Origin of the sequence: Arenibacter sp. F26102 (genome assembly GCF_023015865.1) — a bacterium.
Classification (GTDB): domain Bacteria; phylum Bacteroidota; class Bacteroidia; order Flavobacteriales; family Flavobacteriaceae; genus Arenibacter.
In genome coordinates this window covers 115,343-197,966 of sequence record NZ_JALKBC010000010.1, presented here as the reverse complement: position 1 = coordinate 197,966, position 82,624 = coordinate 115,343, and the positions used below count along the sequence as shown (strand labels likewise).

The window sequence follows — 82,624 nt, the reverse complement described above, 5'->3', positions numbered from 1 at the left end:
CCGCTAGCGTTCATCCTGAGCCAGGATCAAACTCTTCATCGTTGATTCTTATATAACTTCGATCAACCATATGAGATATCTTCCCGGCCCGTTCTTTCGATTTCTTTTTCTGCACCACATCCCCGTTTCCGGAAATGTGGTGCGCTGTCTTTACAATATATCAATGAACTTATTCCTCTTTATTCGTTCGCCCTGTTTCCCAAAGCGGCTGCAAATGTACAGCCTTTTTTTAATCCGACAAGCTTTTTCGAAAAAATTTTATTTTTCTTTTTGCCAGTAGATCCGAAACAGTAACTTTAATGAACGTGGCGCTCCAAACACCCTTTCCGCCAATTCCGACATTGCTTCGTTAGCGGGGTGCAAATCTACCACCCTTTTTTAAATCCACAAGGGTTTTTTGAAACTTTTTTCGCCTTTTTTTCAAGGGCGCGCACAACCCGCTGTCAACAAGCATATTGCAACAACGCAGGACACGCAAAAAGGGAAAACAATTTAACGCTTTTTCCCATAACCGCAAAACAATGGCACGTTAAAATTGTGCCGAAACGCGCCAGGCCGGCCTGCCGGTAGACAGGGGGCGAAGCGGCATCCCCGGAGCAACGCAAGGGATACGGCCCGGCACCCGGCCCGATAAAGGGAGGGGGCGCACAAAACAATACATTAAAATTGCTCATGAAACATAGAGGCCTCTTGACCCCTACTCCTTAGACCTGTTCTGGTCTTTCCAAATATTGGTGAGTGTAGCGTAATCGTATTCCAACACGGAAGGCTGCCGTTCCAGACTGAAATCCGCAAAGGCCCGTTGCAGAATATCCTCTATAAGGTAATCCTCATGCACCTGATCAGGATGAAATTCTTCCTTAATACTAATGCTGAACATTTTGGCGGTGGTATTGTACCAAAAGGCACGCCAACCACTTCGCAACTCTTTCACCAGATCAAAAGCCGTAATCCCTGTCTGCCTATAGATCAACTTTACCAAAATTTGTCCTTCGGTACGTGTCAATTTTTTTAATTCCTCGGAAAATTCGTCCTCAATAAATTTCTGAACCTTGCGCGTAAACCTTCTTTTGTGCGAATTCCTCTTTATATGTTCCAAACTATCATTTAGCTCTACCAACCTCTCGGCAGCCAATTTGGCATAAGGATACACCTTCATGGTTTTTCTCCTTAATATATAATAGCGCAACTTATCGTTATAGGAAGAGAATTTAAGCCTACCAAATACATAGACCTCATTTAAAGCTATAGAGCTTTGGAGAACGGAGTCGCCTTCCATTATAATATATTGCTTAGCCAAGGAATCCAATGTTTCTTCCGGAACCTGTGCCAGACCAACAAATCCCATTACCCCATAAAGTATTACCAATAATCTTTTTCTCATTGAACCTTAAAATACAAAAGCCTTGCCAAAATTAATGATAAAGAAAGGAGCTTGCTATTAAATAAAAGTGAATATTGTTAAGTTTGCATTCAAAATACATATACGTATATGAGCGCAAAAAAGATTCTTACCAAAAAATCCATGGATTTTTTAGAAAAATATTTAAACAATGCCTCTCCTACAGGTTACGAATGGGAAGGGCAAAAATTATGGATGGAGTATCTGAAACCATACGTGGATACTTTTATTACCGACACCTATGGTACCGCAGTGGGAGTCATAAATCCAGATGCCAAATACAAGGTGGTCATTGAGGGCCATTCCGATGAAATATCGTGGTACGTAAACTACATTACCGATGAAGGTTTAATATATGTTATCCGCAATGGCGGTAGCGATCATCAAATTGCGCCTTCCAAATGGGTCAACATACACACCAAAAAAGGAATCGTAAAAGGAATATTCGGATGGCCGGCCATACATACCAGGGACAGCTCTAAAGAAGAACCTCCTAAATTGGACAATATTTTTATTGATGTAGGCGCCAAAGACAAGGCGGAAGTGGAAAAATTGGGGGTGCATGTTGGATGTGTTATTACCTATCCGGACACCTTTCAGGTCCTGAACAAGAACAAATTTGTTTGTAGAGCCATAGACAACCGTGTTGGTGGTTTTATGATTGCCGAGGTTGCCAGATTATTACACGAAAACAAAAAGAAATTACCGTTTGGGCTATATATTACCAATGCCGTGCAAGAAGAAATTGGACTAAAAGGTGCCGAAATGATTACCCAAACCATAAAACCGAACATTGCGATAGTCACGGACGTTTGCCATGATACCACTACGCCAATGATCGAGAAAAAGAAACAAGGACATACCCTAATTGGTGCTGGCCCTGTTATTTCTTACGCCCCTGCGGTACAAAACAAACTTCGGGAGCGAATTATTGAAACTGCGGAAGCCAACAAGATTCCTTTTCAGCGCATGGCTGCCTCAAGATATACCGGTACGGATACGGATGCCTTTGCCTATAGCAATGGCGGGGTGGCTTCGGTTTTAATATCCCTACCCCTGCGATATATGCACACCACAGTAGAAACGGTTCATAAGGATGATGTAGAAAATGTAATTCGATTGATCTACGAATCTTTATTGAACATAAAAGAAGGGGAAACTTTCAGTTATTTTGAATAGTCTATTTCAAAATCCTCCCTTTTAGGGGGGATTTTTTATTTTAGTTCTTTTGCCACTCATTTAAAATATAGCTTAATTATGGACGAATTGATAGACATATTGGATGCCGATGGAAATTACACGGGTAATTCCATCATGAAATCCGAAGCCCATAAGAGGGGAATTTTTCACCCTAGTATCCATGTTTGGTTATATACTAAAAATGGGGAAGTCTTGATTCAGCAACGGGCCAAAAATAAAGACACCCATCCAGGACTATGGGATGTTTCGGTAGCAGGACATATTGGTGCCGGTGAGGATGTAGTGGATTCTGCCATCCGGGAAGTAAAGGAGGAAATCGGTCTTGACATTACGGAAAACGAACTGTACAAACTGGGAGTATTCAAATACAGCTACCAACATCATAAGGATTTATTGGACTGCGAATTCCACCATACTTTTTTATGTGAACTGAAAATACCCTTTTCAGCACTTAAAATGCAAGAAAGCGAAGTTGACGATCTTACCCTAATTTCTTTGACCACGTTCCAAATGGAATTGGAACGCAATATGAATTCCCAGAAATACGTGCCTTACGAAATGGAATACTATGAAACCGTGCTAAATGCCATACAAAAAAGACTATAAATTGGTCAAAAACTCCTCTACCCTATCCAAGCTATAGGTTTCCTGACCCCCTTTGACCATATCCTTAACCACGAAGGAATTGCTGCTCAATTCCTGTTCCCCGATCAAAACAACAAAAGGAACATTCCTATTATTGGCATATTTCATTTGTTTCTGCATCTTGGCACTGGAGGGGTACAAGTCACATTTTACACCCGCCTTCCTAAGTCGATTAACAAGTTTCAAGGAGGTCAACGCTTCCTTTTCCCCAAAATTAACACAGAGTACCTGTAAGGATTGATCAATGGCTTCTGGAAAAAGCTCCAGTTCTTCCATGACCAAGTAAATGCGGTCCAGGCCGAAGGATATACCCACCCCACTAACATCTTTTAGACCGAAGATTCCGGTAAGGTCATCATAACGACCACCTCCACCTATAGACCCCATGCTTACCCCTTCAGGAGCTGCAACCTCAAATATAGCCCCTGTGTAGTAATTAAGACCCCTGGCCAAAGTAACATCTATTTTTAGATTTGCAGATTGCAGTCCAAGTTCTTCCATAGTGGTGATAATGAAGCTAAGCTCTCCCACCCCTTTGGCCCCCTCCTCGGAATCCTTTAACAAATCACTTAAAACAGATAGCTGCTCCAGGTTACTTCCACTTAGTTCAAATAAAGGGGCCGCTTTTTCAATGGCAGCATCAGAAATACCCTTTTCCCTCATTTCTTTGGACACGCCCTCTATCCCTATCTTATCCAACTTATCCAAGGCCACGGTGAAGTCGATCAGTTTATCGCGTTCTCCGATTACTTCAGCAATTCCCGCCAATATTTTCCTATTGTTCAGTTTAATGGTTACACCTTCCAGCTTTAAGTCCGTAAATACGGCATCGTACAACTGCACCAATTCCACCTCCTGCAATAGGGAATCTGAGCCTACTACATCGGCATCGCACTGGAAAAATTCTCGAAAACGACCTTTTTGAGGTCTATCGGCACGCCATACTGGCTGAATCTGATATCTTTTAAATGGAAAATCCAGTTCGTTCTGATGCATTACCACGTAGCGGGCAAAGGGCACGGTAAGGTCGTATCGAAGGGCTTTCTCCGAAATTTTTGTAGTCAACACACTGGAATCCTTACTTGCATACACATCATCATTCACTTTATTCAAAAAATCCCCTGAATTAAGGATCTTAAAAATAAGGCGGTCACCTTCATCCCCATATTTTCCCATTAAGGTTTCAGAGTTTTCAAAGGACGGCGTTTCAATGGGTTGAAAACCGTAGGTTTGAAAATGCTTTTTTACCACATCAAAAATATAATTTCTCTTATTGACTTCGGATGGGGAAAAATCCCTGGTTCCTTTAGGTATGGATGGTTTTTGTGCCATTATTTTTAAATCTGTTGTAAATATAGTGGATTGTGGAATTTTGCCCGTGCAGGAATAACTTAATTAACCTATTAAATCATCGAACCATTGGTAAAGTTCTCCTTTGGTGATTGCAGCTCCCTGTTTTATTAAATTAAACTTATCCAAGTTCTTATCTGCAGTATAGGCCTTGGAAGCCGTTAGGTATTCCACAAAATCTGATTGATAATTTTTTCTGAACCAAGAAAAGCCTTCTTTGGTACTCAAATCTATTTCAGGATTCATAACCTTTACCGAGATAAGCTTCATTTCCTTTTCTTCGGTATGGAATAAATGCATGTGTTGGGCAGAGATATTTTCCAAATACTTTACCTTGGACAAAACACCTTCCCAAATTAAATCGCTAAAAATATCAAGTTCCTCCTCCGCTACTTCCGGTTTTTCCTTCTTTAGCGTTTCCCATTCGTCTCCTGTAATGGATTGGGTAGCCAAAAAATTAATGAATTCCTGGTGTAACTCCTCCAACTGCTGCCTTGTTAGTCTTGTGTATTTCATTTTAAATAATTGTATGGCCCTCTAAACATTCACTGATTAAGCAATGAAGTGAACAAAGCTCTAAAGAACTGCAAAAATAAAAAGGCTGTGGGATTTCCACAGCCTTTTAAATATTAAATTAAAATTATTTTAGAATATATAGCGTAAGCCAAATTGTGCTTGCCATCTGGACAATAATCCGGTATCATAACCATAGGTTTTGGATAGGCTAGGATTAAAAGTATAAGTTGGAATATTGGTATTGGAATCAACATTCACCCCAATTGGGCTAATATTATTGGCCTGTTGAATTAAACCCCAATCCGAGCTAATCAAGTTTCCAATATTCAATACATCTATACTAAACTGAATGGTGTTTGTCTTATCACCTGCCACCTTAAAATTATAATCCTGCAATAATTTCATATCCCAACGACCTCTCCAAGGTGCCGTTGCCCCATAACGCTCCATATATTCACCTCTGTGGTCCTTTAAATAATCATCTTGACGAATATAGGCCTCAAATGCTTCTGCCTGTCCAGCCCCTGAAAACTGCATCTGCCCTAATTCTGAAGAGGTTGGAATATACAATAGATCGTTATTTTGAGGAGAACTATCTCCATTAATATTCCCTGCATATGTATAATTATACCTTCCCCCTTGGGCATACTCAAAAAAGGTAGATATGGTGGTGGCCCAAGTTTCCCCGCCATATTTGAACTGCTTGGACAACACCCCAATGAACCGATGTGTATCCCCGTACTTGGAATAGGCAAGAACATCGTTATTGGCATTGCCCATATTTGGATTAAAATCGAAGGCATCACCGGTAATCTCGGCCTCTATGGAATTCACATCTTTTGCATTCAAATAACTATATGCTACACTGGTATACAATCCGTTGGAAAAGTTTTTTTGCCCTTTCAAAGCAATATTCCATACTCTTCCTTTGTCTGAATTAGTAAACACGTATGCATTGTTTCCTTTATCGCCTGCAGTATAAACAGGTCTATTGTCGCCAGGAGAATTCAAAGTTCCCGTAGGATTTCGCATTCCCCAGTTCTGCACATGGGCCGCATTTAAGTCCTTAGTATAGGAAACGTCCACAGTTCCGATAATTCCATTTTCGAATCTTTTATCCAATCCCAAATTGGTTCTCCACACTTGGGGGAATTTGAAATCAGGGTCAACTAATTGAAAATAGCCATCATCGGCACCACTTACCTGATTTCCTATCCAAACAAATGGCAACCTCCCGGTAAATATCCCGGTTCCTCCCCTTAACTGGGTGGCACTTTCTCCATTTACCTCATAATTAAACCCAAGCCTTGGGGAGATCAACCAATCATTGGTAGGCATTTGGGTTGAACTTAACAAAACCTCCTCATTCTTGTTCGGGTTATAATAGGAAATGGAATTATCTCTAGTAGCTCCGTTATCCGTATCAATAAATTTCTGAATCAGATCCCCGGTATTAAAATAAAGTGGCTTATCGAAACGAATACCATAGGTCAATTTTAAATTATCCCTGGCGTTCCACTCGTCCTGAACATAAAATGCCAATTGGCCTACATTGAGTTCCGATAATTTCCATCCTCCATCATTACCAGTCCCCGCGGCATTGCTGGCGTTAAATGCATTTTGTGTAGCACTTAAGTATTGGTCCACCACTCCACCAGGCTGCGCATTATCCAAAAACTCCTGAACATTGGGATATGGACTGAACAGTCCATAATAAGGAAATATTCCAAAATTAAAGGACTCATAATTGGTAATGTTAAAAGAGTTTTTGAACATAAATTTTTCAAAAGAAAATCCAACCGCATAAGTATGGTTTCCTTTAAAAAAACTGAGGTTGTTGGTTAATTGGAGTACTTTCTGATCTAATCTATTATTTATTGAAAAGGGTTCATGTCCAGCAATTATGTAATTAGACCCGTTACCATCCTGAATGGCTATAATTGGTGCAGGTGTAGAAAAAGGGTCTCTAAAATCATCGAAATATGAATACCCAAGTTGCAACTTATTGGTGGCCTCTTCTGATAAGTTGGAATTAAGTTCCAATTGAAAGGATTGTAGTTTGTTATTTATCTCATAGCCCGAATTCTCAAACTGTAAAGTTGAAAAATTGGGGCCCCTTGCGGCAATAGCTGTTGGATGCGCCGGTTTTTCTTTGGATGCGTTTAAAAAATTATAAATAAACGCCAATCTATTACTATCGTTTATGTTCCAATCCAACTTAAAGATACCTTTGATAGATTTGGCACCAAAAGTAAAACCCTCATAACTACCCGTGTCGTACCCCAACACCGATAATGCAGATTGAACGGCCATTAGATCGCTTTCCAAAACCCTTGATTCGTTTATTGCACCAGAGCCTGTATTGGGAATCCAGCCATTGGTACCCAGATCATCCCTTTCCTCCTTTTCGAAGTTAACGAAAAAGAAAAGTTTATTTTTGACAATGGGACCTCCAAGGCTAAATCCATATTGATTTTGTTTTAAACTCGGTTTTACGACATCTTCACCTTTCACCTTACTACCGGTTAAATCCTGATTTCTGTAGAAACCATAAGCAGTGCCATGAAATTCATTGGTACCACTTTTGGTAACCGCATTCACTGATGCCCCTGTAAACCCGGATTGAGTTACGTCATAAGGAGCGGTGGAAACCTGAATCTGATCTATGGCATCCAAGGATATAGGTTGAGCATCAGTTTGTCCCCCTGGTGTTGGCGCATCCAAGCCAAAAGGGTTATTAAATATAGCTCCATCCAAGGAAAAATTATTGTACTGATCATTACGCCCCCCAAACGAATTTCCACTAGCAGTTGGCTCTAAACGGGTAAAATCCGAAGCAGATCTGGAAATTGTAGGAAGCCTAGTCAATTCTCTGCGGCCGACGCTTGTCTCAGCTCCCGTCCTATCGCTCCCAAAAGTACCGGTCCCGCGATCGGACACCACTATTACTTCATCCAAAGCTTGGTCGTCAGACATTAAATTAACCTCTATATTCTGGGTTTTTCCCAAGGTCAGAAAAATGTCGTTATCTGTTTGCGTTTTAAAACCAATAAAGGATATGGTAACTTCATAGGGGCCTCCTACCCTTAGGTTAAGGAGGTTAAACCTTCCATCCTCATTGGTAATAGCCCCATACTTGGTGCCGGTTGGGGTATGGATTGCCACAATGTTGGCCCCCAACAACGGAACATCTTCATCATCAAGAACAATCCCCCTAATATTGGAGGTTGTTACCTGTGCGGAGAGCATTAAACCACAGCAAACAAATGATATGACTAAAAGAAGTTTTTTCATAATATTTTCTGTTTTGAGTTAATAATCAACTAATTACCTATAAAAATAGCACAAAAAAAAGCCACATTTCTGTGGCCTTTTAAATAATTATGTAAAAGCTACTAACTTTTTGCCTCTGCAACTACTTCAAATGGGAAATCGACTACCACATCTCTGTGCAATCTAATTTGAGCATTGTAAGGACCAGTCCTTTTAACAGCACCACCTTGGATTGAAATATATTTTCTATCCAAAGAATGTCCAGCTTTTTCCAAAGCATCGGCCAAATCTATATTGGTAATAGATCCAAATAATTTATCTCCAGCACCTGCTTTTGCAGCAATCTTGATTTCCAATTGCTTAATAGCTTCTGCAGTCTTATTGGCTGCATCAACAATTTTCTTCTCTTTATGAGCTCTTTGTTTTAAATTTTCAGCCAATACTTTCTTGGCAGATGGCGTAGCTAATGAGGCCAATCCTCTAGGTATAAGGTAATTTCTACCAAAACCATTCTTTACTTTCACCAAATCATCTTTAAAACCTAAGTTTTGTACGTCTTCCTTTAATATAAGTTCCATCGTCCGTTTCTTTTTATTTTAATAAATCGCCAACATATGGCATTAAAGCTAAATGACGTGCTCTTTTTACAGCAACAGCCACTTTACGCTGATATTTCAAGGAAGTACCTGTTAGTCTTCTTGGAAGCAATTTACCTTGCTCGTTTACCAACTTTATTAAAAAATCAGGATCTTTATAATCTACATACTTAATACCTGATTTTTTGAAACGACAATATTTCTTCTGGGTATTCGTCTCTATGTTAAGAGGAGTAAGATATCTGATCTCTCCGTCTTTTTTACCTTTCGCTTGTTGTTCTATTGATGCCATAATCCTTACGCTTTAGCTTTTAACTTTGTTCTTCTTCTCTCTGCCCATGATACGGCATGCTTGTCTAATTTTACAGTTAGACAACGCATAATTCGCTCGTCCCTTCTGAATTCCAATTCATAAGGGGCAACAACGTCGCCTTCAGCTGTAAACTCGAACAAATGGTAAAAACCACTTTTCTTGTGTTGGATAGGATAGGCCAATTTCTTAAGCCCCCAGTTTTCTTTGGCTACCATCTTGGCACCTTTGTTAATTAAGAAATCCTCGAATTTCTTAACTGTTTCCTCGATCTGAACATCAGATAGAACGGGATTTAAAATGAAAACAGTTTCGTAATTGTTCATATGTTTAAAATTTTTTAAGTGTGCAAAAGTAATTATTTTTTGTTCATATCACAAGAAAATGGAAAAATCTTCGTTATACCTAGAACAAACATAATATTGAACTTAACCAAAAACAATTAAAACTATGGTCATTGCCATTTACACAACAATTACTGCAATGTTTACAACTTTTGTTGTACATCAGCGTGATTTTTAAGTACTTTGTCGATGATTTAACCCCACAAATCAACCATTTATGAAATTAAGAAGCATTATCGTGGACGACTCGTCCATGCAGCGGATGGCAGTTGCCAAACTGGTGAACAACCATCCGAATCTGGCTTTGGTAGCTGAGTACAGTAATGCCATTGAAGCCAAGAACGGCATCAAAAACAATGAAATAGATTTAATTTTCTTAGATGTAGAGATGCCAATTATCACAGGATTCGACCTATTAGAGTCCCTAGATAACAGCCCTCAGGTAATTTTGATTACTGGTAAACCGGATTATGCCCTAAAGGCATTTGATTACGATGTAACAGATTACCTTCACAAACCTATTACCTTATCACGTTTTGACGCCTCAGTTAAGAGAGCAGTTGCTAAATATGAACAAATCAATAAGGTAACGGAAGATGAAGAACATATCTTTGTTAAGAGCAACCTGAAGAAAAGAAAGGTAATATTGAACGAGATAAAATGGATCGAAGCCTTGGGCGACTATATTAAATTAGTTACGGATGAGGCCAATATCGTAATTTTATCAACAATGAAATCTTTTGAAAAACAGTTGCCGGAAGATAAGTTTTTAAGAATTCACAAATCCTATATTGTTAACCTGGAGAAAGTGGAGAAGTTTAATAGCAAAAATGTAGAAGTTAGCGGAAAACAAATACCTTTAAGTAGAAATAAGAAGACTGAATTGGCAGAGGCCCTAAATAATTTTTAGGTAATTAAATGTGATCTACGTTGTAGATTACCCGAACACCTCTGTAATAAGAGATAGCATTAAAGGATTTTTCAATTCTTTTAATGCTATTTTTTGTTTTGACCAAAGAGAAATTCCCCCCTATCTTGATAATTACGTTTTTGATATACTGATTCCTTATTCGTGCCACAGGCGGATATTCGGGGCCCAATACGTTTTCTCCAAAAATATTTTTTAACGACTTGGCAAACCATTCCGAGGCATCATTGAGTTTGTTATAATCCTTATGCTTAAATGTAATTTTAATAATTCTGTTTATGGGAGGATATTTATACTGTTCACGTTCATAAATCTGTTCCATAAACATTCCGTCATAGTCACTAGTCGTCACTTGCTGTAATATCCTGTGATTTGGATTATAGCTCTGAATAATAACCTTACCTCTTTTCTTGGTTCTCCCTGCCCTACCGGCCACTTGGGTAAGTAATTGAAAACTTCTTTCATGGGCTCTGAAATCGGGAAAGTTCAATAATGAATCTGCATTCATTATACCTACGAGATTTACATTCCTAAAATCCAACCCCTTGGTCAGCATTTGGGTTCCTACAAGAATGTCAATTTCCTGCTGTTCAAAAGAGGTGATGATCTTTTCATAACCATGTTTCCCCCGAGTGGTATCCAAATCCATTCTTCCCACATTAGCCTTAGGGAACAAGTTGTTCAATTCCTGTTCTACTTGTTCCGTTCCGAATCCTTTGGTATCCAAAGTAGCATTCCCACAGGCTTGGCAGCTTGTCTGCAAGGCAATGTGATAGCTACAGTAGTGACAACGTAATTGCTTTCTATGTTGATGATACGTTAAGCTTACATCGCAATTTGGACATTGAGGGGCATGACCACATGTAGTACACTCCATTATGGGCGCAAAACCCCTTCGGTTTTGAAATAGAATAACCTGCTCTCCGTTTTCCAAGGTTTCTGAAATTTCCTCCAGAAGTCGCTCAGAAAAATGTCCTTTCATCCTTTTTTTTCGAGACTGCTCCTTTATATCAACCAATTCCATGTCCGGCATAAGCACATCGCCATATCTTCTATCTATCCGGGCGTAGCCATATTTGGTGGTCTTTACATTATAAAAACTTTCAACGCTAGGAGTGGCAGAACCCAACAGTATATCACTTCCATGCAGATTTCCTAAAACAATGGCGCCGTCCCGAGCATGATATCTTGGCGCCGGGTCATATTGCTTAAAAGAACTTTCATGTTCTTCGTCCACTATGACCAATCCCAACTCTTTAAAGGGTAAAAACAGTGCCGATCTGGCCCCTATTACAATCTGTGCTTTTGGTTTGTTTTCCAGTACATTGTTCCAGACCTCCACCCTCTCCTGCACATTGTATTTAGAATGATAAACGGCCACTTTTTCGCCAAAGTAGGCCTGCAATCTAGATATCAATTGGGTAGTAAGTGCAATTTCAGGAAGTAAATAGAGCGCTTGCTTACCATTTCTTAAATACTCCTCAATTAACTTAACATAGACTTCTGTTTTCCCCGAAGAGGTTACCCCATGTAAAAGAACTACCTTTTTATCTTTAAAGGATGTCTTTATATCCCCAAATGCAGAAAGCTGATATTCATTTAAGGATTTCAAAGTTATGCCATCGTCTTCCCCCTCGTACACCACCCTATCCGTTTGTACAAAATGCTCTTCTAATATACCTTTATCTATCAAGGTTTTAATTATCGCACCGGAACTATTGCTCGCCTTTTCCAAATCGCTCACTTTTACAGGCTTTTTGGTCATGGCCTGTAATTGGAACAAAGAGAGTACAACTTGACTTTGTTTAGGTGCCCTGGTCAGGCTATTTAACAGGACTTCCAAATTTTCTTCCGACCTATGGTTTATTCCCAATTGAACATATCGGACCAATTTTGGTTTATATTGCTCAAACATTTCTTCCTTGAGAAGGATGATATTCTTTTTGAGCAATCTATTTAATACAGGGATGATATTCTTTTTGTCCAGAATATCGCTTATTTCCTGGACTCGAAGTATTGATTGGTGCTGCAGTGCCTCAAAAACCATAAATTCATCATCCAACAAATCGTTTTCCTCAATAATTGCACCGTCGTTCTTAAGTATCAAAGTTTCACTTTCCAACAGCAATGCACTTGGTACTGCAGAGCGAAAAACTTCCCCTATGGAGCACATATAATATTGGGCCAACCATTGCCAAAATTTAAGTTGGATAATAGTTACCAAAGGGTATTCGTCCAAGACTTGATCTATCCCTTTGGCCTCGTAGACGGTGGGAGCGGTGTTATGAATTTCGAACACCAATGCAGTATATATTTTCGACTTTCCAAAAGGAACGGCAACCCGCATTCCAGGTTTTAAAACTTTCACCTCTTCCTCGGTAACCTTATAGGTAAAGAGTTTTTCTATAGGAATAGGTAAAATAACATTGATAAAATCCTGCATATTCCCTCAACTTCTAGCCTTCCACCCTTATCCAGGTCTGTGTACGGTAAATGAATGCCAGATACCCTCTAACCTTTAATTCATCCGGATTATCAGGGTTAAGCCACAACTTGCACCTAAAGGTCATTGCCTGCTCCGGATCAAATAGTGTTTTGCCTTTCCATTCCCCATTTCCAATGTGTTCCACATCCTCAATAATTTTCATACCCACTATTGGTTGATCTTTTTTATCACCATCGCATTTCTCGCATAGGGCATCTTGCCTGCCTTCCTCCAGAATCTCCACCACATGGCCATACATAAGTCCGTCTTCCTCATAAATACTAATAATAGCTTTGGGATTACCCGTCCTATCATCTATCGTCTTCCATTTTCCAAAAATACTCTGTGCCGAACAGCACATTGAAAAAAGCGCAAAAACACTACACATTGCCCACCTATTCATCTTCATCATGTTTTTCATATTTTTTTCTTAACGAGTTTAATGAGGCATTTAATTCGAACCCCAGTAGCAAGATATTGGAATTTAACCAAATAAAGACCAATAATATCAACAATCCGCCCAAAGCACCATACAATTCGTTATATCTGGCAAATTTCTCAACATATACGCCGAATAAATAAGAGGTCAATATAAAAAGTAAAGTGGTCATCAAAGCCCCTGCCGAAAAAAATCTGGCCTGCTTTCCCTCTTTGGTTCCAAAATAGTATAAAATTGCCGTTGTAAAATAGGCCAGCATTCCTAAAAATAAAAACTTACCCCATTGCACCAAAAGAAATTCACTTTCGTCTACCTCCAATTCTATTCCCCTATGGGTTATATCGTGTAGCCCAATTAGCACATATGCCTCGAAATAAACAAATATTACAGCTCCAAACAAGAGTAGGATAGACAGCATTAACCCTACCATCAAGGCATAACCATACTGTTTAAAAATATTGCGGTTTAGACTCACATGATAAGAATTTTCAAATCCACCAAAAATGGCGTTCACCCCGTTGGCCATTAAAAAAATTGAAGTAATAAAAGCGATGGCCGATGAGAGAACATCCCCTCTTTCCTGTTCACTTATCTGCAAGTATATTTCACTAAAATATTCACCCGTGGCAGTAGGTAAAAATGATTCCAGAAAAATTAAGAATTCCGTATCGAAATTGGAATTTTCAATGGAAATATAGGGAATTATAAACGGAATTAAAGTCACTAAAAAAATCAAAAATGGGAACAAGGCCAAAAACAGACTAAAGGCAATAGAACTTGCTCGTGTAGATAGGGCCCCCTTCACAATCCCCATTAAATACATCTCCATTAGGTCGTAAAAGGAAAGTCCCTCAAAAGCGGGTAACTTAACTTTTTTCATTAAACCCACTATCCAATTTACTATGGGTATCTTCTCTAGTTTACTTTCAATTTCCAAGGACATCTATACCGCTTTAAGACTAAGGTCCATATTGTATATAGAATGTGTTAGGGCCCCCGAGGAGATAAAATCCACCCCACATTCCGCATACATCTTTATAGTCTCCTCATTTATTCCACCAGAAGATTCTGTTAGACATTGATCACCGATCATTTTTACCGCTTTCCGCGTATCCTCAAAGCTAAAGTTATCCAACAGGATTCTATAAATTCCGTTGGACTTCAAAATAATCTCTACCTCATCTAGATTTCTAGCTTCCACAATTATCTTTAAATCCAGATTCTTGTCCTTTAGATAATTCTGTGTTTTTTCAATGGCCTTCGTTATACCCCCGGCAAAATCGATATGATTATCCTTTAACATAACCATATCATACAACGCAAATCTATGATTTTCACCACCACCAATTTTAACGGCCCATTTTTCAAGGGCCCTAATCCCCGGTGTAGTCTTACGGGTATCCAATATTTTGGTGTCGGTACCCTCTAGGAGCTTTACAAAATAGTTGGTTTTGGTGGCAATGGCGCTCATTCTTTGCATAGCATTTAAAACCAATCTTTCTGCTTTTAAAATACTCTGTGAGCTTCCGGATACATAAAAAACAATATCCCCAAATTTTACCGATGCCCCATCATTAATAAGCACTTCCACCTCTAAGTTCCTATCTACATATTGAAAGACCTGTTTGGCGAAATTTACCCCCGCTATAATGCCCTTGGCTTTGACCAATAGTTTGGCTTTGCCCGTTGCAGAAGCGGGAATACACGCAAGCGAGCTATGGTCCCCGTCACCCACATCTTCCCGTATGGCATTATTTATAATAAGATCAAGCTCAGTTCTAAATTGTTCTTCTGTAATCATGCAATTATTTTTCCTTGCTAATTTACTAAAATGTTTGCCCAATTCCTCCTTTGTTTTCTCAATGAAAGACGAAATGCTATAAATAATATAGACCTCCAGGACGATACTTTGCATACTATTCCCCATTAAAACTGTAATTTTCAAGGATTTGCCATTTTATGGCCCGAAGCTTCTTTTTGGAATTAAAGAATTGCATATTACATTTGCCCTATGACCATAAAACTACTAGTACTGGGAAAAACAGATAGTGTTCAATTAAATCAATTAATTGAGGAATATCAAAATAGATTAAAGCACTATATAAAGTTTGAATTGGAAATAATCCCCGATATCAAGAACACCAAAAATCTATCGGAAAAGCAACAAAAGGAGAAAGAGGGGGATGCCATTTTAAATAAACTTAACCCAACAGATCTGCTGGTACTACTGGATGAAAACGGCAAACAAAAAACCTCTGTGGAATTCTCGGAATACCTCCAAAAAAACATGAATTCCGGTATAAAGCAACTCGTATTTGTTGTTGGCGGGCCTTATGGTTTTAGTGAAGCCGTATATCAAAAATCCCGTGGTAAGATCAGTTTGTCAAAAATGACATTTTCACATCAAATGGTTCGATTATTTATGGTTGAACAATTGTACAGAGCCTTCACTATATTAAGAAACGAACCCTACCACCATCAATAGGAAAAAGCCATTGAAAAAGAAGAAACCTAAATTAATTAAACAACATTTTTAATTAACCATCCCCAAGTCTAGTTTCCTGAAGATCTTTTAATTAAAAGGCATAAAAAAACTGCCTAAAAGTAAATTTCAGGCAGTTTTAAAGTTATGATCAACAGTTTCGTTCTAATACAAAACCCTGAATTTAATAGTATTGTCTATTTTTTTAAGGGCTTTTAACACATCCTTGTTATATTCTTTGTCCAAATCCGAAATTACATATCCGACTTCATTATCCGTGGAAAGATACTGACCAGAAATATTCATATCGAAACGGGCCAAAACCTCGTTGATCTTCGCCATAACCCCAGGAACATTTTTATGGATATGTAGAAAACGATGGGCATTGTTCTGTTTGGGCAGTCTAATATTTGGAAAGTTGACCGCATCAACAGTATTCCCCGAATTTATATAATCCATTATTTTGTTAGGAACAAAATCGGCAATATCGCGTTGTGCTTCCTCTGTACTTCCACCAATGTGCGGGGTTAAGATAACATTTTCCAAGCCTTTAAGTTCAGTTAAAAACTCGCCGTTACTTCTTGGTTCTTCTGGAAAAACGTCTATTGCAGCACCGGCAAGTTTTCCACTTTTCAGTGCATTTGCCAAGGCTTCAATATCAACCACAAATCCTCTTGAAAGATTTACAAATAATGCACCATCTTTCATTTGATTAATTTCCCTTTCCCCTATAAAATTCTTATTAGCCTTATTATCATCAATATGTAAGGTAACTACATCCGAAACATTTAACAAATCTTCCAAAGTACTGCACTTAGTGGCGTTACCTAAAGCCAATTGATCCCCTACGTCATAGTAGTAAACACGCATACCCAAGGCTTCGGCCAGTACAGACAATTGCTTCCCAATATTACCGTACCCCACAATTCCAAGATTTTTACCCCTTACCTCTTTTGAATTGGCAGCGGTTTTATTCCATTGACCATCATGTATTTCCGTACTACGTGGAAATATACTCCTCATCAACATAATAATCTCACCAATAGCCAGTTCAACAACGGACCTTGTATTGCTATAAGGTGCGTTAAATACAACGACTCCCTTCCTCTTGCAAGCGTCCAGGTCTATTTGGGTAGTACCAATACAGAAGGCGCCAACCACCATTAACTTGTCCGCTGCTTCCAACACATTTTTGGTAACCTGGGTCTTGGAACGTATTCCTAAGACGTGCACTCCTTTTATTTTTTCGATCAGCTCTTCTTCCGTTAAACTATGTTTTAACAACTCTACGGAAAACCCTTCCTCAGAAAGGGTATCGAAGGCATTTTGATGGACATTTTCCAACAATAAAATCTTAATTCTATTCTTTGGGTAGGATATCTTTCTTGGCAACTTGTTCACAAATAAAAATTCATCTAAATTAGGTGTAATATAGTCTGCGTTTCTCGCAGCCTTTTCTCGATGCACATTCTCGGTGTATGCGAAAAATTTATCCGCAATACCCGCTTCGCGCATTACATAGTCACTATAACCGTCTCCAATTACCTGCACTTCCCCTTGTAGATTCAAGTTTTTTAAACAGGCAATTTTACCGTTGTGCAAGGCTAAAACATTATCCTCGTCAAATCCAATTATTTTTCCGTTCTCGTCAAATTTAAATGTATTTGCATAAACTCGATCGGCAGGAATATTGTATTCAGCCACTATGGGATCTATAAACTCTTTAAATCCACAGGAAATGACATAAATATCATCTGAATAATTATGAAAAAATTCCTTATTGGACTCTATTGATTTGGATATCTTCTGACGAAGAAGTTGGACCAAATTGTCCAAATCGTCTTTATGGGCGTTTAATAACTTAATTCTTTTTTCTAAAGATTGGGTAAAGGAAATATCCCCATCGATGCCCAAATTAGTTATTTTCTGAATTTCCCGAATAATTTCATCCTTATCCGACCTTCCTTTTAGCGTAATTTCCGCTAAAACGTCCAGCGCCTCTACCCTAGTTAGGGTGCTATCAAAATCAAACACATATTTTCTGCCTACCGCAACCATTGAATCTGAATTTTAAGGGGCAAAAGTATGAATAAATTTTATCCAACTTCCTATTCTTGGGCAGAAAAGTAATCGACCCTTGGATTTTTGCCTCAATATATAAGAAATTGATTTTTATACACCTCTAAAATTAACAAATTGATAAATTTTACCTTCCGTTAGGTACTTAGATAAATTAAACCCGCTAGAATTCCAAGTCCAAAACTCAATAAGGTACCAATCAAAATATATTCCGTAAGTTTTCTGGAATTACTTTCCTTGAGATCATTAAACCTAAAAACCGATTTGGCGGTGATCAATAAACCAATGGCCTCCCATCTTCCTAAAATAATGAAGACCAATACGAACAAACGCTCAATTATCCCAATGTACTTTCCTGCATTGGGGAGGGATTTATGATCAAGCTCTATTCTGTCTGACATACCTTCCAGCAATTTGGCCATGACAATAGAGGCTGGATAACTTACAAATACTACTGCTGTAACCAACGGCCAATTTATTTCTTTTAAAAGGCCTATAGTATTCCCTAATAAATCAGAATTAAACGCACAGCAATAAAGTACAACAAGATGTAATGCCTGGTCTATAAAAAATGGAATGGATTTATTCTTAAAATAAGGATTGGCATATATTTTTGATAGATCGATAAAATAATGTGACAGTGCTATTATTACAGCCCACCACCATAATTTTAAGTCCCACAAGAGCAGCATGGTAACTGCAAAATGAATTAATATGTGGAGGTACAAGTATTTAGAGGTTATCCTATTGGCCTCTTTATGCACTACCCATTTTGTTGGTTGAAAAAGAAAATCTCCCAGAAGGTGGGCCAACAAGAGTTTGGTGAACAATATCATTCTTTAATATGTTTTAGATTTCTTTCATAATACGCCATTAAATCCAAAACCAAATCCATCCTAGCACGTTTTAAACGCTGACTTACAGCCGATTGCTTTATATTTAATTGATCCGCAACTTCTTGTTGGGAAACGTTTGGTTTTTCCAGCGATAAACTTACCATCTGTGCAGAAACAGTAGACCAATCGTCCATAAAATTCAAAGCAAGCTTCAACATTAGGTTTAGGGTTTCATCCCTATCATCATCACCTGTTACTATAGCCAAATTAAGCTTTTGTTCTTTTAGGGTTTCAAAAATTCGTCCGGAACGTTGATAGGCCTGCCCGTTGGATTGGCTCACACTAGCACCTACGAAGGTTTCAGAACCCAGTCCAATGCCCATTCTTACATCCAACTTATTAAGGGATTTAATGAGAGCCTTAATCCGAATCGCCATTTTCAATGCCCTTTCCGGAGTTGTTCTTATTTGAAATTCATCGCCCCTATAAATCTCCCAATCCATGGGTGTTTCCCCTTGGAGTTCTAGATATGGTTTTAGAATACCCATCCATTCCGAGGCCGCATAGCGATCAGAATTAATAATATCCCCTGTAATTATAGCTACCATATATAAGTTAAAACGCTAATATATTAAAATATAAGCTAAAATGCTAATATAATTAATTATAAGTTAAATAACTTATTAAAACCAACGGCGAACCATTACACAATACTTATGAAACTCCTTACCAAATTTATTCGCAAGCACTTCCTCCTCTGGTATAATCTGAAAAGTATTCATATAAAATACAAACCCGGCCGCTAAAAGAGTATTAAAGGCATTGCCCAAATACAAACCCCAGGCCAAAAGAAGAAGCAATAATGCCAAATACATCGGATTTCTGGAATACTGATACAAGCCACTGGTAACCAATCTGGAAGTCTTAGCCGGGGCAAGGGGATCTCTACTGGTTTTAGCCCTAAAAAATTGAAACAATGAAACAATCCCAATCAACAGAGCCAGAAAACAAAGAAAAAACATTAAGTAATATCTACCAAAAAACTCAAAATAACCCACCGGCAAATACTTGGCCAATAGATACATAAACAACCCGAACAGGAAAGTGACTACAATGGGCGGTATTTTTAACTTCATAAAATATAAAATGATAAGGCAATAAAATTACTACTTTTAGACATTCTAAATTAATTTGCCCAAAAGATAATCAGCCCGGAATTTAAACAACAATAAAAATTACATTGAATGCAATTGGTATTTGCTACACATAATAGAAACAAACTAAAAGAGGTGCAAGTTTTATTTCCGAAGGAAATAGAGTTACTGTCCTTAGAGGACATCGGTTGTTTGGATGAAATTCCGGAAACCGCAACCACTTTGGAAGGCAATGCAATCATCAAGGCCAATTTTGTCACCGAAAATTATGGCTACCCATGTTTTGCAGATGACACCGGACTTTTAGTGGATGCCCTGGAGGGAGCACCAGGGGTATATTCCGCAAGATATGCCGGTGAACAAAAAAACGCCGTTGACAATATGGATAAATTATTAAGCCAACTGCTAAACCAATCCAACCGATCGGCTCATTTTAAAACCGTAATTGCCTTAAATCTAAACAATGAAACATTACTTTTCAAAGGAATTGTGGATGGTGAAATAACCACTACCAAAAAAGGTGAAAGGGGTTTTGGGTACGACCCCATTTTTAAACCCAACGGATATGACCAAACTTTTGCAGAATTACCATTATCGGTTAAAAACGAAATAAGTCACCGGGCAAAAGCGATACAACAATTACTTGCATTTTTCAAAAACTACAATCATGCCATCAAATAAATCCGAGGAAACACCAACAACAACTCCTAGAATATTGGAACGCACGGAGACCATTGGAGGTATTCTGATTGCTCTATTTGCGGCCTTACTAGCCATAGCGGAACTTGTTAACAATAATCTGGAAGAGGAGATGATGGTTGCCCACAGCCAATTCGTAAACTACTCCAATTGGTACCAGTCCAAAAGTATAAAACAAAGTTTAAAGGAAAGTGAACTGGATTATTTGAACGCCTTGACGGAAACAGGAATAATACCCGAGGATAAAATTAAGAACTTTAAAGCCAAAATAGCCCAGACCAAAAGCATGGTATTAAAATACGAAGCAGAAAAAACAGAGATACTGGTAGGCTCATCCAATGTTCCAAGAGAACATTGGTCTCAAGACCTCGACGGGGAAATGGGGAAGATCATAGGGATAAATGAATGGGAAAAACTGACCCAAGAATACGATTCGGCCACCAAGAAATTTGACCTTGGAAAATTATTTTTTCAAATTTGTATTGTACTGGGCGCCGTATGTATCATAATACGTGACAACAAAAAATTACAAAAAAACTTCATAGCCCTAATGTTGATTTTTGGTGCCATCGGAATTCTAATTTCCGTATACGGATTTACCCTGGCCCCGTAAAACCTTAAAAAAACACTGTTGTAAAATAAAATATTTTAATTGAAAAATTAACAGTACCTTTGCCGCTTCAATTAACGCCGCTGGTATAGCATGTGTTGCCCTGAGTCTAAATAGGTTATAAAAATAATCGCTCTATGCAACATACATATTTGCGATTATTTAAAAACATATTATGACAAAATTTGAAGCATTAGGGCTTAAACAGTCCCTATTAAATGCTATTTCTGATTTAGGATTTGAATCGCCTTCAGAAGTACAAGAAAAAGCTATTCCTATCTTATTGGAAAGCGAAACCGATTTAGTGGCTTTGGCCCAAACAGGTACAGGTAAAACCGCAGCCTTTGGATTTCCACTTATTCAAAAAATTGATAGCGAAAGCAGGACCACCCAAGGGTTGATCCTATCTCCTACCAGGGAACTTTGCTTGCAAATCACCAATGAACTTACACTATATTCCAAGTATGAAAAAGGAGTTAATGTTGTTGCAATCTATGGTGGCGCCAGTATTACCGATCAGGCCAGACAAATAAAAAGGGGTGCCCAAATAGTTGTGGCTACTCCAGGTAGAATGAAAGACATGATTGGTCGTGGCTTGGTGGATATCTCCAAAATTGATTACTGTATCCTTGATGAGGCCGATGAAATGCTGAATATGGGCTTTATGGAGGATATTAAGGATATTCTTTCCAACACTCCAAAAGAAAAGTCAACTTGGTTGTTTTCTGCTACCATGCCCAGAGAGGTTTCAGTGATTGCCAAGAAATTTATGCACAGTCCTCAAGAAATTACAGTAGGAACAAAAAATTCAGGCGCAAGTACGGTACAACACGAATACTATGTGGTTGGTGGCCGAGATCGTTACCCTGCCCTGAAAAGACTGGCAGATACCAATCCTGACATATTCTCTGTTATTTTCTGTAGAACAAAAAGAGACACCCAAAAGGTGGCTGAAAAATTGATAGAAGACGGATACAACGCCGGTGCACTTCACGGGGATTTAAGTCAGAACCAAAGAGATTTGGTTATGAATTCTTTCCGCAAGAAACAAATACAGATGTTGGTTGCAACCGATGTAGCAGCCCGTGGTATTGATGTTGATGATATAACGCATGTAATCAATTATCAATTACCTGATGAAATAGAAACCTATACCCACCGAAGTGGACGTACAGGAAGAGCTGGGAAATCCGGAATTTCCATGGTGATCGTTACTAAAAGTGAACTAAGGAAAATTAAGGCCATCGAAAATAAAATTCAACAAGCTTTTATTTCCAAGAAAATTCCTACCGGAATGGAAATCTGTGAAATACAGCTTTACCATTTGGCTAATAAAATTAAGGATACAAAAATTAACGAGGAGGTAGACAACTACTTACCTGCCATTAATGATGTACTTCAAGGTATAGATCGCGAAGAACTTATCAAAAAAATAATCTCGGTAGAATTTACCCGATTCTTTAATTATTACAACAAAACCAAAGACCTAAGCTCTTCAGAATCAGGAGAACGCGGTGATAGAGGAAGATCAAGAGACGATGATAGCCGAACCCCAGCAGATGGCAATGTTAGATATTTCATCAATGTTGGTGAAAAAGATGGTTATGATTGGATGACTTTGAAGGATTTCTTACGGGATACGGTTAATCTAGGTAAGGACGATGTCTTTAAAGTAGATGTAAAGGAAAGCTTTTCTTTCTTTAATACAGACGCATCCGCTACAGAAGCAATTTTAAAGACTTTTACCGAATTTAAGGTTGACGGAAGGTTTGTCAACGTAGAAGTATCCAAAAATCCGGGCGGCGGAGGCGGCGGAGGTGGCCGAGGAAGGCGCGACAGAAGCCGTAGTGGCGGTGGAAGTTATTCCAGAGACAATGACAGAAACAAAGGAAGAAGACGGGATAGAAGTGACTCTAAAGGAGGCTCTTCCAGTAGTTCTGGAAAAAGAAGGACTAAACGAAAAAGTGATTCCTATTAGTTAATTCTATATTAAAAAAATACGCTTCGGCGTATTTTTTTAGTTAGTTTACCAATTATAATCATCGAAATTATTTAATGAAAAATTATTTATTGGCAATATCCATCTTATTTATCTCTTTTGGATATTCACAAGTGGACAAAAATGAAGACGAGGTAAAGCAATTAAAAGCAGTAATTCTCAATGCCCAAACCGACCAGCCTATGGAAAGTGTGCATGTGGTAAACCTGAATCAGGTAGTAGGAACAATTTCCAATGAAAAGGGAGAGTTCGATATTCCTGCGAAAGTTAACGACACACTTTACTTTTCCTTTTTAGGTTTTAAATCCCAAAAAGTTAGAGTTACCAATGATATGTTCAAATTTAAGGGAACAAAAATATCCTTAACTGAATTGGCCTACGCTTTGGAAGAGGTCATTGTTAGACCCTACTCCCTAACTGGCTATTTGGAAATTGATGTAAAGAACTTACCCCTCAACAATGCATTTCAATATAGCATTTCTGGACTATCTGTTGGTTATGAAGGCGGCAATAAAAATCCAAGTGCAGTCACCAAAGTTCTGGGAGCCATACTAAATCCCGCGGATTTGCTTCGAAATTTGTTCGGCAAAAAACCCAATCAAATGCGCAAGCTGAGACAGATGAAGGAGGACGATAGAATTAGAGATCTCTTAGCCTCAAAATTTGACAGGGAGACCTTAATGGAGTTACTTCAATTGGAAAAAGTAGATATTGAGGACATTCTTAATAATTGCAATTATTCCAGATCCTTTATAACTACGGCCAATGACCTTCAAATCCTGGATGCTATTAGCAGTTGTTACGAAGAATATAAAGTTCTGAATAGGAAAAGATGACCCTCAGTGGTTACTTCCGTAGGGTTGGCCTCCTCTTCATCAACCCAACTTAATATTTTAAAATGTTCGCTGACCGAGGTTTAGGTTAAAATATATTTTATTTTCCCGTCATCATTTTATAGCTTTAAACAAAAATGACGTTAATGAAAAGGGGACTGCTAATTGTCGTATTTCTGTCGATCATTTTATCCTGCAAAAAAAACAAAAATGAAGTTGTAAAAGAAAGCGAAACCCCTATTGTACTTTCCAAAAAACCGCATTTTGAACCACCTTTTGACTGGGATGCGGCCAATATATATTTTCTGCTTACCGATCGTTTTTATAACGGTGATACCCTAAATGACATTACTCTGAACCGAACTAAGGAAACTGCCTTGCTCAGGGGATTTATGGGGGGTGATATACAAGGAATTACTAAAAAAATAAACCAAGGATATTTTACAGATCTGGGCGTCAATGCCATTTGGTTTACTCCAGTCGTGGAGCAGATCTATGACAATGTGGACGAAGGAACAGGAAGCACTTACGGCTATCATGGCTATTGGACAAAGGATTGGACTGCCCTGGACCCCAATTTCGGAACTAAAAAAGATTTGGAAATCTTGGTCAGGACCGCACATGAAAAGGGAATCAGAATATTAATGGATATTGTGCTTAACCATACGGGGCCAGTTACGGACATGGACCCAGTATGGCCAAAAGAATGGGTGCGTACGGGACCTGTTTGTGAATATACCAATTACGAAACAACAACCAATTGCACATTGGTCAAGAACCTACCAGATATTATTACGGAATCGGACAATGCCATTGAACTTCCCGATGCTCTTTTGGCCAAATGGAAGGAAGAGGGGCGCTTAAGTAACGAACTGGACGAATTGCAGTTTTTTTTTAATCGTACAAAATACCCCAGGGCTCCTCGTTTTTATATTATTAAATGGCTCACAGACTATGTAAATGACCTTGGAATAGACGGCTTTAGGGTAGATACTGCGAAACATGTGGACGAAAAGTCCTGGAAAGAATTATACAGTGAAGCCTCCTACGCCTTTAATACTTGGAAAAAGAAACATCCTGAGGATGTATTGGACGACAACCCTTTTTATATGGTCGGGGAGGTATATGGTTATGGCTTATCAGGCGGTCGGGAATATGATTTTGGAGACAAAAAAGTAGATTATTTCGATTATGGGTTCCACAGTCTGATAAATTTCGAATTAAAGGATGATGCCAAAAAGGATTATGAAACCATATTTAATAAATATAGTCATTTGTTACACACCAAATTGGATGGCAAAAGTGTTGTCAACTATCTTACCTCCCACGATGATGCTAATCCTTATGACAAGGAAAGGCTAAATCCATATAGATCGGCGAATATACTATTATTGACTCCTGGAGCCTCTCAAATCTATTATGGGGATGAAACCAACAGAAGTTTGACCATTGAAGGGACCCAGGGAGATGCTACCCTTAGATCTTTTATGAATTGGAAGGATTTGGACAGTATTTCCCTTAACAAAAAAGTACTGGCCTATTGGCAAAAACTTGGAAAATTCAGAAACGATCATCCCGCAATTGGGGCTGGCATTCATCAAAGGCTTTCCAAGCAGCCATATGTTTTTGGGAGAACCTATGTTAAGGGCGATTTCAAGGATAAAGTGGTAGTTGGACTTGAGTTGCCAAAAGGTAAAAAGTCCCTTTGGGTGAAAGACTATTTTGGAGATGGTACCAAACTCTTTGATGCTTTTTCAGAAACCTACATCACCGTAGCCAACGGTAAAGCGGTACTGGATAATGACTTTGACATCGCATTATTGGAATTGGTCATCAACTAGGATTTACTACAATAGCCTAAACTAATTTCTTTTGCTCCTACACCAGTCATTTTAACCTTTTTACAATATAATTTCTAAATATGTTCCCTAATTTCGTGCACTTCCTTTTTGGTGCTTCGTAATAATTACATTTGAATTTAAATAGAAGGCAATTTGTCCTAAAATTGTTTTTAGGCTCCGTTAGGTTTTCTGGTTTTGGGTTCCTTCTGGTTGGAAACCTCTTTTATTGAATGGACCGAGCACGACATTTCCGAAACAGGACAGAAAAAAATCAAGGCGATTTGGAGCTAGGGCCGAAGCAAGTATTTTCTATATCTAGTTGTTAATTTTGTGAATGCAGCGCTATCCTATTGCCTTCCGTATCTTTTATTAAGGCCATAAACCCATGACCTTCACCTATTTGTTTTTTTGCCTGAATAATTGTTCCCCCTGAATTTTCTACCCTACCCAGCTCGTGGGAAAGATCTTTACATGAAAAATATAGTATTGGGCCCATGGTATCACTAGGAATATACATGCTATGCTGCACTAAGGACCCCATAGCGCCAGTTTTACCGGATGCTGAGGGAAACCAGCCCATAACAAGTCCATCCAATTCGTGGATGGAAATAGAAATCTTAAAAACTGATTCATAGAACTTTTTGGCCCGCTCCATATCGTTAACCGGAATCTCGAACCAACCAACCATATTGCTTTCCATAACCTATTTATTTCTCCAATATAGATTTCAGACTTTGTAGCCCTTCTTCAAAATCCTTTCCAACGGCCTTATCCATACTCATAAACAGCATCATTATTGACATTGGAAATTTATTGTTCCCCTTAAAACCCCAGGTTACTTTTGTTTTTCCCTTGCCGGATTCGGCAACATCCAAATAGGAATCCGAGGTAGATTTAAAAGGTTTAAGAAATCGAAGCTCCCCTTCCACCCTTTCACCGTCGACTATTTTAGTAATTTCCTGTTCACCTTCACCTACGTCCTTGTTTCCGTTCCAATAACTTATAGCCCCTACCTCTCCATCTACACCTGTAAACTTTTTATTCATCATGGGGTCCTTTTTTGCCCATGGAGACCACTCTTGTTGTTTTTTCAAATACTTAATATATTCAAAGACATCTGCCTTTGGCCGATTTATTTCAATAGAGCGTGAAACATCATAATTCTTTGGCGCCAAGAGGGCAAGTATGGCAATTAAAACAATAAGCCCCAGTACAATATAGAGTAAAGTTGTCATTAAATTTTATGTGTTGGTTTACTCTAAATATAATGAAAAAATCATTTTGTTCCGTGAAATCTGGCCAAAACATCATTTAAACTTCGCACTGATTTTTTGGTCCAATCCAATCTTTTTTCCAGTTTCTCTTCTTCCGTTAACCTCCAAACAATTTCGGTTCTCCTTAATTTATTGGTCAAGGCATGCAAGATAATAGCCGCAGAAACTGATATATTTAAACTTTCCGTAAAGCCTACCATTGGTATTTTAAGAAAAGAATCTGCGCGCTCCAATACTTCCCTACTCAATCCATCCCTTTCCGTGCCAAAAAATAGTGCAGTCTTAGCGGTAAATTCAAAATTATTTAGGGAACTGTTTGATCCATGCGGAGTTGTAGCTACAATTTTATATCCGCGATCTCTTAAATTTTCAATACAATCTGTTGTATTATTATACCTACTAATATCAACCCATTGCTGTGCCCCCATGGCTATTTCCTTGTCCAATCTCTTGCCATGCCTACTTTCTATAAGATGGGCTTGTTGTACCCCAAAAACATCGCAGCTTCTTACCACGGCACTCGTGTTGTGCATTTGGTAGACATCCTCTATAGCTACGGTAATGTAATTTGTACGTTCTTCCAAAATATCCAAAAAACGGGATTTACGCTTCGGGGTAATAAATCCTTCAAGATATTCCAACAACTTAAGATCAACCATAATCCTAAGATATTAAAAAAGAAATCGTTTAATTTTACAAAAATTGCTTATTCATCAAAAATGAAAAAAATAATAGTTTTAACAGGTGCAGGGGTAAGTGCCGACAGCGGAATAAATACCTTTAGGGATGCGGATGGACTATGGGAAGGTCATGATGTTATGGAGGTGGCCACTCCGCAAGGGTTTCAAAAAAATCCAGAATTGGTACTCAATTTTTACAACGAGAGAAGAAGACAGTTATTTAATGTATCCCCAAATGAGGCACATAAAGCGTTAGCGCGCTTGGAAGAGCATTTTGATGTTAGTATCATTACCCAAAATGTAGATGATTTACATGAACGTGCGGGCAGCTCCAAGGTAATTCATTTACACGGAGAGTTATTAAAGGCAAGGTGTAGCCATAACCCCAATAAGATAATTGATTGGAAAACCGATATTAAAATTGGTGACCTTTCGGAAGATGGGAAACAATTGCGCCCTCATATTGTTTGGTTTGGCGAAGAGGTACCATTGTTGGAAAAAGCAGCCAATATTGCCCAAACAGCCAATATTTTAATCATTATAGGCACCTCCATGCAGGTTTATCCAGCGGCCAGTTTAATACATTACGTACCAAGAAATACCCCCATATTTTTTATAGACCCAAAACCCAATATAAACCAGACCGATTTCAACGGGCTAACCATAATAAAAGCCAGCGCGGCTAAAGGGGTGCCTTTATTGGTTTCGGACCTAATTACAAAGAAAGACTAAGACCTTAGAAATTAGCCGTTATACCATTATAATTAAATGTATTTTGACTTATTCAGAACTCTATAACGCCCTTGACTACGTTGACCATTCACGTCATAAAAGGAAGGAGATGTCCAGCCTTATCCTGAATAGTCCTTCGAATATTCCTACAATTATGGAAATAGCCTTTCAAGTAGATGACCCTGTTTCTTGCAAAGCGTGTTGGATTATGGAATTTACTGCCAAAGAGCATTTGCCGCATCTTTTTCCGTATATGGATAATTTTGTCGAAAACATTGGTAAGGTACACTTAGACCCAGCAGTGAGGCCAGTCGCAAAAATATGTGAGTATTTAATGAAATCCTACTTTCAATCAAAGGACAAAAAGACTTGCGAGACCGTTAAAGACCAACATTTGGAGGGTATTACATCGGCTTGTTTCGATTGGCTCATTGGTGACCACAAAGTGGCCGCCAAAGCATATTCCATGACAAGCCTTTTGTTATTGGGCAGAAAATTCGACTGGATCCATCCAGAATTGCGTATGATTTTAGAGCAGAATTACCCCTTAGGCAGTGCAGCCTACAAGGCTAGGGCCAGGATGACCCTTGCTAAGATAAAGTGAATCCCAACTCACAAATAAATAACAGAACAATCTTTCGCTTAGCTTTTAATCTCCTTAACTTATAGCTATCTTTGCGCTTTTCCAAAATCAATCAAATATTACAAAATGTCATTAAACAAATTAAACGCCATATCTCCCATTGACGGTAGGTACAGAAATAAAGTAGATTCCCTTGCTTCGTATTTTTCTGAGGAGGCGCTTATAAAATATAGAGTACGGGTAGAGATTGAATATTTTATTGCACTTTGTGAAGTTCCGCTACCTCAACTATCAAATTTTGACAATTCGAAATTTAATGATTTAAGAAAAATCTATATTGATTTTGACTCCGAGGATGCCATGGCCATAAAGGAAATTGAAAAGGTGACCAACCATGATGTCAAGGCCGTTGAGTATTTTATTAAAAAAGAGTTCGACAAATTAGGCTTGGAGACCCATAAGGAATTCATACATTTTGGACTTACTTCACAGGATATCAACAACACAGCTATTCCACTATCCATCAAAGATGCAATGAACGAGGTTTATGTCCCCCAATATTTGGAGGTATTGAACAAGTTAACTGCCCTGGTCAAGGAATGGGAGGCTATACCAATGTTGGCCAGGACCCACGGACAACCTGCTTCTCCGACTCGATTGGGAAAAGAAATAGAGGTATTTACAGTGCGTTTGGAGGAACAGTTCAATTTACTTAACGACATTCCAAGTGCTGCCAAATTTGGTGGCGCAACAGGAAATTATAATGCCCATAAAGTAGCCTATCCGCAAATTGATTGGAGAGAATTTGGACAAAAATTTGTGCAGGAAAAACTTGGCTTACACCATTCCTTCCCTACTACCCAGATTGAGCATTACGACCATATGGCTGCATTATTCGATTGCCTAAAGCGAATAAATACCATTATTATAGATTTGGACAGGGATTTTTGGACCTATGTTTCCATGGACTATTTTAAGCAGAAAATAAAAGCGGGGGAAGTGGGATCCTCAGCAATGCCACATAAGGTAAATCCTATCGATTTTGAAAACTCGGAAGGAAATCTGGGCATAGCCAATGCCATTTTTGAACATTTGTCCGCCAAACTTCCAATTTCAAGATTACAGAGGGATTTAACCGATAGTACGGTACTAAGAAACGTTGGTGTGCCTTTTGGACATACGCTAATAGCCTTTCAATCTACCTTAAAAGGACTAAATAAATTGCTCTTGAACAAAGAAAAATTTGAACAAGACCTGGAGAATAATTGGGCGGTAGTTGCTGAAGCCATTCAGACCATTCTAAGACGTGAGGCCTACCCCAATCCGTATGAAGCTTTGAAAGGGTTAACCAGGACCAATGAAAAGATTACTCAACAGTCCATCTCGAATTTTATCGACACCTTGGAAACAAGCGATGCCATAAAAACGGAATTGAAACAAATAACACCGAGTAACTACACAGGTATTTAAAAAAGATCAGATTACAATAATCTGTTTTTAAAAGCAATCCAGAGTTCCAGAATTATACTCTAGATTGCTTTTCTTTTTTGGTGCTCCAGTTCCCAATGTATCAAATATACCTCCCAATAATCTACGGGCACGCAAAAGTGATGAAGGGTAAAATTCACGTTACTATCTACCAACACCAATACATTAACCGATAGTCCCAGCTCTTCCCAAACTGTAAAATTGCAGTTATATATAGTGCTTATAAGTACTATAATAACGATAGTATTAAATTTTACGTTAATTTTTGTACTTGGAATGCTATTTGTTGATTTATATTTTTATACTGTAATATGAATTTATTAAATAAGAAAACTATAATATACATCCTGGCCATTTCTACCTCATTGTTTATGACTGCACAACACAATATTCCTAAGTCCATTGAAAGTGAAGCCTTAAAAGCTCTCTCATTTTATCCCGAATTATCTGAATGCAATATTGAAATTCAGTTTAAAAAGAATATTAAGAAATCTACGATGCAGGCAAGACCAACTTTTAAAAGTTTCTTTAAGAATCGGAGCAATAGGAATTATGTGATTTTGATTAGTGAGGCTTTTAAGATTTCAGATAAAGAATTTGCTACTAAAGATATCCCTTCCAATATTCTCATAGGTTGGATCGGCCATGAATTAGGCCACATCATGGATTATCAAAATAGGACCAAATTAAATTTGATTTCGTTTGGGTTTAAATACCTCTTTTCCGAACGTTTTATAGTAGAGGCTGAGCGTGTGGCCGACACCTATGCCGTGGCACAAGGCATGGAAAAATACATTCTTGCCACCAAGAATTTTATTTTAAACCATTCTGATATAACCGCCTCCTATAAGGATCGAATAAAAAAATATTACCTATCACCGGAAGAAATAATGATATTGGTTGAGGAGCGAAGTCGTTAGACTTCATTGGAGACTTTCAATTGAATAAATTGTTCCCAATCGGCAAATTTTGCTTCATTCATAACGCGCTCCATTTTTACCTGACCACCTTTCTTTTTGTTCTTACCATTCCAGTCGTAAAAGAAATCGGTGGAAACTACGTTTACCTTCACTCCTTTTAGGGATTTGCTCCTAGCTACCTTATAGTTTTTGTTGGCTTCCATTAAAAACTCGTCCAAGGACTTGGACAGGGAATCACAATCAGGATTTACCATATCGGAACCCAAATACCAACAATGATAGAACTCGCCATCATCACAACGTTTGGCACAGATGGTATATTCCGGAATCTTGGTAGAATATGCTTCTTCCAGATATCTCATGGCATCATCCATTTTGTTTACAGAGAGCTGGGAACCCACCGTATTTAAGAAAAATTTTGTGCGGCCAGTTATCTTTATTTCAGCTTTCTCCAAATTTGTAAAACTAATGGTATCGCCTATTAAATAGCGCCATGCTCCACTTACCGTACTAATGAGAAGGACATAATCTTGATCTAATTCCACTTCGTTTAAGGCTTTGGCCGGAGCACTTGGGTTTAGGGAGCCATCTTCCCGAATGTATTCCGGTTTAAAGGGAACAAATTCAAAATAGATTCCATTATCGGTTATCAATTGCATAGCCTTGGTTTCTGGCCTAGTCTGGCAGGCTATAAAACCTTCGGAAGCCAAGTAGGTATCTATGACTGTAATTGGATGCCCCATAAGCGCATTAAAACTTTTTTCATATGGTCCAAAGGCAACCCCCCCGGAAGTATACACCATTAAATTTGGCCAAATTTCATGGATATTTTTAAGACCATGATATTCTATAACCTTTTGGAGCATCAATTCTATCCATGAAGGTATACCACTTAAGGCTCCGATGTCCCAGTCTGATGCTCTCTCCGCTATGTGTTCCACTCTTTGGTCCCAATCCTCAATTTTCGCAATTTCCTCCCCTGGCTTGTAATAACTTCTAAACCAAAACGGGATATTTCCCGCACTTATACCACTAATTTCGCCTTCCATAAATTCATTTCGTTCCTCCAAATTGGTGGAACTACCAAGCATCATAATTTCCTTTTCAAAAAAATCGGCGGGTAAATCAAAATTACTCAATGCAAAGACCTGCTTAATTCCGGCAGCCCGTATGGCCTCGATCATATCATCGGTTACAGGTATGCGCTTACTGCTTTTACCCGTGGTTCCAGAACTAAGGGCAAAATAGGAAGGCCGGCCAGGCCAGGTAACATTTTCATATCCCTCATGCAATTTATGCCACCATTCCCCATTTATTTTATTATAATCGAAATAAGGGATTTTTTCAGCAAATTCCCCCGGCAAATCCTGAGAATTCAAAATGGTTTCAAAATTGTAGTATAGACCGAAGTCCGTGTTTTTCGAAATATTTAAAATGTTCTGAAGGACTTCCTGTTGTTCTTTCCAATGATCACTTTCGGCAGAAAACGTTTCCTTTAAGTGAATTGCACCTTTAATAATGTTGCCTAGGATTGCCATAGTGGATATTTTTGATTATCAATGTCTTCTTATACAACTCCCTTTAAAATAACTGGTTTGGTTTGCCCATACCCCATTAAGAGCCAACTGATTAAACAAATATCCCCAATTCCCTACCTTGACTTTATTACTAAACAAAAAATGTTTAACTCATTTCAATTAGATGCAAAAACTACACATTCCAACACACTTAAAATTTCCTATTTAATTTATATTCAAAAATCAAAGGAAATGGTCAAAAATGGATAAAAGACAATTGCAATTACCTAGGAACATAAAGTACCGATATTAAACTTTAGTTTATTTGGGTTAAAAATTAATTTTTATGGAAACATCCTCCAACGGACATTTTCATATCTTATCACTGCATTGATTCCTCTTTTGCATTTATGTAGTAATTCTGGTCAAGAATTGAAATTCCTGGCCGCGGTCGTCGATTTCCTGGTCTAACAGGAATATGCCATTTACTTAAAATAGTTGGGAATTAAATAAGTCCATTTAACGGATAACTTGATAAACAAAGATATTAACCAAAATTTTATACCATGGAAAATAAATTCTCAATAGAAGACGCGGTCACCAAACTCTGGAACAAGCTGGACGGATGGTTGGATGCGATCATTTTAAAACTCCCCAATATAATTATGGCCATCTTGGTCATGATATTATTCTATATCCTGGCTAGGGTAATTAGAAAAATACTAAGAAAATTACTGGCGAAAAGTGTAGACCAGAAATCCGTACAGGAAATCATCGGCAAGGTTGTATTTGTAATCATTATGCTACTTGGCTTTTTCGTGGCACTTGGTGTTATGGAACTGAATAAAGTGCTAACAAGTATCCTTGCCGGTGCCGGTGTTATTGGTTTGGCCATTGGTCTTGCCCTGCAAGGCACCTTGAACAATACCTTTGGAGGTTTGATCCTTTCCTTTATGCCTAAACTAAAAATTGATGATTTTATTGAATCCGATGGGTATTCTGGTTTTGTATCCGAAATTAATCTAAGGAATATTGTTCTTAGGCAGCCCGATAATAATTATGTTGTAATACCAAATTCAAATTTTATAGATGGTTCGTTTACCAATTATTCCATTTCCGAAAGAAGTAGGATATCTGTTGCATGTGGGGTAGGTTATGAAAGTAGTCTTCAACAGGTAGAAGATCTTGTGGTAAAGCTTATCTCTGAAAATTTTGATCAAAAAGAAGATGAAGACGTGGAATTCTTTTTTACCGAATTTGGTGACAGTTCCATTAATTTCATTGTCCGTTTCTGGATAGATATGGCTAACAATAAACATAAATTGGCCGCAACCCATAAGGCCGTTAAAATTATTAAGGAGAATTTCGATAACCAAAATATCAATATCCCTTTCCCCATTCGTACTTTGGATTTTAACAAGAACAACCTACAGGTATTGATTGACGATAAATCCGAAAAAGCTTAGGGCACTGTATGAATTTCGGCCTCAGCAGAATGAAACTTTTGCAAAAAACCTGTGTCAAGTATTTCGATACAGGTTTTATTAAGTTATATGGACATCTATTTAACCTTTCATAAATTCCTTTAGGCCGCCCAAGCCTTCTCCCTTATAATCGGATTTTTCCATAGCTTTCATAAATTGGACCAATTTGGCAGGGTTCATATTTTTGCCCAACACCCGAACCAGCATAAAACCCTTTTCGTCACTATCCCCGTAGATAATTACCTCATCAATAGCATCATCATCTCCCAAATACCTTACAGAAGCCTTGCCGAAACTGGTATTCATTTTCATCAACTCCGTAAATTTGCTGTTTTTTAAAATAGCATTGATATTCGATTTTTCTTTTTGAAACTCCGTTAGGTTATCCGCGGTTATCTTAAAGGCCAGAATATTAAGTTTTTTTAATGACCCCAGTGCCTCCCTTTGGTCCTCCGTAAGGTCCGCTTTATCCATATTCAATAAGCTTACCGGAAGATCAACGGATAAAAAATTAGGATTGCCCTCATTATCCACAAAATACTCCTGTAAACTTTGTGTAGACGAACATGCCGTCATAACAATGGCCGACAAAATAGCCAAGGCCAATTTTCCGAATATTTTTCTCATTTCCTTATGTTTAGGTTTTAATCCAAAATGAAGGGAAATGGCTTTTCACTTATCCCACTTCCCTAACCCATTTACTTTTTATTTTTACCCGCCTTACTGAGTTCTGAAGGTAAATTCATCTTTTGGGTTAAAGATCCGATCTTGTTTAAATCGATATCGCCGGTCAGCGATAGCAATACCGTTTCAAATTTCCTGTCATTGATTTCCAAGTTCCCATTTTTAATGCCGGTAACAAACATGAGCAATTCACTTACATGGTCTTCATCCTTGCCACTCTTGATGTAAAACTTTACGTTGGCATCCTTATCCTTGACCCTCATAAGTTCCTGTAGTGAGGAGGATTTCAAATACTTCTCCATAGTGGTTTGCATGTCCACGGAAACCTTTTTATCCTCGGTGATAAATACCTTTAGGTTTTTTAGGTTTTGTGCTATATCCATAAAATCCTGGGCCTCTTTGTCATCGACCTCAACGTTTATCTTGCTCAATAATTTAAACATGCTTTCATTGACAACTACGGCACTTACATTGTCCAAATCTTCAAACTTGTCGAACATTGATTGTGAAAACCCAACAAAAGGCAACACGGCTAGTAATACTATTATGATATTCTTCTTCATTTCTTTTAATTTAATTTTTGTTATAAATTTTTTGTTTTGTTTCTTCAAATTCCCTTAAATAAGCCACTTTCTCCGTTCCCTTACCAAGGTTGGTCGCCAAAAGACTTAATGCCTTTTTGGTTTCCTGATAGGCGTATTCCGCTTCTCTCTGTTCCTGATAGCTTCTTCCAAAATATATACCAAATACCAAGACGCTTACGGCAGCAACGGAAATCCACTTTATATAACTTTTATTTCTAGGTTTTAGAGGAACCTGCTTGGTGAACCGCTCTTCTTTGGCAACGGAAAAATATTGAAACATTGGAGCATGCCTTTTTAAGTGTGGAGGAATATCCTCCCTTGTAAAATACGCTCTCAACATTTCCTCCTCGGCAACCGTAGTAGTTGCCTCGAAATACCTTTCCAATAATTTTTCTATGTTATTGAATTCCATAATTGTGCTTTTGTACTAATTTTTCCCTTACTGTTTTTCTTGCCCTGGACAATGCTACCCTAACGGCAGTAGTGTTCATACCCAATAAATCCGCTATTTCCTCAAATTCATATTGTTCCACATCCCGTAATTGTAAAACCATTTTTTGTTGCTCTGGCAATTCTTCCATAATTTTTTCTATCCAACTTAAACTGTCGCTAACCTCTATCTGGGTTTGTATGGACACATTTTCATCCTTATAATTACTATGCACCAATTTTAAGTTACCGGCCTGTTTGGATTTAAGTCGGTCCAAGCAAAAATTCTTGGTCATCATCATGGCATAGGCCTCCACATTATTATAGCCGGTCATCATCTTATTCTTGGACCATAACTTCAATAAGATTTCTTGTGTGGCATCCTCAGCTTCTTCTTTAGAGACCAATAAGCGCTTCGCCAGCCTATAAAGTTTATCCTTAAATGGTAAAACCACATTTAAAAACTCAGTTTGTTGCATTTTGGTTTAGTTGTTTTATAATCCTCCTCAAAAGGCTTACAAAGGGAAGACGACATACATCGAATTTTGTTACAATTAGTTTCCATTTCTTTACAATGTAAGTAATTTAGTCCTATGGAAACCAAATAGGTAATATATCCGTATATAAATAAAATCGTTCCCCAAAACTAATTCACACTTTTTTAATGGAATGATATTTGTGTGCCAGTATGCGTTATGTTTTTGCAATTATTTTAAATTTATGAAAAAGTATTTATTAGCATTTTTGGGATTGAGTTTGTTTCTCAGCAGTTGTAGTAAGAATGATGACACCCTAGTTACAGAGGATATTGAAGAAATAATTCCTACCACGGAACTAGAATTGGATGTAACGGCCCAAAACTTTATGTGGCAGACAATGAACACCTACTATTTTTGGCAAAGTGATGTAGCTGACTTGGGTGATTCCCGTTTTGCTTCCTATGACGATTACGTGTCCTTTCTGGAAACCGAGGAAGACCCCGGAACATTTTTTGACGAAAAATTGCTTTACACAGAAGACCGCTTTAGTTTTTATTCCGATGATTATAAGGAATTGACACAATCCTTTGCCGGAATATCCAAGAGTAATGGTGTAGAATTTGGATTGAGTTTATTTGCCAATAGCGACGATGTATATGGATATGTTCGCTACATTGTGCCAAATTCCAATGCCTCTACCAAGGATATCCAAAGAGGGGATATTTTTACCGGTGTTAATGGCACTACCCTTAACTTGAATAATTACGTAGATCTTTTGTTTGGCGAAAGTGATACCTATACCTTAAATATGGCGGATATCTCCAATAACATTATTACCAATACAGATAGAGAGGTTACATTAACAAAAGAGGCCAATTTAACCGAGAATCCGATATATATCAACAATGTATTGGAAACTGGAGGAAAAAAAATAGGCTATTTAATGTATAATGGTTTTACCAACCAATTTGACGAACAGTTGAATGATGCGTTTGGAGAGTTTAAGTCCGCCGGGGTTACAGATCTTGTATTGGATCTAAGGTACAATCCAGGTGGATCGGTCAATTCTGCCAGATTATTATCCAGTATGATTTATGGTACATTTACCAATAGTGTTTTCCTGAAGGCCAGATATAATGAAAAACTCCAATCGCAATATAAGGACACCGACCTTATTGAGTATTTTGCCGACGCAACGGGCAACAATACCCCCTTAAATACGTTAGGCCTAAGCAAGGTATATGTCCTTGCGACAGGAAGTAGCGCATCGGCAAGCGAATTGGTTATGAATGGATTAGATCCGTACATAAATGTAATCCATATCGGGACCACTACTACCGGAAAGAATGAATTTTCGGTTACCTTTGTAGACGATTTTGACAATGGCAATGTTTACGACCCAGAGAGGGAAGACAATATTAACCCGGATAACCACTGGGCCATTCAACCGTTGATAGGACGAAATGAAAATGCCAATGGTTTTTCCGAGTATACGGACGGACTTACACCTGATATTTTGTTGAGTGAGGATCTTTCCAATTTAGGAACATTGGGCAATATGGATGAACCCTTGTTGGCCAAGGCCATTGCCGAGATTACAGGAACTACCGCAAAAATGGATTTCACGGTGGATATCCCTGTTAAATTGGTTAGTAGTTCCAAAATGTTCACCAAGATTAAGGATAATATGTTTATGGACATGAAAAAAACCGTGAACTTGACAACTAAAGAATAAGCAGTGCTCTGTACAGGTTATCGCTCAAGCCTAGAAAAATTAACTTGGGCTAATTGATATAATGTGCGACACTATTAACATTACAATTACATTATGAAGAGAATCCTAGGCCTACTTTTAATTACCATAATTCTTTCATGTTCGGACAAGGATGATGACGCATTCGTCTATCCAAAGGAGTCAACTGTGCAGAATTTTATGTGGCAAGGCCTAAACCAATGGTATTTCTGGCAGGCAAATGCTCCCAATTTAGGAGACAATAGATTTACCACCAACGAGGATTATGTTACCTATTTGGAATCCTATCCCGATCCTGAGGAGTTCTTCTACCAAACCTGTTACAAGCACTCCAATGTTGTTGGCAGCAGTACTGCCATTGACAGGTTTAGCTTTGTGGAAGAAGATTATAAAACCTTGGTAAATGCCTTGGAAGGTGTTACAAAAAGTAATGGATTGGAATATGGATTGGCGCGCAATGAGGGTAGCACCAATCTTTTTGGGTACGTACGATACATAATTCCAAATTCCAATGCTTCCACCAAAGATATTGCAAGAGGGGAAATATTTACACGGGTAAACGGTACCCAACTTACCGATGCCAATTATGTTGGTCTACTTTTTGGAAATTCAGATACCTATACTCTTGGAATGGCAGATATTTCCGGCACGGTTGTTACGGATAATGAAAAGGTAGTAACATTGACCAAGGAAGAAGGATTGCAAGAAAACCCCATATTGGTGGCCAAGACCGTAGAGATCAACGGGACAAAAATTGCCTACTTAATGTACAACGGTTTTACTAGCGGGTATAATGAACAATTGAATACTGCCTTCGGACAATTTAAAACGGAAGGGGCTACAGAATTGGTAGTTGACCTACGTTATAACCCGGGCGGCTCCGTAAACAGTTCCAGATTATTGGCCAGTATGGTATACGGCACCAATACAGATGAACTATATGTTAGGCAAAGATGGAACGATAAAATACAGGGGCTCCTTAAAAAAGAACAACTGGAAGATTATTTTGCCAATAAAACAGATAAAGGTACAAACTTGAACAGCCTAAACCTTAATACCGTATATGTTCTTGCAACCGGCAGCTCCGCCTCCGCCAGTGAATTGGTCATGAACGGATTGGCCCCTTATTTAAATGTTGTTCATATTGGTGAAACTACGAGGGGAAAGAATGAATTTTCGGTAACTATGGTAGATGATATAGACAACGATTACATTTACAGGGCAGGTAGGGAGAATAAAATAAATCCTGGCAATTTGTGGGCCATGCAGCCGCTCATGGGTAGAAATGAGAATTCCGCTGGTTTTTCGGACTACACTTCCGGCCTAGCACCTGATGTAGTTCTAAAGGAAGACCTTTCCGACCTAGGAATCCTTGGGGACATAAACGAACCCTTATTTGCCAGGGCTATCCAGGAAATTACCGGTGTAAGTGCGAAGAGGGACTTTACGGTAAAAATGCCGGTAAATGAAGTTTCCAACTCCAAAATGTTTACCGTCCTAAAAGACAACATGTATTTGGACAAACCTGTTGATATTCCATTTCAATAAGGCTTACAAATTCTAAAAAATACTATTGAACAGAAAAAATGTTCAATTCCAAAAAAGAAACCCCTCTTTTACATGGTAGAGACCAAGTAAAAGTGGGGTAACAGTTTTTATAGGTTGCAATTACCTAGGCTTTTTTTTATTCTTAATACCGATCAAGTGGCCTAGTTCAAAGATATAATACCTAATTGAAGTAAATCCCACCAGGAATAATTCCCACTGTTAAGGTTTCTATTGCCAATTTAGTATTTAGGTCATAAACGGTAAGTGTTCCATTACTTGCATAATCGCCGGCATCAGTACCGTATAACCTTCCCTGGTCTACCACCATAGTATAAAAACTGACGCCTTCCAATGCTACATCCAGATTTAAGCTAGTGGCGGACATATTTTGTTTATATACCTTATCACCTAATTTATAATATAATTCTCCTCCGTCTAAGTTTAATCCCCCCGGATGCTGGGTAGTTTCAAATTGGAAATTGGTATCCACTACATTAGTGGCCGTGTTGATCTTGGAAAGTACTCCAGCGGTTTCATCGTCGGTGTACGATGGTTTTCCAGATGCTAATACCCAAAGGTTTCCAGAACCATCCAATTGCATAGAATTGGGCACATCCCCTACTGTAAGCGTTTTTTCCACCTCATTGGAAGTGGTATTGATAACCGAAACCTTATTATTTTGTCCCCAAGCTCCTTGATGGGCTACATAAACCGTATTGTCCTTTGCCAAAATGGCTTCAGGTCCCAATACTACGGATATGGTTCCCTCTACGGTATAATTTTGCAGATTTATTATCGCAACAAAATCATCCGAATCATCTGCGGTGTCTCCCCAATTGGTGACATAGCCCTTACCGTTTGCCGCTATAAAATACCTCGGATTGTTTAGTCCTTCCGTAATACTAGCTATTTTTTCAAATGTATACCTGTTTACAACATTTATCTTATTGGATACATTGGCTATAACAAAGGCTTCGTCATCCGTGAAGCCGATTGACTGTACAATGTTGCCAAGGTCTTCATCATTCGTCTTTTTAAAAATTCCATTCTCTACCACCGATAGATCGTCCGAAATAAAAGAGACTGTTCCCGAGCCATTGCTAAAGGGACCTTCGTTGGAAACCAATATTCCATTTTCGTAATCACCCAAAGGTTCTTCATTCTCGTCATCATCATTGGTACATGACCATGAAAGGCCGATAATCAATAGGGATAAAAATACATTTCTAATCTTCATTTGTTTAAGCTGATTTAAAATTTAGTAATTAATTGTAGTTGAAAATTTCTATTGGGCATAGGTCGGTATGCCACGTTCTGATAATTTTTATTAAATATGTTGTTCACTTTTAGACCAAAAATAAAGTTGATCTTGGCTATTTTCGGAAAATGATAATCCAACCCCATATTGGCTACTACATAACCTGCCAAACTATCACTGTTATCTGTAGTGGTGTAAACCGAACCGTTATAAAGGTGTTGATAAAAGGCCACAAGCTTCTTATATTGATAGGCCAAATTTGACCTTATCAAATGCTCAGGGACATATAGCAATTGATTATTGGTGGTGTTATCTGTTGATCTGGTATAGCTATATTCACTTTCCCAAGCCACATTTTGATTCTCCCATTTCTTTTTCCAATCAAAACCGAGTTCAAATCCGTATTGGGAAACATCCTGAACATTCATTGCCATCCAAATGCCCTGATCATTGGGTCGCCACTGGATCAAATTATCGGTTGTAATGGTGTATACATTTGCCGACAAGGCATAATTATTTCCTTTTAGGGATTGGCCTAATTCCAACTGCCAAGAGCTTTCGGGCATGACCTCCAAATTACCACTGGCCCCGGCTCCTTTCCAATAAAGGTCATTAAAGGTCGGAACTCTATGGTTTTTAGACGCACTAATATCTAAAGTGTAGTTTTTGGCTACTTCATAACTACTGTTCAACGAAAAAAGAAAAGGACTATCAAAATCACTGACTGCTTCCTTTCTAAGGTTTACTCCATAATTTAATCTGTCGGAAAGTTCATGTGAAAACATAAAAGTACCTGCCATAAAATTTCTATCGGCGTTTTCTATAGAGGTCCCTTTGGCCCTAATCGAAGAAAAATCGATTATTCCATTTAAGGTAATCTTGTTTAATTGATATTTATAATCGTAGTTGGCAAGAAAGGTATTGGCTTGCCCAAAACTAAACTCCTCTCTTTGCTTATTGGGAAAATAACGATAACGTTCGTACAAATGCCCCACCTTTAATCTGGCTACCTTTCGTTCATTAAAGCTTCCGAGCTCCACCAGGGACCTATGGTTTATATCCTTATAATTTTCATCAGCGGGAGCCGTCAATGTCCCGGAAAAATCCCTATCTCCAATAAAGGTATTGTGGTACACTTTTAATATTTGGGTTTCGGACAAAATAAAGCCAACGTTGGCATTTAAATTCATGTGGTCATAAGCTCCATTCTCATTTCTCCTATCCGTTCCCAAATATTTATAATCGTTTTCCGATGCAAGGTGATTAATACCAAAATGAAACGATATTTTTTCTTTTCCCAGTGAAGTGTTAAAGGCCAATTTACTGGTATTATAACTTCCGTAACTTGTGATAAAATTGTTTTTCCAGCTTTCATTGAACTTAAAATCATCGTTCAACAAAATGGCTCCCCCTACGGCCCCACTTCCATATTGCACACTACCTCCCCCACTCCTGATTACTACATTGTCGTAATTTCCAGGAATCAAAGTATTAAAATCTGTTTGGCCTGTAAGTTGTGAATTTATGTTTATCCCGTTCCAAACTACCGCAGTCTGTTGGGCGTTGGTTCCTCGAAAAGAAGCAGAGGATACCATTCCATAACCATTTTCCTTAAAATAAATACTGGAATTATACCGCAGTAAATCAGTTAAGGAAGCCCCGCCTTTTTGTTGGATGGAATCATTGAGAACCCTTATTTTCGTGCCCTTGGAGAAATGCAAAAGTTTGGCATCACTCAAAACTACCTCATCCAAAACAATAAGGCCGTCCCTTTGCCCAAAAACCTGCGCAATGGCCAAAAGTCCCAATAAAAATAAAAATATTTTCTTTTTTTCCATATTCAAGAAGACCCTTTGCCCGAAGATCTATTCTATTTAGTGATGAATATGGCAGGTCTCCTGACTTGCGTACTATCATTTACCTTCCCACCCTCAAATATAGGGCAGTGGTATTAGAAGAAATGATAGCCATCCATTTTACACGGACTAAGCTCACAGTTGCGGGAACAGTTTCGGAATCTCACCGAATTCCCTTTTAATCCTATCCTCTTACACTAAGAGAATAAAAACCAAAATTCGCAGCGAAACTAATACTTTTTTTCGGAAGTATCACTGTCCTTTTTTCTATTTAGTTTATAGGCCAACCAAAGAAAACCAACAATAAAATGCAAGACTATGATAGCGGCAACGATATAAATTAATGTATTGGAATCTCCTCTCATAAGTTTGGATTTGCCCAAAAATAAATAGTATCCCTACAATAATTTATGACCTTTGTTAGGCTTCGATAAATTTTGATTCAAGAAATTAATACTACTTTTGAACACTTTAATAAAACCATAAAGCTCTTGAACAAAAAATTCCTTTTTTTACTATTTATATCCTTTTGGTCTTGCAAACAGCCTAAAAAAACTCCTATTTCCCCTAGCGCCTTGTCACAAAGCACCAAAATAGACTATGCCCAGGGTTTTACTATTGAAAGCACCTCCTCAGATATAACGATAATAAAGGTATCTTCTCCTTGGCCTGGATCGGAAGCTACTTTTACATACGCTTTAGTGCCCAAAGAAAAATTGGCCAGCATTACCTTGGACAAGGATGCCTATAACGCCATAATAGGTATTCCAGTTGAAAAAATGGTAGTTACCTCCACCACCCATATACCTGCATTGGAAGCTTTGGGAGAAGCTGATAAATTGATAGGATTTCCAGATACGGAATACGTTTCGTCTCCCCAGACAAGAAAAAGGATAAACGAAGGAATGGTTAAAGATCTGGGCAATAACGAGGCTTTAAATTCAGAAATGGTCATCGCCATAAATCCCGAAGTCGTTGTTGGATTTAGCATTAATAATAAAAATAAGGCCTATGAGACCATCCAAAGGTCCAATATTCCGGTTGTTTATAATGGAGATTGGACCGAAGAGACACCTTTGGGCAAAGCCGAATGGATAAAATTTTTCGCACCATTTTTTCAAAAGGAAAAAAAGGCAGACAGCATATTCCACGCCATTGAAGACAGCTATAATAGTGCAAAGATCCTTGCTAAAAAAGCAAAAACCAGGCCTACTGTACTAAGTGGAGCTCTTTATAAAGATATCTGGTACTTGCCAGGCGGTAAGAGCTGGGCATCCAGGTTTATAGAAGATGCCAATGCAGATTATCTGTGGAACAACAATGCCTCCAATGGAAGTCTTTCCCTTAGTTTGGAAAGTGTTATTGAACGGGCAAAGGATGCAGATTTTTGGGTCTCTCCATCACAATTTGGCGATTATTCGGAATTAAAAGAGGCCAACCGACATTATGCCCAATTTGCGGCTTTCAGAAACAATAAGGTGTATACTTATGCCAACTCCAAAGGAGAAACAGGAGGGTTACTTTATTTTGAGCTGGCCCCCAACAGACCGGATTTGGTCCTAAAAGATCTTATCTATATCTTTCACCCAGAACTGCTGCCCCATTATACGCCCACCTTTTTTAAACCCTTGGACTAAGTGCAGAAATCAATAACATATAGGGCCTATTTTTTACTTCTGTTACTGGTATTAACGGTTTGCTTTCTGGTGAATATCAGCTTAGGCTCAGTCTCCATTCCCTTAGAGGAAACACTGAATGCGGTAATGGGCAAATCTACAGAAGTGGATTCATGGAGCTACATCATATGGAACTATAGGATTCCCAAGGCTTTTACCGCCATACTTGTAGGTAGTGGATTGGCATTGAGCGGCTTATTAATGCAGACCTTGTTCAGAAATCCATTGGCAGGGCCTTTTGTCCTAGGCATCAGCTCTGGCGCAAGTTTAGGGGCCGCCCTATTGATTTTGGGATCTTCCATTTTCTCTGGATTTTTTGCCTTTACCATGGTAAATGATATTTCCCTGGCCTTGGCAGCAAGTATCGGCAGTTTCCTAGTACTATTGGCCGTTATGGTAGTTGCATCCAAGGTAAAGGATACTATGGCCCTGCTTATCATAGGGCTTATGTTCGGTAGCATTACCACTGCGGTGGTAAGTGTGCTATCGTATTTCTCCACGGCCGAAAAACTACAGCAATATATCTATTGGTCTTTTGGTAGTATAGGTAATTTATCTTGGAACCAATTACTCTTGTTATTGACCATAATAGCGATTGGAATCATAATGAGTATTTTTTCTATAAAATCGTTAAACGCACTGCTATTGGGGGAAAGTTACGCCAAGAGTTTGGGCGTAAACATGAAGCGATCCAGGTATACCATAATAATCGCTACTGGGTTATTGGCTGGTGGGGTAACCGCTTTCGCCGGACCAATTGCCTTTATAGGCTTGGCCGTACCCCATTTAACGCGACAAATTTTTAATACCACCGATCATAAAGTTTTAGTTCCCGCCGTATTAATTTATGGTGCCATTTTAATGTTAATTTGCGATACCATTGCCCAAATGCCAAATTCGGCCAATGTTTTGCCCATCAACGCCATAACCTCCATCATTGGAGCGCCGGTTGTAATTTGGTTGCTAATACGGAAAAGAAAAATGATCTTCTGATTAATACCAAAAATTAAGACAACAACAATCGAATACCTGGTTAAAACAATCAACAAAAACGCAAAAACCAATAACTTAGCTACCACTAAATCATCTTAAAATAGAAACTAGCACGCCTCATATCGCCCTAACAATAGAAAACCTAAGTATAGGTTATGCTACCAAAAAGCAACAGACCTGCATTGCCCAGGATATTAATTTCTCCTTGTTTAAGGGGGAAGTAGCCGCCATAGTAGGTATTAATGGGGTTGGAAAATCTACATTATTACGTACACTTGGTAACGTGCAGCCAAAATTATCCGGCAACATAACCCTCAACAATATTCCCTTGGAACATCACTCCATCCAGGAGCTGGCATCAGAAATTAGTGTAGTACTAACAGAACCCATCGCCTCCAAAAATTTAACGGTGCTGGAACTGATCAGTTTAGGGCGGCAGCCATATACCAATTGGATAGGAACCCTTACCCAAGAAGATAAGGAAAAGATTTCCCTAGCAATGGAGATGCTTCAGATTGAGGAGTTAAAGTCTAAAAAATGCTATGAACTAAGCGATGGCCAATTACAGCGCGTTATGATCGCCAGGGCCTTGGCACAGGACACCCAACTAATATTACTGGACGAACCAACTACACATTTGGATCTATACCATAAGGTGCAGATTTTGAAATTACTAAAATCCATTGCCCACAAAACCAATAAGACGATTCTTTTTACCACCCACGAAATTGAAATTGCGATTCAGTTGTGCGATAAAATTTTAATATTGGAAAGCAACCGGAGCACATTTGGATCGCCATGTGAATTGATAGAAAAGAAAAGTTTTGAAAATTTGTTCCCTTCGAACACCATTACTTTCGATTCCCAAACGGGTTCTTTTAGAGTTAATAAGTAATGAAAATCAATCCCACTTTTTTTTAACACAATCCACTATCTTTACTGCAAAGAACCTTAATTACATGAATGAATTGCTTGTATATGTAATCCTTGTCCTAGTTGGTTTGTCAGTCGGCTATTTCTTAGGGAATTACATCCAAAATCTAAAAACAAAATCCAGTCAAAGTGCCCTTATGGAACGCGAACAGCAATTGAGAACGAACCTCACCACTTTGGAACAGCGGCTTATTGATGCCGAAGAGCACAAAACCCAATTGCAATCTGAAAAAGAACAATTGGGCAATAGAATAGTCCGATATCAGGCAGAAATGGAAAATTTGGATCTAAAGAATCGGGAGCAAAAGGGGGAAGTAGAAAAACTACAAGAAAAATTTACCAAGGAGTTCGAAAATTTGGCTAATAAAATTTTAGACGAAAAAAGTACCAAATTTACAGAACAGAACAGGGAGAACATTAAAAATATATTGACCCCATTACAAGAAAAAATAATTCTTTTTGAAAAAAAGGTAGACGACAGTCAGAAAGAAAGTGTGGGTATGCATTCCGCCCTTAAGGAACAATTGGCCAATTTACAGACGCAAAATCTAAAAATAACGCAGGAAGCCGAAAACCTGACCAAGGCCCTAAAAGGCGATAGTAAAATGCAAGGGAATTGGGGGGAACTGGTATTGGAACGTGTGCTTGAGAAGTCGGGCTTGGAAAAAGATCGGGAATATACGGTGCAGCAAAGTTTTACCTTAGAGGATGGCAGCCGTGTTTTGCCCGATGTGATCATCCATTTGCCGGATGGAAAAAAGATGATCGTGGATTCCAAGGTTTCCCTTACGGATTACGAAAGATACGTGAATGCAGAGGATGAGTTAAAGGAAAAATTTCTTAAAGACCATATTAATTCTTTAAGAAGGCATGTAGACCAGCTTTCCGCCAAAAAATATGAAGACCTTTATGAAATGGAGAGTCCAGACTTTGTGCTCATGTTCGTACCAATAGAACCTGCATTTGCAATTGCAATAAACAATGACAACTCTCTGTACAACAAGGCATTTGAACAGAATATAATTATCGTAACCCCTTCCACCCTGCTGGCTACCTTACGTACCATAGACACTATGTGGAACAATGAAAAACAACAACGAAATGCCATTGAAATTGCAAGGCAGGCCGGCGCATTATACGATAAATTTGAGGGCTTTGTCGGGGACTTAATGAAAGTGGGCAAAAAGATGGACGAGGCAAAGTCCGAATACAAAGGAGCCATGAACAAATTGGTTGATGGCAGGGGAAATATAATCACTAGCATAGAGAAATTAAAGAAAATGGGTGCCAAGGCGAAAAAGTCCATTCCCGAAACCATACTTAAAAGAGCTCAGGATGATGATGAGGAGAATGAAGAACCTTTGACCTTACTATAGATAACTTAAACGAATAGTATGAAAAAAATACTCGGATTAACCCTACTTGGCCTGGTCCTAATTATGACCGCCTATTTTTTATTTGTATATTTTGTCCCCTATAGCGAAGGTATCCGCTCAGGGGAACTTATAAAAATAAGTCATAAAGGAATACTTATAAAAACATGGGAAGGTGAGATAAGTCAAGGAATATCCGGTGCACAGATATTTTCCTTTTCCGTCTTAAAGGACGATGTTATAGCCAAGTTAAAGGAATATCAGGGATCTTATGTAAAAGTCACCTATATAGAACGTTACCGCACCTTTTTTTGGTTAGGTGATACCAAATATTTTATCACTGCCGTTGAAAAGGAAAACTCTCCACACTTAAATTAGAAACGATGGACAAATTTAAAACAGCCAAACAATCCAGATTATCCATAACCGAATTAATGCTACCCTCACATTCCAATTTTGGAGGTAAGGTACACGGCGGCCATATATTAAATTTAATGGACCAAATAGCTTTTGCCTGCGCTTCAAAGCATTCCAGAAAATATTGTGTTACGGCTTCTGTGAACAAGGTCGATTTTTTGAACCCTATTGAAGTTGGGGAATTGATCACCTTAAAGGCCTCCATTAATTATACGGGACGAACATCCATGGTCATTGGTGTCCGGGTAGAATCCGAAAATATTACCACAGGTAAAAAGAAACATTGCAATTCCTCCTATTTCACAATGGTAGCCAAAGATGCCGAGGGACGAAGTACTCCGGTACCCGGACTTATTATTGAGGATGAGCAAGGAGTACGCAGATTTACCCGTAGCATTCAAAGAAAAAAACAGGCAATGTCAAGAAGCAGTCTTTTTGAATCGTCCCAATTTAAAATAAATGACCATTTGAAGGATTTGGACAACGAAAATGTCCAAATCAATCTGAATCCCGCTTAATTGATTTGAGCAGCGGCCTCCTCGTCCAAAAACCAAATTAAATCACCAGAGGTAGGCATTACTAAGGAAGCTGGATAACTGTCATGACCTTCTTCCTTCGTAATTATGGTCCTCACTTTTTCGGCCTTACTATTCCCAGTTACCAAAAACGCCACCGTCTTGGCATTATTGATCAGTTTTCCGGTTATGGTAATTCTTCTTTGTCCCGAATCTGGATGAACGGCCACCTCACAAGTATTTTTAGAATCCCAGAGGTCTATTTCATGTGGAAAAATAGATGCTGTATGTCCGTCATCACCCATACCAAGGATAACAATATCAAATTGAGGTATGTTGTTCACTATTGGCAATTCCCCTTCCAAGACCTTGCCGTATCTTTCAGCTTCCAACTCTGGTAAGTCTTCCCCATGAACACGGTGAACATTATCTTTTGGAATATTGATTTTGGACAATAAATGCTCTACCGTCATTTTGTAATTACTTTCAGAATCGGTAGGAGGAACACAACGTTCATCTCCCCAATACAAATGAACCGTAGACCAATCCACGTCTTTATAGTATTCCGCCATATAATCAAATACCACCTTGGGCGTACTACCTCCGGACAAGGCAATATGGGTAGTTTTGTTACTCTTTATTTGTTCTTCCAAATATTCAGAAAAGATTTGGGCAACCTCCAATTTGGTAGGGGATATATTTATTTGCATCTATTACTGTTTTATGAATTAATTATTAGCGAATAACACAGAAACCAGGATCATCGGCCAAGTTTTCACCGGGATTTCTCCATTTCAAGTCTCCTTCCAATAGGTGGTCGGAATTTGTTGGACCCCAAACCCCTGAAGAATATCCGTAGATATTAACATCCGTGCCATTTTTCCAATAATCCAATATGGGATCAACAAATTCCCATGCCGCTTCCACTTCATCTGCCCTGGCATAAAGCGTGGCATCTCCTTGCATGGCATCCAACAATAATCGTTCGTAGGCGTCCATTACATTGTTATCGGCCAAATTGGAATAATAAAAATCCAGATTGGCCCGTTCCACGGTAAAGCCCTGACCAGGCACTTTTACTCCAAATTTAATAAGAATGCCCTCATCTGGCTGAATCCTGATGATCAACTGGTTATCCTTGTTGTTCATGTCAGAATTTTTAAACACTTGGTGATGTGGCGATTTAAAATGTATGACCACTTCGGTTACTTTGGTTGGCATTCTTTTGGCAGTACGTACATAGAAGGGAACATCTTTCCACCTCCAATTATCCACGAAGAATTTGATTGCCGCATAGGTCTCAGTTTTTGAATTGGGATCCACACCTTCTTCTTCCCTATAGCCTTTTACCTTTTTACCGTCTATAACAGAAGAAAGATATTGCCCCCTTACGGTATTACTGTATAAGGTTTTCTCATCGCGCATAATTCGCAATGACTTTAAGGCCTTGACTTTTTCATTCCTTATTTCCTGGGCGCTTGCATCAATGGGTGGCTCCATTACAATTAATGAGACTATCTGCATTAAATGGTTTTGAAACATATCCCGCAGAGCACCGGATTTGTCGTAATAGCCTCCCCTTTTTTCCACACCAACGCTTTCCGCATTGGTAATTTCTATATGGTGTATGTAATTCCTATTCCAAAGTGGTTCAAAAATACTATTGGAAAAACGTGTGACCAATAAATTCTGGACGGTTTCCTTACCCAGATAATGATCTATTCTATAAATCTGTGATTCATTAAAATAGGTTTGAAGACCAATATTAAGTTTTTTGGCCGTTTCCAAACTGTAACCAAATGGCTTCTCTACAATGATTCTCTTCCAGCCGTTGTTTTCATTATTTAAACCTTGTTGGGAGAGGTTTTTTGCAATAACCTCGTATAGACTTGGAGGGGTTGAAAGATAAAAGATATAGTTTTCACCAGTACTGAATTTATTGTTTAAATCGGATATCCTGGTGGCCAACTTACTGTATTCCTTATTATAATCCTCGCCCAGATCCTCATAAAAAAACTTGTCGGCAAGGGTATTAATAAAATCCGAAGAGGCATCTTTTACCTTTTCCTTAAGGTAGGTGCTTTCCAAAACCACCTTTCGCCGAAACTCCCCATCGGTCATATTACTTCTGCTCACCCCCAATACCACGAAATTCTCAGGAAGCTGTTTTGCCTTGTACAAATTAAATAAAGCCGGTACCAGCTTTCTAGCAGTTAAATCTCCTGATGCCCCGAAAATAACAAGCATCTGATTTGCTGTTTTGTTCATATTATATTTATTGGAAGTTTTGTTCAATTTGTTGGGAATTTAAAACTTTGGTTCTAAAAACCGTTTAATTGATTATTTTTGATTTTTGAATTATCGTGCGAAGATAAAACTAATTTAGCTTATTCATTTATAAACAAGGACACTTAACAAAAGCCCCTTTATTTTGTTAAATAACTTTAAGAAAAAAACATGGAAAACAAATACGATTTTGGATTGATTGGCCTAGGTGTAATGGGACGTAACTTTATATTGAACGTTGCGGACAACAACTTTTCGGCCATGGGATACGATCTTGATGATGAAAAAGTAAATGCATTAATTGAAGAAGGACAAGATACCAAAAGAGTAAACGCCTCTACAGATATTCAATATTTTGTAAAATCCCTGGCACAGCCCAGAAAGATTATGCTTTTGGTACCTGCCGGGAGAATTGTGGATTCCGTAATAGAGAGTTTATTACCACATTTGGACAAGAACGACCTTATTATTGATGGAGGTAATTCCTTTTTTACCGATACGGATCGTAGGGAAACTTATCTACAGGCCAAGGGAATCCACTTTTTTGGTTCCGGTGTTTCCGGGGGAGCAAAAGGGGCAAGGCGCGGTCCCAGTATAATGCCAGGTGGAAACAAGGAAGCCTATAAGGAAGTTCAGCCTATTTTTGAAGCTGTTTCCGCTAAATTTAAAGGAGAGCCCTGTGTTGCATATTTGGGTCCAAAATCTGCCGGTAACTATGTAAAAATGGTACATAACGGAATTGAGTATGGCCTAATGCAACTTACCTCCGAAATATACGATCTTCTAAAAAAAGCAGGAAAATACAATAATGATGAACTGCATGCCACTTTCGATTCCTGGAATAAAGGCCGACTACAGTCCTTTTTAATAGAAATATCCGCTGAGATTTTCAAACAGGAAGATGATAAGGGTGATGGCAGATTGGTCGACAAAATATTGGACAAGGCCAAACAAAAGGGCACCGGCAAATGGACTTCACAAAACGCCATGGACCTGGGAATACCTATTCCCAGTATAGATATAGCAGTAAGCATGAGGGAAATTTCTGCCTTAAAAGAAGAACGGGTTTTAGCAGATAAGCTATACAACAGGCCAGAGCCGGCAATAATGGACAAAAAGGAAATGGCTAAATGGGCAGAAGAAGCACTTTACTTTGCCTTTATAACAACTTATGCACAAGGACTTCATCAATTGGCAGATGCCTCAGAAGAATACGGCTATGACCTAGACCTTTCGGTAATCGCAAAAATTTGGAGAGCAGGTTGTATTATCCGTGCCGGATTGTTGGAAGATATTTCCACGGCATTTACCAATGACAAACAATTACCTAACCTCCTATTATCCCCACAATTTGTTCCCAAGGTACAATCCACGGTTGCAGCAGCAAGAAACTTAGTGGCCTATGGTGCCAAAAATGGTATTCCTTTGCCGGGTCTTTCCAATTCATTGACCTATTTTGATGCTTATACCTCTGGAAGATTGCCGTTAAACCTTATTCAGGCACAGCGTGACCACTTTGGATCGCACACCTATGAGAGGACCGATATGGAAGGTATATTCCATACGGAATGGGAAAAACAATAACCGGTTTTATTGCGATATTGCAGACTAGATTTTTTGGGCTATTTTTAATGTACATTAAAAATAGCCCAAAAAATTTAAGATGAGCGGAAGCATTCAGGACATGAACAATAGAGTGAATCAGAATCGCTCTTTAAAACCGTCCAATCGGGCCCGGTTTAAGGAAAATAATCGTGATAATATTTATTCGGATTCCGAGCCTTTCCCAACAAAACTTACGTTTAAGAAAATCTCCGAAATTGAATTAAAGAAAATCAAGGAAAGAATTAAAAATAAGGCCCTAAAAGATCGTACAAGTAAAACCTTTATTTTTATTTCTATCGTCGCGGCCCTGTTGGGGATACTTATCCTACTCATCAAATAAAAAGAACACCACAACAATATTTGCCATGGTGTTCGCACCTAAAAAACCACTAAACACATTACCTTTATCTGACCTTTCGTTTTAAATAATGTGGCCAGTTCAACCAAATTTCCCTTAATCAGAGATTCATGATTTTGCTCTCCATAGATGGCCCAAGCTCATAGGTTGCCCCCAATAATTCATTCTTTAATTCCTTCACCTTTGTATATTCTCCTTGTGCCTTATAAATCTCTGCTGTTCTAAAAAGTATTCCCGGCTCAAAGGTTTTACCTTCAATATGTTGTTCAACAATCTCCAAGGCCTTATCCTTTTCCCCAAGTTTAAAATAACTATAGGCCAAAAGGTCGTAGGATCCTGGCGTTGGTCTGCTATTAACTTCAACTTCCGCTATCTTCAAAGCTTTATTGTACTGCCCTGTTAGCTCCAAATACATGCCAACATTGTAAACATTGTACATAGCCCCATAGTCCGGGTTCGCCACTTCTATGGCATAATTATCCAGATTATTTGTCATTTCTGCCCTATTGCCCATATACTCCGCTATCTCGGCCTTCAATAGGTAATAATCAGGTGACAGATAATTTTTGGTAACCGAATCCAATATTCGCAATGCTTCCTTTGCATTTTTTTCATATGAAAATACTATCCATGCAATTCCTTTCTTGGCATAGGCATTTTGTGGATCCAATCTCAGTGACATCAAATAATGCTCATAAGAATCCTGAATTCTTCCGGCATGACCATAATAATCCGCTAAATTGGTATAGGACCACAACATCAAAGAGGAATTCTTGGAAGATTCTGCCCTTTCCTTTGCCTTTTCCATAAAACGGATGGCCGTTTCCAAATCCCCTTTATGATCATTCCATTTGGCCAACCGTATCAAATAATCAAAATCGGACATATTTTTAATACTATCCAAATAATGTTTGGCCTTTTCGTAACTACCTATTTCCATGTGAATATCGAAAAGTAATTTTTGGGATTCCTCAACTCCACTGCCCATGGCCCTGGAGGAATTGGCCAATTCCAAAGCTTCCTTAAATCTGTGCTGGGAAATATAGTTACGGGCCAAAGCCCTATAGTACCCTGATTTACCAATAGCCGCAATTTCAACTGCCTTATTAAGGGCCTTTTCTGCCATTTTAAGTTGCTTTATATCTCCCGTTTCTTGAAAATACCGGTTGTACTCACCTGCAACAATACCAAAACTCATTAGCTGCATGCTATCTGGCTGAATCTTGGAATTCCAAAGCTCAAAATATTTTGACGTTTTCTTAGATTCCACGGAACCTAGAAAGACATTATAGTCTTCAGCATCCGTAATTTGCTTGTAAGATTCCTGTGTGCAGGAAACCATTACAACTAAGGCCATCATAAAAAGTAAATATCTCATTATTAAAGATTTTAGTGTTGATTAAGTGGTGATCATAAAATAAGGGAGAACTATTACCATCCTCCCCCATCTTCCTTTTCATCTGCTTAAATTTTATTGTTTATTTTTCTGTTAGACCTGCCCGACTTCTTCATTCCCGTCCGTACCGGAACGGGCGGACAGAGGTGTGTAATTGGCCATAAAACATTTCGCCCACGTAATTATACAGAGTCGCCAAAAATTATCATGGCTCATTTCATATATCAATACCTACTCCGGATTTCCCACGTATGGAAAACTTGCGGAGACGGTTGCCGTTAAAGAAACTCCGTCCGAAGTTAATCTTGGGGTATCAGGATTACCGTCCATATCCTTATCAGAACCGTCAAAACGATCTCCTTCTGTTCCTCCAAATAGTAGTATCAAAGAAACATCTATGACATCATCTGTCAATGTTCTACCAGTAAGTGCTACTTCATCCCCATCCGGAACTAAAATTCTTCCATCATTATCGAAATCTGTACCTGGGTTAAAATAAGTAGTAGGCAAGTTTGGAGAAATCTCCAATACATCAGATGCCAAATAACCGGTCAAAGTGGCTGCATCCAGTCCCAAAATATTATTCTCATAATTAAGGGCCTCTGGGTCAATACCCAACAAATTGGCATATACGTCATAGTATTGCTCCAATCTAGCTTCGTAACCAGCTTGGAAAGTGGCTCCCATTTCCGAAGGGATAGTTCTATTTTGTGCATCCTTAACACTTGGTTGTCCTTCCATATCATAACCTAAAACCGTATTTATTCCAGGTCTTCCCATGTGATCTACTTGGGTAAAACTCCCAGAGAAATCCAAGGCCATTATACAAGGTTCACAAGAACCACCGCAATCAACTCCAGTTTCAGTTCCATTCATAATTCCATCATCACAAATGGCCATTGCTATTGGATCCATCATGTCATCATCGTTATTACAAGCGGTCAATATAGCCAATCCTAAGATTGACAGTAACGCATATTTAATTGTATTTAGTTTCATAATTATACTTTTAAGTAGTTAAATATTATTGTTTTTTGTTTGTTGTAACCCAAGTCTTATAAACCACCAACCCCAATGCATTCTGGCCTGTAGGCGCTCCCAATAAGGAGTTTGGCACCTCTACCACGATAGACATGGTATTTTTACCTTCGAAGGTATCCACGGCCTCCTCGGCTGTTTTAAACCCTCCTGGGGCCATCTCACCGATTACTGCGTTGAATTGAAAGAAATCGAAGAAGAACGAATCCTGTCTAGGCCCAGCAAATAGTGTTGTACCATTCGCTGTTGTTGCCTTAATGGCTGTAGATCCAGAAATTTCAACACTCCCCAAGGGAGAGTCGATCAAAACCTCGCTATCCAATCCTGTTTTTAAAGGTGCTACCGGGCCAAAGAAATACATTCTACCCTCTCTAGGTATGGCCTGAATAACCAAATCCTCCACCAAATCGCCATCAGTATCAATATTGATTTCTGTTAAAATTGTCTCATCGAAGCTTCCATAGGCCAGGTCTGGCACTACGTTGGTTTGAAGATCCACTACAAAAACGGTGTTATCCGACCCCTCGGAAGGCTCAAATCCGTAAAAGTCGGCGATATCCGCCGTAGTTCCCATAGAAGAAGGAGCGTCAATGTGATCCGCCGCAATCAAAATAACTCCTGCCGCTGCAAGGAAGCCAAGCCCTAATAATAATTTTGTCTTTTTCATAATTTCGATAATTTTTAGATTAAAATCACCCTTACCTACGGAACTTAAAATATCAGGGTTTGGTTTTATATGTTAATAATATGTTAATAATATGTTAATATCTAAAAATGCCTTTTACCGAAAAAACGGTTGCAATAAGAATGAAGTCCCATATTTTAATTTAATTTTACCCACTAAAATTTGGATATATGAATCCTTCTGCCACTGGTTGGATCGATAAGTTTGGGTATCTGGTAAAGGACAACAACGACTATTTTAACTCCTTTGAAGAATTGTATGCTCTACTGAAGAGTACCGGATTTGTCTATGGGATTAATCTGGAAATACCTCCATTTATAATTAGGGAGGTTCCCTTGTCCGAGGATGAAAAAGCCAAGATCAATTTAATAACTGCACTTTATTATACTTATAAGCTTAAAAACAACGAACCAAATTTCGAAGCTTTCCTAGGCTATATCTTTAAGTTTTATAAAGATTTGGGGATTAACAGAATTTCATTTTTGAACAAATTTCTTACCGGAAAGAAAACTTCTTCTAAGCTTGAAAACCTTTTAAACTCCAGAATTTACTTAGAGGACAATGTAATAAGCAAGACATTCAATAACATCATCACCAATTCCTTGCTGTTTATAGATGTCCTTAGTTTTAAAAGGTATCTTGAAGGTGAAAATTCAATAAAAGAATATGCACAACGCTTGGAGCATATCACTATAAATATCACATATCATACCTTAAACTCGAAAGAGAAAAACAAAAATGACGAGAAGCTTGCGCAACTTTTTGCCTCCTCACTGACCTTTATTGAGAGTGAGAAACAAAATTTTGATGGCTCTTATAGGAATGATTTGATCAACATATATTCCTCTTCGGAAAATAGGTATTTTCTGGATGTTGCCTGCCTCACGGTTTGGGAAGATCAGTCGTTGGATTATACAGAATCCGAGTTCATCTTTGGCATTGGAAAAGACCTTGGTTTTGACCAAAATCAAATTGCAAATTCGCTGCAGCATGTTACGGGATTTTTTAATTTAAATGTGGACAAAATACCCCATTTAAAAGACCATAATTTGGCAGTACAATTTTACGATAGTATGTCTAAAATTGTAAAGAAATTGATCCTCAGAAACAGTAAACGGTTGCAAAAAGAACTATCGGAAAGTAAGGAGTTGGTCTCCCTGTTATCTAAATCCACAGTAAAGGATCTTAGCCCGGAGGAGAAGAAAAAAGTACAGAATCATCTAGTGGATATTTTTAAAAGTATTCCCTCTTTGGCAATTTTTATACTTCCGGGAGGGGCAGTTCTGTTACCGATATTCATTAAATTAATTCCCAAATTACTACCTGCCTCCTTCGACGACAATAGAGTTGATAAATAGCCCTAAATTGATCTAAAAACACTACTATAAGAAAAACCTATAGCACATTTTTTTAATGGTTAAATAAATTAAAATCAATCAATTAAATACTTTTACTCCAACCAAAACTTAAAGTCTTTTACCCTTTCGCGACTTACAATAATTTCTTGACCATTATAGCGATTTAGTTTAATTTCCAACCTAGAATTGGTGTAGGAAACTATATCTTTTACATGACTTATGTTGATGTAGAATTTTCTACTCACCCGGAAAAAATATTTTGGATGAAGTTCAGATTCCAAGTTTTCCAAGGTAAGATCCAACAAATAATTCCTACCCTCAATAGTGGCAGCATAGGTGCCTTTGTTCTCACTGTAAAAACATTCTATTTCTTCCGCATTAATAATTTTCAAATGCTGCCCAACAGCAACGGTAAACCTCTTTTTATATTCCCGTTCCAAAGGGTTGACCAACAACTTTTTTATGTCTTCAAAATCGAGCGACAACTTCTGCTTTTTAGGTTGAAAAGAAAGGTACTTCTTAACGGCAATTTCCAATTCCCTATCATCGATAGGTTTTAACAAATAATCAATACTATTTAGCTTAAATGCCTGCAATGCATATTCATCATAAGCGGTCGTAAAAATCACCGAACTTTGAATATCAATTGCCTCAAAAATCTCAAACGATAATCCGTCCGAAAGCTGAATATCCAAAAAAATAAGTTCCGGATGTTCATTTTCCCGAAACCATATAATAGCCTCCTCCACAGAATAAAGCATAACAGAAACTTCTATCTTCAAATTAGCCAATAATCGCCCCAATCTTCTTGCGGCAGGTTTTTCATCTTCAATAATTATTGCGTTCATCTGTGTTGGTTAATTGCTTGGTTCATTTATGGATTCCCTATTTCTCCATGTATTTTCGAATTTGCCTTTCTTCCCAATTTCTAAAAAACACAGGTTTCATTTTGAAGTAAAAAAGTCCAATTAACAACAAAACGACCCCCCATATAATCGGAATAAAAACAATATTCCATTCCACCCAATTTAAAAAGCCTTGGTCATTTACTCCATGCTCTACAAAAAAGTCAATAATATTTACTTTGAAAGAGAAAAGAAGAACGTTCATAACAACGTACACTGCAATGTGTGCATAAAAATTTTTGAGATTCTCCACCCGTCTCTTTGCTCGAATATACTTTTCAGAATCGTATTTGTACTTTCCCATTATCTATATCTCTCAGATTCCTTTTTTTCTTTCTCCATATACTTACGAATCTGTCTCTCCTCCCAATCCTTATTAAAAAACGGATTGTAGGAAAAGACCTTTAAACCGTGAAACACTAGGCCAATACCCCAAAATAACCATACAGCAAAGGCTCCAAAATCCCAGAATGCCTCCAAAAAGGATTCTCCATGACTCATGTTGCCAATAATTTTAACTGAAGTAATCAATAAATTCACCGCAAGATAAACGGCCAAATGAATATAAAACCCCTTAAGTTCCGCTACCTGTTTTTGGGCACGTAGCATTTTTTTCTTTTTGTCGTTGTCCATCATTTCCACCTGTTTTGCGGTTCATCCTCACGCATAAACTCCTTTATTTTCTTTTCCTCCCAATTCTTCCCGAGGAAAGGGTTTAAGCCAAAGACTTTTACGGCCTGAAACACCAATCCTATCCCCCAACCAAAAGCCGCCCACAAAAACCATGCGTACTGCCATTTATTGGTAAAGTAATTTATAGCTGCCAGGAACATTATAAAAATAAGATAGGACCCTAGATTCAAATAGAATTTCTTAATAGCTTCCACTCTCTCCTTCGCCCTGTAATATTTGTTTTCCTTATCTGAATTTTCCATGTTTTATATTTATTTCAAAATACGGTACACATCTCCACTTTTTCAAAATAAAATTTACGAACTGTTGAATTTAAGCGATGGATTGTGGCTTAAAAACTTTCATCATCCATATATTTTTGAATTTCTTTTTCCTCCCAACTCTTGCCTAACAATGGATTGTAGCCAAAAACCTCCATGCCATGAACAGCAATACCAAAACCCCAACCCACGGCAGGAAAAAGTACCCATGGAAAACTGGTTGTATTGTAATTGACAATAGCCAAGATAGGAAGCACAACACAATACGAAATAAGATTCCCATAAAACCCCTTGATAGCCTCGACCTTCTCCTTGGCTTTTTGATAGCGCTTATCCTCTAAAAATGTTTTCTGAGTTTCCACAATCCCTATTTTCTGACTCAGTATCGGGAGTTTAACCGTAAAATCTGAATTTGTTTTTTGAATTTGAACTTCCCTGTCGGAAAGCATATGATAGCGCTCCTGTATATTCCGAAGTCCAACACCGCTACTTTTTTTTACAACCTGCTTTTCCTGTAAATTATTGGACACACAAAGCATTCCTCCATCTTCATAAACGCGAATATGCAGAGGCTTGGCCGAAGTAACCACGTTGTGCTTTACTGCGTTTTCCAACAAAAGCTGAAGGGACAGGGGTACAATTTTTGTTTCGGCCCCACTTCCCTTTTCTGGGATATCAAAAATTATACTGTCCTCAAACCTCATTTTTAATAATCGAACATAAGTTTTGGCAAAAGCAATCTCCTCGTCCACAGTTACCAAATCCTTGTTCTTTTGCTCTAAGACATAACGATATACCTTTGAAAGTGAGGTAGTGAATTTCTGTGCCTGTTCCGGATCCTCCTCAATTAAACTCGTAAGCACGTTTAGACTGTTAAAAAGAAAATGGGGGTCCAATTGATTCTTAAGAGCGTCAAACTTGGCGGAAGCAGTACCAGCAATTATTTTCTGCTCCTTTACCTTATTTTCTTGACGATACTTAAAATACCACGCCAAATAGAATATCAATGAAATTAGAATGGCAAGAAAAAGCGAAACCTTATAATATTCGAGTTTCTCAGCATTCATAAAATCAGAAATCGGTATTTTTTCGATACCCACCCGCAGAATTAAACGGGAAATGAATATTCCTGCCAAGGAGAGCAGTATATTTCCGGATATACCCATTAAAAGGCGTTTTCTTCTATAAAACTGATTTTTGTACTTATCTAAAAGGAATTGGATCCAATAGGCATTTACCATATATAGGATTACCGCAAAAATCATATTTCCATAATATTCCTCCAAAGCCCTCTGGTAAGTGAAACCCGCATCAAATTTTCCCATAAAAAAGAATACGGCGAGAAATATGAAATAGATCAATGTCCCAATAAACACTGCATTGCCTAAATGTTTAATAAATCGTATCATTGATAATAATTTACTGGCCGTTCATAATTAATCCCATATTTTTTTTCCACTATCGGAGACACGGAACTATCTAGGATTAAAGTTAACAAAAAGATCCCACGACAAAGCTATATCCACTACATTGGAATGGTCATCCTCCGTTCAAAACAAGGATATTTCCAATAGCGATTTAGGATCTATATTTTCTTCGTTACAACATTGATTTACAAGTATCAATATATCGTCATCTTGCAATTTACTTTCATCCTGTCCGGACGCTATTTGATTAACGATTATTGCTATAATGACCAATATGATTTTTTGCATAACAAGGTTTTGTTTCCTTTCCAACTATACAAATGTGGATTAATCTAAAATCGTAGGGAAATTGAATTTACCCAGTTGTTATATTCCGGGGATGGGCTGAGGGAAGAAATTATTGTAAATAGAAAAGAGGACGCACCCCTACGTCCTCTTTTAAAATGTAAAAAATAGTTTCTTTTAAAAACTTATTTTTCTAGTCTTACTTATGAATGTTAAATTTAACATTTATTCTCCTACGAAACGTTCTTTTTTGAAAAAAAATTAACTCAAACCGTAAATCTGAATAAAGCCACTAGGTGGATTATAACACCTAATCCCAGAATTGTTGTACTCACAGAGGGGCTCACAGAGGGGGAGGCACCAAGAATTAACCTATAATATAAAAGCAGACTCGAACATAAAATATAGACCTGAGACAGGTCTTGAAATTTTAATTAGTTGACCCTTTTCAACAACAAAGAGTTATGGATATACCTAAAATAAAAAAGAGGACGCACCCCTACGTCCTCTTTGAAATAATAAAAACTAGGTTTGTTTAATACCTTATTTTATTAGTCTTAACTTATGAAATACAAATGACGGGCTTATCCACTGGCAAAAGACTCTTAATGAAATATAAAATTGACTCAATCGCTAGATATGAAATTGAAATGGATTCAAATATAAATCATTAATGAACTTGCAGCTACAGTAATATATAAGGGAAGTAAAAATAAAAAAGAGGACGCACCCCTACGTCCTCTTTTAAAAGTTAAAAAATAGTGTCTTTAGCAAGCAAAAAACCATTTTTTAAGTCTTACTTATGAATGTTAAATTTAGCGAATATTTTAATATGGACGGTGCTTTTTTAGTAAAAAAAATAACTTAAACCGTTAATTTACATAAAACTAAATTATTGAATCACTCGCTAACCATCTTAAAATATCACTTTAAATAATGCTTATAAAATTCTAAAAACAAGCTATTTAGTGTAAAATGTAAATTCGGGCAACCTAATGATCTCTCCGCCTTTAAGCGCCGACTCATGAGCCAGAATCCCGACACAGGTAATATTGGCAGACTGCTTGGCATTGGGGTAAGGCGCTTTGTTCTGAACCAGGGCATTTACAAATTCATGTACCAGATGTGGATGCGACCCTCCATGACCAGCGCCCTGCGTAAATGAAAGGTGTTGGTGCTCCTCCGAGTCGTACACCCCCTTGGTAGTGAAATGCTGTATTTCTTTGGGCAATAATTTTGCAAAATCCGGACTTTCCATTTCCTCTGGGATTTCCGGTTCCGGTTTTTTGGCCGTGTGCACCACCAATGGTTTCCCTTCAATCAAGGGCCATTCCACCGATTTCTTTGACCCATATACCTCAAAGCTTTCGCGATATTGTCTAGCTACATCAAAAAGAGACCTATACACCTGGGCGCTTAAATCTGAATTCCGAAATTTAATATGAGTGGTTTCCACTGCAAATGGTGAGTTGTAATGCGGTATTAGCTCTTCGCGTATAGTTCCCGACCCAAAACAGGAAACGTACTCAGCTTCCCCTCTTGTAAGGGCTAGAACTGGCCCTACACAATGCGTTGCATAATGCATTGGAGGCAGACCAGGCCAGTAGTTGGGCCAACCATCCATATCTTGTTGGTGACTGGCTTTTAAAAACTGTACTTTTCCCAATTCACCATTTTCATACAACTCCTTCATGAATAAAAATTCCCTGGCATAAACCACAGTTTCCATCATCATGTAAGTGAGGCCGGTTTCTTCCGTTAAGCGCACAATTTCCTCACATTCCGCCACGGTAGTTGCCATGGGTACTGTACAAGCAACATGCTTACCGGCTTTTAAGGCCTTTATAGATTGAATTCCGTGGTCCGGAATAGGCGTATTTATATGAACGGCGTCTATTTCCGGGTCCTGTAACAGTTCATCATAGGAAGTATATCTTTTTTCAATATTGAACGCATCTGCCAACTCATTTAGCTTGACTTCGTTTCGTTGCGAAATAGCCACAAGATTGGCGTTTGGATGCTTTTGGTATATCGGGATAAATTCTGCTCCAAATCCCAAACCTACGATAGCGATGTTTACTTTCTTAATACTCATCTTATCTAAATTTTAATTAAATGTCCTTTTTAAAAAATCGATTCCCTGAGAGGCGAATTGGTCCTGGCTCTTGGCCAGATTTTTCCAAATACACACGGCTCCAGCCAATTCCTTAATTTCCGGGGTAAAGCTTTCTATCACAATGGCCCCCTTGTAATTAATAGCCTTTAAGCCCTCTGCAAAATCGGCCCAAGGCGTTAATCCGGTACCAGGAATTCCCCTATGGTTCTCCGAAACCTGAACGTGTATCAATTTGTCACCTACCGTTTTTATAGCCTGTGCAATATTCCCTTCTTCAATGGTCATATGAAATCCATCCAATAACACCTTGGCTCTATTATGGTTGACATCCGCTATAAAATGCATAACGTCCTCAGCGGTATTGACCATATCGGATTCAAAACGATTTAGCGGTTCCAAAGCTATAGACACCCCGTGATCCTGAGCCATTGCACAAACCTTTGCCACATTGCTCACCGCTAGGTCCCATTCCCGCTTCCTTTCTTCTTTGGAAAGCATTCTAGCCTTACCTACCGCAGCATACATGGGGCCCGCCAAAAACTCTACCTCCCACAGATTACATAGTTGAAAACATTTTTCAATATAATTGAAGCAATTTTGATGTACTGCGGCATCCTCATGGGTCAGATCTTTTGATGGCCCAAAAGCACCGCAAACAACCGCTTGTAGCCCATTGTCCTTTAATGCCTTTTTAATCACTTCCCCATTAATTAAATCCGGCTCTTCTACTGGGATTTCCACCAGATCATACCCCAATTTTTTAATTTTAGGGAACAGGGCAATGGATTGTGAATTAAACGGTGATTCCCAAAGCCAAGTGCTTACACCGTATTTTACATCTTTTATCATTCTAGAATAGTTACTTTAAATAAGTTACACCAATAACTTATATTACAATTATATACTTTAAAAATATAGAGGTTTTTATACCGTCTATTTTGCCTTGACTACCTTCATAACTCCTTGCATTATTCGCCAATGTCCAGGAAAGGTGCAGATAAATGGATAATCTCCTGGTTCTTTGGGAGCTATGAATTTTAATACAACCTTTTCTTCAGGGTTTATGATAGCACTGGCGAAAAGCACTTCAGGCATGTCAGGAACATAATTTTTCTCCGCACCATTGGGGTCCATTGCCATTTTATCGGCGGCCATGCCCACTTTCTCCTTTTCACCAGATTTGGTAATAACAAGGTTGTGCTGCATAAAATCCGTATTCTCAAAAACCAGCTCTACAACTTTTTCCGCTTCTACCACAAATTCGGTTATGTCGTATTTCATTTCGTTTTTAATAGTCTTGATATTAACAACAATGGCATTGGAACTGCTTACCGAACTATTTTCCTCACCCAATTCAACCTTATTGATATAGGTTTCTACCAGGAGTTCCGCTAGCGACTTATCGGCAAAGAGGTTCTTGGCAGATTTGGAAAAATCCAACTCAATTTCATATTTCCAATCCCCTGCCAACGAGACTTTATATTGGCCAGTCTTTAAGAACATTTGCTCCTTTTTGCCCCAAATTCCACCCCCGCCACCAGTGTCCTCGACCCGGACGGCAATGGAATTACTACCGGCTTTCAAGACCCCGGATGGAATCTGATATACCCTATTGGCCTGATAATCTTTCTCAGTTCCTCCAACCAGCGTACCATTAATATAGACCTTATCGGAATCGTCTACAGGGCCTAAAGAAATGGTACCCGCCTTGGTAGCAACATTGGAAGGAACATCAACATTTTTGCGAAACCAAATTATACCATCCATCTGCAATCCAGCATCCTCAATTAACTGCGGAAGGAGCATAGTTTCCCACTTGGAATCGTCAAGCTCCATTACTTGTCTTTGATCTGTAATGGATGATCCAACTTTAAAATCAGGCTTGGAAGCCATGAATGCAGTGATAAATCCTTGATGATGTTTACTACCGGCCACGTAAAGTGCCTTTGCCAACCAGTCATCGGCCGCAACTTGCCCGTCCTTACTCAACTCAAACAATTGCCTCCCAATTTCAGCATTAGGTTCCCTTTCGGAAAAATACAAAAGGGCGGCCAATTGTACCTCAGGGTCTTTGTCCTTCAATAAATTGGATTCCAACAGCAACGCATCTATAATCTGGTTTTTTGGCAAGATCTGAATGGCGGCTTTTCTTATCGCTCCTGATTTATGCTTTAAGGCAGTCTTGACGGCCTCCATTGCCTCGACATTGGAAGAAACAACACCAAGTCCGTCTAAAGTCCATAAACCATGTAATGCCCCAGGATTAAGTCCCAAAGCGTCCACTTCGGCATTCCTTACCAATTTGATAAGATCTGATACAACATCGGTATTTCCATTTTCAATCAATAAACGCTGGGCGGTCATTCGCCAAAACATATTATCATTGGAAAGGGCTTTTACCAAACCTTTTGAATCGTTCTTATCCAAGGACACTGATTCTTTGTCCTCACTATCATTGGGTAAAATGCGCCAAATACGCCCCTTGGATTTATCACGTAGGGGGTTTTCGTAGGCATTCCCTAGTCCGTTAACGGCATCATATCCTCCACTATCTGCGTTAGGGGTCGGATTGTGTTGAATAATAAAATTATACCAGTCCAATACCCAAACCGCACCATCCGGCCCAACTTTGGCCTCCACCGGGGAAACCCATTCATCCGAGCTGGCCATTAAATTACCCCCATCCCTTTCTATATATCCGGCTCCATCTTTTTCAATTTTGGCAATATGAACTACCCCGCCCGTTGGTTCGCAAACAAAGGCATAGGCGTTCCAATATTGCTGTGGAAAGCTTCGGGCAGTGTAAAAATGGTGCCCTGCGGCGGCTGTAAAGCCCCCAAAAACATCAACCTGTCTTATATTTTGCGTAATAGGCAACATGGCGTAATGGCCATCTATTTTTGTACTTCCCTTAAGTGATATCCCTGCCACATCTTTTAAGCTCTTATTTGGTATCCCCATAAAAACACTATGGGTATTGTTAGCGGTGGATGCAAAAATTGAATTATCCTCGGTAATCCCCAAACCCCAAGTATTGTTACTCGTATTCGTCAGAAATTCGAAATTCCCAAAGTCCTTATTGAAACGATATATACCTTGACCAAATTCAAAATTTTCACCGGAAATAATCCCTTTAAACCCTGAATACCCAACTACCCCGTAGATATAATTATCAATTCCCCTCTGAAGGTTCGATGGCCCGGCGTGGGTATCAAAGACACCCCAGCCATTAATAGCTATTTCCTTTACATCTGCTATATCATCGCCATCAGTATCTTTCAAAAACAGGAAATATGGCGCTTGGGAAACCAAAATCCCTCCATTCACAAAAGTAAAACTGGTAGGTATATTTAATTTATCGGCGAAGACTGTAAACTTATCGGCTATTCCATCCCCGTCCGTGTCTTCGCAAATTTTTATTCTGTCGTCTCCGGAGCCTTTGTCATCACGCACGGTATTGGGATAGTCAACGGTCTCTATCACCCAAAGTCTACCTTTCTCATCCCAGTTCATGGCTATAGGGTTAATAATATTTGGCTCGGAAGCAAATAGTTCCAGCTTAAACCCAGGTGGGACCTGAATTAATTTAGCCGATTCCTCCGGTGACAAAGGCAATTGGTATTTGGGGGCAGGATCTCTTTTCTCATAATTGGGGATATTGGCCATTTCCTTATAACTCAGACTTGGTATGTCCTTGGAGAATTCCTCCCAGTTCTTTTTAACTTGGTCACTTACCGCCCAGAGAATACCCTCTTTAATAAGTTTTTGAAATCCGGGTTTGCTCCAAGTTCTTTCATCGTGACCGTAAGCTGTATAGAATACCTTGCCTTTGCCAAATTGCTTTACCCAAGTCCATGGTTCATGATGTTCACCTTCCACCCTCTCCATCAAGACGGTAATATCATCGACCAACTTATCATGAACATAGGTTTCGTCCCATGTGGAGAACTCTTCCACGTCCTGCATGATAGGGTGTGACTTATCTATAACTTTGGCCGTAAAGGTATCCGTGCCGTGTGATTTAAATTGCCCTCCTACCAACTCCACATATTCTTCAGACTCGTTAAAACAGAAGCTCGCGCAATGAATAGGGATAAATGCATGACCTTCGGCAACATAATCCAGCAATGCCTTTTCCTGTTCTGGAAACCTACTTTCATGATTGGCATAAATAATTACCCCGTCATAAAGTTCCAAATTTTCCGGATTTAGATCTTCTACCTCCTCTGTATAGGTAATATTAATACCACTTTGCGTTAGGGCTGAGGCCAATATAGGCATGTAGACCCTAGAATTATGGTGCTCCATGGCATGGCCTAGGAACAACATTTCTATTCGTCTAGGTTGATCGTCCTTCTTTTTCTTCTGGGAAGAATTACAAGCTGCTAGGGTTAGAATAACTATTAGCCAACAGAATAGACGTGCCATTATGGTTTTCATGATAAAATTTTATTTGTGTTCAACAATGATAACCATTAAACGGGCATAAAGAATACTATATGTTATCCAAAGTTGACTATATTATATCATAGGATTAGATTTATACCTATATTTACAGATAAAAAACTACAAAATACCGACTTCATACTAAAAACTTGTTGTTCTTTTTTAATCAATTCAATCCTTATTTCTAAGTGAAATCTGCCTTACAAAAATCGCCCATTCCAAACTCCCACGCCTTTGTAGCCAAACTTTTGCGACAACCCAATTTTGACCCTATATGGCACTTTCACCCGGAATATCAATTATTTATGGTCTTAAAAGGCAGTGGCACTCGGTTTATTGGTGACCATGTAAAACATTTTAGGGAGGGGGACATCACTTTTACCGGTCCCAATTTACCGCATATGTGGCGGAGTGACAATGAAGGCATGACAGTAGAGCAGAATTTATGGTCAGAGGGAATTGTGGTATACTTTCACGAGGATTTTATAGGCAACAGTCTTTTGCAAAAGGAAGAAATGATCAAACTTAGGCAATTGTTTCAAAAGAGCCTGCGGGGGCTGGATATTACCGGCAAAACAGCCTGCTCCATTCGCGTTATGCTAAGCAATCTTTTACATCTTGAAGGCATGGACAGCGTTTTGGAATTGTTCAAAATACTAAACTGCCTTTCCAACACAACGGAAACTACCTTATTGGCCAGTCCCGGCTATACCAACTCCTTAAAAGAAGGTGATACGGAAAGAATGAATAATGTACACGCCTACGTAATGAAAAATTTCAGAGGAAAAATAGAGTTGGACACCGTGGCTTCCTTGGCCAATATGACGCCTACCTCGTTCAGCAGGTATTTTAAAATCCATGCCAATAAAACCTTTTCGGAATTTTTAAGTGAGATTAGGATTGGTTATGCCTGCAAACTCTTGATCGAAGAAAAAATGAATATTGGTCAGGCATGCTATGAGAGCGGATTCCAAACCTTATCCAATTTCAACAAACAGTTCAAGGCGATTACGAAAAGAACTCCGATGTCCTATAAAAAAGAATACAAAGTTTAACCAAACATTGGGCCTAGGAGCCTGCCCAATAATTTTTTGAATAAATAATTACTTTAATTAAAGTAATTTTGCGCTATGGTAAGAAACATTCAGCTTAGGACCACCCTATTGGAAGAATCAGTAGAAGATATCCTGAAAAAGAAAGCTGCAAAATATTTGGGAACCCACATTCAGGAAATTTCAACGATCAAAGTGCTTCGAAAATCTATCGATGCGCGGAAATCTACCATATATTTCAATTATAAGGTTTCAGTTTACATCAACCAACCTGCACCAAAAAATAATGAGTACAGCTTTGAGTACAAAGATGTTTCCAAAGCCAAAAAAATACATATAATAGGTTTTGGACCTGCAGGCATGTATGCCGCTTTACGCTGTTTAGAATTGGGATATAGACCCATCGTCCTGGAAAGGGGAAAAAATGTTAAGGACCGTAGGCGCGACCTAAAGGCCATTAACAGAGATCATATCGTAAACGAAGATTCCAATTACTGTTTTGGAGAAGGGGGTGCAGGCACCTATTCCGACGGCAAACTGTACACCCGAAGCCTTAAAAGAGGCGATGTTCGGAGAATCTTCGAAAACTTGGTTTTTCACGGTGCAACAGATCAAATCCTAATAGATGCCCACCCACATATAGGCACCAACAAATTACCCAAACTGGTGCAGAATATTAGGGAGACCATAATTAAACATGGAGGGGAGATACACTTTCAAACCAAGGTAGTCGATTTTAAGATTCTCAATAACGCTATCAAAGGAATCGTTTTGCATGATGGCACCGAAATGCCCACGGACAGAGTTATTTTGGCTACAGGGCATTCCGCAAGGGATATATACTATTTGTTGAACAACAAAAAAATTGCCATACAAGCCAAGTCATTCGCCATGGGGGTAAGGGTAGAACACCCACAACATATTATAGACAGCATTCAATACCATTGTTCCGGAGAACGCAACGAGTTGCTTCCGGCTGCTTCCTATAGTCTGGTGGAACAGGTTAAGGATAGAGGGGTATATTCGTTTTGCATGTGCCCGGGTGGGTTTATAGTTCCCGCGGCAACGGCTCCTGGAGAAGTGGTCGTCAACGGTATGTCGCCCTCCAAGAGAAACAACTTATTTGCCAATTCGGGAATTGTTGTTGAGATAAATGTGGATGTTGATATTCATAAATATGAACACTTTGGTGCATTGAAAGGGTTGGAATACCAAAAAGATTTGGAACGATTGGCTTTTACCTCAGGAGGACGGAACCAAACTGCTCCTGCACAGCGATTAACTGATTTTGTTGAAGGAAAACTGTCCAACGATCTAAATATGACTTCATATCAACCGGGTCTAAAATCCGCTCCTTTACATTCGCTTTTACCCAAATTGATTGGTGGCAGACTACGTACTGGTTTCACCGCCTTTGGAGAAAAAATGAAGGGTTACTACACTGGAGAAGCCAATATTGTGGGAGTGGAATCCAGAACCTCTTCGCCGGTAAACATTCCCAGAAAAGAAAATTTGGAACATCCAGAAATCAAGGGACTATTTCCCTGTGGTGAGGGTGGCGGTTACGCTGGCGGAATAGTATCAGCGGCCATGGACGGTGAACGATGTGCAGAGGCCGCAGCCGCTGGACTCTAGGTCTATTTATTGAATTAAACTGTTTATCCAAACTAATCCCCTACCTTTGCCACTTATTTTACATACTACATGACATTCAAAGACTTAGGTATTATAGAGCCTATCCTAAAAGCCCTAACGGCAGAAGGCTACACAAATCCAACTCCAATACAAGAACAGTCCATTCCCATATTACTTAAGGGCAAGGACCTATTGGGTTGCGCACAAACAGGAACCGGTAAAACGGCGGCATTTTCCATCCCCATCATTCAACAAATGGTTATGGAACGGGAAGACAATCAACAACAACGAAAAATTAGAACCTTGGTAGTTACCCCTACAAGGGAACTGGCCATCCAGATCGGAGAAAGTTTCACCTCTTACTCTCGATTTACAGGAATAAGAAACACTGTAATTTTTGGAGGTATTAAACAGGGAAGGCAAACTGATGCCCTAAGAAAGGGAGTTGATGTGGTTATAGCCACCCCAGGAAGGTTACTGGATTTAATGAATCAAGGGTTTATTTCCCTTAGGGATATTAAGTACGCCGTTTTGGATGAGGCCGACCAAATGTTGGATATGGGCTTTATCCACGATATAAAAAAGATAATAGCCAAACTACCTTCAAATAGACAATCGCTATTCTTCTCCGCCACCATGCCCCCGGCTATTGTGGAACTATCCAAAAAGATCTTGGGCGATTTTGACCGTGTTACCATTAAACCTCAACAGGCCACAGCCGAAAAAGTAGAACAAGGTGTTTATTTTGTCACCAAAAAAAATAAACCAAACTTATTGATTCATCTTTTGGAAAGGGAGCCCAATGATTCTGCCCTTGTTTTTTCACGGACCAAGCATGGCGCCAATAAAATTGTAAAACAATTGGCCAAGGCCGATATTAAGGCCGATGCCATTCACGGAAATAAGTCACAAAATGCTAGACAAAAAGCATTGGGCGATTTTAAGGATGGTGAATTAAAGGTGCTAATTGCAACGGACATAGCCGCTAGGGGAATAGATGTTGAGGAACTTGCCTTGGTCATCAATTACGACTTGCCCAATGTTCCGGAAACTTATGTACATCGTATAGGTAGAACAGGTAGGGCCAGTGCCAGTGGTATTGCGCTATCCTTCTGCGATGCAGAAGAAAGACCTTATCTAAAGGATATACAAAAACTTATAAACCAGCAGGTTCCCGTAATAAAGGACCATCCGTTTGTGGATGATGGATCCGAAGAGGTGCCTTTGGTAGAAAAAAAACATCACAATAATAGGCAAAAACCAAGAACAGGTCATTCCAATCCAAGGGGCGGTAGAAATAACAACCATAATAGGAATGGCAATAACAGACCAAAAAGGGATTAATATTTAAAAATTAATCGGTTTTTGGCCATATTGATTATTGATATAAATCCCCGATAATTAGCAGGTATTTAAAAAATTCAAGATATTTATTCTTTTAAAACAACCTAATTTTTAAAAGAATAAATATCAAATGAATAAGTTATATACTACGCTCCTAATTGGTTTGGTCCTTTTTGCTATTCCACTACCCTTACTATCCCAAACTACAAACATCATCAGTTATAACATTAAGTATGACAATACTGGAGATACCATCAACAATTGGAACGACCGTAAAGCGTCATTGGCGAAACTCATTCGGCATTATGAGGCGGATATTGTAGGTATCCAGGAGGGACTGCACCATCAGGTGGACTACTTAAATACTGCCCTAAACGGCTATTCCTATGTGGGAGTTGGCCGAGATGATGGTCAAGAAAAAGGCGAATATTCGGCAATTTTCTATAATACCGATAAATTCAAAATACTTAAAACGAATACTTTTTGGTTGTCCGAAACACCCGAAAAAGTATCGGTAGGATGGGATGCCTCTTTGGAGCGAATCTGTACCTATGCCCTGTTTGAAAATATAAAGACCAAAAAACAATTTTGGGTCTTCAATACCCATTTTGATCATCGGGGAATGCAGGCCAGGGTCAACTCCGCACAACTCATTTATAAAAAAATAAATGAAATAAATACCTCCAAGCTTCCTGTAATCGTAATGGGCGATTTAAATTTAACCCCTGACACCGAGCCTATTCAATATTTAAAAGATAACCTTACAGATGCCATGGAAGTATCACAAAAACCATTCTATGGTCCTATTGGCACCTTTAATGGATTTGATCAGGACAGAATTATGGAAAATAGAATAGACTACTTTTTTGTACAAAATGTTGACGTCCTATCCTATACCCATATTGATGACAGGATGCCCAATAACAAACATATTTCGGACCATTTGCCTATTCTAATGACCATTGCCAATTAGTTGATGATATGTACACCCCATCGCATTATAAAAATAAAGGCCTAACAGAAGTAAAGGAATTCATAAAGCAAAACAGTTTTGGAATATTGGTGAACCAAACCAATGGGAAGCCTTGGGCCACACATATCCCCCTAGAGTTGGATTTGGACCAGGAAGGAAAGGATATTCTGGTGGGGCATATCTCCAAAGCAAATCCCCAATGGAAGGCCTTTAAGGTTGACGAAGAAGTCCTTACCATCTTTAATGGTCCACACAGCTATGTCTCCTCATCTTGGTATAAGGAAGAGGAAGTACCCACCTGGAACTATATTGCTGTTCATGTATACGGGAAAATAAAAATATTGGAGGAAGCTGCCGTCCTCGCCTCCCTACATAAATTAGTGGACAAATATGAAAAAGAATCCTCAGATCCCATTTCCATAAATAATCTATCCAAGAATACCATGAAACAAATTAAGGGTATCGTAGGATTCCAAATCAGTATTACCGATATTCAAGCTACCTATAAATTGTCTCAAACAAGGCAACAGGACCATCCAAAAATATTGGAAGAACTACAGAAAACCAATAAGCCTGGTTCCTTGGCAATTGCCAGTTGCATGAAACATATGAAAAAGTAAAACCCAAAAGTATTTATTATTCGCATTCAAAAATATTGATACATGAGCCTAGATCAAGAAAAACTAATAGCTGCCAAAGAAGCAGTGAAATATATTAAAAGTGGCATGACTGTGGGATTGGGAACAGGTTCTACTGCAGCCCATATGGTTAATGAATTGGGGAAACTAGTTTTAAACGGACTAAAAATAGTCGGAGTACCCTCCTCGGAAAGCACAAAAAAATTAGCAACTGAAAAGGGAATACCACTTGTCACTTTGGAAAATGCCAGTTCAATTGATGTCTATATTGATGGTGCCGATGAATTTGACCCCTATATGCAACTTATAAAAGGAGGTGGAGGCGCCCTTTTAAGGGAGAAAATATTGACCTATAATTCCGATTTGGTCATCATAATTGCAGATTCGCAAAAAGAGGTAAAAAGATTGGGCAATTATAAACTACCAGTGGAAACCATTCCATTCGCCACACAGAAAATTGAGCAGTTGTTGAACAAAATGGGGCTTCAGCCTAAATTAAGAATAAAGGATGGTAAAAATTTTATCACGGATGAAGGTAATTTTATTCTAGATCTTGACATTGCGCATATTACCAATATTCCCTCCTTGGAAAGCCGCCTAAATCAAATTCCTGGTATTGTAGAAACCGGGCTATTCCTGGATATGGCCGATATCATTATTGTCGGGAAAGGTGAAACCTCCGTTTCTATTAAAAAATAATAAAGTTTGTGCTATTTAATGTAACGCTTTAATGTAACGCTATTCCGGACAACTAGACTTTCTTGGCCACCATATACAGAAGAACCTATAAAATTACGTTATAGGTTCTTCTGTATTATAATAAAATAATCAGGAAAATTGCTCAACGTGCTTTTCTGATCAATTTGGCCATATATACATATTTCATGTCCCTTAGCCCAATACCTTCTTCCATGGCTTTGGTTGATGCAGGGGTTGCCCCCTCTGTCCAATTAATATTTTGGTTCAATGCCTGCTCATAATCCTTAAACATACTTACGGTCATATGGGAAGCGTAGGTATCACTTCCTATAGGGCTAATAAAGCGTATTAAACCCCAATTGCCTTTTCCACCAGCATCTACAACTTTTTGGTGGATGGGCTGAAAGATTTCCATCTCAGCCTTTTCATATGAATCGTAATTCATTAAGTCGACCTTCATTAAATCTATTTGGGCTACCGTACCCAAAGACATATTGAACTCCCCTTTGGTAGTGGCAATTTCTTCTGCAAATATTCTTACCGCCAAGTCTCGGGTTGTCGAGGAATGGTTTAATTTTTTGTCAAGATCGGTTTCCGACATTTTCGGATACGCTGCCTTGGCCCTGTCCATCAAATGTGCCCAACTGCTACCGTCCATCATCTTTACCTGGTCGTTATATAGCGAAACGGTCAAGTACTGAAATCCCTGCTGTTCGCCCCCTGGACTCAGCGCCCATAGGTCCCAGCCGATAATATCACCTGCTTTTACACGTTGTAACTGAATTTTTTCCCAAAACTCTTCCGTGGCGCTATACTCCATTTCCTGTTCATTGTCCACTTGCATAAATTCAAATACCAAATACAATTTTTCTTGAGCAATAGCCAAATTGCCCATTAACAACAATGCGAATAGAATCAAAATTTTTTTCATGATTATTAGGTGTTATTGGTTAATGCTACTCTTTCGGATATAAATCTTCTTCAAAATCACAACCCAAATTAAAATCCATTCATTGGCTCGCTTGAACAAAATGGAATGTTATATTAACCAAATAATTTAATAATAATCAAGAAGTTAGGACGAATAGAAGTTATTATTGTCCGTAGGCAGGCTTAAAATTACCAAAGCATTGAACCAACTATATTAAATAGTATGTAAGTGTTTGAGAAGATGTTCTTTAAAAGATTTACTTATGGGTATAACTTTTCTATTAATTTCCAAATGGTTATCGGCAACCACATCCAATTTGGCAATGTTGACCATATAAGATCTATGAACCCTAATAAACATATGGCTCTTAATTTCCTTTTCAACAACCTTAAGGGTTGTACTGATCAAGTAGTTCCCACTAGATGTTATTATATTACTGTAATTTCTATCGGCCTCTATATAAAGAATTTCGTCTAACAGTAACTTCACCATTCGTCCATTATGTCTAACGAAAATTCGGTCTACCATAACTTCAAAATGTTCAGAGATATCTTTTACCTCTGCTCTATTTTCATGTATTTGATCTACGACCAAGGCAATGGTTCTCTGCAAATCCAAATTATTAAAGGGTTTTGAAATAAAGGCATAAGGGTGTGTAGCCTTAGCCTTGGTAAAAGTAGCTTCATCGCTATTGGCCGTAAGGTATATTATGGGAATCCTTTTGGATTTCTGAATCTCAATTGCCGCTTCAATTCCATTAATTGCTCCCTTTAGGTTAATATCCAATAAAATGATATCAGGGGTATTTGCCTTAGCGTGTAAAATGGCCTCCTCTCCCCTCGTTTCAATGCCCATGACTTCATATCCCAAATTGGAAAGTTGGACAGATATATTTGCAGCGATGATCATATCATCCTCAACAATTAAAATACGTGTTTTTTGGTTCATAATCAGGCTGCTTTATGATGTTGAAATTCAAATGAAACTGAAGTTCCTTTCTTTTGGCGTAACACCATTTTACCATCCAATTGCTTGGTTAAAAGTGCTATCAACTGCGTACCAAACCCTGTTCCATTTGCCATATTTCCATTCTTGATACCAATGCCATTGTCGTTAACCTTGAGTTCTAAATGATCGGATTTCTGTACAAGTCCTATAGTAATAGTTCCTTTAAGATTGTTTGGGAAAGCATATTTTAAGGCATTTGTAATCAATTCATTAACTATTAATCCTATAGGCGTTGCTATATCAACATTTAGTTCGATCTCTTGCATTTCATAAACCATATTGATTCTTTGTCCGCAACCGTAGGAGTGTAGTACATAATCTCCTAAAATTTTGAAGTAATTCTTCATCTCTATACTTGCCAAATTTTTTCCCTGATATAAATTTTGATGTATCATACTCATACTCTGGATCCGATTTTGGATTTGGTGCATGTTTTCCTTTATTTTTTGGTCGCCAATGTGGGTAGATTGGAGAGACAGCAAACTGGAAACCACCTCAAGATTATTCTTAACCCGGTGATGAATCTCTTTTATTAGGAATTCTTTTTCATTGTTCTGATGTTGCAACAATACATTCTTTCTTCGGTTGTTTTTAATGGCTACAAAGCCCAAGATCAATAGAAACAATAATAATCCGGTAATAATCGAGGTCAAGATCTGGTTGGTCTGTTGCTTTTTTATAGTTCCCTGTTGTAGAAGTATGGTATCTTCTTTTTGTGCAACCTCAAATTCCGTTTGCAACAAGGCAATTCTTTGATCGGATTCTGCCGTGAAGATTTCTTTTTTTAGCCCGTCATATTTTGAAAATGCTTTGTAAGCCTCCATATAGTTATGGTCGCCTGCATACGCTTTCCCCAAGGCTTCATATGCCTGACTCAAATAATATTCATCGCCAAAATCATCAGTCGCTACATTAAGTGATTTTTGAAGACTTTCTATTGCTTTTTTATATTTTCCCTGTAGATTCTGCATTTTTCCAATGGATAGCCAGGAACGCATCAGCATAAATCGGTTCTCCAACAATTCGGCATATTTAACGGCATTTTGTCCGGCCTTTTCAGCTTTCTTGTAATTGTTTAAATAGGCATATAAATCCACCAATGAGATATAAACATCACTCAAATTATTATAGAATCCGTAACGTTCCCCAATGGCCAAAGAATGCTCAAAATATTTTAGTGCTTCCTCATACCTATTTAATTTAAGATAGTTGTTGGCTACAACATAAAGGGTAAAATCATAATCAAGATCAGTAATCCCGCGTTCTTCAAAAAGGACTATGGATTTAATACCATATTTTAATCCTTTATCATATTTGGCCTGTTTCCAGAAAATATTGCTTAAGTCGCTATAAGCAAGCGCAATAGCCTTTTTGTCATTTTGCTCCTCCCCAAATCTCAAAGCTTCCATGGCATAATCGGCAGCCTTGTCCAATTGTCCCCGGCGTTCATAAACATACCCCAGTTGTGTATTTAAAAAAGCAAGGTCCTTGGTCAACACCTTACTTTTGGCGCTTTCCAATACTATTTGGGCACTGTCCAATTTTTCCATACGTAAAAGAATAGCCCCTTGGGTAATCTGAAATCGGCCATACCATAACCTATTTTCCATTTCAAGGGTACGCTCCAATCCCAACTTGGTATATTTTAAGGCCTTTATCAGATTTCTGGTATGCCAGTAATAGGCAAGATCGTTTAGAATCTCGAATTTTAGTGTATCCGTAGGAGCGCTTTCATAAAATTTCTCCAAGTGTTCCAAATAGGAGGCTCCAAAATTATCAGTATCCACAAACACCTTTTGGTAAGGAATCTCCCTATCAAAATCTATAAGTTGACCAGATAACAATGAGCTAAAGAAGATAGTAATGAAAATTGCTATGTAGTAGTGTTTACCCATTTTTTAAATCTATGATATACTTTAAAAGCCGGGGTTCTTAAATATACGAATATTATTTACATAAATCATAGGGTAATTAAAACCGCTTGTTCGGACAAAAAATCAAGCCCTCCGTCCTAAATGGATTGATTATCAACCCAAAAACCAATTAATTAGTTTCAGGTATGTAGTTATTTAATAGTCATGAAATCACCAGTAATACTTTTTATGTTTATGGTTATGGGTTGTATTTCCTGCAAAAACGACTCAAAAACTGTGGGCAATGAAATAATAACAGAAAATAATGATAGCCAGGAGATTACTGAAAAAAATAAGCTTCAATCATCTATAGATGCATATCTAAACATTAAGGATGAAGAGGAAATTAATGGGATGGTAACGGACAATTATATAAGAAACATGAACGGCATACCTGTAGTTACCAATAAATCAGAATTAAAGGCAAGAATAAACCTATATACAACCGGATTCCCAGACCATAATATTTCATTGAGCAACAGTAATGTATGTGAAAATGAGGGTTATGTCAACTGGGTCTTTTATGGAACCCATACAGGTCAATTTGCCGATGTAACTGCTACTGGAAAAAAAGTTAAAATAAACGGATTTTCACATCTGTATTTTAACGAAGAAGGACAAATATATCAAGAGGATATCTTTTACAATGAATTGGAATTTTTACAACAATTGGGATACTCCCTAGTAGCTCCAATTCTAGAATAATGTAGTAACTAAATGTTCCCTGCACAAGCAATATGTACGAACCATTAAATAATAAATGTCATGAGAACACTTAGGAATAATTTAATTACGGCCGCGCTCTGCATATTTTGGCTAGGAACAGGTATTGCTCAGGGCAATGACCAATTTCAGGCTTATTGGGTGCATGAAGATGTTGTAAAACCGAGCATGGTAATGCAATATGAAACTGTTTGCAAAGAACTAACCGATAATATGAAAAAACACAATATCCAGGGTCTTCAGGTAATAGTGTCGAATACCGTGGACAACCGTTACATGTGGATCAGTCCAATAAATACCATAGCTGATGTGGACCGTCCGGTTTTCCAAACATTATCCGAAAAAATGGGCCCTGAAAATATGACTGCCATGTTCAATAAAATGAACAAGTGTTACGACGTTGAACACGATTACATTATTCAAATGGATAAGGAGTTGTCCTATATGCCCGACGGAATTACCCAAACCCCTGAAGGACAAGAATATCGAAAGTTTCATTATTACTACTATACACCAGGAAACGCCACAATGGTTAAGGAAAAAGCTCAAGCTATAAAGAAATTATTTCAAAGCAAAGGGTCTAAACTACATTATAGGGTTTACCATAGTGGCTTTGGAAACAGAGGCGCCTATTATATGGTGGCCATTGCTGCCAAGGATGCTGCGGATTACGCCAACAAAATTACCGAGAACAATACATTAATGGGGCCGGAATGGCAAAGTACCTTTAATGATTTTATGGGCAGCTTGATACAATATGAGCTTGTTGAAGGCCGAATGAGGCCCGATATGGCCTATTCTCCCAAATAAGAAATTTTAAGAGCAACACTATAAACTAAAATTTAAAAATTATGAAAAACTTTAATCAATTATTTGTCTTTGTATTATTGGTACTGTTGACTCCCTGCCCTGCATTGGCACAAGCGGAGAAAAATCAGGCCTATTATGTCCATGAAGACCAGGTAAAACCTTCCATGATTCAAAAATACAACGAGGTATCCAAAGATTTTATGGAAGCCTGTAAAAAGCATAATCTACAGGACATTAGCTGGCAAGTGGCATCGACCTCTACCGGAAGGTATTTCAACATTTCCCCTATAGAAAACATGGCAGAACTAGACAAGAACGTTATGGCTCCCTTGTCTGAAAAAATGGGAGAGGAAGCCTTTAGAAATCTTTTTAAGCGGTATAATGAATGCTATGACAAACATGGCGATTATATGATTTACCTTAACAAAGAACTCACTTATATGCCTGAAGGGATTAGTACAACTACAGAAGGGCAAAACTACAGAAAATGGCATTTCTTACATGTTACCCCTAGCAACATTCAAAATCTTAAGGGAAAGCTGAAGGAATTAAAAGCCCTTTATACTTCAAAAGGATCCAAAGAGTACTATCGCATATACCACAATGGGTTTGGTAATATGGGCGATTACTATCTCGCTGTAATTTCGGCAATAGACGCCGAGGACTACGCTAAAAAATCCAAGGAAAATGAAGCATTATTGGGCGAAGAAGGAAAAAAACTATTTGATGAAGTGTTCAGTTACGTCCTAAAATATGAAACGGAGACTGGAGAAATGCATCCCGATTTAGCCTATACACCATCAAATTAAATTCACAAACAGGTAGGAACTTGGTTTCAAAGAAACCTTACGGTAAAAGTAATTTGAAATTTTCAATTTGAATTAGCACTTTTTAAAAGAAAATAAACCAAACCATTGCTACAGCCCCCCCTACCTGTTTTTTAGAAAGAATAAAAATGAAAATAGTAACAATTAAATTCAACATTATGACAACAATGAAATCAATTATCGGTGCCCTAATCGTCTTTGCCTTATTTATCCCAACATCTGCATCTGCACAGGAGGGACATTATTATACTGTAACCACCTGGACGCTTAGTATACCCGAAAATGGATCCAGGGCAGAGCTCAATGCCCATTTAAAAGAATTTTCTGAAAAAATAACCTTCAAAAACGACAAGGTAATCAGTGAAAAAGTGTTCCACCATATATCAGGTGCCGACTTACGCGATTTGGTTGTCATTAGTGAGTATGCCAATTGGAACGATATTGAAGCCGCATCCAATATGCAGAATGAATTGATGAAAACTGCGTGGCCCAATGAAGAAGAACGCATGGCCTTTATGAAGTCGTGGAATAAATACGTAGTTACCCATTCCGACGAGATATATCAAGAAATTCCGGAATTAACCAAAAAATAGCCTTGGTACAAATCCTGACGGGAATTTTTATCCCGTCAGGAACTAATAAAAAACTTAAACATTATGAAGAAATTACTAATTATTGGGCTGGCAATAGCTTTTATAACTGCATGTCAAGAAAAGGCACCTCAGCGGTATACTCAAAGTTCACCTGAAATTAATACCGTCAAGAAATTGATCGATAATTATAATAATAAAACATATGACACCAGTATCTATGCCGATACTTCAAAGACATATTACAATAGCAAGGAGACGGCCCTAACACCTGAGGAGGTTATTTCTTATCACAAAGAAAGGGATATGGCATACTCCAATAGAAGTTTCCTTGATAAGGACCAAGAATATGAAATGGTGCTTACGGATGATGGGGAAACATGGGTAAACTGTTGGTTGGATTGGCAAGGTACCCTAACCGGAAATGGTCAGGTAGTCAACATTCCCATACACCTCACCTATCGTTTCGCAGATGGCAAAATTGTTCGGGAAGTTGGGATGTGGGATCCCACGGCTGTGGTCCTTGCCGTCCAAGAAATCGAAATGAAAAACAGCATGTCTGCCGATGAAAAAGCTATACAGGCCACTATAGATAATGTAACCAAAGCTTGGAATGCGAATGATAAGGAATTAATGTATGCCAATTTGGCCAAAAATGTCATAAGAACGGCCAATGGTGTCCCCATTGCTAAAAAACAATCCGATTACGGCGACTTTATGGATATCTACCACAATGCATTTCCTGATTTTAAGGTAAGCTTGGACAAAACGGTAATTGATGGCAATAAGGCCTATCTCAACTGGACATGTACCGGCACCAACAAAGGGGAATTCATGGGAAATCCACCTACCAACAAAAAAATTGAAACCCACGGTTTTAGTGTTTGGATGTTCGACACCGAAGGAAAAGCCGTACGCGAAGACGCCTTTTATGACAATCTAGTAGTATACGAACAGTTGGGGTATTCAATGCCTATGCCAAAATAATTATAAAATTATAACCACTTAGCCTAAAACGAGCATGAATGCAAAATGGAATTTAACCGTCGGGTTCTTAATAGTTGCCTTGACAACAAGCTTAAGTTGCAAAGAAAAAATTAACATTGAAGAAGCTGAACAGCCAAAACCTACTATTGAGATGGAAGCTCCAAAGTATTTTCTGCTTCGTCCAGAGGTAGAGAAGGCCTATGGCTACTCACATGCCGTAAAAATCGGGAACGAAATAAAGATTTCAGGAGCAGTGAGCATGGATGACGAAGGCAATCCAACGGCCATTGGAGATCTGGAACAACAAATGAAAAATTGTTACTCCGATCTGGAAAAAATATTACAGCACTACGGTTGCACCTTCGATGATGTGGTTGTAGAAAATGTGTTCACCACCAATATGCCCAAGTTTCTTGAAATTGCCGCTTATAGAAACGAA

At 38.5% G+C, this 82,624-nt stretch carries 80 protein-coding genes and 1 riboswitch (1 of these 81 only partly in view); of the genes, 37 read left to right on the top strand and 43 right to left on the bottom strand.

The window, feature by feature from the left end; translation table 11 throughout:
* Nucleotides 1–697: 697 nt before the first annotated feature.
* Nucleotides 698–1,384 carry a DUF4294 domain-containing protein gene (locus MWU78_RS15355; RefSeq protein WP_246999305.1) on the bottom strand — a complete coding sequence of 229 codons (687 nt, stop codon included), beginning with the start codon at nucleotides 1,382–1,384 and terminating at the stop codon, nucleotides 698–700.
* Between the two features lie 108 nt (nucleotides 1,385–1,492).
* Here MWU78_RS15355 and MWU78_RS15350 point away from each other — a divergent pair, with 108 nt between their 5' ends.
* On the top strand, nucleotides 1,493–2,581 hold the full coding sequence (locus tag MWU78_RS15350) for a M42 family metallopeptidase (RefSeq protein WP_246999303.1): 1,089 nt from the start codon (nucleotides 1,493–1,495) through the stop codon (nucleotides 2,579–2,581).
* 78 nt (nucleotides 2,582–2,659) lie between these two features.
* Complete coding sequence (locus MWU78_RS15345) at nucleotides 2,660–3,208, top strand: NUDIX domain-containing protein (RefSeq protein WP_246999301.1); 549 nt, start codon at nucleotides 2,660–2,662, stop codon at nucleotides 3,206–3,208.
* Here the strand turns inward: MWU78_RS15345 and hisS are convergent.
* The 6 genes from hisS to rpsF form a co-directional block, all read right to left on the bottom strand.
* Nucleotides 3,203–4,579: a histidine--tRNA ligase gene (hisS, locus tag MWU78_RS15340; RefSeq protein ID WP_246999300.1), complete on the bottom strand. Its 1,377-nt coding sequence runs from the start codon at nucleotides 4,577–4,579 to the stop codon at nucleotides 3,203–3,205. The genes MWU78_RS15345 and hisS overlap by 6 nt on opposite strands.
* 63 nt (nucleotides 4,580–4,642) lie before the next feature.
* Nucleotides 4,643–5,113, bottom strand: coding sequence for a DUF6495 family protein (locus MWU78_RS15335; protein WP_246999299.1), 471 nt, complete (start codon nucleotides 5,111–5,113; stop codon nucleotides 4,643–4,645).
* A 129-nt stretch (nucleotides 5,114–5,242) separates the two neighbouring features.
* Entirely contained in the window at nucleotides 5,243–8,407 is a 3,165-nt protein-coding gene (locus MWU78_RS15330; RefSeq protein ID WP_246999298.1) for a carboxypeptidase regulatory-like domain-containing protein, read from the bottom strand.
* 101 nt (nucleotides 8,408–8,508) lie between these two features.
* On the bottom strand, nucleotides 8,509–8,964 hold the full coding sequence (gene rplI, locus MWU78_RS15325; protein ID WP_103442175.1) for a 50S ribosomal protein L9: 456 nt from the start codon (nucleotides 8,962–8,964) through the stop codon (nucleotides 8,509–8,511).
* 13 nt (nucleotides 8,965–8,977) lie between these two features.
* Nucleotides 8,978–9,277, bottom strand: a complete 300-nt coding sequence (gene rpsR / locus MWU78_RS15320) for a 30S ribosomal protein S18 (protein ID WP_176225701.1) — start codon at nucleotides 9,275–9,277, stop codon at nucleotides 8,978–8,980.
* Between the two features lie 2 nt (nucleotides 9,278–9,279).
* A complete protein-coding gene (rpsF, locus tag MWU78_RS15315) occupies nucleotides 9,280–9,618 on the bottom strand; it encodes a 30S ribosomal protein S6 (RefSeq protein WP_103442173.1) in 339 nt (112 codons plus the stop codon).
* A gap of 235 nt (nucleotides 9,619–9,853) precedes the next feature.
* Here rpsF and MWU78_RS15310 point away from each other — a divergent pair, with 235 nt between their 5' ends.
* A complete protein-coding gene (locus tag MWU78_RS15310) occupies nucleotides 9,854–10,546 on the top strand; it encodes a LytTR family DNA-binding domain-containing protein (RefSeq protein ID WP_031444569.1) in 693 nt (230 codons plus the stop codon).
* Between the two features lie 4 nt (nucleotides 10,547–10,550).
* On the opposite strand, the gene priA is transcribed toward MWU78_RS15310, so the two are convergent.
* Genes priA through nadC form a run of 4 tightly spaced genes read right to left on the bottom strand, consistent with a single transcriptional unit; the run spans nucleotide 10,551 to nucleotide 15,289 of the window.
* Nucleotides 10,551–13,007, bottom strand: coding sequence for a primosomal protein N' (priA, locus tag MWU78_RS15305; protein WP_246999297.1), 2,457 nt, complete (start codon nucleotides 13,005–13,007; stop codon nucleotides 10,551–10,553).
* Nucleotides 13,008–13,020: 13 nt separating this feature from the next.
* Nucleotides 13,021–13,461, bottom strand: coding sequence for a DUF2147 domain-containing protein (locus MWU78_RS15300; protein WP_348647096.1), 441 nt, complete (start codon nucleotides 13,459–13,461; stop codon nucleotides 13,021–13,023).
* Entirely contained in the window at nucleotides 13,445–14,431 is a 987-nt protein-coding gene (locus MWU78_RS15295) for a YihY/virulence factor BrkB family protein (RefSeq protein ID WP_246999293.1), read from the bottom strand. The genes MWU78_RS15300 and MWU78_RS15295 overlap by 17 nt, the downstream gene beginning before the upstream one ends.
* Nucleotides 14,432–15,289, bottom strand: coding sequence for a carboxylating nicotinate-nucleotide diphosphorylase (nadC, locus tag MWU78_RS15290; RefSeq protein ID WP_246999313.1), 858 nt, complete (start codon nucleotides 15,287–15,289; stop codon nucleotides 14,432–14,434).
* 210 nt (nucleotides 15,290–15,499) lie between these two features.
* On the opposite strand from nadC, the gene rlmH reads away from it, so the two are divergent.
* Nucleotides 15,500–15,973, top strand: a complete 474-nt coding sequence (gene rlmH / locus MWU78_RS15285) for a 23S rRNA (pseudouridine(1915)-N(3))-methyltransferase RlmH (RefSeq protein ID WP_246999291.1) — start codon at nucleotides 15,500–15,502, stop codon at nucleotides 15,971–15,973.
* A gap of 162 nt (nucleotides 15,974–16,135) precedes the next feature.
* Here the strand turns inward: rlmH and serA are convergent, their stop codons facing one another.
* The 4 genes from serA to MWU78_RS15265 form a co-directional block, all read right to left on the bottom strand.
* Nucleotides 16,136–18,028, bottom strand: coding sequence for a phosphoglycerate dehydrogenase (serA, locus tag MWU78_RS15280; protein ID WP_246999289.1), 1,893 nt, complete (start codon nucleotides 18,026–18,028; stop codon nucleotides 16,136–16,138).
* A 158-nt stretch (nucleotides 18,029–18,186) separates the two neighbouring features.
* Nucleotides 18,187–18,885 carry a DUF3307 domain-containing protein gene (locus tag MWU78_RS15275; protein ID WP_246999287.1) on the bottom strand — a complete coding sequence of 233 codons (699 nt, stop codon included), beginning with the start codon at nucleotides 18,883–18,885 and terminating at the stop codon, nucleotides 18,187–18,189.
* Nucleotides 18,882–19,493 (bottom strand): SatD family protein, encoded by a 612-nt coding sequence (locus MWU78_RS15270; protein WP_246999285.1) that lies wholly within the window; start codon nucleotides 19,491–19,493, stop codon nucleotides 18,882–18,884. The genes MWU78_RS15275 and MWU78_RS15270 overlap by 4 nt, the downstream gene beginning before the upstream one ends.
* Before the next feature lie 75 nt (nucleotides 19,494–19,568).
* On the bottom strand, nucleotides 19,569–20,021 hold the full coding sequence (locus tag MWU78_RS15265) for an isoprenylcysteine carboxylmethyltransferase family protein (RefSeq protein ID WP_246999283.1): 453 nt from the start codon (nucleotides 20,019–20,021) through the stop codon (nucleotides 19,569–19,571).
* A 108-nt stretch (nucleotides 20,022–20,129) separates the two neighbouring features.
* Between MWU78_RS15265 and MWU78_RS15260 the strand changes: the two genes are divergently transcribed.
* The 5 genes from MWU78_RS15260 to MWU78_RS15240 all read left to right on the top strand — a co-directional run bounded on the left by MWU78_RS15260 (nucleotide 20,130) and on the right by MWU78_RS15240 (nucleotide 26,021).
* Nucleotides 20,130–20,720: a non-canonical purine NTP diphosphatase gene (locus MWU78_RS15260; RefSeq protein WP_246999281.1), complete on the top strand. Its 591-nt coding sequence runs from the start codon at nucleotides 20,130–20,132 to the stop codon at nucleotides 20,718–20,720.
* Nucleotides 20,707–21,351 carry a DUF4337 domain-containing protein gene (locus MWU78_RS15255; RefSeq protein ID WP_246999279.1) on the top strand — a complete coding sequence of 215 codons (645 nt, stop codon included), beginning with the start codon at nucleotides 20,707–20,709 and terminating at the stop codon, nucleotides 21,349–21,351. The genes MWU78_RS15260 and MWU78_RS15255 overlap by 14 nt, the downstream gene beginning before the upstream one ends.
* Nucleotides 21,352–21,523: 172 nt before the next feature.
* Entirely contained in the window at nucleotides 21,524–23,326 is a 1,803-nt protein-coding gene (locus tag MWU78_RS15250) for a DEAD/DEAH box helicase (RefSeq protein WP_246999277.1), read from the top strand.
* Nucleotides 23,327–23,403: 77 nt separating this feature from the next.
* A complete protein-coding gene (locus MWU78_RS15245; protein ID WP_246999275.1) occupies nucleotides 23,404–24,183 on the top strand; it encodes a carboxypeptidase-like regulatory domain-containing protein in 780 nt (259 codons plus the stop codon).
* Between the two features lie 143 nt (nucleotides 24,184–24,326).
* Entirely contained in the window at nucleotides 24,327–26,021 is a 1,695-nt protein-coding gene (locus MWU78_RS15240) for an alpha-amylase family glycosyl hydrolase (RefSeq protein ID WP_246999273.1), read from the top strand.
* A gap of 322 nt (nucleotides 26,022–26,343) precedes the next feature.
* Here the strand turns inward: MWU78_RS15240 and MWU78_RS15235 are convergent, their stop codons facing one another.
* The 3 genes from MWU78_RS15235 to MWU78_RS15225 are packed head-to-tail and all read right to left on the bottom strand — an operon-like array spanning nucleotide 26,344 to nucleotide 27,954.
* Complete coding sequence (locus MWU78_RS15235) at nucleotides 26,344–26,721, bottom strand: VOC family protein (RefSeq protein ID WP_246999271.1); 378 nt, start codon at nucleotides 26,719–26,721, stop codon at nucleotides 26,344–26,346.
* A gap of 7 nt (nucleotides 26,722–26,728) precedes the next feature.
* Nucleotides 26,729–27,256 carry an SRPBCC family protein gene (locus MWU78_RS15230; protein ID WP_246999269.1) on the bottom strand — a complete coding sequence of 176 codons (528 nt, stop codon included), beginning with the start codon at nucleotides 27,254–27,256 and terminating at the stop codon, nucleotides 26,729–26,731.
* A gap of 41 nt (nucleotides 27,257–27,297) precedes the next feature.
* A complete protein-coding gene (locus tag MWU78_RS15225; protein WP_246999267.1) occupies nucleotides 27,298–27,954 on the bottom strand; it encodes an RNA methyltransferase in 657 nt (218 codons plus the stop codon).
* Nucleotides 27,955–28,014: 60 nt separating this feature from the next.
* Between MWU78_RS15225 and MWU78_RS15220 the strand changes: the two genes are divergently transcribed.
* The 4 genes from MWU78_RS15220 (at nucleotide 28,015) to MWU78_RS15205 (ending at nucleotide 31,698) form a co-directional block, all read left to right on the top strand.
* Nucleotides 28,015–28,707, top strand: coding sequence for an NAD-dependent deacylase (locus MWU78_RS15220; RefSeq protein WP_246999265.1), 693 nt, complete (start codon nucleotides 28,015–28,017; stop codon nucleotides 28,705–28,707).
* Nucleotides 28,708–28,816: 109 nt separating this feature from the next.
* Nucleotides 28,817–29,311: an adenylosuccinate lyase gene (locus tag MWU78_RS15215; protein WP_348647095.1), complete on the top strand. Its 495-nt coding sequence runs from the start codon at nucleotides 28,817–28,819 to the stop codon at nucleotides 29,309–29,311.
* Between the two features lie 105 nt (nucleotides 29,312–29,416).
* Nucleotides 29,417–30,760 carry an adenylosuccinate lyase gene (gene purB / locus MWU78_RS15210; RefSeq protein WP_246999261.1) on the top strand — a complete coding sequence of 448 codons (1,344 nt, stop codon included), beginning with the start codon at nucleotides 29,417–29,419 and terminating at the stop codon, nucleotides 30,758–30,760.
* Between the two features lie 329 nt (nucleotides 30,761–31,089).
* Nucleotides 31,090–31,698 carry a hypothetical protein gene (locus MWU78_RS15205; protein WP_246999259.1) on the top strand — a complete coding sequence of 203 codons (609 nt, stop codon included), beginning with the start codon at nucleotides 31,090–31,092 and terminating at the stop codon, nucleotides 31,696–31,698.
* Here MWU78_RS15205 and MWU78_RS15200 read toward each other — a convergent pair.
* The gene (locus tag MWU78_RS15200; protein WP_246999257.1) at nucleotides 31,695–33,236 is read right to left on the bottom strand and encodes a GH3 auxin-responsive promoter family protein; all 1,542 of its coding nucleotides are present in this window, start codon (nucleotides 33,234–33,236) and stop codon (nucleotides 31,695–31,697) included. The two genes, MWU78_RS15205 and MWU78_RS15200, sit on opposite strands and share 4 nt — an antisense overlap.
* 545 nt (nucleotides 33,237–33,781) lie before the next feature.
* Between MWU78_RS15200 and MWU78_RS15195 the strand changes: the two genes are divergently transcribed.
* Nucleotides 33,782–34,681: a mechanosensitive ion channel domain-containing protein gene (locus MWU78_RS15195; protein WP_246999255.1), complete on the top strand. Its 900-nt coding sequence runs from the start codon at nucleotides 33,782–33,784 to the stop codon at nucleotides 34,679–34,681.
* Between the two features lie 99 nt (nucleotides 34,682–34,780).
* Here MWU78_RS15195 and MWU78_RS15190 read toward each other — a convergent pair whose 3' ends face one another.
* The 4 genes from MWU78_RS15190 to MWU78_RS15175 all read right to left on the bottom strand — a co-directional run bounded on the left by MWU78_RS15190 (nucleotide 34,781) and on the right by MWU78_RS15175 (nucleotide 36,875).
* Complete coding sequence (locus tag MWU78_RS15190) at nucleotides 34,781–35,326, bottom strand: DUF4252 domain-containing protein (protein WP_246999251.1); 546 nt, start codon at nucleotides 35,324–35,326, stop codon at nucleotides 34,781–34,783.
* Nucleotides 35,327–35,397: 71 nt separating this feature from the next.
* Entirely contained in the window at nucleotides 35,398–35,946 is a 549-nt protein-coding gene (locus MWU78_RS15185; protein ID WP_246999249.1) for a DUF4252 domain-containing protein, read from the bottom strand.
* 10 nt (nucleotides 35,947–35,956) lie between these two features.
* A complete protein-coding gene (locus MWU78_RS15180) occupies nucleotides 35,957–36,379 on the bottom strand; it encodes a hypothetical protein (RefSeq protein ID WP_246999247.1) in 423 nt (140 codons plus the stop codon).
* Complete coding sequence (locus MWU78_RS15175) at nucleotides 36,366–36,875, bottom strand: RNA polymerase sigma factor (RefSeq protein ID WP_246999245.1); 510 nt, start codon at nucleotides 36,873–36,875, stop codon at nucleotides 36,366–36,368. The genes MWU78_RS15180 and MWU78_RS15175 overlap by 14 nt, the downstream gene beginning before the upstream one ends.
* Nucleotides 36,876–37,116: 241 nt before the next feature.
* Between MWU78_RS15175 and MWU78_RS15170 the strand changes: the two genes are divergently transcribed.
* Both MWU78_RS15170 and MWU78_RS15165 read left to right on the top strand, forming a co-directional pair.
* A complete protein-coding gene (locus MWU78_RS15170) occupies nucleotides 37,117–38,610 on the top strand; it encodes a S41 family peptidase (RefSeq protein ID WP_246999243.1) in 1,494 nt (497 codons plus the stop codon).
* A 93-nt stretch (nucleotides 38,611–38,703) separates the two neighbouring features.
* Nucleotides 38,704–40,176 (top strand): S41 family peptidase, encoded by a 1,473-nt coding sequence (locus tag MWU78_RS15165; RefSeq protein ID WP_246999241.1) that lies wholly within the window; start codon nucleotides 38,704–38,706, stop codon nucleotides 40,174–40,176.
* Nucleotides 40,177–40,357: 181 nt separating this feature from the next.
* On the opposite strand, the gene MWU78_RS15160 is transcribed toward MWU78_RS15165, so the two are convergent.
* The 3 genes from MWU78_RS15160 to MWU78_RS22445 all read right to left on the bottom strand — a co-directional run bounded on the left by MWU78_RS15160 (nucleotide 40,358) and on the right by MWU78_RS22445 (nucleotide 43,655).
* The gene (locus MWU78_RS15160; RefSeq protein ID WP_246999239.1) at nucleotides 40,358–41,413 is read right to left on the bottom strand and encodes a DUF5074 domain-containing protein; all 1,056 of its coding nucleotides are present in this window, start codon (nucleotides 41,411–41,413) and stop codon (nucleotides 40,358–40,360) included.
* A 14-nt stretch (nucleotides 41,414–41,427) separates the two neighbouring features.
* On the bottom strand, nucleotides 41,428–43,272 hold the full coding sequence (locus MWU78_RS15155) for a TonB-dependent receptor (protein WP_246999237.1): 1,845 nt from the start codon (nucleotides 43,270–43,272) through the stop codon (nucleotides 41,428–41,430).
* A gap of 32 nt (nucleotides 43,273–43,304) precedes the next feature.
* Nucleotides 43,305–43,522, bottom strand: a riboswitch (cobalamin riboswitch).
* Complete coding sequence (locus MWU78_RS22445) at nucleotides 43,521–43,655, bottom strand: hypothetical protein (protein ID WP_281503851.1); 135 nt, start codon at nucleotides 43,653–43,655, stop codon at nucleotides 43,521–43,523. (Overlaps the previous riboswitch by 2 nt.)
* Nucleotides 43,656–43,781: 126 nt before the next feature.
* Here MWU78_RS22445 and MWU78_RS15150 point away from each other — a divergent pair, with 126 nt between their 5' ends.
* From MWU78_RS15150 to MWU78_RS15125, 6 genes are all read left to right on the top strand, one after another.
* Entirely contained in the window at nucleotides 43,782–44,927 is a 1,146-nt protein-coding gene (locus MWU78_RS15150) for an ABC transporter substrate-binding protein (RefSeq protein WP_246999235.1), read from the top strand.
* Nucleotides 44,928–45,959, top strand: coding sequence for an iron ABC transporter permease (locus tag MWU78_RS15145; protein ID WP_246999233.1), 1,032 nt, complete (start codon nucleotides 44,928–44,930; stop codon nucleotides 45,957–45,959).
* 100 nt (nucleotides 45,960–46,059) lie between these two features.
* Nucleotides 46,060–46,854, top strand: coding sequence for an ABC transporter ATP-binding protein (locus tag MWU78_RS15140; protein WP_246999312.1), 795 nt, complete (start codon nucleotides 46,060–46,062; stop codon nucleotides 46,852–46,854).
* A gap of 64 nt (nucleotides 46,855–46,918) precedes the next feature.
* Entirely contained in the window at nucleotides 46,919–48,268 is a 1,350-nt protein-coding gene (gene rmuC, locus MWU78_RS15135; RefSeq protein WP_246999232.1) for a DNA recombination protein RmuC, read from the top strand.
* A gap of 18 nt (nucleotides 48,269–48,286) precedes the next feature.
* Nucleotides 48,287–48,643 carry a 6-phosphogluconate dehydrogenase gene (locus MWU78_RS15130; RefSeq protein WP_246999231.1) on the top strand — a complete coding sequence of 119 codons (357 nt, stop codon included), beginning with the start codon at nucleotides 48,287–48,289 and terminating at the stop codon, nucleotides 48,641–48,643.
* Between the two features lie 5 nt (nucleotides 48,644–48,648).
* On the top strand, nucleotides 48,649–49,200 hold the full coding sequence (locus tag MWU78_RS15125; protein WP_246999230.1) for an acyl-CoA thioesterase: 552 nt from the start codon (nucleotides 48,649–48,651) through the stop codon (nucleotides 49,198–49,200).
* Here MWU78_RS15125 and pgl read toward each other — a convergent pair.
* Together pgl and zwf are read right to left on the bottom strand one after the other, a co-directional pair.
* On the bottom strand, nucleotides 49,197–49,907 hold the full coding sequence (gene pgl, locus MWU78_RS15120; RefSeq protein ID WP_246999229.1) for a 6-phosphogluconolactonase: 711 nt from the start codon (nucleotides 49,905–49,907) through the stop codon (nucleotides 49,197–49,199). The two genes, MWU78_RS15125 and pgl, sit on opposite strands and share 4 nt — an antisense overlap.
* A 25-nt stretch (nucleotides 49,908–49,932) precedes the next feature.
* Nucleotides 49,933–51,465, bottom strand: a complete 1,533-nt coding sequence (gene zwf, locus MWU78_RS15115; RefSeq protein WP_246999222.1) for a glucose-6-phosphate dehydrogenase — start codon at nucleotides 51,463–51,465, stop codon at nucleotides 49,933–49,935.
* Between the two features lie 189 nt (nucleotides 51,466–51,654).
* On the opposite strand from zwf, the gene gndA reads away from it, so the two are divergent.
* Together gndA and MWU78_RS15105 are read left to right on the top strand one after the other, a co-directional pair.
* On the top strand, nucleotides 51,655–53,067 hold the full coding sequence (gndA, locus tag MWU78_RS15110; protein WP_246999220.1) for an NADP-dependent phosphogluconate dehydrogenase: 1,413 nt from the start codon (nucleotides 51,655–51,657) through the stop codon (nucleotides 53,065–53,067).
* 79 nt (nucleotides 53,068–53,146) lie between these two features.
* Nucleotides 53,147–53,428, top strand: coding sequence for a hypothetical protein (locus tag MWU78_RS15105; protein ID WP_246999219.1), 282 nt, complete (start codon nucleotides 53,147–53,149; stop codon nucleotides 53,426–53,428).
* A 118-nt stretch (nucleotides 53,429–53,546) separates the two neighbouring features.
* Here MWU78_RS15105 and MWU78_RS15100 read toward each other — a convergent pair whose 3' ends face one another.
* From MWU78_RS15100 to MWU78_RS15090, 3 genes are all read right to left on the bottom strand, one after another.
* Entirely contained in the window at nucleotides 53,547–54,824 is a 1,278-nt protein-coding gene (locus MWU78_RS15100; protein ID WP_246999217.1) for a hypothetical protein, read from the bottom strand.
* A gap of 249 nt (nucleotides 54,825–55,073) precedes the next feature.
* Nucleotides 55,074–55,841 (bottom strand): DUF4331 family protein, encoded by a 768-nt coding sequence (locus MWU78_RS15095; RefSeq protein ID WP_246999215.1) that lies wholly within the window; start codon nucleotides 55,839–55,841, stop codon nucleotides 55,074–55,076.
* Between the two features lie 25 nt (nucleotides 55,842–55,866).
* Nucleotides 55,867–56,547: a DUF4331 family protein gene (locus tag MWU78_RS15090; RefSeq protein ID WP_246999213.1), complete on the bottom strand. Its 681-nt coding sequence runs from the start codon at nucleotides 56,545–56,547 to the stop codon at nucleotides 55,867–55,869.
* A gap of 188 nt (nucleotides 56,548–56,735) precedes the next feature.
* On the opposite strand from MWU78_RS15090, the gene MWU78_RS15085 reads away from it, so the two are divergent.
* Nucleotides 56,736–57,923, top strand: a complete 1,188-nt coding sequence (locus MWU78_RS15085; protein ID WP_246999211.1) for an LETM1-related biofilm-associated protein — start codon at nucleotides 56,736–56,738, stop codon at nucleotides 57,921–57,923.
* Nucleotides 57,924–58,015: 92 nt separating this feature from the next.
* Here MWU78_RS15085 and MWU78_RS15080 read toward each other — a convergent pair whose 3' ends face one another.
* The 9 genes from MWU78_RS15080 to MWU78_RS15040 form a co-directional block, all read right to left on the bottom strand.
* Nucleotides 58,016–58,771: a LytTR family DNA-binding domain-containing protein gene (locus tag MWU78_RS15080; RefSeq protein WP_246999209.1), complete on the bottom strand. Its 756-nt coding sequence runs from the start codon at nucleotides 58,769–58,771 to the stop codon at nucleotides 58,016–58,018.
* Nucleotides 58,772–58,808: 37 nt separating this feature from the next.
* Nucleotides 58,809–59,132 (bottom strand): 2TM domain-containing protein, encoded by a 324-nt coding sequence (locus tag MWU78_RS15075; RefSeq protein WP_246999207.1) that lies wholly within the window; start codon nucleotides 59,130–59,132, stop codon nucleotides 58,809–58,811.
* Nucleotides 59,132–59,464 (bottom strand): 2TM domain-containing protein, encoded by a 333-nt coding sequence (locus MWU78_RS15070; RefSeq protein WP_246999206.1) that lies wholly within the window; start codon nucleotides 59,462–59,464, stop codon nucleotides 59,132–59,134. The genes MWU78_RS15075 and MWU78_RS15070 overlap by 1 nt, the downstream gene beginning before the upstream one ends.
* Nucleotides 59,461–59,763 (bottom strand): 2TM domain-containing protein, encoded by a 303-nt coding sequence (locus MWU78_RS15065; protein WP_246999203.1) that lies wholly within the window; start codon nucleotides 59,761–59,763, stop codon nucleotides 59,461–59,463. The genes MWU78_RS15070 and MWU78_RS15065 overlap by 4 nt, the downstream gene beginning before the upstream one ends.
* An 89-nt stretch (nucleotides 59,764–59,852) precedes the next feature.
* Nucleotides 59,853–61,190: a 2TM domain-containing protein gene (locus MWU78_RS15060; protein ID WP_246999201.1), complete on the bottom strand. Its 1,338-nt coding sequence runs from the start codon at nucleotides 61,188–61,190 to the stop codon at nucleotides 59,853–59,855.
* 141 nt (nucleotides 61,191–61,331) lie between these two features.
* Complete coding sequence (locus MWU78_RS15055) at nucleotides 61,332–61,496, bottom strand: hypothetical protein (RefSeq protein ID WP_246999199.1); 165 nt, start codon at nucleotides 61,494–61,496, stop codon at nucleotides 61,332–61,334.
* Between the two features lie 958 nt (nucleotides 61,497–62,454).
* Entirely contained in the window at nucleotides 62,455–63,588 is a 1,134-nt protein-coding gene (locus MWU78_RS15050; RefSeq protein WP_246999197.1) for a Gfo/Idh/MocA family oxidoreductase, read from the bottom strand.
* A 12-nt stretch (nucleotides 63,589–63,600) separates the two neighbouring features.
* Entirely contained in the window at nucleotides 63,601–64,458 is an 858-nt protein-coding gene (locus MWU78_RS15045; RefSeq protein ID WP_246999195.1) for a sugar phosphate isomerase/epimerase family protein, read from the bottom strand.
* Nucleotides 64,459–64,542: 84 nt separating this feature from the next.
* Complete coding sequence (locus MWU78_RS15040; protein ID WP_246999193.1) at nucleotides 64,543–68,049, bottom strand: PVC-type heme-binding CxxCH protein; 3,507 nt, start codon at nucleotides 68,047–68,049, stop codon at nucleotides 64,543–64,545.
* A 194-nt stretch (nucleotides 68,050–68,243) separates the two neighbouring features.
* Here MWU78_RS15040 and MWU78_RS15035 point away from each other — a divergent pair, with 194 nt between their 5' ends.
* The 6 genes from MWU78_RS15035 to rpiA all read left to right on the top strand — a co-directional run bounded on the left by MWU78_RS15035 (nucleotide 68,244) and on the right by rpiA (nucleotide 74,396).
* Nucleotides 68,244–69,110 (top strand): AraC family transcriptional regulator, encoded by an 867-nt coding sequence (locus tag MWU78_RS15035; RefSeq protein WP_246999191.1) that lies wholly within the window; start codon nucleotides 68,244–68,246, stop codon nucleotides 69,108–69,110.
* Between the two features lie 75 nt (nucleotides 69,111–69,185).
* Nucleotides 69,186–70,742: an FAD-dependent protein gene (locus MWU78_RS15030; protein WP_246999188.1), complete on the top strand. Its 1,557-nt coding sequence runs from the start codon at nucleotides 69,186–69,188 to the stop codon at nucleotides 70,740–70,742.
* A 69-nt stretch (nucleotides 70,743–70,811) separates the two neighbouring features.
* Nucleotides 70,812–72,086, top strand: coding sequence for a DEAD/DEAH box helicase (locus MWU78_RS15025; RefSeq protein WP_246999187.1), 1,275 nt, complete (start codon nucleotides 70,812–70,814; stop codon nucleotides 72,084–72,086).
* Nucleotides 72,087–72,216: 130 nt separating this feature from the next.
* On the top strand, nucleotides 72,217–73,059 hold the full coding sequence (locus MWU78_RS15020; protein WP_246999186.1) for an endonuclease/exonuclease/phosphatase family protein: 843 nt from the start codon (nucleotides 72,217–72,219) through the stop codon (nucleotides 73,057–73,059).
* A gap of 8 nt (nucleotides 73,060–73,067) precedes the next feature.
* Nucleotides 73,068–73,679, top strand: coding sequence for an FMN-binding negative transcriptional regulator (locus MWU78_RS15015; RefSeq protein ID WP_246999185.1), 612 nt, complete (start codon nucleotides 73,068–73,070; stop codon nucleotides 73,677–73,679).
* Nucleotides 73,680–73,721: 42 nt separating this feature from the next.
* Nucleotides 73,722–74,396 carry a ribose-5-phosphate isomerase RpiA gene (rpiA, locus tag MWU78_RS15010; RefSeq protein ID WP_246999184.1) on the top strand — a complete coding sequence of 225 codons (675 nt, stop codon included), beginning with the start codon at nucleotides 73,722–73,724 and terminating at the stop codon, nucleotides 74,394–74,396.
* Between the two features lie 142 nt (nucleotides 74,397–74,538).
* Here the strand turns inward: rpiA and MWU78_RS15005 are convergent, their stop codons facing one another.
* The 3 genes from MWU78_RS15005 to MWU78_RS14995 form a co-directional block, all read right to left on the bottom strand.
* Nucleotides 74,539–75,327: a hypothetical protein gene (locus MWU78_RS15005; RefSeq protein WP_246999183.1), complete on the bottom strand. Its 789-nt coding sequence runs from the start codon at nucleotides 75,325–75,327 to the stop codon at nucleotides 74,539–74,541.
* 213 nt (nucleotides 75,328–75,540) lie between these two features.
* Nucleotides 75,541–76,275 carry a response regulator gene (locus MWU78_RS15000; RefSeq protein ID WP_246999181.1) on the bottom strand — a complete coding sequence of 245 codons (735 nt, stop codon included), beginning with the start codon at nucleotides 76,273–76,275 and terminating at the stop codon, nucleotides 75,541–75,543.
* Nucleotides 76,276–76,277: 2 nt separating this feature from the next.
* Nucleotides 76,278–78,230, bottom strand: coding sequence for a histidine kinase dimerization/phosphoacceptor domain -containing protein (locus MWU78_RS14995; RefSeq protein WP_246999173.1), 1,953 nt, complete (start codon nucleotides 78,228–78,230; stop codon nucleotides 76,278–76,280).
* A 183-nt stretch (nucleotides 78,231–78,413) separates the two neighbouring features.
* Here MWU78_RS14995 and MWU78_RS14990 point away from each other — a divergent pair, with 183 nt between their 5' ends.
* The 6 genes from MWU78_RS14990 to MWU78_RS14965 all read left to right on the top strand — a co-directional run.
* Nucleotides 78,414–78,953, top strand: coding sequence for an ester cyclase (locus tag MWU78_RS14990; RefSeq protein WP_246999171.1), 540 nt, complete (start codon nucleotides 78,414–78,416; stop codon nucleotides 78,951–78,953).
* Nucleotides 78,954–79,013: 60 nt separating this feature from the next.
* Entirely contained in the window at nucleotides 79,014–79,781 is a 768-nt protein-coding gene (locus MWU78_RS14985; RefSeq protein ID WP_246999169.1) for a hypothetical protein, read from the top strand.
* 41 nt (nucleotides 79,782–79,822) lie between these two features.
* Nucleotides 79,823–80,590, top strand: a complete 768-nt coding sequence (locus tag MWU78_RS14980; RefSeq protein WP_246999167.1) for a hypothetical protein — start codon at nucleotides 79,823–79,825, stop codon at nucleotides 80,588–80,590.
* A 146-nt stretch (nucleotides 80,591–80,736) separates the two neighbouring features.
* A complete protein-coding gene (locus MWU78_RS14975) occupies nucleotides 80,737–81,201 on the top strand; it encodes a hypothetical protein (RefSeq protein ID WP_246999165.1) in 465 nt (154 codons plus the stop codon).
* Nucleotides 81,202–81,264: 63 nt separating this feature from the next.
* Complete coding sequence (locus tag MWU78_RS14970; RefSeq protein WP_246999163.1) at nucleotides 81,265–82,185, top strand: ester cyclase; 921 nt, start codon at nucleotides 81,265–81,267, stop codon at nucleotides 82,183–82,185.
* A gap of 34 nt (nucleotides 82,186–82,219) precedes the next feature.
* A protein-coding gene (locus MWU78_RS14965) for a RidA family protein (protein ID WP_246999160.1) crosses the window boundary here: on the top strand, nucleotides 82,220–82,624 show its 5' portion. Its footprint extends 105 nt past the window's final position; the window shows 405 of its 510 coding nt (coding positions 1–405); the start codon lies at nucleotides 82,220–82,222; the stop codon falls past the right edge of the window.

Bases quoted from the DNA above. Each gene is read 5' to 3' on its own strand.
- MWU78_RS15250 (WP_246999277.1), top strand. From the start codon at position 21,524: ATGACAAAATTTGAAGCATTAGGGCTTAAACAGTCCCTATTAAATGCT.
- serA (WP_246999289.1), bottom strand. From the start codon at position 18,028: ATGGTTGCGGTAGGCAGAAAATATGTGTTTGATTTTGATAGCACCCTA.
- MWU78_RS15200 (WP_246999257.1), bottom strand. From the start codon at position 33,236: ATGGCAATCCTAGGCAACATTATTAAAGGTGCAATTCACTTAAAGGAA.
- gndA (WP_246999220.1), top strand. From the start codon at position 51,655: ATGGAAAACAAATACGATTTTGGATTGATTGGCCTAGGTGTAATGGGA.
- MWU78_RS14990 (WP_246999171.1), top strand. From the start codon at position 78,414: ATGAAATCACCAGTAATACTTTTTATGTTTATGGTTATGGGTTGTATT.
- MWU78_RS15245 (WP_246999275.1), top strand. From the start codon at position 23,404: ATGAAAAATTATTTATTGGCAATATCCATCTTATTTATCTCTTTTGGA.
- MWU78_RS15050 (WP_246999197.1), bottom strand. From the start codon at position 63,588: ATGAGTATTAAGAAAGTAAACATCGCTATCGTAGGTTTGGGATTTGGA.
- purB (WP_246999261.1), top strand. From the start codon at position 29,417: ATGTCATTAAACAAATTAAACGCCATATCTCCCATTGACGGTAGGTAC.
- MWU78_RS15255 (WP_246999279.1), top strand. From the start codon at position 20,707: ATGCCATCAAATAAATCCGAGGAAACACCAACAACAACTCCTAGAATA.
- MWU78_RS15310 (WP_031444569.1), top strand. From the start codon at position 9,854: ATGAAATTAAGAAGCATTATCGTGGACGACTCGTCCATGCAGCGGATG.
- MWU78_RS15130 (WP_246999231.1), top strand. From the start codon at position 48,287: ATGAAAAAAATACTCGGATTAACCCTACTTGGCCTGGTCCTAATTATG.
- MWU78_RS15095 (WP_246999215.1), bottom strand. From the start codon at position 55,841: ATGAAACTAAATACAATTAAATATGCGTTACTGTCAATCTTAGGATTG.
- MWU78_RS15350 (WP_246999303.1), top strand. From the start codon at position 1,493: ATGAGCGCAAAAAAGATTCTTACCAAAAAATCCATGGATTTTTTAGAA.
- MWU78_RS15105 (WP_246999219.1), top strand. From the start codon at position 53,147: ATGAGCGGAAGCATTCAGGACATGAACAATAGAGTGAATCAGAATCGC.
- MWU78_RS15205 (WP_246999259.1), top strand. From the start codon at position 31,090: ATGAATTTATTAAATAAGAAAACTATAATATACATCCTGGCCATTTCT.
- MWU78_RS15015 (WP_246999185.1), top strand. From the start codon at position 73,068: ATGTACACCCCATCGCATTATAAAAATAAAGGCCTAACAGAAGTAAAG.
- MWU78_RS15020 (WP_246999186.1), top strand. From the start codon at position 72,217: ATGAATAAGTTATATACTACGCTCCTAATTGGTTTGGTCCTTTTTGCT.
- priA (WP_246999297.1), bottom strand. From the start codon at position 13,007: ATGCAGGATTTTATCAATGTTATTTTACCTATTCCTATAGAAAAACTC.
- rlmH (WP_246999291.1), top strand. From the start codon at position 15,500: ATGACCATAAAACTACTAGTACTGGGAAAAACAGATAGTGTTCAATTA.
- MWU78_RS15220 (WP_246999265.1), top strand. From the start codon at position 28,015: ATGAAAAAAATAATAGTTTTAACAGGTGCAGGGGTAAGTGCCGACAGC.
- MWU78_RS22445 (WP_281503851.1), bottom strand. From the start codon at position 43,655: ATGAGAGGAGATTCCAATACATTAATTTATATCGTTGCCGCTATCATA.
- MWU78_RS15295 (WP_246999293.1), bottom strand. From the start codon at position 14,431: ATGTCCTTGGAAATTGAAAGTAAACTAGAGAAGATACCCATAGTAAAT.
- MWU78_RS15190 (WP_246999251.1), bottom strand. From the start codon at position 35,326: ATGAGAAAAATATTCGGAAAATTGGCCTTGGCTATTTTGTCGGCCATT.
- MWU78_RS15080 (WP_246999209.1), bottom strand. From the start codon at position 58,771: ATGAACGCAATAATTATTGAAGATGAAAAACCTGCCGCAAGAAGATTG.
- MWU78_RS14975 (WP_246999165.1), top strand. From the start codon at position 80,737: ATGAAAATAGTAACAATTAAATTCAACATTATGACAACAATGAAATCA.
- MWU78_RS15025 (WP_246999187.1), top strand. From the start codon at position 70,812: ATGACATTCAAAGACTTAGGTATTATAGAGCCTATCCTAAAAGCCCTA.
- MWU78_RS15030 (WP_246999188.1), top strand. From the start codon at position 69,186: ATGGTAAGAAACATTCAGCTTAGGACCACCCTATTGGAAGAATCAGTA.
- MWU78_RS15275 (WP_246999287.1), bottom strand. From the start codon at position 18,885: ATGATATTGTTCACCAAACTCTTGTTGGCCCACCTTCTGGGAGATTTT.
- MWU78_RS15355 (WP_246999305.1), bottom strand. From the start codon at position 1,384: ATGAGAAAAAGATTATTGGTAATACTTTATGGGGTAATGGGATTTGTT.
- MWU78_RS15085 (WP_246999211.1), top strand. From the start codon at position 56,736: ATGAATCCTTCTGCCACTGGTTGGATCGATAAGTTTGGGTATCTGGTA.
- MWU78_RS15345 (WP_246999301.1), top strand. From the start codon at position 2,660: ATGGACGAATTGATAGACATATTGGATGCCGATGGAAATTACACGGGT.
- MWU78_RS15240 (WP_246999273.1), top strand. From the start codon at position 24,327: ATGAAAAGGGGACTGCTAATTGTCGTATTTCTGTCGATCATTTTATCC.
- MWU78_RS15215 (WP_348647095.1), top strand. From the start codon at position 28,817: ATGTCCAGCCTTATCCTGAATAGTCCTTCGAATATTCCTACAATTATG.
- nadC (WP_246999313.1), bottom strand. From the start codon at position 15,289: ATGATTACAGAAGAACAATTTAGAACTGAGCTTGATCTTATTATAAAT.
- MWU78_RS15100 (WP_246999217.1), bottom strand. From the start codon at position 54,824: ATGAGATATTTACTTTTTATGATGGCCTTAGTTGTAATGGTTTCCTGC.
- MWU78_RS15005 (WP_246999183.1), bottom strand. From the start codon at position 75,327: ATGAAAAAAATTTTGATTCTATTCGCATTGTTGTTAATGGGCAATTTG.
- MWU78_RS15000 (WP_246999181.1), bottom strand. From the start codon at position 76,275: ATGAACCAAAAAACACGTATTTTAATTGTTGAGGATGATATGATCATC.
- rpiA (WP_246999184.1), top strand. From the start codon at position 73,722: ATGAGCCTAGATCAAGAAAAACTAATAGCTGCCAAAGAAGCAGTGAAA.
- MWU78_RS15160 (WP_246999239.1), bottom strand. From the start codon at position 41,413: ATGAAGATTAGAAATGTATTTTTATCCCTATTGATTATCGGCCTTTCA.
- zwf (WP_246999222.1), bottom strand. From the start codon at position 51,465: ATGAACAAAACAGCAAATCAGATGCTTGTTATTTTCGGGGCATCAGGA.
- MWU78_RS15175 (WP_246999245.1), bottom strand. From the start codon at position 36,875: ATGCAACAAACTGAGTTTTTAAATGTGGTTTTACCATTTAAGGATAAA.
- MWU78_RS15075 (WP_246999207.1), bottom strand. From the start codon at position 59,132: ATGGGAAAGTACAAATACGATTCTGAAAAGTATATTCGAGCAAAGAGA.
- MWU78_RS14995 (WP_246999173.1), bottom strand. From the start codon at position 78,230: ATGGGTAAACACTACTACATAGCAATTTTCATTACTATCTTCTTTAGC.
- MWU78_RS15055 (WP_246999199.1), bottom strand. From the start codon at position 61,496: ATGCAAAAAATCATATTGGTCATTATAGCAATAATCGTTAATCAAATA.
- MWU78_RS14980 (WP_246999167.1), top strand. From the start codon at position 79,823: ATGAAAAACTTTAATCAATTATTTGTCTTTGTATTATTGGTACTGTTG.
- MWU78_RS15155 (WP_246999237.1), bottom strand. From the start codon at position 43,272: ATGGAAAAAAAGAAAATATTTTTATTTTTATTGGGACTTTTGGCCATT.
- MWU78_RS15230 (WP_246999269.1), bottom strand. From the start codon at position 27,256: ATGACAACTTTACTCTATATTGTACTGGGGCTTATTGTTTTAATTGCC.
- MWU78_RS15065 (WP_246999203.1), bottom strand. From the start codon at position 59,763: ATGGAAAATTCAGATAAGGAAAACAAATATTACAGGGCGAAGGAGAGA.
- MWU78_RS15090 (WP_246999213.1), bottom strand. From the start codon at position 56,547: ATGAAAAAGACAAAATTATTATTAGGGCTTGGCTTCCTTGCAGCGGCA.
- MWU78_RS15270 (WP_246999285.1), bottom strand. From the start codon at position 19,493: ATGGTAGCTATAATTACAGGGGATATTATTAATTCTGATCGCTATGCG.
- rmuC (WP_246999232.1), top strand. From the start codon at position 46,919: ATGAATGAATTGCTTGTATATGTAATCCTTGTCCTAGTTGGTTTGTCA.
- MWU78_RS15195 (WP_246999255.1), top strand. From the start codon at position 33,782: ATGGAAAATAAATTCTCAATAGAAGACGCGGTCACCAAACTCTGGAAC.
- MWU78_RS15235 (WP_246999271.1), bottom strand. From the start codon at position 26,721: ATGGAAAGCAATATGGTTGGTTGGTTCGAGATTCCGGTTAACGATATG.
- MWU78_RS15165 (WP_246999241.1), top strand. From the start codon at position 38,704: ATGAAGAGAATCCTAGGCCTACTTTTAATTACCATAATTCTTTCATGT.
- rpsF (WP_103442173.1), bottom strand. From the start codon at position 9,618: ATGAACAATTACGAAACTGTTTTCATTTTAAATCCCGTTCTATCTGAT.
- MWU78_RS15330 (WP_246999298.1), bottom strand. From the start codon at position 8,407: ATGAAAAAACTTCTTTTAGTCATATCATTTGTTTGCTGTGGTTTAATG.
- MWU78_RS15040 (WP_246999193.1), bottom strand. From the start codon at position 68,049: ATGAAAACCATAATGGCACGTCTATTCTGTTGGCTAATAGTTATTCTA.
- MWU78_RS15180 (WP_246999247.1), bottom strand. From the start codon at position 36,379: ATGGAATTCAATAACATAGAAAAATTATTGGAAAGGTATTTCGAGGCA.
- pgl (WP_246999229.1), bottom strand. From the start codon at position 49,907: ATGCAAATAAATATATCCCCTACCAAATTGGAGGTTGCCCAAATCTTT.
- MWU78_RS15170 (WP_246999243.1), top strand. From the start codon at position 37,117: ATGAAAAAGTATTTATTAGCATTTTTGGGATTGAGTTTGTTTCTCAGC.
- rplI (WP_103442175.1), bottom strand. From the start codon at position 8,964: ATGGAACTTATATTAAAGGAAGACGTACAAAACTTAGGTTTTAAAGAT.
- MWU78_RS14985 (WP_246999169.1), top strand. From the start codon at position 79,014: ATGAGAACACTTAGGAATAATTTAATTACGGCCGCGCTCTGCATATTT.
- MWU78_RS15260 (WP_246999281.1), top strand. From the start codon at position 20,130: ATGCAATTGGTATTTGCTACACATAATAGAAACAAACTAAAAGAGGTG.
- MWU78_RS15225 (WP_246999267.1), bottom strand. From the start codon at position 27,954: ATGGTTGATCTTAAGTTGTTGGAATATCTTGAAGGATTTATTACCCCG.
- hisS (WP_246999300.1), bottom strand. From the start codon at position 4,579: ATGGCACAAAAACCATCCATACCTAAAGGAACCAGGGATTTTTCCCCA.
- MWU78_RS15070 (WP_246999206.1), bottom strand. From the start codon at position 59,464: ATGATGGACAACGACAAAAAGAAAAAAATGCTACGTGCCCAAAAACAG.
- MWU78_RS15265 (WP_246999283.1), bottom strand. From the start codon at position 20,021: ATGAAGTTAAAAATACCGCCCATTGTAGTCACTTTCCTGTTCGGGTTG.
- MWU78_RS15060 (WP_246999201.1), bottom strand. From the start codon at position 61,190: ATGATACGATTTATTAAACATTTAGGCAATGCAGTGTTTATTGGGACA.
- MWU78_RS15335 (WP_246999299.1), bottom strand. From the start codon at position 5,113: ATGAAATACACAAGACTAACAAGGCAGCAGTTGGAGGAGTTACACCAG.
- MWU78_RS15125 (WP_246999230.1), top strand. From the start codon at position 48,649: ATGGACAAATTTAAAACAGCCAAACAATCCAGATTATCCATAACCGAA.
- MWU78_RS15045 (WP_246999195.1), bottom strand. From the start codon at position 64,458: ATGATAAAAGATGTAAAATACGGTGTAAGCACTTGGCTTTGGGAATCA.
- MWU78_RS15185 (WP_246999249.1), bottom strand. From the start codon at position 35,946: ATGAAGAAGAATATCATAATAGTATTACTAGCCGTGTTGCCTTTTGTT.
- MWU78_RS14970 (WP_246999163.1), top strand. From the start codon at position 81,265: ATGAAGAAATTACTAATTATTGGGCTGGCAATAGCTTTTATAACTGCA.
- MWU78_RS15300 (WP_348647096.1), bottom strand. From the start codon at position 13,461: ATGATGAAGATGAATAGGTGGGCAATGTGTAGTGTTTTTGCGCTTTTT.